This window comes from Mucilaginibacter sp. P1_A3, assembly GCF_056406855.1.
The window spans coordinates 173014-288356 of sequence record NZ_JBFTZJ010000009.1 but is presented as its reverse complement, the minus strand read 5'-3'; the positions used below and the strand labels follow the sequence as shown (position 1 = coordinate 288356).

Sequence of the window (115343 nt, the reverse complement as noted above, 5' to 3'; positions counted from 1 at the left end):
GGCTTTACCGGCCAATACAACAATCGCCTTTTCAATTTCGGCAAGGCTCATGCTATCCGCGTTACGGATAACCGGAACCACCAAGCCTTTAGGAGCCGATACAGCTATAGAGATATCAGCAAAGTTGCTGAAAACAACCTCTTCGCCTTCAATACGGGCACCTACAGAAGGCCAGTCTTTCAACGCCTCGGTAACTGCTTTAGTGAAAAACGACATGAAGCCTAAACCTACACCGTGTTTCTCTTTAAATTTATCTTTGTATTTACCGCGCAGTTCCATGATGGGTTGCATATCCACTTCGTTAAAAGTGGTAAGCATTGCCGTTTCATTTTTAACAGCTACCAAACGTTTGGCTACTGTTTTACGCAGCGAGGTCATTTTCTCGCGTTTTTCGCTTCTCTCGCCGGCCACAACAGGTGCAGCGGCAGGAGCAGCAGCGGCGGCAGGTTTAGCAGCAGGCTGGGCAGGTGCTACCTGAGCACCGAGTGCATCACCTTTGGTAATACGGCCATCAACACCGGTACCGTTTACACCTTTAGGATCAACGCCTTTTTCGGCTAATATTTTTGCGGCAGCAGGTGATGGTGTACCTGATGCATAAGTTACGCCGCCGGCAGCAGCTGAACCACCGCGCGGCGATTCGTCTGTAGCGATAACAATTTGGGGCGTTACTGGAACAGATGCTGGTTTTGCAGCGCCTGCGCCTTCAATAGTACAAACTACTGCACCAATAGGTAATACATCACCTTCTTTGGCTATGGTTTTTAATATTCCGGCTTTTTCGGCAGTCAGTTCAAAGGTTGCTTTGTCTGATTCCAGTTCGGCAATGGCTTCGTCCATTTCAACGGCATCGCCATCTTTTTTAATCCAGCGTGATAAAGTAACCTCGGTGATAGATTCACCAACCGTTGGCACTTTAATTTGTAAAGAGCCACCACCTGTTGCAGGTGCAGGCGTAGCTGCAGGAGCTGCCGCGGCCACCGGGGCCGGAGCCACAACTTCTGGCTGCGGTTGCGCAGCCGGAGCACCGGCGCCTTCTTCAATGTTGCCAACCAGGGCACCAATAGCTAAAGTATCGCCTTCTTTGGCAACTGTTTGTAAAGTACCTGCACGCTCGGCAGTCAATTCAAAAGTAGCCTTGTCCGATTCTAATTCGGCAATAACTTCATCCATTTCCACGTGATCGCCATCCTTTTTTCTCCAGCTTGATAGGGTTACTTCTGTTATCGATTCGCCTACCGGCGGAACTTTGATCGCTAAACTCATATTGTAGTGTTGTAGATTTTATATTTAATAGTTGCGGGTTGCGAGGTTCGCGTTGCGGGTTGTGAGGTTCGGGTGCCGGGCTTTTCTTACCCGCAACACGAAACTCGCAACCCGAAACAGAAATTATCAATCCGCTCCGGCGTCAGCCATTTTTTTTGTTGTTTTTTTTACCGCTTGTTTTACCACTTTACCTGCAGGTGCTTCAAATGCTTTTGAAACAATGTACAACTGCTGGGCGGCATGCTGCTTGGCAAAGCCAGTAGCAGTACTGCTGCCTTCGTTACGTGAAATTACATCCAGGTTAATTACCTTATCGCTATGGAACTTACGGCAAATGTACGGCCATGCACCCATATTCTCAGGCTCTTCCTGTACCCAGATAAACTCAGTAGCCTTATCGTATTTAGCTTTAATCTTCAATATCTGCGTAACCGGTGTTGGATACAATTGCTCAACACGTACAATAGCAACATCATTTCGCTTATCAGCCTGTTGTTTCTCTAACAGATCATAATAAACCTTACCTGTACATAGTAATACGCGTTTTACCTTTTTTGCATCGGCGTAAGTATCATCAAATAGCTCATGGAATTTACCATTGGTAAAATCTTCAATCGGCGATACGCATTTAGGACTGCGCAGTAAGCTTTTTGGTGTAAAGATGATCAGAGGCTTACGGAAATCACGTTGCATCTGTCTTCTTAAAATGTGGAAGAAGTTTGCAGGTGTAGTACAGTTTGCTACCTGGATATTATCATCGGCACAAAGCTCCAGAAAACGCTCTACACGTGCAGAGGAGTGCTCCGGACCCTGGCCTTCATAACCATGAGGCAATAACATCACCAAACCATTACCGCGTTGCCATTTAGTTTCGGCACTGGCAATGTATTGGTCAACAATGATCTGCGCACCGTTAAAAAAGTCGCCAAACTGTGCTTCCCATATCGTAAGCGCGTTAGGGTTTGCTAAAGCATAGCCATATTCAAAACCTAAAACACCATACTCAGATAATAAAGAGTTATAGATGCTCAGTTTTGCATCAGTTTCAATAGTTGCAAGCGGCGTATATTCATCTTCAGATTCGGCCAGGGTTAAAACCGCGTGGCGATGAGAAAATGTTCCGCGTTTTACATCCTCGCCACTTAACCTGATGGGGTAACCATCTTTTAACAAAGTACCGTAGGCCAGTAATTCGCCCATGGCCCAGTCAAATACCCGGGTTTTGTTAACCATGTTGTTGCGGTCTTCAAACAGTTTTTCTATCTTTTTAAAAAACTCCTTGTCGGCCGGCAAAGTTGTTATCTTATTACCTATTTCCAGTAATCTGTCCTCAGGCACTGATGTATCAACTGCTTTAACCAATTCCCGGTGGCTGGCCAAATGCAAACCACTCCATGCACCTTCAAACATGGCGATGGTATCGGTAAACTTATCTTCGGCCTTTGATTCATCCAGCCTTTGCTGCAACTCATCCTTAAAAGTTTTCTCCATTGATTTAAGCACCTCGGCATCAATACTGCCTTCAGTTATCAATTTCTGGTTGTAAATTTTTAACGGATTTGGATGTGCCTCAATAGCCTTGTACAATAATGGCTGGGTAAATTTAGGTTCATCAGCCTCGTTGTGGCCATAACGGCGATAACAAAGGATATCAATAAATACATCCTCGTTAAATATCTGCCTGTACTCCATTGCCAGGTTAACAACATAGGCCAGGGCCTCAACGTCATCGCCATTTACGTGAAATACGGGAGATAAAACAGTTTTTGCCACATCGGTACAATAGGTACTTGAACGGGCATCTTTATAATTTGTGGTAAAACCTATCTGGTTATTAATAACCAGGTGAATGGTGCCGCCGGTGCGGTAGCCATCCAGTTTTTCCATTTGTAAAACTTCGTAAACAATACCCTGGCCTGCAACTGAGGCATCGCCATGGATCAATATTGGGGCTATCTTGGAATGATCGCCGTTGTATTTAAAATCTATTTTTGAACGGGTGATACCTTCAACAACCGGGTCAACCGCCTCTAAGTGTGATGGGTTAGGACACAAGCTTAAGTGTACCTTTTTGCCGTTTGATGTAGTTACATCGGTTGAAAAGCCTAAGTGATATTTAACATCACCACCGAAAGGAGATTCAGAATCAAAGTTTTTACCCTCAAACTCAGAGAATACCTCTTTATAGGTTTTCTCCATAATGTTGGTAAGCACATTTAAACGACCACGGTGAGCCATACCAATAATGAACTCCTCGATACCCAGGTCGGCACCTTTTTTAATAACTGAATCCAGTGACGGGATCAATGCTTCAGCTCCTTCGAGCGAGAAACGTTTTTGCCCCAGGAACTTGGTACCCAAAAAGTTTTCGAAAGTTACAGCCTCGTTCAGCTTATTCAGCATCAGCTTTTTCTCTTCGAGAGTGAATGAAGGCGTATTGCGGTGCTTCTCCATCCTATCCTCAAACCATTTGATTTTGATAGGATTGCGAATGTACCGGTACTCGGCACCAATAGCCTGGCAATAAGTATCTTCTAACAGCTGGCGAATGTCGCGCAGTTTGGCGGCACCTAAACCAACCTCAACACCCGCGTTAAAAACGGTATCCAGGTCGCCCTCGTTCAGGCCAAATGTTTCCAGTTCTTTACCGGGATAGTAGTGACGACGTTCGCGTACGGGATTGGTTTTGGCAAACAGGTGCCCGCGTGAGCGGTACCCGTGAATCATGTTAAGCACATTGATCTCTTTTAAAAAGTGATCATGTGTTTCCTCACCAATTGCCGGCGCTGCCGATGCTGCAACCTTTCCGGTTGCGTTGGTATTTATATTAAATTCAAAACCTTCGAAAAACTTTTGCCATCCATAATCTACCGATTCGGGGTCCTGTTTGTAGGCTTCGTATAGGGAATTGATGTAGTCTGCGTTGCCGCTATTGATATAATTTAGACGATCCATGTGAAAATGATCTTTAAAACGGTACAAAAGTAAGCATATAGGCTTATATACTTCACAATTAATTGTAAAGAAATTTGGTTGATTTTAATCCTGATTTAATGATATACAGGGGATTTGAAGGATAAAATACTGCTTATTATTCTTAAAAGGGGTATAACGATGTACGTACCGCTTTAGAAGATGATGGAAATTTACTCGCGCGAGAGGTTATGATAGCGTGAGGGCTGATGGTTTAAGTTTTTGGCTTAACTCAGCTAAAAGCTGAAACTCTCCCTTATGGTTATTACAAAGAGTATTATTATTTTTGGATAGCATGAATACCGATTTGAACGTAAATGACATCTTATTGCAAGTGAAGCGCCTTGATAAGGAAGCTCAGCTAAGTCTATTAAAAAAACTTGCGTTATTGATTCGTAAGTCTGAATCCAAAGAAAAGAAAATTAAGCTATCTTCAATCTCGGGAGTAGGCTCTTCTTTATGGAGTAAAACAGATATTGATGAATACGTAGATCTGGAAAGACAGTGGTAATAACTGATTTTTATCAAAAGTGTATTTTTCTGGATACAGCTAATCTATTTTATTGAAGGCCATTTAGCCTAAATTATTCCAATTCCACAAGATCATCTCATACCGGCTACAAATGAAGAACGAAGCACGAACTATTTAAGCTTAGATATAACATTTTCCTTTTCTAATTTTTCTTTAAAAAGCTTATTGATTTGAATGAACTTCTCCCGCTCGCTGGGAACTTCTTTCACTTTATATATTTCTCCATAGAAATGAATCCTAATCCAAAAAAAAGGGTTATCAGTCCAATAAGTAATTAATACAGTTTCTTTCAAAATTTCAGATATGTAAATGGCGAAGTCAATTTCTTTTAACTCGGCCATTAAGTCATCCCTTTTATATACGGATAATCGTGTAGCAAAATCTCCATCCAAATAATCGACATCAATATTTACCTCACCACCAAGGCCTAAATCATAAATATTACCTATTGAATTGACGCTAATATTTAAAAAATCAGCAACCACCTTCTTGAGTCGATCTTCCGAATATTTCTTTCTTATCAATATATCATAGCTCATTACAGTGCAATTTTATTATATACTTCACTCCCGCGAGGTTATAACTCGTGGGGGCGCATGGTTTAAGCCTCCGGCTTAACTCAGCTAAAAGCTGAAACCATACAACCCACGAGCTAATAAGCTCGCGGGAGCTGAAAAAAACGTCATTGCGAGGAGGAACGAAGAAGCAATCCCCAACTATACAGGGCGAAATTGCAAGTGCACCTGCTTATTGGGGATTGCTTCGTTCCTCGCAATGACGATTCAATAAATCATGTCATAACTGTTTTTTTCAGGTATACCTTGATGTATACTCGCAATTACATGGTTGTTGGGTTAACACTAATACTTTATTACTATTTTTCCACGATTACCCTGGTAGATGCAATGGACATGGCTTTGTAGCAAGCCTTTCGCTTTCTGTTCTTGAATATTTTACACCCCCACCAGATCACTGGCTTCATCTTTGGGTGATGATTGCCAGGTGTTCACAAAATCACTTTTGGCTTCCAGGTCTTTTTGTGGCATGGAGGCTATGGCGTATTTGCTTTCTTTAGCATCGTTTACGCCGGCTACAAAGGCCCAGTTGCCCCAGTTGCTGGCGGGCGAATAATCAATCAGTTTTTCTTCAAAATAAGCGGCGCCTTTTGTCCAGTCGGCCTTAAGGTCATGCACCAGGTAACTTGCTACAATTTGCCTGCATTGGTTGCAGATGTAGCCTGTAGCATTCAATTCGTGCATACATGCATCAATATAAGGTACGCCAGTTTTACCTGCCGCCCATTTCAAAAAACCTTCTTCGTTTGCTGTTGAAACAATTCCTTCTTCTTCGGTTTTTTGGGTTTTTATAAATTTTTGCCCATGTTTTTTAAACATGAACCTGAAATAATCCCGCCACAACAATTCCAGCTTCAGCATAGCACCCGGCGCATTGCCTTCCTGGTTCTGTTTAAATATTTCCCAATATACCTGCCTCAAGGATATACAGCCAATTGCTATCCACGGCGACAATTTTGACGAATTATTGATGTTACCATTGCGCCCTTTTGATTTAACTGCAGGAGCTATCTTTAAAAAGTATTCTTTTAATTGTATCAACGCTGCCGTTTCGCCCCCCTGAAAATAATTGACAGCCCGCATATCATCCACAGGTTCGGTTAACCCTAATTGCTGCAGGGTGGGCAACTCCCCTGCCTCTGTAATTTCGGGGGTATAAATATGGTCGGGCGTTGGCACACATGGGCGTACATCGCTATCGCGCTCCACCTTCTTTTTAAATACAGCAAAACTATCCGGAATATCTTTTATAGGAAAAGGAAGATCTTCTTTATGATACAAGGTATGCCCTATAAAATGCTTCAGGTTGAGCCTCATTTTCCATAAAGCCGCCTCTACCTCTTCAGATATGGTGGTTTCTTCATGAGCTACCTCACGGTGGTGGTAAACTTCGTTCACCTGGTATTGAGCCGCAAGTTGTGGAATTATTTCGGAAGGGTTCCCTATCCTGATGATGAGTTCGGCGCCGTAGGCCTGCAGGTTTTTGCGCAGATCGGCAACGGCTTCTAACAGGAACCGGGCCCTGAAGCTCCCGGTTTTAAAATTTCCAGATGCCGTTTGCTGAAAATAATAGGGATCAAAACAATATACCGGCAGTACTTTATCTGCCTTGCGTACGGCTTCTAACAATATTTCGTTATCATGTATTCGCAAGTCATTTCTAAACCAAACCAGTATCGTTTTATCGCTCATAGTTAAACAGGGAGTTAACTGTTTTTATGCAGACCACAAATTTGCAATTTATTTGCTGTTTCTACGCATTTCACCTCAATATTTGACATCTTCTCAACATTTTTGCCGCTTTTTGAGCCAATTGAAAGGCCTTTTATAAGCAAAGCATATTTTATGAGTTAATTTTTTTGCAGAATAATGGATAAATATAAACTATCTGCACCATTAATCAGGAAGCATCATCACAAAATGCCAGATAAGTTGAATAAGAACTTACTTATCCGTTTTGATATTTGCTTTAATAACAGAATCTTTTTGAGCGTTTGTAAGCTTGTAATTAAAGTGAAAAAGCGCTCCTTCAAAATCACCGTACGATGGATTAGGAATTACAATATACCTGCTGCCAAACTCCTTTTCCAGCTTTCGCGTTGTGGCCACCCGGCTATCTTCGGATGGGGGGTTATCATATAACATATCAAAATCGGGCAGGTTATCACCGCAAAGCAGCAGAATGTTATGCGTTTTTAACACATTAAGCCTGCGGGCCTCTTTGCTTGATGTTGTTGTTTTTAATTGCAGATGCTCATCATCGGCATTGGGTAAACCGTATAGCCGCAGGTTTTTCAAAGTTGTGGCCCGCTCTGCCTCGTTACGGTTGGTAATGTAAAATATAGTTATGCCTTTTGAAGCCGCGTATTTAAAAAAAGCAGGTGCACCGGGTACGGTATCGGCTATGGCTTTATCCGTCCACCCTTTCCAGGTGGCATCGGTATAATCCAGGTTTTGCAATGCCCTGCTGGCATCGTAAGGACTATTATCAAGCAAAGTTTCGTCAATATCAGTAACAATGGCCCATGGTTTACTACCGGGATTCTTTACCCCTTCATCAACCCGCAGCTTAGCAATATTATACGCCTGGAAACACAAGGCTTTATACTCCGCCGCCCTTTGCTGCCAGATGGATGCCCATGCTTTACCACCATTGGTGATAGATGTTGCATTGCCGGTTGCAACGTTTTTTGTTGACGCGCAGGCTGTGAACAGCAAGAGTACGGGTAGTATATAGCTTTTTTTCATGGATAGGTGATGATGGCGGCAGAACTACTTTTATTTTTTGTCATCCTGAACGCAGTGAAGGATCTAATCGCAGACTTTACAGGGCGAAGAAGCATGGTGAATAATAGATGCTTCACTATGTTCAGCATGACAAAAAGATTATTCTTCTTACAGCAGCTCCGGCTTAATTTTATCTGTAAACTCTTTTGCAAATTTATTCAGTTTTGGCTGAATAACAAATGCACAGTATGACTGGCCGGGATTATCGTTAAAATAATTCTGATGATAGGCTTCCGCTTTGTAAAACTCGCTGGCCGGCGTAATTTCCGTAACAATAGGGCTATCGAAAACCTTTTCATCTGTTAAGGTTTTGATCATGGCTTCGGCCGCAGCCTTTTGCTCATCGGTAGTATAAAATATGGCCGACCGGTATTGCGTACCTACATCATTACCCTGGCGGTTAAGCGTTGTTGGGTTATGGGTTTTAAAGAAAACCAGCAACAATTCATCCAGCGATAATACATCGGCATCATACTCCAGTGCGATCACTTCGGCATGGCCAGTGGTACCAGTACAAACATCTTTATAGGTTGGATTATCTACATGGCCGCCCATGTAACCCGAGGTTACTGACAGCACTCCTTTTAATGATTGAAATATGGCTTCGGTGCACCAAAAGCAACCGTTACCAAAAGTTATTCTTTGAATATTTGAAGGCATTATTTTAATTTTTATATAATGCGAATTTACGGCTTACAGCAATGCTTATTTTCATAATAGTGTAAGCATTCATTGGGTAGCAGAATGCCCGATATTTAACCTATCCCACCATTTCTCTTTCAAATATCTCTTCTACCATCGCAATCTGCTCTGCATAGATCGATTTTTTCCGGGTACCAAAGTACAGGGTATTTTCTATCATGTTATATCCCTCCCAAAGCAGTTTAATGTTGCCGGTATCACGTTCTTTTTTCGACAGAAAATCGGGAATCACGGCAATCCCCGTCCCTCCGCTCAGGCAGCGAATAATAGAGCCCATATTGGGGACTATAAAATTGGGTTTAAAATCGGGACGTTTACCAAAGTTGATATGCCAGAAACGACGCAGGTGTTCCATATCGCCAGATGAGCCATACCAGGTTTGTGCCTTAAGCCACGCCTGTATCCGGGGCAGGTCTTTTGTTTTAAGCAGATCTTTAAACCCCGCAATATCCGTTTGCGCCCCGGCTAAAACCACTATTCTCTCTTTAAAAAAGGGTTTATACTCCAGGCCCTTATAATCTCCTTTTTGCGGGGTGATGATCATGTCTAATATCCCGCTGTCCAGGTCGGCCAGCATCTGGGGGTATTCGCCAAATTTAATGATCACGTTAAAGGGTAATGTAGGCAGGTAGGATTCCAGCGTAAACTGAAAAGTTTCAAGGCACATCCCTATGCTGATGGTGGGGATATCCTTTTCGGTGCTTTTATGAAAGTGCCGCTCGGCTTCTTCCAGTTTACATATAGACTCCTGTATGTAGTTGTATAGTATTTTTCCACGCTCGGTTGATACCATTTTGCGCGAGGTACGATCAAACAATTTATAACCCACATAGCTTTCCAGCGAACTCAGGTGCAGGCTTACACCGGGTTGCGAAATAAACAAGGCTTCGGCGGCGCCGGTTAGCGATCCGGTTTCATATATAGCCTTAAACGTGCGGAACCATTCAAAATTCACCATTGCTATCTATCATAATTATGATACAAAGATATGATTTATGTTATTTTAATAGTAGCAACAGAGCCCGTAATTTTGATAAAAAATAAAAAGAGATAAAATGAAAAACATATTTGTAATAAACGGAGGACAGATTTTTGGTCATTCGGGAGGCCGTTTTAATAAAACATTGCTGGATGCCACCGTAAAATATTTTGAAGAACAACCGGGATTCGAGATCCGTTCAACCGATGTTAATGATGACTATGATCCTAAACAGGAAGTTGAAAACTATAAATGGGCCGATGTAATTATTTACCATACCCCCATTTGGTGGTTTCAGTTGCCGCACGGTTTCAAAAAATACATAGACGAGGTTTTTACAGAAGGCTATCAGAATGGCATTTATAGAAGCGATGGGCGTAACGCTGCCAACCCGGCCATTAATTATGGTACCGGTGGCTTGATGCATGGCAAAAAGTATATGTTAACTACTTCATGGAACGCTCCCACTACCGCATTTACCCTACCCGGCGAATTCTTTAATGAGCATAGCGTTGATGAAGGTCCGTTATTCGGTTTTCACCGCATGAATGCTTTTACGGGTATGGAACCATTGCCGGGCATTCATTTTCATGACGTGGAAAAAAATGCCGACATCCCCAAAGACCTCCAACGTTATCACTTACATTTGAACAATTTATTTATCCAAAACAACCATCAGTATGAAGATTTACTTAACAGCGTTAGTGAAATCTAAACCGGGTTTTACTGAAGAAATAAAAGGATACCTCGACGCACTGGTAGCCGGATCAATCAAAGAGGAGGCTTGTTTGCAATATGAGCTATACCAATCAACCGAAGATGAAACGCAATTCATTTTTCACGAAACCTGGGCCAGCCAGGAAGGGTTGGATATACATGCTAAACAGCCACATATTAAGCTGTTTATTGAGCAGGTTTCGCCTATTTTAGATGGCGAACTTACCATTTATAAAACCGACCGGGTTAGCTAAAAATAAAGGGACGGTAAATTCATATAGAGAATAAGCACTGTTCAATACAACCCTCAATAATATAATCATTCAGTATTATATTATTGAGGGATTGTTATATTTGCGCTGAACGATACCCCCTTATCATGCAAAAACTAACCAAACTCATTTATAATAAACCTTTTGTTTTTTCCTTATGGTTTGGCCTGAGTTTTCTTATCGTTCTTCGGGAGCTTTTAAATCACCAGGGGTTTAATAACTATACTATTTTTAAATACAATTTTTTAAATACCATCCATCAGCATAATTTATATGCTTACCAGCCAGAGCATTATTATGATCTGAATCATTACGGCCCTATATTTTCAATAATATTTGCCCCATTTACCTTTATGCCCGATAGCATTGGCATTATACTATGGGTAATGTTTAATGCCTTTATACTATTTAAAGCTATCCAGCTATTGCCGTTAAAAGAAAATCAATACCTTATTGTTTTGCTGATATGCGCTCATGAATTAATGACGGCATCTGCCAGCGTGCAAAGCAACCCCATGATAGCCGGCTTTATTATTTTGAGCTTTAATTTCATCAAGCGAAAACAAGATTTTTGGGCTGCCTTAATGATAGCGCTTGGCACATTTATAAAACTGTATGGAATAGTTGGCCTGGCATTCTTTTTCTTCTCTGATAACAAACTAAAATTTATTGCAAGCTTTATTTTTTGGTCTGCAGTGCTGTTTGTGCTGCCGATGCTGATTTCTTCACCATCATTTATCATTCAAACTTATCATGACTGGTATATTGATATCATGGATAAAAATTTAGCAAATGAAAATTCAGTGATGCAGGATATTTGCGTGATGGGCTTTTTGCGCAAAATCCTCAACTACCCTAATCTCAAAAACACTGTAGTAATTATTCCTGCAATAGTAATTTTTGGCATTTCGTATCTAAGAATAAATTGTTTCAAGTCAACACCATATCAATTACTTATACTCGCTTCTGCCTTAATTTTCGCGATTATTTTTAGTAGCGGCTCCGAGTCACCTACCTATATCATCGCGTTTGCCGGGGTTGCCATCTGGTACATGAATTTAAACCGGCCCGTTACCCGTTTAGAGATATTTTTACTGGTAGCGGCACTCATCTTAACCAGCCTTTCCCCGTCTGATCTTTTTCCGAAATCCATCAGGGAAAATTATGTTATTCCGTATAAATTAAAGGCTTTACCCTGCCTTTTAATCTGGCTTAAAATCATTTACGAAACCATCACCAGGAATTTCGTAAATCCTAAACCGCTACAGGTTACCTAATTACCATAGCTAATTATTATGCTGCCTGGGTAACTTTCAGTTTGCAGTACAAAATTCCTACAGTTTTAATGTTTACAATGCACTATCTGTAATCAAAATAATACATAAATTGCAGTTTTGTAATAAAAAATTTACATTTATGCAGTAATTTTGATTGGAATTTATAATGACCGTTTAGGCATAGAAACACCGTTTAATCAGGCATTATCCAACAGACATTGAATTTGAAAATACCGATAAAGTAATAATTGAAAAAAGCCAACCTGCTACGCCTAAAACAATTTATATTATATGAACCCCCTTTCTAAAAAGAAAATTTCTATTATTATTCCGTCTCACAACGAGCAGAATAATATAGGTTTTCTTATCCAGGCCCTCAACAAAACCTTAACTGCCACCGACTACGACTTTGAATTAATTTTTGTTGACGATGGAAGCAGCGACAACACACTGAACGAAATAAAATTCAACACCGCAGTATATACTAATGTTTTTTACATAGAACTTTCAAAAAACTTTGGAAAAGACAATGCCCTTAAAGCCGGAATTACTATGGCTACCGGCGATGCAATAGTAACCATGGATGCCGATATGCAGCACCCCCCTAATTTGATACTAAAAATGCTGGAGTATTGGGAAAATGGCTATGACATTGTTTACACCTACAGGCAAAACGCAAACCCACATGTTAAGATCCATCAAAAAGTTACCTCCAATCTTTTTTATAAAGGGATCAATATGCTATCGGACATTAAACTTGAAAATGGGACTGCCGATTTCAGGTTAATGGATGAAAGGGTTGTTAAACAATTAAAGCTTATTGATGAGTATGAGCTTTTTTTACGTGGCATCATCAAGTGGGCCGGCTTTAAGCAAATTGGCATCCCATATACCCCATCAAAAAGACATACCGGCGAGGTTAGCTATTCATTTGCTAAATTATTAATGCTCGCCGTAAGGAGTATTATGGCTTTTAGCGCCAGGCCACTATACCTTATGACCACTATTGGCATAAGCGTTTCGTTATTGGCTATTTTATATATCCCCTATGTATTAATAAGTTATGCTGCTGGCTATGCCGTTTCGGGATGGGCTTCAATAATAGCTACAATTGCTTTTTTTGGCGGTCTACAGCTCCTTGTACTAAGCATCATAGGCATATATGTAGCTAAAATATTCATGCAATCAAAGGGGCGCCCCAACTATCTTATTCGGTCATCTAATCTTTTAACTGTAAATAATGATCTTGTTAGGGTTTGATATCGAGGAATTTGACCTGCCATTAGAATATAGTAAGCCAATATCTTTCGATGAGCAATTATCAATTTCGACCAATGGCACTTACATTATTTTAGATTTATTAAGATCAGCCAAAGTTAAAGCTACTTTTTTTTGCACCGCCAATTATGCAGATCATAAACCGGAGGTTATTCAACAAATTGTAAGCGAAGGCCATGAAATAGCATCGCATAGCTATTACCATTCCGATTTTAAAACAGCGCATCTAAAACAGTCAAAAACACGACTTGAAGAGATCTCGGGCAGCCCGGTAAGCGGCTTTAGGATGGCCAGGATGATGCCGGTTGATGAACGGGAAATAGAAAAAGCAGGGTACACCTACAATTCATCCCTCAACCCAACATGGATCCCCGGGCGATATAATAATTTCAACAAGCCCCGAAGCTGGTTTTATGATCAAAATGTGTTACAGATCCCGGCATCGGTATCACCACTGATCCGCTTTCCGCTTTTTTGGCTTAGCTTTCATAATTTGCCGCTGGCGGTACTAAAGTGGCTCAGCAAAATTACCCATGCCAAAGATGGCTATCTCAACCTGTATTTTCATCCCTGGGAATTTACCGATCTCACTGATGAAAGATTCGGCTTACCAAAATACATTACCAACAACTCGGGGCAGGCAATGGCAAAAAGATTAGCAGATTTTATCCTCTGGGGTCAATCTAAAGGCTATGAATTTATGCGCACTGATGAGTTTGTAAAATCAATCGATAAAAGAAAACTAAAGCTGGTTGTTTAAATTATAGGTGGCAAAATTTATCTGCGTTTTTTAATACCCTCCTAACAAACTACTGTGTGTACACATCTTTAACAATTGTTTTAAAGTATTGCAAGGCTAAAAGATGGGTTCACACAGTAGCTAACAAATTAAATTGCAGCTGATTATAGCCTGATTTTAATCCCTCCGTTAATAACAAAACCATCCAGAGGGGCATATATATCCTTAAATACCGGGCTGGTGATACTGCCGGTATAAATGGTATCAAATTTGGTTTGCCGGGTATCGGTCAGGTTCTCAAAATTGACGAACAGGGAAAAGCGGTCCCAGATCTTTTCGGCCATCAGACCGGTAGTCCAGTAAGCCCTGCCGGTAGTGCCGTCATTTAAACGTTGCGGGCTAAAATAGTAAGCCTCCAATCCTATCTTTAACTTATCCTCTATCTCATAAACCAGTACGTTATTCAACCTGTGTTTGGATACTAAAGGATATACAGAGATGTTCTCATCTGTATGCTGCATTACATCCGCCAGCGTATAACCTATAAAAAGCTTAAAATCGGCATAGGTTAACTTTACATTGGTTTCAAGTCCCTTTGTATTCAGCTCGCCACGAGGCTGCTGGTATTGGAGATTACCATTGGGCAGTGATGCAAGCAGGATAGGTTTCTCTATCCGGGTATAAAAAAACAATTGATTAATGCTAAAGCTTACCTTATCATCAAATAAACCGGTACGGTAAGTAAAATCATAGTTTGCGCCGTATGATCGTTCGGCTGTGGTATTTTTAACATCAATAGGCAACACATTTCTAAACTGGATACGTTCGGCGTCCTCGGTAAATACAGTAGGCGCTTTATAACCCAAGCCACCGCCTAAACGGGTTGAAAAATGCGAATTAAGCTTCAACAATGCCGATATGCGTGGCAGGATAAAAAAGCCATACCGATTGTGATAGTCGCCGCGTAAACCGCTTTCAATTGTCAGCTTTTGTGTGGCATTCCAGGTGTTTTGTACAAAACCACCAATGGTATTGTAGTTATAACTTCTCAGCGGAAAAGCATTGTTTTTATCCTCAGCAAAGTTTTCTGACAGGTAGTTTAATCCTGCAACCCAATCAGATTTTTCGCTTGTACGGGAGTAAGTTGCTTCACTATAAGTTGAAAACTGCACCCCTGAAAAACGATAATCAGGCAGGTTAATAGCCCTGTCGAAATAACTTACACTGTTCTTGAATACCAGTTTTTCCTTGTCATTCAAAGTATGGTCGAGCTCTGCCTGTGTGCTGTATCTGCCCGTTTTATTTTTTTCAAAATAGCTGTGCTGTGCGTTACCATTGCCTTCAATATAATGAAGATCGCCACCGATACGGTTCTCTATGGTGCTATTGATGCCTGTTATCAGGGTGGTTTTATCGTTTAGGTAAAAGAATAATTTAGGATTTAGGGTAAACCTGTTATACTTTGGGATGGCCGTTAGATCGATATGGGCAGGATCATAAGCCGTACCATGATTATACGCTGCAAATACGGTGGCCCCCATTTTTTTAAACTTTTGCGAATAGAAACCACTGGCATCCAAACCCAATGCCGAAGTACCGTTTAAAAGGAAATTTAATTGCCTTTGATCGGTGGGTGTTTTGGATACTAAATTAACCAGGCCCGCTATAGCGCCGCCACCATACAGGGTTGATGATGATCCTTTGATAACTTCAACCTGTTTCAGATCAAGCGGTGCTATTTGCAGTAAGCCCAAGCCGCCAGAAAAGCCGGAGTAAAGCGGGAACCCATCCCTTATAATTTGGGTGTACTTACCATCAAGTCCCTGGATGCGAATACTGGAATTATTACTGGTTGCCGATGTTTGCTGTGTTTGAATCCCTGTACTTTCGGCAAGCATCATGCGGATATCGCCCGGCTTCATATTGGCTTTTTCATCCAGTTCCTCTCCCGAAATCACCTCCACCCGGGTAGGAATATTGGCAATAGTACGACTGCTGCGGGTAGACGAAACGGTAACTTCGCCCAACTCCTCGCCATCTCCCTTGCCTTTAGCCTGAAGCAAAATTATCATAGGAGAAGATTGTTGAACCGGAAACGTTAAGGTGTCCGTCCTGGTATCATACCCAATATAACTAAAGCGAATAATTTGTTTACCGGCGGGTATGTTTGTTAAGGTAATTAAACCTGCGGCATCGGTGGTAGCCCCTTTATTGATCCCCTGTATTAATGCCGTTGCACCAATCAGGGTTTCGTTTGTTTTGGCATCTTTAATAATTGCTTTAAACGTATCCTGGGCATACGCCATAGCGGTATATAAAAGTGCCGTAAAAAGCACTATGATTTTTTTCATGAATATGGAAATTAGTTATGTAGAAGCTAAAAGCAGAATGCACAAAGCTTAAAGCTAATAGAATATAAAATTGGCCAGCTGCATAGCTGTATGGTGGGGTTGTATTAACTTATCTGCGGGGGTTGCCATATTGCCTGGGCAACATCTTCGGTATATGGTTGATTATAAGCAATAACATGCTTAACGGGTATTTGGGGCAATAAAAACAAGGTGTGATCAACAGCTTTGGTAACGGTAAACCCGGTACATGAGCCACATGCAAAAAATGGAGAACACCCCTGGCAATCTTTCTCTTTAGGTGATGATTTAGCCGGGGCATTTTGCGTAACGGTATTTTTGATGCCACAATCATTATCGGCACAACATGGCTTTGCAGTAAGCAGCAGCACAACCAGGGCAGATATGTAGCATAGGAATTTCATTGGGGCAAATGTAAGAGATTTAGCGTAAAATCTTTATAGGCGATAGATTAACGCCAATTAAACAAAAAGCATTGCGAAACCCGGGCATTTTTTGTCAGTCCTCCTTCAATAGTTCAATGGCTTCCTGGTATTGTTTTATTAAACCCGGTGCCCTATCCACCGCCCAGGCGTGGTAATTATCTTTTATCAGCATCAATGTGGTATGCGTATTTACCGCTTTGCGCGATTGCGGATCAAACATCACTTTGGCTACTTCATCTTCTACCTTCATTATTCTGCTTTGTTCGTCATAAATGCGGGTAAGCAAAGCGGCTTGCTTAAAACTGATCTTCGAAAGGATATTATGGCTCTTGGCCACATCCCATGCTACGTTATCCAGATACCGGTACAAAACCCCGGCCGGGGCAATGTAATTTAGGTGAAATTCATCGTTAGTTACAATCCTGGCCTGCCATTTAGGATCGGCCAAAGCCGAATCGATAGATTTTAAAACCTTTTGGTCATAGGCATACTGCTCAATGGTAAACTGCTTATTCTTAACCAGCTCGGCCCTGATGTTGCTTACCAGTTCTCTTGTCTCGCTCTTTTCATGCCGGCTGTTGATAAACTCGGTAAAAACTAATCCCAAAAACACACTGAACACAATCAGCAACGATTCGCCTACGTATTCTTTCCAATCCCTTAGGGTATAGATCTCCAGCTTTTCGCCGTCGTGCCGGGGAGCGATTTTGTTTTTAGGGTGCTGAGGCATAAGGTTTTATTTAGTGGATACAAGATAAGAAAAAAATAAAAGCCGCAAGCTCGACTTTACGGTTTATCAAAGCCTACAACTCAACTATTTACATTATATTAGGCCTAGAAGATATACGACGCTTACTTGTATTGGCATCGAACTTCATACAACTGTAATATACAATAAACACAGTCTATTATCATACCCCCAGAAAGTTCATGCAACACCCCACGTGCACTAAAGAAATAGCAGAAGCAGCCAACCGTTGTTTCGAGTGGGAAGTGTATCATTTTTTGCATACGTGGGTCCAGAACCATGAGGATAAAAAGCTGCTTCAATTTGATCAGCCGTTGGATGAGTATTTGGCAAATGACGCGTTGCGGGATTTCTTTTTGAATACGCGTCACCCAATTCAGCAATTGTTAAAAAATCGTTCCATCGCCTGCCATTTAGGTCGACGTGCGAGGGGTGTTTACTTTGACCCAATTAGCGGAGATCCCTTATTGGCTTTCACAGAGCAACGGATCTATAACCTTGCCCGCAGGATGGATAGTGAGCGAATGCATGTTCCATTCCGCTCTGTTCATCCTAACAAGCAGACCGAAGCAGGCGATACTGCGGAGATCAGCACCTACCCCACCGGATCAGAAGAAATTCGCTATAATAGCGGCAATCATTTTACCAGCCGGCCAGCGAACGGGAACGTATTTGATGAACACAGTAAGCACTGCACGGCAAAATCAGCAGGCAATCTACATGTGCTCTTCAAACGTGGATTTTTGGAAGAGCGCTTACACGATGTAAAAGCGCTTACAGCCGAAATGCATGAGGCAGGTGAAACCCAGCCTCAATTCTTTGTGATCTTCAGCAGACATTCGCTGATAGAGGGTCATTTTGGCTCATCCCTGGTGATCATGGACCCCGCAAATCCCGACTTCCCCCGGCGCGTGATGGTTTGTGATACCTTACTCAAAGAACTGCCGCACCACCCACGCTGGTGGCATCACTTTATTGCAGAATATTCGAATGTATTTGGTGATGCCATAGCAGAAATAGTTGAAGATCTTTCGCACCCGCTACAGAAGGTAAATATTAAAGGCGATAACCCGTATCGACATGATTGGGACTGCCCTTATTACGCCACAAGCATGGCAGCCGCTTTGGCCGACCTGGTTAAAAATAACCCGGAACTGATGTTAAATGGAAGCGTTCATGACATCCATAACGCTATGAAGGCTATCATGCAGGATTACTATCAACCAGATCATGAAATTAAAACAAGGCCGGAAATTCAACAGGCTAACCGGTTAAAGCGCTGGAAAAGCGGACGGGAAGTGATTAAGGATTTGGTGGTGGAGATTAGTCGGAAATCATCTTATGAATTGTAGGTAGTTTGTTATAACATATTAGCCTGTGGTCTGTGTTTTCAGGCTAACCATTTCCCAAGGGCGTAGCCCTGAAACATTTTGTAACAACGGGTTTCAACCCGTTGAAAAAGCAAACGAGGGATAGAGAGAACCGTAGGTTCGGCGCGTATACATGGGTCCTTCCTATGGAACTATTGGCTTGTGATATTCCTGGTCAACGGGTTAAAACCCGTTGCTAATATATTGGCCGTCCGCTATGCGGACTGTGAAAAGGTTTGGTCATGAAGATCATCATCACTCATAAATTACTCCACAAAAAAGCCCCCAACTTACGCTGGGGGCTTCAATATTATTGTCCGCCTTTCCTGGCTTCCTGCATCGGGTTGGTGCCCGATGTGGCGCCGCGTGGCAGGGTTTGTTGTTTAAACAGTTCAAACCTTGATGGGGCGTATTCTCTTGGCCAGCTGTTGTTGGCTTCGTCAATATCGGCCGTTTGGCGGTATGGGTCAAGCTTAATGGATTTTACCTCTTTGGTTTTGGCAAATACCTTGCTCACCTTAAATTCGTTTTTACGCCAGATGTAAGCCGGGATATTATCTATCTCCGTGGTGCCATCGGCATAAGTCCACTCAATGATTATCGGGCTTACCAGGCCACCTTTATTGCTGAAGGTAAGCTCGTAAAAATAGCTTTTGCTATCGTATAGCTTCTTTTCATCAGGAGTTAAGGCGCTGTACATATCCTGGTAGCTTTTGGTGGTCATTGGTGTTGCCGCGAAACGATCCCATTTGCTGTAAAAATCCTGCAATGAAGTATCAGCCTCTACCGCAAAGCGGGTTCCTGCTGCTTTATTGCGGGTGGTGCTGATGTTTTCCAGGTTACGATCAAACTGGGCACGGTCAACCGAGCCTTCAACAGCCGGGTTTTTGGTATTTAAACGGTAGTATTTTACGCTATCCAATGAAACATCTACTGGCTCGGTTCCGAAGAACCATCCGCGCCAGAACCAGTCCAGGTCAACCGCCGAGGCATCTTCCATGGTGCGGAACAAGTCCTCTGGCGTTGGGTGTTTAAAGGCCCAGCGTTTGGCGTAAGTCTTAAAAGCATAATCAAACAACTCGCGACCCATTACGGTTTCGCGCAATACATTTAACGCGGTGGCCGGTTTGGCATAAGCGTTAGGACCAAACATGATAATGTTTTCTGAGTTGGTCATGATAGGCTCCAGCTGATTCTTCGGCATTTTCATGTAATCCACAATCTTGTAAGCCGGTCCGCGCGATGATGGAAATTTAGGGTCCCACTCCTGCTCGGTCAAGTACTGTACAAAGGTGTTCAGGCCTTCATCCATCCAGGTCCACTGGCGCTCGTCAGAGTTAACGATCATCGGGAAAAAGTTATGACCAACCTCGTGGATAATTACACCAATCATCCCGTTCTTGGTAGCTTCGCTATAAGTACCATCTTTTTCGGCCCTGCCAAAGTTAAAGCAGATCATCGGGTACTCCATACCGTTTGCCGCCTCTACCGAAATAGCAACAGGGTAAGGATAAGGGATGGTATGTTTTGAATACGTACGGATAGTATGCGCAACAACCTTGCTTGAATATTTACGGTAAAGCGGGTAAGCTTCCGGACCGTAGTACGACATCGCCATTACTTTTCTACCACCTTCAATTTGGGTGCTCATGGCATCCCAAACAATCCGGCGTGATGATACCCAGGCAAAATCGCGCACGTTTTCGGCATGAAAAGCCCACGTTTTGCGGGCGGTTGCATGGCCTTTCATGGTGTTTTTTACTTCATCCAAATTTACCACTTCAACCGGTGAGGTCGCAGACTGTGCCGCGTTCCAGCGTTTAAACTGGGCCGGAGTTAGCGTTTGCGCATAGTTGGAGCATTGGCCGGTACCACCTACCACATGATCTGCAGGAACGTTAATGTTCACTTTAAAATCGCCAAAGTTTAAAGCAAACTCACCGCTGCCCATAAACTGTTTATTTTGCCATCCCTGGAAATCGCTATAAACAGCCATCCTTGGGTACCATTGCGTCATGGTATACAGGTAATTATTATCCTCGGGGAAATACTCGTAACCACCACGACCGCCTATGGTCATCCTGTCGGATATATTGTACCACCAGTTAACCTTAAACTTAAATTTTGCGCCCGGCGCCAGGGTTGCAGGCAGCTCAATGCGCATCATGGTTTCGTTAATGGTATAGGTAAGCGTGCCACCGTTTGCATCTTTTACGCTTTCAATATGGTTACCCAAATCAAGGTTATGGCCCATTACGCCCTGTAACTGGCGCATGCTCATTTTACCCTGCATTTTGCTCTCGCTGGTGGTAGTGCCTTCAGCATCTTTTTTATGTTGATTTTCATCAAGCTGCAACCAAAGGTAAGTTAGTGCATCGGGCGAGTTGTTGGTATAAGTGATGGTTTCTGATCCATCCAAACGCTGCTTATCATCGTTAAGGGTAGCGTTGATCTCATAATCAGCCTTTTGCTGCCAATAGTGAGGACCAGGAGCGCCTGATGCAGACCGATAGCCATTTGGCGTGTTAAGCATAGTACCCAATTGCTCAAAACGGTTACCGTGGTTTGAGCCGGGGTTGTTGTCATGTTGCGCCCAGGAAGCCGAGGCTAATAAGAGGCAGGAAAATAAAGCCGGGTAAAATTTATTCATCTGTATTTAATTAGAAAAAAACGTTCAACGCACATTATAAAAGCAATTCCAAATATAGCCGACGACAGGAACATCGTCCAGTCGCGCTGTGGTGTTTTGGCAAATTTGATTAACAAATAAGAGATAAGTAACGCAGATATTACAATTAAAACCTGCCCAAACTCCAACCCAAGGTTAAAAGCGAACAGCTGGGCGGTAATATTACTGCTGCTGCCCAGCAAACTTTTAAGATAGTTGGAGAAGCCCATACCGTGGATGAGCCCAAAAAAAAGCGCCAGGGAGTAGTTAAGCCGCATGGTATTTGCCGTGCGCTTTTTATTGAGCACATTAACCAAACTGGTAAAAACTATGGTAACGGGAATTAAAAATTCAATAAGCGAAGTATTGATATGGATAACATTTAACACACTTAAAGCCAGCGTTATAGAGTGCCCGATAGTGAAGGCGGTAACCAGTACCAGCACCTTGCGCCAGTCGGCCAGCAGGTAGGTACCGCAAAGCACGGTAACAAATAAAATATGGTCGTACCCCTCCCAGTTACAGATGTGTTGCCATCCTAACTGGAAGTATAATGAAAAGTCAGTCATTGAGTTAATTCGCAATTGCCAATAAAAATAACGTTTTTTGCTGAAAATAAAACACCAGGGCGATACCATGTTGCAGTTGATCATCATAAGCTGGCTTAGCTTTTTCCACCCATTTTTTGTAAGTGTTACCGAAATTAACCACAACGCCAAAAACCAAAGCGTTGAAGTAAGCTGTCGCATTTTTTATGACGACCTGGAACGCACCCTCGAAAAACAATACAAAAGCCCGATTGATATTGTACACCCGAAGGACAACGCCAAAATGAACCAGCAGCTTAACGATTACATTAAAAAGCACCTGGCCATTAAAACCGATGGCAAAGCACTCAACTTAAGCTATGTTGGCTACGAGATACAGGAAGATGCCGCCTGGATATATTTTGAAGTAAAAGGCATCAGCAAGGTAAAAAAAGTGGAAATCCATGATGATATCCTTTTTGCCGAACACCCCGAACAAATCAATATGCTGCACGTAACCGTTGGCGGCCAGCGCAAAAGTACCAAGCTGGATAACCCGGAGAGTGATGCGGAATTTGAATTTTAAATTGGATGTGATCCGGATGTGCAGATTTCAGATTTCAAATGTGCAGATGATGGTTGGATTGATTTAGTATGATAAAACCTGTTTGTCATGCTGAACGCAGTGAAGCATCTATTCGCAAACTGTACAGAGCGAAGAGGCATGGATGAGAGTAGATCCTTCGCTATCGCTCAAGGATGACAAAAAGGGATAATATTCACCTCAGTCGCATCATGAACACCCAAGCCCACCTATCCTACTTTATCCTCTTCAAGTCATGTTTCCCTTCATCGGCATACAAAACCAGCTTAGCCTTGCCTGTTGTATCGGGTAAAAATTCAAGTTCGTATGGAAGATCTTTCAGGAAAAATCTTGTTTCCGATTGTGCGTAAAGTTCCCGCTTTGTTTCTCCGGTGGCCCTTACATAAAGATGTCCATCTTCCGTAAATATGGTTAAAACACGTTGTGGAGCCAATTCAAATTCGCCGGTATAGGTTTGCAACCGATCGGTAGGCAGTGCTATTACTTTTTTAACGTTGATCTTAAAAATGCCTTTAAAATCATAAACTTTCGCCACGCTATTTGTCACTTCTGCAAGCAGCTGATCATTGTCGCCATTAACCATTACTATTACACCATTACCGCCTTCCACGCTGGCTGTATAATTGCTATGGAATCCTGCATCTACTCCCGGATGACTAAAATATGTTATACCATCCTGTTTATTAATAAACACGCCAAGGCCGGGAAAGCCTCCAATATAAGGGGTGAGCATTAATTTTGCCGTGGCCTGTTTTAGTACCTTTGTTGATTTACCCGCATAAGCAAGCTGTATTTCTATAACGTATTTTGCCAGATCGGTAGGGTTTGTCCATAAACCGGCGGCCGCTTGTTCGGGATAGACATGAAATTTGCCAGGGAGGGGGTTGCCGGCCATATTATAAGCATTGGCAAGCAACGCCGGATTTACATCCACAGGCGGCTGGGCAAAGGTGCTGCTTTTCATGCCCAGTGGCATAAGCACTTCGTTCTTCATATATTCGGCATAGTTGCGATGTGTTATATCCATCACCATCAGTTGCGAAATAATAGTCCCCCCGCCCGAATATTGAAACCGGAGCCCCGGTTCGAACATCGAATGTACACGCGGGGAATTGGCGGGCTTCTCGCCATTAAGTACCTGCACTATAGTTGGCAGCGGTTTTCCTGGCAGATACCCCCCAAAGCCCTGTAAATTTAAGCCGGCACTATGGCTCAACAGGTTGGCCATGGTTATCCTTTTGCCCTTTGATAAACTATCGTACGGAAATTTCCAATCGGTTAAATAAGCGTTGATATCAGCATATAGATCCAGCTTTTTATCCTGTACCAGTTTAAGTATCCCTACTGCGTTTAATGATTTGCTGATAGATCCAGCCTGGAAAAGCGTTTGCGTAGTTACCGGAGTTTTGGAGCTATCGTTAGCGAAGCCGTATCCCTTAGCCCAAACTACACGGTAATTTTGAATAACCGCGATGCTTAAACCCGGCACTTTATAGTAAGCCATCCGTTCCTGGATAGTCCAGGGTGCCTCGCCTTCTATTTGTGTGGTTCCAAACAACCCGTTCTCCACCTGTTTTATTTTTTCTTTGGCACTGTTTTGAGCAGAAACGCTTAATTGCGCTAATAATAACAAGGGCAAAGCAAATAATCTGGAAGTTTTCATATAGTAAATAAGGTTTTATTTTAGTTAGACAGACAAACAAGATCGCTGTTTTAGATTCAAATTTAGAATTAAATTCCGAAATAAAAATTAAAACAAAATTAAATTTTATAAAAAATCAAAAAACAGCGCAACACACAGGAAAAGTTTTGATTTGTTAATTGCCCTTACATATGGGGTATTGAAAAAAGTTCCTTATGATCGGAGGGAAACTTTCATTGCAGATAACATTTAGGATGTGCAGATTTTAGATTTCAAATGTGCAGATGATGTTTGGATGAAAAAGACGCATCAAAACCCATAGTCGTGCCGAATTTATTTCGGCATCCCACAGAACGGGTAGTAGACTGTGCATATGAGGTGTATGCTGAGATTGATCGGCTTAGTCTCAACATAATTTGCGTAGATAATTTAGCGTAGGTTTTGTGTGTTGGTTTTGAGCAGTGGCGGACCTGTGCTGGTTTCAATATATCCTTCAATAAAACACAAGGCCCCTACTCTACAAGTAGCTCGTTAACCCCTAGTGTTTATAATATCTTGACCGTTTATCGTCATGATAGTTTTATGCTCATTACGTTGCTCGTCAAGATAACTTATCTCCAGCTGCAATCCATCTAAGGCAATGGGAATGCGATTTGCCAACAGCGCATCTGCTTCCACGTAATTGCCTTCTATTCGAGAGTTAAATTCTGCAGATATTTCTATTTTATCAATTGGTAACAGATTATTGATCTTAGGTAATTTCGCTAATTTTGAAAATGTAATATTTGTTAACGGGTTTATACGGATATTAAAAACAGGTTGAGTGGAATTATTATAAATCAATAGTGAAAATTCCCAATCAAGCTTCCAATAAATAATCGGAGAGTTAGCAAACCCAATAATCATTACAGCATTGCCAAATTCGTCAAGTTCCGTTGGGTTTTTATAGCTATAGCCTTCATTGCAACGGCCACTACTATTATAACGTAAATCAGCTTCCAGAAATGGAGCTGTTGTTTTTATAGTTGTAAACTCAGTAGGCGAAGACCGATTAAAACCATTAATCTTCTCATACATTTCTAGTTCCGCATCAGCTTTCCATTTTTTTAAAAAGGGTACCGGGTACGTTACAAAGTCCTTGTCAATTAGATCCGCACAGTTACTGCAAAGCCAAATACCGTTTTCAATATTAGTTCTTTGACCTGGCCTTAAATTCTTGTCAAAGCGCGGTCCACCCTCGGATGCGGCGGTAATATGTGCGGCTTCACCGATTTTTGTTGATTTTTCGACATTATTATTGGGGCCGACCGTATGTATTCGACAATTGTGGTTGCTGCATAAATAACCTACCCGTTCGGCCAGTATACGAGCTGTACTTACGGAAAAATTATCTCTTGCCATTTTAGTACATCAAATTCTTTACTTACGTTAGAATTATTATAATAATAATTTATTGTGAAACCTCTCCAATGATTACTTCCCTATTAATCGATCTAATTCTTGGGTCTTCTCATCAACATAGTCGGGTTTATCTTCATGCTGCTCTAACAGTTTAATAAATTGAATATTGATTGATTCTATTGCATCTAAAATATTATTGGCTTCTGCTTGCAAATCTAATTTGGGGTTAAATAATTGAATATTCCCTTTTGGATCAATCATAAGTAAACATTCAAAAGATTCAATAAGACTGACCGATCTATCGCCGACAACAATTGGAGACGGTATAGGCATAACAGGTTGTGTGCCTTCCTGAGTGAATAATAAATTTTCAATCAGTTCTTTTTTTCTAAAATCACTAAAAGTTCCACCCGCTGGAAGTTTAAAAACAGCTGTAATTATTCTAGTCTTCTGCTCTTGCGCCTCTATTACGTCTTCAATTGTTTGTTTCGGCAAAACTTGAGTTTTAAAATTCTCCCCAGGTCGGTTTCTTCTGTAATCACGTTCAAAACCTCTATTATACGAACTCACACTTAATGATATATCCTTATTTTCTAAAATTTTGAAAATGGGATCAAATATTTTCTTCCTTGTTTCTGGATCAGGGAATCGTTCCACAATTATTCCGGCGTCTTCCTGACTTGAAAAATCGACGTCGAGTACATCATTTTTATACCCCTCGATTAAATCATTTTGCCACTCTTCTATGTGTTTGTTTTCAGATTTAAAAACCAAAGTGTCAATTGCTAATGAAACATTAAAACTACTGTAACTTGAATCAGTTACCCTGGGAGATGCTTTTTGTTTAAGTTGATTAATTGTTTTATTTAACCTCGCCCTATCTATTATAACATCTTTAAGTTTTGAGGTCGCCGTATAATCAATATAACTATCTATCGATTTGGTAATAGCAATAAGGAAACTACCCGCTTCCTTTGTTGAGACTGTATGATCATGAACCTTATCCGTTGGCTCGAGCTTAAATACATATGATCTCTCCCTAAGTTTTTCTATATAGCTATAGTCCTTTAAATAATGATCATAAAATAATGGCAGCCCAAGCGTGTAAAAGCTTCTTTCATCAGGTAAATACTCTTCAGGTAAACTATAGGCATTAAGCATTAAAACATTTACGTTTACTTCATTAGCATCCTGATCTACTAAAAAAACAAAAGACGAATCAAGTTGAGTTATTAATTTTCTTAATGATATGCCTCCGGATAAGTAATTATAAAGGTCCTTTTTAGTGCTTTTGACAATCAATGATCGGTTTAGTTTTGAATCATAATCTACCCAATAATATAAGTAATCATTATCATGTTCGTCTTTAAAATGAGATAATAAAGGACCATCAACATATAATATATCTTGAACCTTCACTAAATCTTTGTAAGGAAGTGACTCAATTTTATAACCTGCCGGTTTAATCATCTTATAGTTGACTATATATTGTAAAGTTATTTATCCAATTTAAATTAGGAGATTCGAAAAACTCGAAATGTTGAGTTATTGGATTTGTATCTGTTATTAATCCACATCCCGCATCGATAGTGCCTTGAGCAATGTGAGTATATCCTAATTTTTGTTGAAGGTTGGGAGATAAGGAATAGAAAGCATTTTCTGAAGCTTGAATTGATGTATGGAACGATAGACTACAGTTTCCACATTTAACATATTCATTCATTGCCCTTGACTGAGCTCCTCTTCTCTGATTGTATAAGTGATTTGGCAGGAAATTCAAGTCGTTTTCTACAGGCTGAACTACCCATCTTACCGCTTCAAGTCTATCATTAACTTTACAATTATTTGGAGGGCATGTAATTGCGAGGTATTGGCTATCAATCAGGTTTTTATATTTTAGCTCCATGGTTTAGGTTAGTATCAATCTTTTAACAATTATAAAGATAATTTAATTAAGTGATGATTATTATTATCGTAATAGTCAATTCCGTCCCCCTCACGAACAATGGATGAAATCCCCCCCGCGTAAGGGATAGCAACGAATACCGGCCTTCGCGCCTAATGCCTGAAGCCGTATAAGTGAATAGCCCGACCCGACCCAAGGAGGGTTACGCCATAATTACTCCGCTTTCAAATTCCTCACCGGATTAGCAATTGCAGCTTTAACAGATTGGAAACTGATGGTAACCAACGCAATAAACATAGCAGCCATGCCCGAGGAGATAAAGATCCATGCGGGGATGTTGATGCGGTAGGCAAAGTTTTGCAGCCAGTTGTGCATGAGCCACCAGGACGCCGGCGACGTAATGAGCAGGGCAATGAGGATGAGTTTGATAAAATCTTTAGATAGCAGGAGGCTGATATTAATTACCGATGCGCCCAGGATTTTACGTACGCTGATCTCCTTTTTGCGCTGGGCAATGTTATAAGCCGACAGACCTAATAACCCAAGGCATGAGATCACGATAGCCACAATGGCGAAGCAGATAAACAATTTGCCAAAACGTTCCTGGGCTATATATTGCTGGTTGTAGGCATCATCAGCAAAAAAATACACTAAGGGAACGTCCGGGAGTATTTTTCGCCAGGTGGATTCCAGTTTATTGACGGTCGACCTTACATCAGTTGATGTGATATCAACAGTAATATTGGTTAAATGACTGGAATCAACCCTTACCGTTAAGGGCTGAACGGTTTCTAAAAAAGAATGGTTATGAAAATCCCTGATCACACCCACAATCTCGCCGGTGTGGTTGAGCTGTTTAAAGTGTTTGCCAATGGCATCTTCGGGCCTTTTAAAGCCCAGGCTTTTTAACATGGCCTGGTTAATGAGCATGGCCTTCATGGAATCGAGCGCTGTATTTTTTTGAAAATTACGCCCGGCAATAAGATCTATATGATACTGCTTCAGAAACACATCGTCGATAAAATAAACGTCGGGTCGTTGCTGTTGCTTTTCGCCTTACATTGGTAATGCTGCCGCTGGCCGATGCGCCTGTACGGTGCCCGCGTGGTTTGCCATATAAATAAACTTTTTTTAATGGCTCCAATGCCAATTTATACTTAAAGTCGGTTTGATTTATATTATCATTTATCAAAGCCGGAAACTTGGCCTGCAGGGCTGCCGCAGACGCGCCGGGCTTCAATAACAGATAGGTATAAAAGCCAAAGCGGGTCCAGTGGCCCTCCCAATCCTGATCTATTAAAGTAGCTACCGAGAAAATAACATCGACCCGCAGGTGCGAATTATAAGGGATATCCTTCATGATGCCGGTTACCCTGCATTTGGCCTTTCCGTTGATCAGCATGGTTTGCCCCATTGGGTCGGCATTGCCAAAGTATTTTTTTGCCGCGGTTTCGGAAAGTACCACATCGCAGGGGGCGTTAAATAAGTGCTTGATATCGCCTCGCAGCAGCGGCCATGAAAATATTTTAAAGGCGGATGAATCTGCATAGGCTACCTCTTCCTTTATGGCATTGTTGGGGTTGCTCTGCAAAATCATATCATCCATCATAATCCTGGCCATATCTTTTACTTCGGGGAAAACCGCCTTTATTTCGGGCCCCATGGGGGTTGATGTGCTTTCGTACTTGATGTCCGTTGATGTTTTTATGTCGGTTACCAGGCGGTAAATATTGTCGGCTTTTTGATTATAGGTATCGTGGTTTAATTCGAAATGAACATATAGCAGTGCAAAAAAACAAACGCAGATCCCGGTAGCCAGGCCAATGATATTGATCAAAGAAAAGATTTTGTTCTTCCACAGGTATCTTAACGTAGTTTTAAAGTAGTTTTTGATCATGGTTGATGTGTTTAGGTCGGGATGTTTATTAATAAGCCCTAAAATAGGGTTACAGATTGATATTTTGAAGTTTATAATGAACTTTCAATCTCAACTATCTTCATTGCTGTAGGTCACGAAGCAATCTCCGAACTATTTACGGCTATTTGGGTAACGGTAATGTTTAGTTGTAATGGACAACATTGGCCCGCTCAGTTGCCGCGGGAGGGCTGTTACTTTTGTCGCCACAAAAGTAACCAAAAGGGCTGTCAGCAGAAATGCTTCTTTGCGCTCGCGGCCTCTGCCCTGCAAAACGGACAAAACCTGGGCTGGAATTATTTTGCCCCCGAGCGCTTGGTCCCACGCACGTGCAAAAACTTCCTATGCCCTGCTGCCGCACAATCCCGCACTGTTTCGTCCGTTTTCGCCCGAAGCCATTCTGCTGGCGGTTTTGGGGACAATGAGGGCTTTGGGGTGTTAGCTAAAAGTTGACAAAACTCTGAAGTGGAAATGACGTAAACTAACCAAGGTTACGTCTCACCCGACATCGCTGCGCTCGTCACCCTCTCTTCAGCTTCGCTGGAAAGAGGGGATTTAATAAGTTACCTATGGAAAAACAACAAAATTTTTCGCCCCCTATTTCCACCGCAGGTGAAGAGAGGGGCAGACAAGCGCAGCGACGTCGGGGTGAGTCGTAGCCGCTATGCAGAGCCGTGCGTCCTGTCTAAACAAAACCGTCACAAGCACGAAGCAACTCTATACTATGCGGTTATTCGTACAGCAATTGGAGCACCGATCTGTGAAGACACAGATCGCGGGGTTAGGTTTGTCTTAACTCTTGATTCTTAATTCTTGATTCTTAATTCTTAACTCTTGATTCTTAACTCTTAATTCTTATTCCTTGACGTTATTCAATATTTTTTGTAACATCGCATAGTATCTCTGCATCTAAATAAAAAAGTTAAAACACAAAAGTCAGCCGGCGCAAACAATGACCAATAAAACTGCCATGCCGGCAAATCATCAAAAAATATCATGAAAAAAATATTTATAGCGCTTACAGGTTTGGTATTGCTGGTTTCTGCATGTAACCAAAACCCGCCACAGCAAAACAATGTAACTATTGAAAACAACACCACTGCCGGTTTTGATGTAAATAAGCTGGCGCAGTTCGTAAAAACCAGTACCGACCCACAAACACTGGAGAAAGCCATTAACAACCCCGCCAATCAGATCAACAACCTCGACCTTGATAAGGACGGTAATATTGATTACCTGAAAGTGCAGGAAGCCGATAACAACAAGCTTAATGTAATAGACGATGTGAGCAACTCGCAGGCGGTAACAGTGGCCAGCATAAATGTGCAACCTACCGGCAATAATAACTCGGCCAACCTTGATATACAGGGCAATCCAAGCTATGCAGGGTATAATAACTATTACCACTCCTCATTTGGCTTAACCGACTTTTTAATATTGAGTTACTTTTTGCGCCCGCATAGCTATTATGTGCCGATGTATCATTACGGATATTATCCATCATACTATACCCGCACCCGTACTTATACCACTTTCAGGCCAACTACTTCGTCGCACATGTCATCAAGAACAAGCAGCAGCAGGAGCAGTTTAAGTCAGCCGGTAAGGTCGCAAAGATCATTCGGTACACGCAGCAATTCGGGTACGGTAAGAAGCGGCGGTTTTGGAAGCAGGAGTTCTGGCAGTAGCTTTGGTAGCGGCAGAAGTTCAGGCAGCAGGTCGGGCTTTGGCCGTAGTCGTGGTGGCTTTGGTCGCAGGCGATAAGATATCAACGCGAAATTTTCATAAATTTTAAAAGTCACGGATTTCCTCAAATTCGTTCTAAACAATAGTTATGGCTATTCAATTAAGAAAAAACACAGTTTTATCAAACGATAATAGAAAAACATTTAAGGCAATCGTTATTTTAAACGAAATGATCAACGGCAGCCACCAGTTTAGTAACGGTGCTTCTGGTGATGATGCTGTACTGCAACCTTTATTTGCCGATCTGGTTGCTAATGGTTACATCATTAGCTCGGGTTCAAACTATAAAGTTAGCTCAAAGGGCCGCGGAGTGTTTGATACCTTTATGAAACGTTATACCGAATATTTGAAGGTTTATGACGTTTTCTCCTTTGTAGATCTTGAAAAGGGCGAGTTCGCTTTCGACAGTTATTTTGATTTTGATACCGATGATGCCTGGTTTGATTTTACCAACGACGACCGCTTTGACGACCTGCGCATTGCCGTGGCCATGTTTAAAAAGGCAGACCCGGCAGAAATTGTTTTTATGTCGTTCATCAACGAAAACAGGTTTGATACTACCGTAGCCGGCTGGCAAAATGCCCTTGTTGCTGATGACGCCTGGAACGAGATAGAAGAAATCTGCAACACCGCCATAAAACCCGACGATATTGGCAAAGACGCCATGGTAGATATGATAAACCAGGGATCGGAGCTGATGATCAGGCTGATGGAGGAAGAACAAAAACAAAACAATAATTCAAATAACGGCGGCGGAGGCACTACCACTACTACAACCGTTGTTGAAGAAGAAACAATAGAATATTACCAACCCTATTACGATCCTTATTACATATCACCAATATGGTTGGTGCCTTTGTTTATCTGGTAATTAGCGGTTCAGGTATTGGTTGCTAACCGGGGCGATTTGATCACGGAGTGTACCTATCTTTTAAATTTTATCAATAATTCAACCCGATTGTCCTTTCCGACGAGCCAGCTGGGAGTTGAGCGCCGGGGTGGGGAGAAATCTCCTACACCTTGTTCTAAACTATGTATTGCTGACTACCTGTTGCATAAGATTTGTAGCTGAAGAGATGGTTTCTCTTCAGCACTCCCCCTGCAAATAGCCGCACGGCTTTTGGTCCGCACGTAGCATAACAAATATGCAAATCCAACATCCTTCTTAATTACTGATTCCATTATCCCGACTCCCCTCTTTATCAACCCAATGTCATCTCTGCGCTACAAATTGACATATCGGGAAAAGTCGATATATCTTTGTGCCATGAATCAGTTAGAGATTTTTAAAGCACTATCAAACAAAACCCGGCTGCAGATTTTACAGTGGCTTAAGGAACCTGAAAAGAATTTCCCAAAACAGGAATCTGGTTTCGGGAACGGGGTTTGCGTTGGTCTAATTCAACAAAAGGCCGGGCTTACCCAATCTACCGTTTCGGAATATCTTTCGCTTATGCAGCGTACCGGGCTGGTTACCGCTACCCGTGTTGGCCAGTGGACCTATTACAAGCGTAATGAAGAAGCATTTGCCGCGCTGAGTAAACTGATTGAGTCTGAACTATAAAACAAACACTTAACAATAAACATATACCATGAGCATTAATAACACCTTGTTCAGGCCGTTTAGCCTGAAATCATTAAATATCAAAAACCGTATCGTGATGGCGCCTATGACCCGTTCATTTTCGCCAAACGGAGTGCCTACCGCCGATGTTGCCGCTTATTACCGCAAACGTGCCGAAGGTGAAGTTGGTTTAATTTTGTCTGAGGGCACCGTTATCGATCGTGTATCATCATCAAACGATGCCAACATTCCGCATTTTTATGGCGATAAGGCTTTGGCCGGCTGGCAAAATGTAATTAACGATGTACATACAGCCGGTGGTGCTATGGGGCCGCAGATCTGGCATATGGGTATCATGGATAACCACCGTTCGGGCTGGGTTCCATCACAGCCTTTTGAAGGACCATCGGGCCTAAACAGACCGGGGTTTAACAATGGTAATACCATGACCGATGCTGATATTGCCGATACCATTGCCGCGTTTGGCCGTGCAGCAGCCGACGCCAAAAGGTTAGGTTTTGATTGCGTGGAGATACATGGAGCCCATGGCTACCTTATCGACCAGTTTTTTTGGGATGCCACCAACCAGCGCACAGATATTTATGGCGGTAAAACATTAGCAGAACGCAGCCGCTTTGCAATTGAAGTTATTAAAGAGGTAAGAAAACAGGTTGGTGACGATTTTGCGGTGATTATACGTTTATCGCAATGGAAACCTGCTGACTATGATAACGTGCTGGCTAAAACACCGCAAGATCTGGAAAGCTGGTTAAACCCGATGGCCGATGCTGGAGTGGATATTTTTCATTGCTCGCAACGCCGTTTCTGGGAAACCCAATACGAGGGATCGGATCTGAACTTTGCCGGCTGGGCAAAAAAGGTAACCGGTAAGGCTACTATCACAGTTGGTTCGGTTGGGTTGGACGGAGAGTTCTTAGCCGCCTTTGCAGGTGCCAGCTCAAACCCAAGCTCATTAGATGAATTATTGCACCGTATGGACCGTGGCGATTTTGACCTGGTAGCAGTTGGTCGCCCCTTATTGGCCGATCCTCATTGGACACAAAAAATCCGCGAAGAACGTACAGATGAATTGAAAGGCTTTAGTAAAGAGGCCTTGATGGAGTTGGTGTAATATATATTAAAAGCTTTGTCATTGCGGAACATCTCAGGGGATAATGAAGGGGAAATGACGTTTTGAAAAGTTTGTCATCCTGAGTTGTGAAATCCAGGAACTCTGAAGGTGGAAATGACAAGCGGTGAAAGACTTACGAAGTTTTTAAAACTTCGTAAGTCTGGGATTCAACAACTTGTCATAGGTAGGAACGAAGGATCTATTCGCAGACTGTGCAGGGCGAAGAAGCATGGTGGAGAATAGATCCTTCACTACGTTCAGGATGACAAAAGTTTTTTTGCTAACACGTCATGGAAACGAGGCAATGCCTTTTTTTAATACGCCTACCCCTTATACTTCCCAAACATCTCCTCAATAGCTTTTTCCCTAAACGCAAAAATTTTGTTCACCTCTTTACCAACAAAAACCTTGTTGGTGATGGTACCTATAAAGCCATAGGGTATGGCGTAGTGTAATATATCATTCATTTGCACACCACCTTTTATCTCTTTAAAATGATGCTGGTGATGCCATAACGCGTAGGGCCCAAAGCGTTGTTCATCCACAAAGTATTGCTTATCGGCAACATGCGTAATTTCTGTCATCCAGTTCATTTTGATGCCCAGCAGAGGCGATATTTTGTAGGTAATGATCATGCCGGGGTACATTTTTGTATCCGCGGTATAATCAGATGTTACCACAAAGCTCATTTCGGGCGGAGTGATCTTAGCCAGGTTAAGTGGCGATGAAAAAAAATCCCAGGCCTCCTCCAGGGAAATAGGGATTTTTTGTTCGGTTTTTAAAACGTATGTTTTCACAAGCCAATATCAATTAATACAATATTGTTGTAAATATACATTTTTATCTTGTAGTTGTACCAATTGGCAGATCACGCCTTGACCACTCACTCCAGGAGCCAACATATAATTTGGGGCCGGTAATGCCGGCGTACTCCATACCCAAAAGGGTGTGGCATGCCGTAACGCCCGATCCGCAGTGAACAATGATATCCTCATGGGCTACATCGCCAATGGTTTCATCATAAATTTTACGCAGCGCCTCGGCCGGCAGGTATTTACCGTCAACATCCAGGTTGGTAATATAAGGCAGGTTATACGCACCGGGGATATGGCCGGCTATCAAATCAAGCGGCTCGGTTTGTCCTAAGTATCTTGGGGCTTCCCGCACATCTATCACAATCCTTTCCGGGTTATGCGCAGCTGTACCTACTTCCTCAATAACAACAGTGCCTGTATAACCGGCAAGTACCGGGTAAGGCGCCACCGCGTTTGGCGTGTACTCTTCGGTGCTTAACTCAATACCCGCATCTGTAGCAGCCTGCAATCCGCCGTTTAATACCTGTACATTTTGATGCCCAATGGCTTTCAGCATCCACCAGAAACGGGCACCTCCAAAGGCCGCAGCTTTATCATCATAAACAATCACATGGCTATCGGGGCTTATCCCCAATTTACCCAGAAGGGCTGCAAAATCATTAATATTGGGTAATGGGTGCCTACCCCCTATTGCGGCATTGGTAACAGGAGCTGCCAAATCCCTGTCCAGATCAACATAGGCAGCATTTTTGAGGTGACCGGCAAGGTAGCGGTCATGGGTATCTTTACCGGCGCGGGCGTCGATAAGTATGGTATTCGGGCCGGCCATAGCCGGATCGTTAATTTCAATTAGTGGCGACATAGTTATTTCGATCTGTAGTAAAGATCAAATATAAATACACCGCTTTTACTTTTGAGCTTTTTACTGCACTATTTTATTGGCGCAGTATGAGCTGGCAAAAGCCTCCGGTTTAGCCTTAAATACAAAACCCATACTTAAAATGTACCCCATAGCCTCGTGCAAAGCCTGGTTTGATTTAAACATTGGGTTGGTATTAATGTCGGCGTGTACTTCCAGTTCCACATCGTACAGGTCAAGCAAATCGCAAAGCTTGTAGGCAATGTCAATTGATTTTTGCACCTCGCTAAGCATACGCTCCTTGATGCTCATTTTTTGTGATGTACGCTCCTGGTGAATAAACATAAATGCACCACGCTGCTCCCGTACAAAAACAATAACTGTAGCAAAATCAGTTACGGTGCCTTTAACCTGCGAATCGGTTCCGATACATACTTTAAGTTTGTTGCCGAGGTTGGCTTCGCGTTCAATCGCCCTTTCTACCTCTTCCATAATGGGCGATTGGATTACCTCACCGCTGAATTTTCTCCAGGTCATAAAAATTGATTTTAGTTAATTTTAGCTGACCCATTTTATAGGTCTATAAAAATAAGCGATAAGGTTTCATATAAACGTAAACTACATATGATTTATTTGTTAACATTTAGCTGAATATCAACAAGATCGCGTTTTTTCATGACAATTTGAGGATTGAGTGGAATTTTTCCGATGTGCAGAACAAAGATGTGCAGATATGCAGATTACAGATGTGCGGATGGAGGACTAATATGCAGATTACAGGTGTGCAGACGGAGGATGATTGTGTAGATATACCTGCGGAAGCAAGGGCAGGGGCAATGTGCGATTCCTTCCTCGGGGAAGGGAAGGTAGGGGTTAAATCAGGCGTTCAAGTATGTCGCAGATGAATATCGGCAAAACCCCTCCCTGCCATTGCGCGCATTTCAGCCGCACCCCTCCCGTTGGGAGGGAATTAAAAAACCGGCTTACAAATCAGGCGCAAACATCTGGAATAAAAACGGTAAGCTCTTTAACCACCGCATATTACAGACACATTAAAACAGACCCATCAAAAAAAATCCTGTAAATCCTGCGCGATCCTTAAATCGTGTTTAATTCAACGCTGCCCTGATAGCGTTTTCGGCTTCCAGCACCAGGTCTTCCATGGGGCGGCCGGCAGGTTCAATTGGTGAAAGCACCTCCCAGGTCATCGGCGTAAAAGTATTGAGCGGATACTGTCCGTATTGGATCATTTTCCAGGAATCTTTTATGGCGATAGGTACCAGCAAAGCCTCGGGACATTTTTTAAGAATCGTAGCAATGCCGCCAACCTGGAAGGTTTTTACTGTACCGTCTGTTGAACGGGTACCCTCTGGGAATATCACCGCCGACCATTTATTCTCTTTCATTCGCTGGGCAAGCTTTACAATTTCGCTAATTGATTGCCTGCCATCTTTACGATCAATATTGGCGCCACCACCATGTTTCAGGTTAAAGGAGATGGACGGAATGCCTTTGGTAAGCTCAATTTTTGAAATAAATTTAGCGTGATATTTACGCAGATACCAGATGAGCGGTGGTATATCAAGCAGCCCCTGGTGATTGGCCAGGAAAATAATAGGTCGCCCAACCGGCAGATTTTGTTTGTTGATGAAGGTAACCGTGTTACCTAACACGTATACCGAGCGTAAAAGGAACAGGTTTAAAATATCCACCGACCTTTTATGTGCCGAATAACCGAAAAAACGAAGGCACACCCACTGGATAGGTTGAAATATAATAAGTATCAATAAAAACACTCCTGTTGCTATCGGAGTAAGAAAATAGCCTAAAAATTTTTTCATTCGACTGGCAAATTTAGGTTTATTTTGTAGAAACCGATGGTCTATATCCGGTTTTCTATAATCAGCAATTGCACTTTTAACACTGCGGCAACCGTCATCGCATCAGTGATTTCACCATCGCAAACCATTTGGTATACGCTGGCAAACGGTAGTTTTTTAATTATCAGCTGTTCGGTATCTTCCGGCTCGGCTTCAAACTGGGCCAGGTCGCGGGCTACATATATAATGCTCAGCTCATCACTTACCGAGTTACTGAGATGCAGGCGTTGAATTTCGGTCCACCGGTTGGCTTTCAGGCCTGTTTCTTCCAGCAGTTCGCGCTTTGCAGCATCCAGCGGATCGGTATGATCAAGGCCACCGCCTTCGGGCATTTCCCAACTATATTGGTTCAGCGCAAAACGATACTGCCCTACCAGGTAGGTATTTAGCTCATCATCAAGCGGTAAAATACCTATGGCCAGGTTTTTATAATGCACCTTGCCGTAAATGCCGGGATTACCGGATGGGTTTATTACCTGGTACTCGGTTAAATTTATCCAGGGGTTGTCATATATTACTTTTTCGGAGGTTATTTTCCAGGGGTTATCTTCGGGATGCAACATGGGGTTAAAATAGTAATATTTGCACAAAGGATGAAGGATAAAAAACAGGGAAATGGCCTAAAATTTTATACCCAAATAAACCGATTGATTTTAAACAAATAACCGCGGTTTAGAAAAAACTGCCGTAAAGTGAATATAAAATATAGCGATGAGCTTTAAACCTTGAGTGTTCGAAAGGTTAAAAGGAGCAGGAGGATGTGCGATTCCTTCCTCGGGGAAGGAGGAGGTAGGGGTTTGACCAGCCATTCACTGCCGCATTTCTCGTCGCTTTTAGAAATCCCTCCCTGCTTTTGCGCGCATTCCCAACCGCACCCCTCCCGTTGGGAGGGAATAAAAAAGCTTTCGAACACTTCTGGCTTTTAATCCATCGCTATATTTTTATTTACAAGTTTCAAAGAGATCAAGCCAATACTACTTTATATAAACAAAAGCAACGCTTTTATTCACTACCAGGCCGCTCATGTTTTGGCCTACATAAGTGATGGTATATTTGCCCGGTTTATCAATAGCGAACCCTTTCAACACATCAACCATGGATAAAATGCTGCCTTTCTGATTAACTTTTATATAACTACTTGCCGGTGGCGGCATTATCCTTTTGGCCATGGCCCCCCTGTAGTCAACTTCCTCCCCATTCTCGTCTTTAACTTCCAGGTATTTGCTCATCAAGGGCTCAAAAGGGGTATGCCATTTACAAAAATGCTGCGCACTATCGGCATGGTTAAAAACCGTAAATTTCAACAATACCGAATCGCCAACTTTAATGGTATCCCTGATCTGCATTTCGGCAACGAGGCCTTTTTCTACAGGTTTATCAGCATTTTGTTGTGTTGCGGAATCTGGCTTATGACTGGTGTTTTTGGATGTATTAACGCTGCAGGCAGAAATCACCATCATTGCTGCAGATAATATTAACATATAGTTTTTCATTCTGCAAAAGTATTCCTTTTATCAGCTTGAAACCGTCTTTGACCTGTAAAATAGAATTAAAATTTGTGTTAAATTAACCCCTGTAAATACACCAGTCTATCTGCGTTATAAAACAGGTAAATTAATTTAGCACGATTTTTTTTGGATTATAAAACGCTTTTATAATTTTACACTCTACCATTTAAACTACTTATGATTACCAGAAGACATTTCATTAAAATTAACAGCGTAGCAACTGCCGGTTTAGGCCTTAGCGCTGTGCCTGTACCCGCCTGGCTTGGCAATACTGCACCTGTATTTGAAAGCCGCCGCCCAAAACTTGCAGACCGCAAATTCACCAGCAAAGCGGTTGAAAGTATCATACAAAAAGTTAAAGCCGACATCAAAGATCCTGAAGTAGCCTGGCTTTTTGAAAACTGCTATCCAAACACGCTGGATACCACCGTTAATTACTCCGAAAAGGACGGCAAACCTGACACATTTGTAATCACCGGCGATATTTTTGCCATGTGGATGCGCGATTCATCGGCACAGGTTTGGCCATACTTACCCCTTATAAAAACAGACCCCGAACTTAAAAAGGTTATACAAGGGGTATTGAGCCGACAAGCAAAATGTGTGTTAATAGACCCTTATGCCAATGCCTTTAACGAAGGCCCAACCGGCAGCGAATGGGATACCGACGTTACCGACATGAAGCCCGAGCTGCATGAACGCAAATGGGAAATTGACTCACTTTGTTACCCGGTGCGTTTAGCTTACAACTATTGGAAAATTAGCGGCGACAGCAGCTTTTTTGACGATAACTGGCAAAAAGCAGGCAAAACCATATTAGATACTTTTAAAGTACAGCAACGTAAAAACGGCAAAGGCCCATACCATTTTCAGCGTAAAACCGAAACCGCCAGTGATACGGCGCCAAACCGTGGCTATGGCAACCCGGTAAAACCTGTTGGCTTAATCTGCTCTATCTTCCGCCCGTCGGATGATGCTACTATTTACCCTTTCCTCATCCCCTCAAACTATTTTGCGGTTACCAGCTTAAGGCAGATGGCAGAAATGTTTAGTGTGATAGGTAAAGACGCCAAAACAGCGGCCGAGTGCAAAGCCCTTGCCGCCGAAGTGGAAGCCGCTATTAAAAAATACGCTGTAGTTAATCACCCTGTATACGGCAAAATTTTAGCTTTTGAGGTTGATGGTTATGGTAATCAATTATTGATGGATGACAGCAATGTTCCCAGCCTGCTGGCCCTGCCCTACCTTGACTCATTGCCCGTTACCGACCCATTATACCAAAACACCCGCCGCTTTGTACTTAGTTTAGATAACCCATACTTTTTTAAAGGCAAGGTTGCCGAAGGCATTGGCGGCCCGCACGTAGGGATAGATTTTATATGGCCAATGGCAATTACCATGCGCGCCTTAACATCAACCAATAAGCTCGAAATAACCCGCTGTTTGCACATGTTAAAAAACACCCATGCAGGTACGGGCTTTATGCACGAAGGTTTCCATAAAGATAATGCCAGCAATTTTACCCGTAAATGGTTTGCCTGGGCAAATACCTTATTTGGCGAACTCATCATTAAGGTGCATGCGCATCACCCGGATATTTTGCAGAAGATGTTATAATGACTGTTTTAAAACAGCGGCCTACCCAACATGGCATTATAAAACAACAAGGACACAATTACAAAATACAGGCCGGCAAAAACAATTGCCGGCTTTGCTTTTTTAGTTTTGACGAGTACAACAAAAAGCGGTACAATTTGCAGCGCATGCAACCCCATAAAATGTGCTATCCGCAAATCGCCGGCACTGCGGCTCCAGTTAAAAAGCGGCAAACCGGGGCCACCATCAGCAGCGCCAACCGTATGTGCCAATTGTGAGGCCATTACGCCACCCTCAAGGGCAAATACACCTGCCATGATAATACCGAGCCTAATTGCCCATAATAAAGCCGGGCTTATTTGCACCGCGCTTACTTTAAAAAACATATACCCCATATAAAGGGCAAACAGCGTTTGCAAAACAATAACTCCCCCCATTAAACTAAACAAAATGGCGTTATAAAGGCTGGATGTATTGTAGTGCGATAGCTGCCCCCTGGCAGCCTGGCTGGCAATGGCCAGCATTTCAAACGTCAAAGCAAATACGCTGAAGTTTACAAAGCGTTTTTTGATCTGCTCAAACGGCAGGTACTGCAACAGCAAAGGCCACGTTAAACAGTAAATGGCTATGGAGATAGCAAACTTGATAGGTTTTATCCATAGGTTGATGCCCATAAGTTGCCGATGATCAAACTGCGCTACGATAACCATCAGTATAAACAAGGCCAGATGCCCCAACCCACAATAGTAAAATACCGGGCTTTTGGTTTTAATAAAGTTGAATAACGTTTTCATTTACTTGTTTTTACTTTTTGTATAATTTGATAAAGCAGGAAACCGCATGGGCCAAACATAAATGTAAGTGCCAGGCATGGGATCAACAGCCAATGCGAAATTGATTTTGCCTGCGCCGATTTGAGGATAGAGAACCCTATCAGCAAATCAAAAGCCAGGTAATGTACCCAACCGGCAAGCAACAGGTTATCATTATTAAAAAGCACATGTACCTGCTGCAGCGAGTTAAAGCCACCACCCGACGTATTAAAAAAGCCCATAATGTAAATGCAATAGATAACAGATAACAGCAAGGGGACAACTGCATGATCAATTAGCCACGTTGTAACCTTCCATTTGGGGAGTACGATGAGCAGCAGCCATTGCAAAGCGGCAATTGCCCCTACTGCCGAAAATACCTGATCTGGATTCATATTATTTTTAATTTAAGTTGATGTGTACAGCATAAATAAATGCACACTACAAAACTGGGACTAATGGCTTAGCTTAAAAATGACATGGGGTTAAAAAGAGCAACAAATTTATTAACCTAAGTTAATTTTTAGAATTAGATAGCTTAGCCCTGATGCGGCTAAGGCTTTGAGGTTGAATACCCAGATACGAGGCAATCATGTGCTGAGGCAGCCGCTCAAAAATGCGGGGTTGGGTATTTAGCAATTCCCGATAGCGGTTTTCGGCCGATTGCACTTTTAAATTGCGATTGTTTCTTGCCGTATCGATAAATAATCTTTCGGCTATGATGCGGCCAAATCTTTCAAAACGCTGGCTATGATTGTAAAGTGCCTGCATGTCGGCATAACTCAGTATAAAAAGCTCAGTATCTTCAATGGCTTCAATAAAATCGGGTGACGGAGCTTGCAATAAAAAGCTTTCATAATCACCAATCCATTCGCCTTCAAAAGCAAAACCTATGGTATGATCGCCTTTCTCGTCCCGCGAAAAATAGCGCAAACAACCTTTTTGTACAATGACCATACCTTTGCAAGTCTGGCCTTCCTTTAAGTAAAAGCCATAATTTTTTAAGGCTACCACCTTAAGCTTTTGCATAAACATAAAAAGCTCTTCGTCGGTAAAGTCAACGAGTTTACGTAAGGATTGGGTAATAACTTCGTACATAGTAAAGTTGCTGTAAAGGGCAATCTGCCTTAAAAGCATTGTATCAAATATACATTGAATATTCATAATGAGGTGCAAAGCGGGCTGGTAACGCGAATCAAAAGATCAATTAGAGGCTCTTAAAAAATATACCAACAGATCGTCAGGAAGTTTTTGTTTCGCCTATTCCTATACAACCTAACCCCCTGCGACCGACAAGCTCGCGGGGGTTAAAAAGATCAAAAAATCCGCCGTGTCGACAAACTTATTATCTGCGAATTAAATACACCAATCAAATAAGGCTTATTTAAGCTAAAAATCATTAAATACTATTTAATATCACCATATTTTAATTATTATCCATATCATTTAAATATGAATAAAATATACTATAGCATATTGCCATATTCATAGTATTCAATAAAAACATAAATACCCTCCTATTGTTAAAAATGTTGAAAAAAACCACTTTAAAGGCATTATTTTTCGTCTTCAAAAATTTTAAATTAAAAAAAAACCTTATAGATTAGCTTTAATTAAAAACAATAGACCTCATAATTTAAAAGGAGTAATTAAATGAAAAAATTTACTGAAGTAAAAGAGCTTGTAGCATCTTTAGAGGCTGACGCCGACAAATTCTACAACAAAGGAAACAGCGCTGCCGGAACTCGTGTTCGCAAAGGTATGCAAGATCTTAAAAACCTGGCACAGGCTATTCGCCTTGAGGTTCAGGAAGCCAAAAACAAAGAAAGCTAAGGAAGATTTTTAATTATCTTATTCCAGATAAAAACCCGGTTACAATCAATAACCGGGTTTTTTATTGAATTAAATCCCGCACCGGATAATTGAGCACCAATACAAACGCAAAAAGGCCACATCAATTAAGATGAGGCCTCTTTTTAAATCTATCCGGCTTACCGTTATTAAATAAACTTTTGTGTTTCCTTAATAATGGCCTCTGCAGTAGTATTACCCACTTGTACCAGTGGTAACCGCACGGTATCGCCACAAACGCCCAAATGCTTTAAAGCGGTTTTAACACCAGCCGGACTGCCATCGGCAAACATCAGGCGGGTAAATTCTATTAAGCTATAGTGCGCGGCATGAGCGCCCTTGTAATCATTATTTAACAATAAACGCACCATATCTGATAGCTGCCGTGGCAATGCATTACCAATTACTGATATTACTCCTACTGCCCCCAATGCCATCATAGGCAACGTAACCGGATCATCGCCCGATATGAATAAAAATCCTTCGGGCTTGTCACGCATCAGGTGGTTAAATAAATCGAAATTACCCGAGGCTTCCTTTATACCGATGATGTTATTAAAATCATTGGCCAGGCGCACAGTGGTTTCGGCACTGATAGTGCTACCGGTGCGGCTGGGTACGTTGTATAAAATAACAGGGAGCTTAGCAACACCGGCAATAGCCTTGTAATGCTGATAAATACCCTCCTGCGTTGGTTTATTATAATGTGGACTTGCTGACAGTATAGCATCATAACCCGTAGTATCAAATGCTTTTACCTGTTCAACAACCTCATGAGTATTATTACCACCTATACCGGCAACCAGGCCAACGCGCTTATTCACTACTTCCGCAGTAAAGGCCCAAACCTGTTTTCGTTCAGCCTCGCTCAATGTGGCGCTCTCGCCGGTTGTGCCTAATGATACCAGGTATTCCACCCCGCCATCAATCAAATGTTCAATAAGGTTTTTCAACCCTTCGTAGTCGATCTGACCATCCGCATGAAAAGGGGTCACCATAGCTACCCCCGTTCCGTAAAATATATTCATGTGTAATTTTAAAGGATGCTAATATAGTGAGATAGTATCAAGTAGTTAGTATCAAGTATCAAGATTTTGTGTGTTTAGTAGCATGAGGCTGTATCGAACAGCAAGATTTTGGTCAGCTCTCACCGGCAGTAAACCACTGATATCGCAACAGAAAACTACTGATAGTATCAAGTAATTAGTATCAAATATCAAGATTTTGTGAGATCAGCAGCGAGTGCTCTATCAAACTAACAGAAAAGTTCTTGATACTTGATACTAAAACTTGGTACTAAAGAGCTATCCCTATCACTACATTGTTTCTCATATTACTCCCACTGTTATAACTCACACCGTACAATACCCTTATAGCGCGGTATTGCAGGCCGAAACCCAGCTCGGTATAATTTTTAAGGGTTGGCGCATACAGGTAATTTACATCAATGATTTCCTTCAATTTTAAATTGCGGATAAAGGGTATCTTATTGGTAATAAATCCCGAGAAGTTGTGCTCCAGGTGCCCTTCAATGTATTTATCTGGCGTGCTAAAATTATAATAATCCAAAAGCAGGAAGCGATTAAAAGCTGGCTTATAAATTACCAGCTGGTTACCGTCAAAATGTTTGTAATCGGGGTAATAAACCTTGCTTGCATTAAGGAATTTACCTGCTCCAATAAAAAAAGACGTTTGCCCATAAAAACCCAGGTCGATATTTGATTTGGCAATATCGGCGCTCAGCTGGTCGTAATCCGCATCGCTTCCAAGTACTCCCTTTATTCCTTTGGTATAATTTATACCGATAGTTGGATAGCTGGATGGCAGGTATCTGCGACCGAACGGATAGGTTTCATACCGGTTGCTAAAATCATAGCTGGTGCGCGCGCTTATTTTAAACGACTGATTTTCGGGAAACAAAGGAACATCCTGTGCAGGCACCAAAGGATTATTTGAAGTAAACTGCCTGTCATCACGATGGAAAAAGCTATAGTTTGTGCTGTTTGGCAGCCATTTACGGTTAGCCCACTCCACATAGGCACTGGCCTGCCATCCGCCACTGATCCGCCCGGAAAAGGATGCCGACGCAAATTGTTTTTGATAAAGCTTTTGATAATTCTGCCTATAGAACAGGCTATACACCGAATTTAAAAGTTGAGATTCGGGCTGATTATTGTTCATATCAGTAATATCAGACCCGGCATTAAAACTCAACGTCATCCGCTTTACCGGGATAGCAATTCCGGCCACACCATTAAATAAATGATTACTGAACCCATAGCGTGCCCTTGCATTTACAGTTATAAAGCTGTTGTCAATAGTATCTATGAGCTTACTATAAGTCACCCCGTAGTTTATAGCAAACCCTTCAACCGTATTGTACAAAACCGAGCTCAACACACTCCCGTAGTGAAAATATGCCTTTTTGTACCGGTTGCGGGTATCAATGCCGGTAAGCAGCAAATTGCTTAGTTTAAAAGTGTTATTGGCTTTATCAAGCGAGTCGAGGTAAGGTTTTGATTCGCGCTTAATGGCCAGCTTCCCTTTAACCTCATAATCAGTCTTTTCTTCCTCAGTGAGCGGTATGGGGCGTTCCTGCGCCCAGTAAACAGAATCCTTATCATGACCTTTACTGATATTGATCCGCTCCACAAAATCCTTTTTATTAAGTACCGGGTTTAAATCATAATTTTTATAAACGCTGATAAAATACCCACCCAGCTTAAAGCCGAAAACCCCTCCGGTAAACTCAAACTTAATAGAGGCCGGCATCCATATCTTGTCATTTACCGGGTAAAACTGCTGGTTTATTTTCAGTGTATCTACGAAATTAATATTGGCCTTTTTGGTGATAAAAAGCTGCAATGCCGAAAGCCGCCAACTATCATCCAGTATATATACATATCCCTCAAAACAAGGGTCATAACCGCGTTTTGCAGTTACCTGTATCTTGTTGATGGTTTCGCCATTTTCAACGGTTATCCCTATTAGTTTATAGTTGTAGTAAAATAAGGCATTATCGGCAATGGGCGATACCAGTGGGCGGTTGCTGAGGCTTTTCAAATTCTGGAAATTCTGGTAAAAGTTAACCAGCATATCTGATGATCTGTTAAAGCTAAAGGCCCGGTTGTAGCCCGATACCTTTGATGATACCTGTACCTCATGTACCAGGTTGGGCCGCATAAAACTGTATTTTGATTCGGACTCTGAAAGGTAAACAATTCCCTTACGATTGGAGTCGAGGCCGGCCTCGCTGGTAGCTTTCTGCACATCAAAACCCATGAATGATTTTGGGGCAGCTAATAGTTTTTGCAACCCTTTTATATAAATATCGCAGGTGTAGGCATTTACTTCATTTAAATAAAACTTTCGCTTTTTTATGGCCTTGCGGATAATTGCATAAGCGGGATCTTCGCCCCCGGCATGTATAGCTATATCTTTTAATTGATAGGTCTCTGTCTTCAGGCTGATGTTTATCACTTGGTTTTGCGCGAGTGATACCTGTTTGCTTTGTTGCCCAAATCCTACCGCCTTAAACTGCAGTTCATAAGTACCTGGCTTTAGCAGCAACTGGTAGGCTCCTTCGCTATTGGCAGATACGCCTTTGGTTGTGTTTTTTATATAAACCGATGCAAAAGGTACGGGCTTGTTATTTTCGTCGGTAATTTTGCCGCTGATACTCAACTGCTGCGAAAACACGCGGATAGTTAAACCCCAAAACAGCAGAAACAGCGCGGTTAATTTCATTTAGCATAGTTTATGCTAATATGTAGCTTATTTACTGAATGTTAAGCCAGAAAATTGTTAAATTATGTGAAATGCCGTTTGGTAATTGATCAGGAAGCTTCTTTTGAGGGATGGGCGCTTTTTGCACCCAAAGAAGGATGCACTTTATTTTTCAGATTCCAATCGTCAATATCTATTAATCCGGCTTTAGTTTGATAGTGATTTTTGTCGGTGGGGCACCTTACAATAAATTTACTTTTCTGTTGTTCAATTACAGGCCTGGCGCCACAATCCTTACAGGGTTCACAAAATATGCTCTCCTGAATTTGTACAAAATTTTTCATGTTCAGATCAAATTGGAAGTAAACCCGGTTTAGAAAATATGTGATTGAAATACCTATTACAATCTACGTAAATATTACTGTCGAATTTTTTAATTTATTTCAAAAAAGACTTATTAGTATGTATTGTTTCTCAATAGGAAATAAATTATCTAAAATAAAAAAAACACCCTAATTTCAGCTTATCTTATCTATTAATTCCTGATCACTTATGATTGGGATATTTAATTTTTGTGCTTTTTCAAGCTTGGCAGGCCCCATGTTATCACCCGCCACAACATAACTCAATTTAGCCGAAATACTACTCAATATTTTACCACCATTTTGCTCAATAATATCTTTCAATTCGTCGCGCGAGAATTTTTCAAAAACACCCGATATAATAAAACTTTGCCCGGTTAACTTCTCGCTGGCCAGTTTTACTTCATTTTCAACAACAACAAACTGCAAGCCCTGTACCTTTAATTTTTCTATTTCCTGCTGATGTGTTTCGTTGCCAAAATATTCAATAATGCTTTGGGCAATACGTTCGCCTATTTCTTCTGCAGCTACCAGTTCTTCTAAACTTGCAGCCATCAGCTTATCTATTGTTTTAAAATGAAAAGCCAGTTTTTTGGCAACTGTTTCGCCAATATAACGGATACCCAGGCCAAACAATACTTTTTCAAACGGCATCTGTTTTGATTTTTCGATACCTTCCAGCATATTGTTGATGGATTTTTCACCAAAACGGCCCAACTTCTTTAATTCAGCGCTATGCTCATGCAGGTTATACAGATCGCTGATCCGCTTAATAAATCCTTGTTTAAATAAGGTTTCAATTGTTTCATCACCCAGGCCATCAATATCCATCGCCTTTCGACCAGTAAAGTGCTGCATTTTACCCACTATCTGTGGCGGGCAGCCTTCATCATTAGAGCAGTACCAGGCAGCTTCACCTTCGGTACGTAACAAAGCTGTGTTGCATGCCGGGCAATGGGTTATATAAGCTATAGCTTTTGCATCGGGCTTGCGCTTATCTAAATTTACACTGATGATTTTCGGGATAATCTCTCCCCCTTTTTCAACAAAAACGGTATCGTGCTCGTGTAGTTTCAGGCGTTCGGTAATTTCATCCGCATTGTGCAGGGTGGCCCGTTTTACCGTAGTGCCGGCCAGCAGCACCGGCTTTAAGTTGGCTACCGGCGTAACCGCACCAGTACGGCCAACCTGGTAAGTTACCTGCAACAGTTCGGTTTCCACTCGCTCGGCTTTAAACTTATAGGATATGGCCCAGCGGGGTGATTTGGAGGTAAAGCCCAGCTCCTGCTGCTGCGAGTAATTATTTATTTTAATAACTATGCCGTCGATATCATAACTCAAACCAAAACGGTCTTTATCCCATTTGTTTATAAATTCCAGCACGTCATTGATGTCGCTGCATAAGGCACTGTGGTTATCTACGTGAAAACCCCAGCTTTTTACAGCTTCCAGACTTTCCCAATGGGTTTTAAACAAAGTTTTTTCGGTATATAGTCCATACAGGAAACAATCCAGCGGGCGCCTGGCCACTTCGGCCGAATCCTGCAGTTTCATAGTGCCCGATGCAAAATTACGTGGATTGGCATAAGCCACTTCACCATTGTCTGTACGCTCTTTGTTTAACCGCTCAAATGCTTTCAGGTGCATAAATACCTCGCCGCGTATCTCAAACAGTTCGGGGAACTCACCCTTATCTAACTTTTTAGGGATGCTGTGAATAGTGCGTACATTGGTTGTTACCTCATCGCCCTGTGTACCATCGCCGCGGGTTACGGCACGTACCAGTTTACCAGCCTCGTAAGTCAGGCTCATGCTAAGGCCATCAAACTTAAGCTCACAAACGTATTCAAAACTATCACCAATAGCTTTACGGATACGCTGATCAAACTCCACAAGCTCCTGCGCATTATACGTGTTACCTAATGATAGCATTGGCCAGCGGTGTTTTACCGTTACAAACTCTTTGGTGACATCACCGCCTACCCTTTGCGTAGGCGAATCCGGATCAGCAAACTCCGGAAATTCCTTCTCCAGCTTGTTGAGTTGCTCTAACTTTTTATCGAAATCAAAATCGGCAATAGTAGGCATAGCCAGCACATAGTAGTTGTAATTGTGCTGCTTTAACTCGGTGGTTAATGCCTGGATCTGGGTTTTAGCTTCGGCGGGTGACATGGGACGAAGTTAAGAAATTAGTCAATTGGTTGATGGTTCATAAATCATAGTTCATTTCTTTTTTGATGAACAAACTATGATCCACCTACTATAAATTTTTACTTATCGGTAATAACCGTTTCACCAATCATGCTCATGGGGAAGGTGATACCGCCGGGGGTATCCGGGTTATCTTTTATGGATACGGTACCGCTGATACTTTGTTTAATTTTTGATTCGGTAATCCAGCCGGTTACTTTATCAGCCTTAACATCTGATATCATGGTACCCTTCATGTCATATTTCATCGGCATGCCTTCCACCGGATCTACGATGGTTATTATGGCCCCCTCGCCATGTATCACGTAGCTGGAGGGGGTAACATCAGTTAGCTGATAAACTGTTGTTACGTTGGCCTTCATGGTACTTTGCAGCCTGGTGTGTATAGTCCATTTATCATTTTTCGCCACCGCTATTTCCGGGAAAACAGCTGTTGACATCTCAATACTTCCTTTAATAGCACCACCGCCAAATGATTGTATGAACTTTGCCTTTAGCTGATCTTTTTGTGCTCCCTGCAACTGCGGAAAACCATCCAAAACCGAGGATATCATGCTTTCCACATTTTCAACCGAATGAATTTTACCGCTTTTGGTAAAGGTGGACGTAAAGGGTTTATCTATAAGGCCGCCCAAAATAGATGACATGATATCTGCAGGGTCTTTTTTCTGTGAATCGAAACTAACCGGCCCGTTGGGTAGCTGCATTCTCATAGTCAGGCCTTTGTAGGTAACCTCCATATAATAGAGGGAATCATCGGCATTAAGCACTTTAAATGATGTAGTTCCTGATATAGTAACATCAATATTATTCACCTGCCCGTTTATGGTTTGCTTTATGGCAGATGTTGTAGTGGTAATCATATTGTAAGTATTACCTTTTGTTAAATGCAAAACGAGTTTTAACTTTTGCCCCTGGCAGGCCACGGTTGTAATTAACAGTAAAAACAGGCTGAATAGAAATTTCATATAGATACCAGCTTATAAGGCTAAGATATTACATTATTTTATCAAAAAAAATGTAATTATTTTAACGAATAATTAAAACTAATTTTATTAACTTTATTTAAGTATTGGCTCTTTACAGTTTTAAGCGTTTTATTAACCGAAAGGAGGGTTTTTATGTTACAACAAATAGCATTTTTACCACAGCGTCAGTTCCACGTGTTGATCAATTTTAAAAATGATGAACGTGTAGTAGCTATTTTACCCAACGAAGCAGGAAAGTTCCGCGTGGTTGACCAGGGTAAAATTATCGCTGAAGTTAATTTTGATGAAAACCGCAGCGTTGTTTGCTGTCAGGGTAAACTGGAAGATAACATCATGGCCCAACTTGCATTCCATATAAAAAGTCATTACGCTTCTTAATAAACCAGGTAACAAAGAATTTGATAGTTCATGGATAATGGCTCATGGTTCATAGTCCATGGGAATTTATTATTCATGGGCTATCTTTTTTTGTGCTGATCAGACATGTTATTTTCAAAAAACATTTTGTCATCCTGAACGCAGTGAAGGATCCATATTCGCTATGCTTCTTCGCCCTGTACAGTCTGCTAATAGATCCTTCACTACGTTCAGGATGACAAAAACTTCTAAAACTTTTTTTCCTTCGATTAAAGCTCCGCTACTTTTTCACCACCGGTTTTGCCAGCATGGCTTCTTTAATAAATTTAACCGGGGCGCTGCCATAGCTCAGGAATTTTTCGTTAAAATCCTTAAGCTTATATTTATCTCCCATTTTATCTTTCCAGGCATCGCGCAGATCCATGATCTCTTTAAAACCGGTGTAGTAGCTGGTTAGCTGAACACTGCTAACACTCACCCTTTTCCATTTACCGTCAGCTTCTGCCTGTTGTTGAAAAGCCTCGGTAGTAAGCATTTTAATAGCCTGCTCTTTGGTCATGTTGTTACTGTGTACACTGTAATCCAATATAGCATTACATACCGAACGCAGGTTCCATTTGTACCACATCAGCAACATTTCGGGTTCATTATTGCCATAGCCAGCATCCAGCATCATCTGCTCACTATATACAGCCCAGCCTTCGGCCATGGCGCCATTACCAAATACTGCTTTAATGATACTCGGCGCCTTATTGGCATAAACACCTTGTACATAATGGCCGGGAACAGCCTCATGGATGCTCAAAATCTGGATGATGTATTGATTGTATTCGCGCAGGTAACTTTCTGCCTTCTCTTTTGGCCAACCTGATAAACTACCTACATTATAATAGGAATTTCCGTTTTTATCATAAGGGCCGGGGCCGCTCATAGATGCACCAGCAACACCTGCCATATAACCCGGCTCTTTACGAACAATGAGCGGTTTGGTAGGATCAAGCGTTACCAGATCCTTGGTTCGTACAAAATTATTAAGCTTAGGGATCAACTGCACAATGGCCGACTGAAACTCATCAGGCTTTACGTGATTTGCCGACAGGGTATCAATCATCTGGGCAATCATCTGCAATGAATCAACAGGCATCGCTTTATTAGCAAAATATTTTGGCCACAACTGCCTGCTAATTTTAGCCATTTGCTGATGAACATATTTTTTACGCATTACAGCGGCATTGTAAACTTGCTGAGCAGTATTTTCCGCTACCACTTCGTATTTAAATTTATCTTCATACAGATCCTTACCCAGTCTGAAACTGCGTGGATGATCGTTCTTTAAATTCTTTAACCATGCGGCATACTCCTTTATAGCTTTAACAGTAATGGCGGCCCTATCGGTCATTAATTTTTGTTCGGCCTTGGGGATATTGGTTTTCTGCAGCGAATCGGCAAAGTCTTTTTCAATTACATCCACACCACCCAGGTTTTGCTCAATAGCAAGGCTGGTCAATTCTGCAACCGGATTTTTTATCTGTTTTTGGGCTTCTTTATAAAAAAGCGGCACATTAACCATGCGTTGATAAAAATTGCGCAAACGTTTAGGCAGCGGGGCATAATGCTCATTTAATATATAGGCAAAAGTGCCAACTACGTTGTATGATGACGGATCCCACTCATAACTTTTCAACTGTTTTATCTGCCATTGGGCATAATCCAGTTGATTTTCCATCATTTTATAATCTACCTTATTGCTTTCATTAAGTGTGTTTACATCAAATCTGCTTAATGAATCTTTCTGCACCTTGGCAAAATCCAGCATTTTATCGCGGCTTTGCTGATTAGGGATAAATAGCAAACTATCATATTTATGGTAACCAACAGAGGTAGCCCAGTCAGGGTTCTGTTTCCATAAACCATCCAGGAAAGAGTTTTCATAAATGGTGAAAGCTTCATCATCTTTACTAAAGTTGGGATAGCTGCTTGCGCCTTCCTTTTTGCAGCCGGTTAAAGCTATCATGAAAAGCACAACAGCCAGCGTTATTTTAAATAGAATATTTTTTATCACGGGGTAATTGAATTATAATGCCGCATAAACTTAAAACATTTAAGGCATATAAATCAAACCGGTGCTTAATTTGTTACTTTGAACATGACGAATAGCCAACATGAAATTTTAATTGAAGAAGTAGTGCATCTGCTGCAGGGTGGTAATGCGCATGCTGATATCAAAAAAGCTTTAGACGGATTACCTAAAAACCAGTGTGGCGCAAAGCCCGATAAATTACCTTACAGCATTTGGCAATTAGTTGAGCATATCCGCATTGCACAGTGGGATATGCTGGAGTTTTGTAAGGATAGCAACCATCAATCGCCTAAATGGCCCGATGACTACTGGCCAAAAGAAACTACCCCAGGGAGCGATGAAGCCTGGGATCAATCTGTTAAACAAATAAATAAAGACCTTGATGAACTCATAAACCTGGTGAAAACCGCCGATATATTTACCAGAATCCCTCATGGGGAAGGCCAGAATATTTTGCGTGAAGCATTGCAGGTGGCAGACCATATGGCCTACCATGTAGCAGAGATCATCGTAATCAGGAGATTATTGGGGGTTTGGGAATAGGCCCCCCTAACGCCGTAAAGGGGGGGGGGGGATTTTAAATAAACGCTTTCTAAAAAAGCCTGTCACCCTGAGCCTGTCGAAGGGGCGCGCGCAGAGGCCTTTGCCCACATGCTTCGACAAGCTCAGCATGACAACCCATTTTTAACGTTATTTCATTATTCAGAGTGCCCGGTTTTTATTCCTTGCCTCGATAGTAAAAAAAACTACCTTACCTTCTTCACAAAACTAATAACTGCCTTTACAAATTCGGGTTTGAGGGGCAGATCGGGTTGATTATAGGTGGCTATATTTTTATCCTTATCTGCGGGCGCTTCTTTTAAAACGTGGTTCATTTCCGGGATAATATCAAGTATAGCATCCGATTTGGCCTTTTTTAATTTTTCGGCATCGGTAACTTTTACCTGCAGATCGGTAGTACCCTGAACAATCAGGATAGGGATTTTCAATTTCCTTATCTCACGGGCAGGATTATACCTGAACCAGGACATCAGGTATTTTTGAATACCGGGTCTTGCTACGAAATATAACGAAGGATCGATATTATCGGTTGTTTTTCCTTTTTTCAAGCTGTCAAGCATCCGTTTAAATCCTTCAGAAATATGTGTTGGCTGCGATTTCATTTGCTCGGTAAGGATAATATCTGCCGAATCGCCGGCGCCTGCTACGGAAACGAACCCTTTTACCGGCTCATCAATAGATGAAAGCATACCTACCAATGATCCTTCGCTATGGCCCAATACAATCACCCTCGAAAAACGCTCATCATCATTCAGGAAATTTATCAGGTTAACTGCATCTTCCACATAATCCTCAAACCTTATTTGATTTTCAGTAGTCGAGCTTACACTTTGACCAACCAAACGCTTATCATAACGTAACGATGCAATACCGCTTTTGCCCAATTCGTTTGCAAGCATTTTATAAATATTGGCCGATAAACCTAACTTAGGACTGTTACCATCTCTGTCAGTAGGGCCAGATCCGGCAATAATCAATACTACCGGTACTTTACCTGTTACATTTTTAGGCATTGCCAGTGTGCCGGATATTGAGCCTGCAAGGTTTTTTACAGATACAGGCGTTTCGGTAATGGATGGATCCATTGTAAATGTTGGCGCTGCGGGTTTGATAGCAGTTGCAGCATCGTCCTCATATGGTTTTAAAAACAAACCGGTGTATTGGTCTTTAGTGTTTAAGGCTATATTTAACAGAAATGTTCCTTTTTTAAATGTTGCCTTGTAAGAAGCTACCGAGCTTGCAAGTTTCACAAAATCGGCATCCACCAGGTCGCCCATCTGCGTTTTTAGTTGAAGGGTGGTGGTTTTAAAGCTCTCCAATGGCAGGGCCGCCTTCATTTCGGGGCTAAAATAATTGAAAATACTATCGGGCTTGCTGTTGTTGTAAAACTGTTTAAACCTGCTCAATGCAGCCTTATAATTAACCGGCTCTGTTTGTGCAAAAAGCTTGGTTGCAAAACATATGATAAGTACTAAAAAACTAACTTTCTTCATGGTTATAATCTTCCAACCGGCATATGCCTGTTTGATGCGAAATTAATAAAAAACGTATGGGTTTCATTTTAATTGATTTACATATTTAATTCTAAACGCGGGGTTTGTTTATAAAATGCATTATTCGTAAAAAAACAACAAATAGCGGCAAAACTTTAGTATTAATATATTGTAAAAAACAAACTGTTAAAATATTATCAATTTAATATTTTGTGTTATATTGCGTTACATTTTCTAAACTGAAAAATATCGGGAATTTCTACATCTACTGTTAATGAGGGTTTTATTCGGAAGCATTTTTTTTGCATTCCTAATTGGAGTGTGCTCTATTTCTCTTGCGCAAACAAAATCTTCTGCCATTCAAGGTAAAGTTTTGATGGATACCAATAGCCCCGCCGAGGCGGCTACCGTTGTACTGATGCAATATGCAGATTCAACCATAATTAGTTCCGGCTTGGTTGACAAACTCGGAAAATACCAGTTAAACAACTTAAAATCAGGAAATTATTTACTTTTAGTAACCCAGATAGGCAGTGGCAAAGTTTACTCTGGCCCCTACAAATTATCCGCGGGCCAAACTTTTATTGCCCCTAACATTATCCTTAAACAGGTAAGCACCCAGCTAAAAGATGTTACCATTGTGGCCCGCAAACCTTATATTGAAGTAAAGCCGGGTAAAATTATACTAAACGTTCAAAATAGTGTTTTGGCCGATGGTAATTCGGCCTATGATGTATTGCGCCAATCGCCGGGGGTGCATGTTGGGGGCGATAAGGAATCCCTGAGTGTAATTGGCCGGCAGCCGGCCTTAATCACCATTGATGGCAGGCCAACCAACCTCACCGGCGATGACCTTAATAACATGTTGCGCGGCATGCAAAGCAGCACCGTTGATCAGATTGAAGTCATCAGCAGCACATCAGCCAAATACGATGCATCGGGTGGTGGCATTATTAATATTGTGCTTAAAAAAGGCAAAAACATAGGTACAAACGGCACCTTTACTGCAGGTGCCGGCATGGGTAAATATGCCAAAGGCAGAGCCGGGATAGTTTTCAATAACCGCACAGCAAACCTTAATATATTTGGCAGCTATACATTTGATGACGGGAAAACCCACCGCAGCATTAACACCAATCGTAACATTAAATATAGTGATACGTTAAGCAATTATAATGTTGCCTATAATAATATCCAAAAAACACAAAATCATAACTTCAGGTTAGGTGCCGATTATGCCCTTTCATCAAAGCAAACCATCGGTTTTTTGGTTAGCGGCATTGTAAAGAAGGATGCCTTTGTAAAAAATAATGACTTAAAAATATCTAACCAAAACAAGCTCGATTCGTTAATTACAGCAAAATCAGATCTGTTAAGGACCAGTAGTTTTTTAAATTATAATATTAATTATAATGGTGTGCTGGATAAAAGCGGCAGGAGCCTTGCAGCTGATGTAAATTACTCTACCTACGTGCGCCACTCCGATGAATATATTACCAATACGTTTTATCTGCCCAATGGTAATACTTATCGCGATGATATGATGCTGGAAAACATTTCGCCATCAAGCATCCACATCTGGACATCGAAGATAGATTTCATTAACCCGCTATCAAAAACCGCGAAATTTGAGGTTGGCGCAAAATATAACCATGCCAAGAGTGATAACACCCTCCTGTTTGGCCCCAAACTACCCGGAATCAATATCTACCAGGCCGACCCCAATTTCAGTAACCGCTTTTTGTATACCGAGGTTGTAAGCTCGGGCTATGTTAATTACATCAACAAAATTGGCAAATGGGATATCACCGCTGGTCTTCGTGCCGAAAATACTGCTTCAAGAGGCAGCTCGCTCGCGTTGAACCAAAACAATGGGGTTACAAACAGTAATAACTATTTTAACCTTTTTCCGCAGGCACAGGCGTCATATACCTATAATGATAAAAATGTTTACACCGTAAGCTATAACAGTGGTATCCACCGCCCCGATTACCAGGATATTAATCCGTTTTTATACTATACCGATCCTTATGATTACCGCTCTGGCAACCCAAACCTAAAGCCTGAGTTTACTACTACCATCCAGCTATCACACACTTATAACGGTGAGTTTATAACCTCATTATATTACAGTCAAACTGATGACGCCTATGATTTTCCGGTATACCGGCAAAATGATACCACCAAGGTTAACATAACAGAGCGTAAAAACTTTGGCCGCATATTCTCCTACGGAATATCGTTTTATGCACCTGTACAATTTACCAGCTGGTGGTCTGCTAATTTCAATTTGGATGCATCATACCTGCGTTATAAAGCATACGCGGCTAATGGCAATTTCAACAAAGCATCGCAGGATATTATTTTTAACAGTACACAAACTTTTGTGCTCAGCAGCACTATTTCTGCCGAGATTTCGGGCAGGTATGAATCGCCTACTTTATATGGTGTTAATCAGCTTAAACAAAGCTATACTGTTAATGCCGGCATCAGCAAGCAGCTATTTAATAAACGCGGAAGTATAAAAATAAATCTGAATGATGTTTTCAATACCGACCGTGACCTCAACCATGCCGCTTACCAAAACGTCGATTTATCAGAAATTAATAAAAAAGAAACCCGTGTGTGGAGAATAGGCTTTTCATACCGTTTTGGAAAAGCAACCGTTAAATCGGCTACCAAACACAACACCGGGAGCGATGATGAACAAAGGCGCACAGGCAACTAATATGCTTATTTGATCCTTAACTCTGGGTATTTGCCTTTTATGCGGGTTACAAAAAAATTACCTAATGATTCGGCGTGTATGAATTTCTTAAAAGATGCCTTCGAAAAGCCAAAATACTGCCAAACACCTCCACTATCCCTAAACTCCAGTTCCAATATCCTGGAGGCAGGATCATAGCCTGCGCTATTTAGTGCCGATGACTGTACAGGTTGCCTTTGCATAGTCCCAATTTTAATATTATTATATATAATATTTATATGGACAAAAAGGTTTTAAAAAATATTTAACCGGCGTGGCCGCTCAGCATGCTTGCCAAAATGATAAGTAAAACCAACAATGTAATGCACAGGTACAGGTAATCTTTCTCCAATACAAAACCGATGGCCGAGAATACAACCCTTACTATGGGTGTGGCAATCAACAATATAACGCCGGCCTGTATAATGGCCCTCCCGCGTAACGTAAAAATACCGTTAATGATACCGCTTGCACTATGTACAAAATCTGGCACCCCCTTAAAGGTGCTATAATCAACATGGCTTTGCCCATGCCTGTACAGGTACAACAAACCACCAATAAACACCACACTCATGGATATAATAACCCCTGCGCGCAGTATCCATCCTATTATGGATTGCATGTCGGCATCTTTGAATCGCTTATTTGCCATTAGTATTAACTATATTTTCCCTGTAAATCCGTTATATATCATTTGCGAAGCCAAAAAGGTAACTACTACGGCAAAAACCCAGCGCAACCAGCCTGATGAACTGGTGTGTACCAGTATTTTTGAGCCGCTAAGTGCGCCCAGTAAAACTCCAATAGCAACGGGCATGGATAATCCCGGGTCAATGTATCCACGTTGCAGGTATACAACCGCGCTTGCTGCCGCCGTAACACCTATCATAAAGTTACTTGTTGTGGTGGATACTTTAAAGGGAATACGCATAATGGTATCCATCGCCAGCACCTTTAACGCGCCAGAGCCTATCCCCAGTAAACCCGATATGGCCCCTGCAAACAGCATCATAAAAAAGCCGCCACTTACATTTTTAACCTTATAGGCCACAGGGCCATTACCCGATGGGTATGTACTGTTCAACTTTAATTTTTCGGCCAGTTTGCTTGGCTCCTGATTAATGATCTCGGCCTTTTTCTTTAAAGACATGATGGCCGACAGGATTAATATCAACCCAAATAAAACCGCGATATAATGAGTAGGAATATAAATGGCTATCAACGCGCCTACCATAGCCCCGGCAGTAGTGGCTATTTCCAAAAACATACCCAGCCTGATATTGGTGATGCCCTCTTTAACGTAAGCCGCCGCCGAACCTGAAGAAGTTGCAATTACCGATACCAACGATGCGCCGATGGCATAATGAATATCAACCTTTAACAACAGCGTAAGCAGGGGTATAATAACCACCCCACCACCCAAACCGGTTAGCGAACCCAGTAATCCCGCAAAATACGAGCCGATAAGAATAATAAGCGTTAGTACAATTACCGACATAATTTGCAGCAATATTTATCTGCGAAAATAGTAATAACTTTTTTAGATAGCCACCCGGGTTTCGGCAAGTATTTTAATATATAACAATTAGTCATTAAGTTAACTCGAAATTATGAGTAATCGTTTAGAAGATTTGGACATTGAGGAAGATACCTATCACCTGCTAATAAAAAAATTAAAGCTAATCCACCTAAAACTTAATGCTTACATAAAATTTATCGGCAAAAAAAACAACTTCGATGACCAATGGCAACCATTGAATTCATCGGCAAAAAAATAACTTCGATGATCAATCACTAACCAGTAATGAGTAATTTCGCGCATGGGTTATAAAAGTTTACAGGCTTGTATTGCCGACTTGGAAAAGCATGGTCACCTGGTACGTATTAAAGAAGAAGTTGACCCGTATCTGCAAATGGCGGCCATTCACCTCCGGGTGTTTGAAAACCAGGGTCCGGCCATACTTTTCGAAAATGTAAAAGGAAGCAAATTCCCCGCGGTATCTAATTTGTTTGGTACGCTGGAGCGATCTAAGTTTATTTTCAGAGATACACTCGATAAGATCAAAACTCTTGTCGAACTAAAAAACGATCCGTTAAAGGCCATAAAGCATCCCTTTAAATACGCCAACGTAGCGCTTACCGCCCTATCTGCCCTGCCGATGAAAGGCAGTAGCAACGCCCCGGTAAATTGGGGTAAATGTAAGATAAGTGATATTCCGCAGATAGTGAACTGGCCCATGGATGGCGGCCCCTTTGTCACCATGCCACAGGTATATACTGAGGATGCCGATAAACCGGGCATCATGAATGCCAATTTGGGCATGTACCGGATTCAGCTGGCGGGTAACGATTATATTTTGAATGAAGAAATTGGCTTGCATTACCAGCTGCACCGCGGCATTGGCGTGCACCAAACCAAAGCAAACGCAAAAGGGCAGCCTTTAAAAGTGAGCATATTTGTTGGCGGACCACCCTCCCACCCCGTTGCCGCGGTAATGCCGCTGCCCGAAGGTTTATCTGAAATGACCTTTGCCGGGGCTTTGGGTAACCGCCGGTTCCGGTATTTTTATGATGACGAGGGATTCTGTATTTCTTCGGATGCGGATTTTGTGATCACCGGAACGGTTATGCCGCTGGAGAATAAACCCGAGGGTCCGTTCGGCGATCATTTAGGTTATTATAGTTTAAAGCACCCTTTCCCGCTGCTTAAGGTCCATAACGTATATCACCGTAAAGATGCCATCTGGTCGTTCACGGTGGTTGGTCGCCCGCCACAGGAGGATACCAGCTTTGGCGCGCTGATCCATGAGATCAGCGGTGCCGCCATCCCTAAGGAGATCCCCGGCCTGCACGCCGTTAACGCGGTAGACGCGGCAGGTGTACACCCGCTGTTATTTGCAATAGGCAGCGAGCGTTATACCCCCTACATCAAAGAGCGCAAACCACAGGAGATACTAACCATTGCCAATCATATTTTAGGCAAAAGCCAGCTGAGTTTGGCTAAATACCTGCTGATTGCTGCACAGGAAGATGATGTTACATTAGATGTAAACAACATCGAAGCTTTTCTGCGGCACATGCTGCAACGCGTTGACCTTACCCGCGACCTTCACTTTTATACCCGGACAACCATTGATACCCTTGACTATAGCGGCGACGGGCTCAATACGGGCAGTAAAGTTGCCATTACTGTAGCCGGAGAAATTAAACATGAACTGTGGACGGAACTGCCATCATGGTTTGATTTACCCAGGCCGGTTAACAACTTTAAAATGGCTATGCCCGGCGTTCTGATGGTTGAGGTACCAAAGCACGTAAATCACAAGGATATAGATAACATCATTAGCATTATTGAATACCGCCTTAAAGAAGAGGAGGAAGAACTAAGCGGATTGCCATTAATTGTACTATGTGATGATGCCGCCTTTGCTGCCCAAAACATCAACAACTTTGTTTGGGTAACCTTTACCAGGAGCAATCCCTCGCACGATATTTACGGTATAGGCAGCTTTACCGATCACAAACACTGGGGCTGCACCGGTCCGCTTATTATTGATGCCCGCATTAAACCACACCATGCACCCGTACTGGAACGGGTACCCGAAGTTGAAAAGCTAATTGATAAAATGGGCGAAAAAGGCGGAGCGCTTTATGGGATTATTTAGGATTTTGGGGAGCAAGGATTTTCGGATAAAGGACTTTTGGACGTTCGGACTTTCAGATAAAGGATTTTCGGACAAAGGAGCAAGGATAAATTATCCCCAAAGTCATGCTGTCCGCTGGCCAGCGGATCAGCACCCCACATGCAAGGGCAATATCATGCGGGCTCCTGTGCTGTGGGAACATAAAACAAGTTCAGGACGACTTGAGGCATCAACCTAATTAAACAGAAATCAGCAGTCAAAAATCCTGTCCATCACACCAAGTCCTTAAATCGTGTTATCTTTGTACGCTATGAAAAACACACCATACCTACTGCTTTGTTTAATTATCCTTTCAGCATTTAGCTGCACTAAAAAAGATGTACCTCATTACACCATATCAAGAGTTACCAAATCAGATACCGCCAGTAAGGTAATTGTTAATATCAATGGCCGTTTAACCGAGGGTCAGTTGCTTAGCATCGCCGGCAAAATAAAAGCTGATAGCGCTGCATTACCCAACCTGCAACTTTGTTATTTGCTGCCCGGCCATAGTGATAAAAACACGGGTGTGAATAATTTTTATGCCATTGCTAAATACCCTAATGCCCAAATAGCAACCATGCAGGATACTTTAAAAGATGCTGATGGCAATATTGTAAGGTTAAAAATCATAGGCGTATCTGCTCAAACTGCTAAAAAGCTCATCGGTTTTCATCCTAAAGAATTAAAGGATCAAAATTTTTTCGGGCACTTTATTGATGATAATAACCATACGGTTATCATCCCATTCAGAGATTTAACCGATCCGAAGAAAGAATATTATATACTGGAACTGGATACCACGGGCAAAGTAGTTTCGGCAACTATCCCAACTGTAATTCATAAAGATGGCGTTGAAAAATGGATGGTGACTGATCGTGGCGACTACATTACTATAAAAGATAGTGTACTTACCCAATACTCCATTGATGATATGGGTCTGCCTTATAATAGTATTAAATCCAACATGTAATATGCAACTCCTGGTGGCACCCATTACATATAACTAACAATTAAGTTAAAAAGGACTAAAATTTTCCTTTTCATAATTTATACCAATATATTTATAGTGTTTAAAACATTATTAATATATGACCCAAAATCTTATTAAAAAATTAACACTTAGTGTTATTGGGGTATTCAGCTTTTGCATAGCGATTGCCCAACCCCGCCTGCCCGAAGGCTATTTCTGGAAAAAACTTCCAAACGGACTGGAAGTGGTTGTTATTGAAAACAGCAAGGTGCCTTTGGCTACCATAGAAATTGCCGTAAAAAATGGTGCCTATACCGAGGGCCCGGAATTTAGTGGCTTAAGTCACCTTTTTGAACACATGTTTTTTAAGGCTAATAAGGATTATCCAAACCAGGAAGCCTTTTTAAAACGTATACAGGAACTTGGCGCTATTTTTAATGGTACCACCGATGTTGAGCGTGTAAATTACTTCTTTACTTTTGACAGGGACAGCCTTAACGCGGGTTTAAAGTTTATGAACGCCGCTATCCGTTTCCCTATTTACCGCGAGGAAGATATGAAAAAGGAGCGCCCTGTTGTTGACGGCGAATTTCAACGTGCCGAAAGCGATCCGGGTTTCCAGCTGTGGTTTGGTATTCAGCAAAAGCTTTGGGGCGATCTCATCACCCGTAAAAATGCCATAGGGATACATGAAGTGATCAACACCGCCACTCCCGAAAAGATGATGGTCATCAAAAACAAATACTATTTCCCCAACAATAGCTTGCTTACCATTTGCGGCGATGTAAAACATGATGCAGCCTTTGCCATGGCCGAAAAGATATTTGGCGATTGGGCCAGCAGTGGTTTCAATCCACATGAAAAATACCCTATCCCGCCGTTTAAGCCATTAACCAAAAGCGAGTATTTTATAAAAGAAACTACCATAGCGCAAACCCCGTCTATGCAGATCTCATGGCAGGGTCCATCCTATTTAACTGATTCGGCATCAACTGTTGCCGCTGATGTATTTAGTACTATTTTGGGATTAAACTCCTCGAAATTACAGCAGGCTTTGGTTGATAAGGGACTGGCAAGCAGTGTGTATTTAAATTATACTACCAGCAAGTATGTTGGCCCGGTAGATATGGGGATTGAACCTAACCCTACCAAACTTAAAGAATGCTATGATGAGGTCATAAACCAGATAAGCCAATGGGGCAAAGCAGATTATTATACAGATGAGCAGTTAAAAGATGCCAAAGCTATTCTTTTAAGAAACAGCGTTCACCGTAAAGAAAAACCTTCATCATTAGCCAGCCAGCTTAGCTATCAGTGGTGCAGTACCTCGCTTGATTTTGCAACCGATTTGGATAGCAATTACCAAAAAGTAACCCGTGCCGATATACAAAAGTTTGTAAGCACTTACATAACAGGTAAACCATACGCTGCAGGCCTGATCATAGCACCTGAGTTAAGTAAACAATTAAATGCAGCTTCATTTTTTGTAGCTAAGTAATTTTAAATCTTATCATGATGAAGAAATATATAATCACCCTGTTAATTGCAACGGCGATAGGAAGTATAAAAACAGCGCAGGCGCAAAAGGCTGCTTATGAAACCACTGTTGATGGCGTAAAAGTAATAGTACAGCCCAGCGGTAACGATATTGTGGAGATACAAACCATTATTAAAGGCGGTGTACAAAATTACAGAGCCGATAAAATGGGGATTGAATCAATGGCGATGAGCGCCCTTACCGAATGCGGAACTGTTAACCACGATAAAAATAGCTTTAAAAACATTTTGGATAAAGTAAGCGCCACCGTTTACGGTTACAGTAACAAAAACTACTCGGTAGTGCGCATGAACTGTATTAAAAGCGACCTGGATGTAGTTTGGCCGCTATATGTGGAGGCCATGACTCAGCCCCGTTTTGATGCCAAGGAATTTACCCGTATTAAACAGGATGCTATCAACCAAATAAAAAGCACCGACTCGCAGCCTGATGCGGCTATTGATAAACTTGCTGATAAGATAGCTTTTGTAAACCGCGACTATGCTAAAGACCCGGCCGGAACGGTTGATATCATATCTAAATTAACCCCGGAAGAAACAAAAGCTTTTTACTCATCCATATTCACCAAATCGCGTTTGCTGATTGTGGTAGTGGCCGATCTTGACCAGGCTACAATTGAAGCCAAAGTTAAGGCTATGCTTGATGGCGTAAAAAAAGGCGGTGCATTTGAGTTTAAAAAAGCATCGTTCAGGGTTTATAAAAACAGTATCAATGTTGAGTCGCGTGATCTGGCTACCAACTATGTAGAAGGTGTTACCAGTGGCCCTATCCCCGGCAGCGAGGATTTTGATGCCTTTAACGTAGCCATGCGAATATTTGCCAACCGTCATTTTTTAGATGTACGTACCAACAATGGCTTATCCTATTCGCCACAAGCGTGGTTTAGCGTTGGACAAACATCTACCGCCAGGTTTGCGGTAGCAACCACCCAGCCCGATAAATATATAGCGGTATTTGATAAACTGGTTGATAAGGTAAAAACCGATGGTTTCAAACCAGAAGAGGTAGCCAATATGAAGGTAACCTACCTTACCGGTTTCTATTATAAAAATGAAACCAACAGCGCGCAGGCATCATCAATTGCATCAAACGAAGTGCTGTTCAACAACTGGAAACGCTCTTTAACCCTGGTTGATGATGTTAAAAAACTAACAACCGATCAGGTTAACAATGCATTTAAAACCTATATCAACAATATTGTTTGGGTATACCAGGGCGATCCTAAAAAAGTAAACCAGGTATTATATATCAACGGAACTTTAAACAAAGGCGAAAACGGCGTCAGCCATTAATTGAAGTCAAAATTAAAAAGTCAAAAGTCAAAATTGCATAGCGGTTTTGACTTTTGGCTTTTATAGGGGTAGATAAGCAAATTGCCCATTGCCCGGTTTCAAGTTTGAATTTGAGTTACTCCGCAGGAAGCACAGCCTTTTTCCTTCTGCCCCATATTTGCCCTTTGTGGCGGGTGGGTACGGTATCGCCAAGTAATTTGCCCCATGGCTTGAGACCATCTATACGGTCGAAAATAATTTTGAGTACCGCTATAAACGGTATGGAAAGAAACATGCCCGATAATCCCCAAAGCATATTGCCCAACAATACCACGATAATAGATATCAGCGCATTGATTTGTACTTTGGACGATACGATGCGCGGCACCAGGATGTTATTATCAATAAACTGAATTACCAGGTAAGCAATAACTGCACCTAATTGCGTAGAATATCCATCCTTGGTTACTGTAGCCATTAGTACTGGCAAAGCGATAGCAATAATACCACCTATGTAAGGTAGCAGGTTTAAGATAGCGCCGATAACCCCTATCAGGATCCCGTATTTTACACCAAGCAACATCAACGCCGTAGAGTTTAGTACGGCAACAATAGCCATTTCGATAAGTAAACCGATGATGTAACTCTGGATAGCCAGCTTGGTTTCTTTAAGCACATCTGCCACACGTTTGGAGTTCTCTTCTGAAAATACTTCGAAAAAGAAATTAAGTAACAGCGTTTTATAGTACAGCATTAAAAAAACATACACCGGCACCACAAATACCAAACCCAGGGTATCCAAAACCGACCCAAGGGTTTTACCAACCATCGACTGGCTGTTATCCAAAGCATCTTTGATCATCTGGTTTTGCTTCTGCACCGCCAGGCCAAATGTTGTAGCTACCCATTCCTTTGCCGATACGGTTAAGGAGGCAAATTTTTGCTTCAGCATCGGCAACGAGTCACCAAACTGAATAATCTGGGTGGATAAGAAATAAAACAACCCTGCTATTACAATAGCTGCAATTAACATGGTAATCGCGATAGAGATTATCTTGGGAATCTTTTTATCCTCAAACCGGTTACAAAGCGGGTTAAGTAAAATGGCAATAAAAGCCGAGAATGCCAACGGGACCATTACATCGGCAAGCTGAGCGAAAACATAAACCAATAAAATGAGACCAAACAATATAACGGTACTCTTGAGATAAAAAGGGTATTCTTTTACAGGCATACAGGCAGAAAATAAGGTATACCCAAATCAAGGAGTAAATGACACAATTGTTTTATCTTGATTTAGATAAATAATTCCGTCCCCGCAGGGTCTCTCGCAGAGGACCCTGCGGTTGTACTAAGCCTGTATCATTTACGAAGGCCGCGTTCCGTCCCCGCAGGGCCTCTCGCAGAGGACCCTGCGGTTGTACTAAGCCTGTATCATTTACGAAGGCCGCGTTTATGCGTAGTGATCGTGGAACCTCAGGGTCCTCTGTGAGAGACCCCGAGGGGACATAAATAGTGAAAAATTCACAAGTCATACCTATCACTTCATCACCGCCAGCACCTGCGAAACCGGTGCATAAGCTGCCGCAAGTTTTCTGAAAAAGTTGCTAAAGAAAATCATCGTTTTTTTTTAAAGCGCTAAGTACCTCTTCGGTGTTTAGTACGGTGGCAAACTCGTTATTTAGTTGGGCCAGCGCGGTTAGGTGGACGGTTTCGGCATTGTAATGTTCGCCTTTGATACCAGTTTTGGCAAAGGCGGCGGTGGCATCGGCAACTACGTAGGTATGGTAACCAAAATTACCGGCCATGCGGGCGGTGGTTGATACGCAATGTTCGGTGGTAAGGCCAACAATAACTATGGTATCAATACCGGCGGCATCCAGCTGCTCCTGCAGGTTAGTACCGATAAAAGAGCTGTTTACCGATTTTTTGATCACCGGTTCGCCAGACAAAGGCTGTACAATTTGTTTGTGCGCGTTGCCTGGATTACCTTCGGCCAGCGGGGAGTTGGGGTTGACCGAGCAATGCTGAATATGAAAAAGCGGCAGGTTGCTTGCCCGCCAGTGATCAAGCAGTTTACGGGCATTTGCTTCGGCACCGGGGTTATTGCGTTCGCCGCCCCAGTAGGGTATGTTATCAAAACCCTGCTGTATATCAATTAGTATTAAGGCGGGGTTACTGTTGCTGAGTGTTTTCATAGCTCAAAATTGCGGCTTTTGAGAGGGCGCAATTTTGTTGTGAGGCCATATTTGTTTGTTTTTATAACACAGGTTCGTTCCGCGCGCTTTTGGGCGAGGCGCCAAACCTTTGCTTATACACTTTTGAAAAATGCGAGATATTTTCGAACCCACTGCTATAAGCCACCAGCGAAACCGGGTCGTGCGAGTGCTTTAACTGGTACTCGGCATACTCCAGCCTTCGGTTTAACTGCCATTTTACGGGCGTGGTGTTAAAACTATCGGTAAATTCCTTTTTAAACGCGCTCACGCTGCGCCCGGTAAGCTTAGCCATGTCCTGTATAGATAGCTGGCGATTAAAGTTGGTTTCCATAAAGTAAGCCAGGTCAACCTTTTTGTTGCTTACCAGGTCTTTTAAAAACGATACAAAAGTTTTCGACCGGTCGCCGGACAAGATCTGCAGCAGTACCTGGTGGGCCGCGAATTTAACGATGCAGCGCGAGTAATCTTGCGGGTGTAAAATATGCTGCATCACCTGGGTGATATTGGCCTGTATAAATTCGGATGTTTTGAAGGTGAAGGGCGGCAAATCGGCACCCTGTTTTTCGTGCCTGAACTCGGGCACATGGCTGTCTAAAAAGTAATCTACAAACTCATTCTCCATAAAAATAAGCAGACTGGTATAATCATCAGACGGAAACAGCTGATAATTGCCCCGCCGCCTGAATTGTACATCGTCGGCCTCCAGGTGCTGCACATGGCTGCCATACCGTACGTCAATAGCGCCTGTTAAAATTACCTCCAGGCAATGCGCGGTTTGCAGGGTATCGTCGCAACGGAATGGTCGCTTTTTATCAATGATAATAGCATACATGTCCGACAGACGTAACCTGATATGGACATGATGATCGAGCAGGTCTTTAGGGATTTGTATCATTGCAAAACATTAATTATACTAATCTACATTTTGTCGTTTATCTTTTTTTACTTTTTAATCAATTGTAACAAAGGGATGATAAACAGCAATGTTGTGCGATACAAGGCGTTAAGCTTTTGTGGCCTCAGGCTCTCTAAAAAAAATGACCCTGACGGTGCAGGATCATTTCGACTAAAAAAACGATGCTTTGGTAATTGCGACGGAGATTTAAAACCTCAGGGCCCTATTGAGCGACCCTGAGGAGAAAGAACGGTTTACTTGCTTGTTAAAACAAGTGATGCGTTTTGCAAGCCTTTGGAAGTTGCAGTAAATGTAATGCTCCCTGCTTTTTCCTTTGTTTGTACTATAGCCAACGCCAGGCCATGGAACGCTTTACGGTACGATACCTTAAATGAATCGTGACTAACCGGGTCGCCGTTATCAACGCTGGCTATAAAGGCTTCGCCGTTGATCTTGAAGTTAACCAGGTTATCAGCATCAGGCACCACATTGCCATCCTTATCCAAAATCCTCACGGTGATGAATGACATATCTTTGCCGCCAGCTTTGATCAGTTTACGATCTGCCGATAGCTCAATTTTGGCTGGTTCGCCGGCGGTATGGATAAGGCGGGTTAAAACCACTTTGCCATTCTTACGCGATACCGCTTTCAATGTGCCCGGCTCATATTTTACACGCCACATAATGTGCAGGTCGTCGCCGGTTTTCTTTTTAATGCCTAATGATTTATCATTCAGGAAAAGTTCAACCTCATCGGCATTGTTGTAATAGGCCCAGATATCAATCATTTTGCCTGGTGTCCAGTTCCAATGCGGAAAAATGTGCAGTACATCTTTATTTGTCCACTCGCTTTGGTACATATAGTACACATCCTTAGGAAAACCAGCCAGGTCAACAATACCAAAATATGAGCTGCGCGATGGCCAGCTGTATGGGGTTGGTTCGCCTAAATAGTCAAATCCGGTCCAGATGAACATACCTGATAGGAAATCGTATTTCTTCATCACCTTCCAGGTCATTTCGTGGGTTGACCCCCATGGTGGTCGCACGTTATCATAGGCCGATACATTGTTGCCTTCCCTTACAAAAGGTCTATCCCAGCTCTCGGGCCAAACACGGATGCTATCCGATGGCATTTCATAATAACCGCGGGTTTCTAAGCCCGAAGTTGTTTCTGTAGCGATGAATTTTTTACCGGGGTACCTGTCATGAAAACCGGCATATTCCCCCTCGTGATAATTGTAACCTACCAAATCTATAGCACCTGATGCAATGATCTTGTTATTTTTATCGGGGTTATTATTGGCACTGGTAATAGGGCGGGTTTTATCAAGGCTATGTACAATTGCTGTAAGTTGCGGCGCTATCCTTAAAGCAGAAGTATCGCTTTGCTGCCCTATTTCATTACCGATACTCCAGATCATTACACTGGGATGGTTACGATCGCGCAGGATCTGGTCTTCCAGATCGCGTTTGTGCCATTCCTTAAAAAACAGGTGATAATCATATTTCGCTTTTGCCCATTCCCAGGTATCAAAAGCCTCATCCATCACAATAAAACCCATTTTATCGCACAGATCAAGCAACTCAGGAGCCGGAGGGTTGTGCGAGGTACGGATACCATTACAGCCCATCGCTTTTAAAATTTGCAGCTGACGCTCCAACGCGCGGGTATTGATAGCAGCGCCAAGGCTACCCAGATCGTGGTGATCACATACGCCTAAAATCTTCATCGCTTTGCCGTTCAGGCTAAAACCTTTATCAACATCGAAGTTGAAATAGCGGATACCTACAGGAGTAGTATATGTATCAATAACGGCTTTGCCTGATAATACTTGCGTAACTGCTTTGTATAAATATGGCTTATCAACACTCCATAATTGTGGATTTTTAACCGTCAGCGTAGCTTCCGTTTCAAATACAGTATCCTTTAATTGCTCTTTTGACGGAATAGACCGACCTGCAGCAATCACTTTACCCGCAGCATCATATAGCGTCGTTTTCACTGTTACTGATGAAGATGCGGAAACATTTTTAACCTGCACCTTTAAATTTACTTTTGCCGATGCTTCACTTACATCTGTTGTGGTAACATAAGTTCCCCAATGGTTAATAGCAACCTTGCTGGTAGTAACTAGCCACACATTCCGGTAAATACCAGAGCCTGAATACCAGCGCGAATTTGGCTGAACAGAGTTATCAACCTTAACGGCTATCACGTTATTACCGCCAAAGTTTAAATATGGAGTTAGCTCATACCTGAACGAGATATAGCCATTAGGCCTGAAACCAAGGTGGTGTCCGTTTACCCAAACATCACTTTTCTGATAAACGCCATCAAAATCAATATAAACCAGTTTACCCTTTGATGATGCAGGAACTGTAAATGTTTTGCGGTACCAGCCTATACCACCCGGTAATGCACCACCTTCGGGCGTGGCAGGGTTATCTTTGCTAAATTTACCTTCTACGCTCCAATCATGCGGCAGACTAAGCGAGCGCCACTTGATATCGCTTGTAGCTGGATTTTCGGCATGGGGCACATCGCCCAAATTAAAGCGCCAGCCCTTATCAAAATCAACAGTTTGGCGACCTTGCTGGGCAAAACTACCGGCACAAAAAAACAGCGTAATAAGCAACAGACCGTATGATTTTACAGCCTTTGCAGTGAGTTTTAGAGAAATCATAAATGAATTTAGGATTAATTGTATTTACGACACTAAATTATAAATAATATAGTACGAACCCAATGTGATGCCGAATTTATTTAGGGATGATACATGTAAGGATTAACCCCATGTCATTACGAGCGAAGCGTGGCAATCGCGAACTGTATAGAGTAAACTTTCAAAAAGGATTAACCTTATGTCATTGCGAGCGCAGCGTGGCAACCGCGAACTGTACAGGGTGAACTTTCAAAAAGGACAATCCTATGTCATTGCGAGCGCAGCGTGGCAATCGCGAACTGTACAGGGTGAACTTTACAAATCCGCCGTGCTTATTATGTTTATTTCGTTATAGCCTCAAAATACCATAAGATCACACACCGACATTTTAATCGTACCAGCCATTACTCAAATCACTCCATGACAGATTGTTAACGGTTATTATATCAATTTTCTTCTGTCTTGAGCCTGCTTTCAATTGCTTTTCTCTTGCAATAGCATCGTCTATCCACTGAAACTCCTCGTAATGAACCAATTTATTGCAGTTGTATGTAGCTGAAAAGCCTTTGAATAATTTTTGTTTATGCTGAGATACCCGGCTTACCAAATCATTTGTAACACCAACGTATAACACTGAATTTGCCTTATTGGTTAAAATGTAAACATAGTATTGATGTATTTTCATGTGTGTTAATGCTCAGGTTATTTTATACTAAAATATAAAAAGAAACCATTGCATAGGAAATCTGCACAGTTCGCGATTGCTTCGTACCTCGCAATGACATGATTATTGACAATGGTAGAATTACTATGATGACATGATTATTGAACAACAGGGAAATTGATCTTTATTTTACTTCTTCACCGTATTAATCATACTAAAGCCAACCAACTCATCCCAGCGGGCCGCGGGCGGACGGTAATATACCAATAGCTGATAATCGTTCTCGGTTTCAAAATGGCTGCCTTCCAAAGGCACATCGTCGGCGTTGTTATTTTTATCAACCCAAACATATTCGTAATCGTAAACTCCCTGCTTTAACAGCAGGTTGATGTAGTACCTGCCGTTTTCATCGCGGGTAAGTCTGCTATGTTCGTCCAGTTTATAATCGTTAAACATGCCTACAATGTATGGCGTACCCTCACCTGCCAGTTTATTGGCAGCAAGACTGAAATACACATGCGCGTAATCTGCATCGGTACGCGGGTCCCGGCCATCCTGGTTCAGGATAAAGAATTTGCCGTTGTTATCATAATATAAAACATAATCAGGACTATCGCGAATGGGGTCGCCCAATAATACTACGATGTTTGCCGTATCCTTATATATTTTGGCTACACGCTGCGAATTAAGCTTTAACGTACGCATATCAAACAACCTGAACTCATTACGGCCGGGAAAATCATTAATGGCAACATCATTATAGATCAATGAGGAACCCCGGATATTGGTTGGCTGGATATTTAAAATACCGGTGGAGGTACGCGCATTCTGCATAACCAGTGTACGAATCTCGCGGGTTGGGTTTTGAATTTGCAAACTTCCGTAATCAACCGTAAAATTTAACTTTTGGTTGGTTTGCCGCGTTTGTGTATTAGGTGATGCAATAGTATTGGCAGCAATAGATACCTTTTTGCCAACAACATATAAGCGGCGGGTAAGCACCATTTTTGATTGGTCGCCATCCTCATAAACTTTCAATATATAATTACCGCTTATTTTGGGGGCGATGTTATCATTCGGGATTAATTGTTCGTAATGGGTATATTTTTGAAAGGTACCGGTCGAGTAGCTGTAGTTATACAAGCGATCGTCCTGGAAACTTTGCAGGTATTCGGCAGGTGATAAGTTGGATGAGTTCCATTTGGCATCGCAGTGCTCAATGGTATAGTAGTAATTACGACTGCCACCACGCAGATCATCAAATGCCAGCAACACCTTTTCATCGGAGCCCAGGTTAATTACTGGGAATGGCTGCTTACCGGTACCGTTAAACTCCACGCTTTTAATGGCGGGGTTGTAAATGTTGTTATCGTAAGGGGTTTGGGCGAAGGATTTTTGGGAGAAAAGGACAAGCAGGAATAGGATTATTGATTTAGAAAACCATGCGTCATTGCGAGTTGTAAAATTTCGCGAAACGTTAAAGTGAAAGCGATGTTGGCATGATACACAGCCCCAAAAAGGCCTGTCAGTCTGAGCCTGTCGAAGACTCGCGCGGAGAGGCCTTTGCCCGCTATGGTTCGACGGGCTCACCATGACATCCCACCGCCCGTCATTGCGAGGCACGAAGCAATCCTCAATATGCAAAGCGGCCTTGCAAGGTTGCCCTGTAAAATTGGGGATTGCTTCGTGCCTCGCAATGACGGGTTTCATAGATATGTTTTACTTTAAAACTATGTCATTGCGAGCGCAGCGTGGCAATCGCGAACTTTACAAATCGAATATGCACAGTTCGCGATTGCTTCGTGCCTCGCAATGACATGTCTTTGGGTATCGTTTTTTACGCTTCCAATTCCAAAATCTGCTCGGCCAAAGTTTCCCATTTTTGTTGGATCTGCTTCAGCTCGGCTTGCTTTTGGTTATAGGCGGCATTGGTTTCCTTCAGCTTTTGGCTGTCGTTATAAATTTTTGTGTCAGCCAGTTTGGCTTCCAGTTCCTTTACTGTTTTATCAAGCCCGGCAATTTGCTCTTCCATTTTGGCCAGGTCCTGGTTTAGTTTTTTTAATTGCTGGTGCTTGTTTTCGCCTTGTGGCTGCTTAACCGGCTCCGGCTTTTTCTCTTCCTTTTTAGGTTGAGGAGCAGGCGCGGCGGCTTTAGGCTCTAATTTGCGTTTAGCATTCCACTCATCATACTCGGCGTAAGTGCCAGGGTATTGTTTAATTTTCTGGTCTTCAATGAACCAAATCTTATTAGCCACATTATCAAGGAAGTACCTATCGTGAGATACTACAATAACAGTACCTTCATACTGTTGCAATGCCTGTATCAATATGTTAACAGATGCCATATCCAAGTGGTTGGTGGGCTCATCCAGTACTAAAAAGTTAGCATCGGCAGTAAGGGCCTTTGCCAGCGCCACGCGCGATTTTTCACCACCTGATAGTACTTTGATCTTTTTAAACACATCATCCCCGGTAAACAAAAAGGAACCTAATATTGAGCGCAGCTCGGTATCTGTATGTTTTGGGGCAAATGATTGTAGTTCCTGTAATATCTGGTGTTCCAGGTGCAGGCTCTCTAACTGATGCTGTGCAAAAAAGGTTTGGGTAACGTTATGGCCTGTTACAGCTGTACCTTCAAATTCTTTATCAGCACCTGCCACAATACGCAACAAGGTAGATTTACCTTTACCGTTGGCTCCTATCAGCGCAATTTTATCACCTTTTTCAATAATTGCTTCGGCATCATCTAAAATATCAATAGCCGGGTATTTTTTGGTGATATGCTCCAAAGTAGTTACGTGGCGACCAGATTGCCTGCTAAATTTGAAGCTGAAGTTAACCTCTGGGTTATCATCATCCACATCATCAACGCGCTCCATTTTATCAAGCATTTTGATACGTGACTGCGCCATTTTTGCTTTAGATGCCTTAGCACGGAAACGTTCAATTAAACGCTCTTCCTGTTTTATTTTTGACTGCTGGTTTTTAAACTCGCCACGCTGAATTTCGGCACGTAATGCTTTTTCTTCCAGGTAAAAAGTATAGTTACCCGCATACACGTTCAGTTTGCCTTTACGGGATTCAACTGTACGGTTAATTACCTTGTCCAAAAACCACCTATCGTGCGATACAATGATAATAGCTCCGTTAAATGCCTTCAAATAATCTTCCAGCCATTGGATGGAAGGTAAGTCAAGGTGATTGGTGGGCTCATCCAGTAACAGGATATCAGGCGCCTGTAATAAGATCTTGGCCAGCATCACACGCATACGCCACCCTCCGGAGAAAGTGCTTAGTTTGCGTTGACAATCTGCCTCGCTAAAACCTAAACCCGCTAAAATTTCGTGTGCCTTGTATTCAATATTGTAACCATCAAGCAGTTCAAACTCATGCTGCTTATCGCTAAGCTTGTGCAAAAGATCTTCTGTATAGTCGGTTTCCAGTTTTTGAAGCAGTACTTCTATTTCATCATGCAGTTGGTTTTGGCGCTCAAAAGCCTCCATAGCCACATGCACAATACTTTTATCAGATGAGTATGACAGCAAATCCTGGTTAAGGTAACCCATAGTAAGGTCCTTAGCCATTGATATGGTGCCCGATGTAGGTTTATAGTCGCCTACAATAATTTTTAAGAGGGTAGTTTTACCAGTTCCATTGGCACCTATTAAGCCAATTTTTTCACCGGGTTTTATATGCCAGTTGGCTTCATCGTAAAGGGCCCGCGCACCAATCTCAAACGTAAGGTTATTTATCGCAATCATTTGGGCGCAAAGATACGCTTTTTGAGCTGAATTTTAGATGAGTTTGAGGTGAAAGGGTAAAGGTAATATAGAACATTAATTTCGAATGACGAAGTGACATCGTGTTTTTTATTTCATCATTCGAAATTGATGTTCAATATTTAAATTTATTAATCACGCTTTTCGACGAACTTTTAAAACAACATCGCTTTCTATCATTTCAAATAGCGTATTGCCGTCTTTTTCCACAACGTTTATCAGCATGATCGTGCCTGTATTATCCACTTCCTTGATATGTATAATCCCCTCGCCGGCATGATATTCCCAAATACCGTTAGGTATCGCTTTTACTCCAGGTTTTAAATATAAATGATGGTTGGAATTAAAATCAAATACAGTGTTTAAAAAGATAGCTTTAAGCGATTTTATCATCATAACCTTTTCTTGTTCGCTCATTTTCATATGACGGCCAGATATATCAACATGGTCAACCTGCCATTTCCCGGTGATGTCTTTTGGTGGCGTGCTATCCTGCAAACCGATTAACAGCAATAACATTACAATCGTTTTCATGATTATGCTCCCACCGCTTTAAGCCATGTTTGCGCCATTAGGGCTTCGCCGGCTACGCTGGGGTGTACGCCGTCGCGGTTCCAGTAGGTGGCCGGCGCAATTTTCTCCGCTTTATCAAATGCCGATTGATAGGGCACAAAAACCGCATCGTATTGCTCGGCAATGTCTTTGGCTGCTTTCCGGAACAGGTCAAACGTTGGATACCATTTATCATCAACCGCCTTTACTCCTTTTTGTGCAAAGGGTTCGCAAATTACCAGTTTAATATCCGGCAGGGCCGCTTTAGTACGATCAATCAGTTTTTTATAGTCGGCAATATAATTATCAATAGTACCTGTATAACCATTGGTAAGTGTATGCCAAAAATCATTTACACCAATGTGAATACTCAACACGTTGGGTTTAAGCGCCAGGCAATCGGTATCCCAGCGTTCGGCCAGCTGGTACACTTTGTTACCACTGATGCCTTTGTTATAAATTTTCAGGTTTTTATCAGCGTGGTTAAGCAATAGCTGCGATGCGGTGATCAGCGCGTAACCCGAACCTAAGGCGCTGGTGGTATTAAATTCGGTGCTATTATGGTCGCGCCCCCAGTCGGTAATAGAATCGCCCTGGAAAAGGATCACATCACCAGCATTGAAGCTTATTTTCTTCGATGGTTTCTCTGTAGCCAGTGCGGCCGAAACTATCTGAGGTAGGCCCATAGCAGCAATAGTACCTACTGATGCCGTTTTTAAAAAATCACGTCGGTTACGTTTAAATATATTATTCATAAATGGTTTTAACAGATCGATATTGATTTCCGAATTTACAGATTTACACGGCTTTTTTTAACTTTCTTAAAATTTGTACAAGTTTTTGGATGATTAATATCACCCATAGATTAATTTTCATAAAATTCTGGTTTACACAGCATGAGTAAAGTGCTAACTTCGCACCATGTATTTTTTATTAAAACCCATCCTTTTCCAGTTCGATCCAGAAAAAGTACATTATTTTGTAACCCGCAACTTAAAGCGCTTTAACCGTTTTCCGGGTGGCGCCGCTTTAAGCAGGGCTATATGGGATGTAAATAACCCGCGACTGGAAAAAGAAGTCTTCGGCCTGAAATTTAAAAATCCGGTTGGCCTTGCTGCCGGCTTTGATAAAAATGCCGAGCTCATGGGCGAAATGACCAACCTTGGTTTCGGATTTGTAGAAATAGGGACGGTTACCCCCCTGCCCCAGCCCGGCAATCCACAACCACGGATGTTCCGGCTGCCAGCAGATGGCGCCCTTATTAACCGGATGGGCTTTAACAACTTTGGTGTTGATGTAGCTGCCGAAAGAATAGCCACTTTTCGCAAAAACGCTAAAGGAGCACAAAAAAACCTGATCATTGGTGGCAACATTGGCAAAAACAAGGTAACTCCAAACGAAGAAGCGGTAAGCGATTATATCAAATGCTTTGACCGGCTGTTTGATGTGGTTGATTATTTTGTGGTGAACGTGAGCTCGCCAAATACACCCGGCCTGCGCGAACTACAGGAAAAAGAACCGTTGATGCAATTGTTGAACACACTGCAAAAACGTAATTCAAAAAATGGCATCAGCCGCCCCATCCTGTTAAAAATAGCGCCAGACCTAACCGATTCCCAACTGGATGACATTGTTGACATTGTCCAACAAACCGGCATAGCGGGCATTATAGCCACCAATACCACCATCAGCCGTGAAAATCTAACTTCTGCCGATAATTTAAAATCAGAAATGGGTGGACTGAGCGGTAAACCACTTACCAAACGCTCAACCGAAGTAATCAGCTACATCCATAAAAAATCAAACGGATCATTCCCAATAATAGGAGTAGGCGGTATTCATTCTGCAGACGACGCTATTGAGAAACTAAACGCCGGCGCATCACTGGTGCAGCTTTACACCGGGTTTATTTATGAAGGCCCTGGGTTGATTGGGAGGATAAATAAGGCAATACTGGCTAAATAATAGTTTATACGATTTTACACGAACGCCTGTCCATAATAAAACCTGCAGTAGCCGTTTGTGGGGACACAAACGGCGGGAAAAAGTGTTTAACAAGTTTTTTTTATTCCCTCCCAACGGGAGGGGTGCGGCTGCAATGCGCGCAATGGCAGGGAGGGGTTTCGCCGGCATGGCCTCTACAGCGGTACTTGAACGCCTGATTTAACCCCTACCTCCTCCTTCCCCGAGGAAGGAATCGCACATAGCCTTACTTTTATTATCTTACAAACACAGATGTTGAAGAAACAACCAGCGGGAAAGATTATGACTCTTTTACCTTCTGAACAAATAACACAATCAAATATACAATACCTACTAAGACGATTACATCGCCTAAACAAAACATTAAGGTGCTGATAGCTGGACCTAACAGGTGTTGAGTAAAAGCTAATGCCGCAAACAAGCCACCGAACAGTATAGCTCCTATCGTAACCAATGCTTTATTCCTTGTTCTTCAATTTTCCATTAATAAATATAAAAACGTAGCAATATCATTACTTATAGAAAAACGCAAACAAAAAAATCCCACCGATTTCTGAAACCAGCAGGACTTATAAGATTTTTCTGAAGCGATTTAACGCCCTAAAACAAATTACTTACCTAAGGCAATAGCTAAAACTGCATTGTTTTTTGCTATCTGGCTGTGTTTTGACTCAGCAGAACGGCTTCCGTACTCAAGGTTAGTAGCCAACTTCAAAAACTGTACTTCTAAACGTGAAGTAGTTTTATTTTTTCTATCTTTTCTTTTTAAACGTGTAACGCCCATGGTGTTGTTATTTTAAATGTTTTTAATACCCTTGAGGTCGGGAGCGGATTCGAACCGCTGTAAAAGGTTTTGCAGACCTCTGCCTAGCCACTCGGCCACCCGACCTTCTTTTTAAGGATTGCAAAAATAGTAATTAATTTAATGCCAGCCAATATTTATTTCATTGAATTTCTTTTTATTTCAGAACACAGTATGGCTGTCGCTATTGCCACGTTCAATGATTCGGCCTTTCCAGCCCGTGGGATGGTTATTTTAGTAGTAATCAACCGTTCAATAGCCGGGCTTATTCCGTTACCTTCGTTACCCATAATTAGCAATCCCTCGGTGCCAAAATTACTGTTATAAATATTTTCACCATCAAGCATTGCCCCAAATATAGGCAAACCTGCTTGCGGTAAAACCTCTTCCAGGTTGGCGTAATGCACATTCACGCGCGCCAATGAGCCCATGGTAGCCTGTACCACCTTAGGATTGTACACATCCACTGTATCCTCGCTGCATATAATATCAGTAATGCCAAACCAATCGGCAGTACGTATAATGGTACCCATATTACCCGGATCCTGGATGCTATCAAGCACCAGGGAAAACTTTTGCTTCAGGCTGTTATAATTTAATGTTGCCCATATTGGTATTTTAATCAAACCAATTACATCTTGCGGGGTTTTCAATGTGCTGATTTTTTCGATATCCTTCATTGAAATCTCCTGAAAGTTTATTTTTCGGGATAAATTCAGCATTTTTGGAGCAATTGCGGGGGTATGGTATATGCTATCCACCTGGTAGCCTGAGCTTATAAATTCAATTACTGATTTATAACCCTCAACCAGGAAAAAGCCATGTTCCCTTCTAAATTTTTTATGTTGTAAGGATGTTAATAAACTGATTTGTGATTTTGAAAGCATATATAAAACCTGCTGGTTACCGCCTTACAATATTAAGTATTTTGCTGCTCATTATTTGGTCGGGCTGCAGTGTTACCCGCGGAATAAAAAAAGATCAGGCACTGGTGCGTAAAATCACCATAAAAGGCATCGATGAAGAATTTGAAGAAGTAGCTTTAAATTACGTTGATAAAGAGCAACAACCCAACAATAAACTCAATCTTCAATTTTATTATTGGTTTAGTAACAACGGAAAACGCAATATTGGCGAGGCTCCAGCCATACTTGATAGTAACTTAGTTGAATATTCGCGCTTCCAGATAGAAAAATATATCCAGAATCGCGGCTATTTGAAAGCAAGGGTAACTGATACTATTGTGATTAAAAAACGGCGCGCCGAGCTGATTTTTGCCGTGCACGAAGGCCCAATGTTTCATATCCGTAAGATTGAAGACAGCATTCCTGATAAAAATATCAAAAATATTTACTTTGCAAACCGCAATAAAATATCACACATACAACCTGGTGCCCGGTTTGATACCGATAGCTTAGCACATGACCGTGATGAGCTTTACCTGCTCATGAAACGCAATGGTTATTTTGATTTTTACAGGCAATACATCAATTTTAATTACGACTCCACTTTTAACAGCAGCGTAGTTGATATTAAAATGATGATAGATAACCCCGCAGGTAAAACAGAACACCCTGTTTATAAAATTAATAATACGCTGGTAACCATATCAGCAAGTAATGGCAGAACAGTTGGTAAGGCCGATACAATACAGGTTGATTCTCAATTCAGGTTTGTTGATTTTTCACATCGTTTTAAGCCACGTGTAGTTGTTGATTACACTTATCAAAAAAAGGGGCAGCTATTCGATATTGATAAACAAACCCTAACTACCACCCGCCTATCGGAGTTAAATGTTTTCAGAAATGTACCTAACCCTACTTATGAAAAACTTCCCGATAGTACCCACCGCTTAAATACAAAAATTGATATTATACCACTTAAACACTACTCGGACCGGGTAGAAGGCGAGTTTCTGTTTGCAAACGGCCGCTATGGATACAATATAGGCAATACGTTTACAAACCGTAACCTGTTTATGCAGGCCGCTATATTACAGCTAAAACTTAACTGGAGTATTTTGTTTGATAATGGCACAAATACCGCCAGCAGTGCCAATATTCAGAACCAGGAATTTAGGGCAGGTGCAAATTTGATATTTCCACGCATCATATCCCCTTTCAATTTTGCACTACTGGGTAAATATGGTGTACCACATACCACGTTTTCTACCAACTACTCCCTGTTTTACCAAAAGGGACTGGTAACCCGCCAAAGTTTTGTTAACTCCATTAGTTACGATTTTTACGAAACCGGCCGCAAGCTGCATACGGTTACGCCTATAAATATCGAATTTTCAAAAGGGGTAATTGACCCGGCCGCGCGTGATACCTTGTTGGCGCATGATAGGTTTGCCTATGTAAAACTAATTGGCCGCACGGTGTTTACAACTGGTAGCCAATATACATTTCAATATAATGCCATTGAATTAAACTCCTATAGTAATTTTAATTATTTCCGTGGAAGCCTGGATATAGGAGGTAACTTCCTGAGCCTGTTGGGCAATACCTTTAACACACCGAGAGATACACTTGGTCAGCGTAAAATTTTAGGATATACATTTTCTCAATACACCAAAACTGAAATCGACTTTCGCATTTACCGAACACTGGGCGGCGAACGGCAGTTTGTGTTTCGCATTAACCCGGGCATTGGTGTGCCCTATGGTAATAGCAATGAGTTAATATTTGAAAAAAACTTTTACACCGGTGGCGCTAATGATATGCGCGCGTGGCTGCCCCGCACGCTTGGCCCCGGGCAGTTTAACAGGGCCACTGCTTACAAGGATGACCCAACATCATTTGCCCGCTTAAAATACCTTGATCAGTTTGGCGAAATAAAGATAGTAGCCAATGCCGAATATCGATATAAGCTGGCAGATAACTTTTTTGGTGCAAAACTAAAAGGGGCTGTTTTTGTGGATGCCGGCAACGTGTGGAGACTGGGCAAAAAAGCCGAAAGCCCGAATGGCGAATTCAGGCTTGATAACGTTTTACAATCAACAGCGGTTGGTATTGGCACAGGTTTACGGTTCGACCTTGGATTCTTTATTTTCAGGCTTGATGCCGCATTTAAATTTAAAGACCCCCAGTTTAACGGAACCGACCAATGGGTACTGCTCAAGCACCCGAACGAACTTTTCCATACAGGGGCATTTAAAACGGCTTATTCAAACAACAATGCAGGCGATACCTATAATTTTATGCAGCTAAATTTTGGCATAGGATTGCCTTTTTAATTGGTGACTTTGAGAGTTAGGGACTTTGAGCCCTTTGCGTTAAGCTCTCCCGGCTAAAACAGCCCCTTTAAACCATCAACAGCGCTTTCAAAAAAGGTGTGCATGCTTAAGCCATTATGGTAATTAAAATACAGGAATATGCAGAATATGATAACCGCTATAATGATGAACCGCTTAAACATATAGGCCAGTAGTACCAAAATTAACGGGATAGCGATCAGGAACATGATACTGATATGAATAGGGCTTAATTTACTATCGTGCTTGTAAATATAATACAGTATGCCATGGGTACCGCTTTCGTTAACATGCTTGGCATATAAAAAGGTGGAGCGATCTATCTTTTGCCTGTAAAAGGCAACTCCCTTTTCAAACTTTAACTGGTACTCAAAGCCGTTCATGATAAAGGTGAACCGGCCGTTTACGTTCTCCTGCGTTACCCCGGCTGTATCTGTAGCTATAATAGCCACCTGGTCTGTCCCGAAAGGGTTTTCTTTAACTACAAAATGATTTATGGCTATCGCATCCGCAAAAACAAAGCTGTGTGAAGCAGCAACAAGGCACAATAAAAGCAATATTTTTTTCATCTGTTAATAAACCAAGTGTTAAAATGTTCGCAATAAAAATAGTGTTTTTTTGTACTATCTGTTTAGTAAATAAATACTCGCGTTAAGTACACCGGCAAAACTAACCCACAGCAAATAGGGCCAAAGTAGCTTCCCTGCAACCTTATTGTATTTATTAAACCAGTTAATATTTAAGACAATACTTATCCACAGCAATATAATGATGATCAGGGCTCCAAATACCTGGTGCAAGCCAAAAAACACTATCGACCATAAAAAGTTAAGGCTCAACTGTGCAAAGTAAATAGTACGGGTTATTTTAAAGGCAGGTTTGCGGCTCCGGTGTTTCCAAACCAGGTAGGCGGCTGTGGCTATCATAAAATAAATCACTATCCATACCGGGGCAAAAAGCCAGGGTGGCGGGTTAAATGATGGCTTTTTAAGCACACTGTACCAGCCGGCAATTTGGGGCCGGGTAAACAATGCAGCAACTATACCTATTGCCAGTGTAATTATTAAACTGACCAGGAATGGAAAAAACTGGAATTTTCTGGTTACAGGCGGGGTCATAGTTTTATGAAACCAATAAAATAGCAATAAGTTTTAGCTTAAATTATTACAAACGCATTATGCAAACGCCATAGTTAAAAATCATAAATATATTAGCTTAGCAACCATTGCAATAAGTAAATAAAAATGATAAAAGCTTATAAACTATATACCGGTGATGACGGGCACTCCCATGTGCAAGCAGGAACAGTAACCGAAATGATTTTTAACCAGGCTTCAACCATCAGGTTCCAGGAATCGCCGCCGCATTCGTTTTATGACTGGCACAACGCTCCTGCCAACCAATATGTGATTAATCTATCGGGCACATTGCAATTTGAAACCCGCCACGGCGAAACTTTCATTTTACGACCGGGTGAAATACTGATAGCCACCGATACAACCGGTACAGCCCATCAATGGAAGCTGATAGACGATGAACCCTGGCGACGGGCATATGTAGTGTTTGATGCCGGGCAGGAAGTAAACTTTGTGCCGGATGGGGATAAAAAATAAAGCCATGCAGGGTTGGCATTTCTGCCAACCCTGCATCCCGCTTGCAAGGCAATCTTTCACCTTGCCTGCAGGACCCGAACTAAGCTAAAAGCCTTACGGGATGACTTTTAAAACGGCTTATTAAATTTTATTTAACCCTCACGTATACGGAGCTAAAACCATCGCTTATAAACAACATATTTGATGCATATAATGTATCATTCCTGATCGTAAAGTCCGTCCTGTTTGATTCATCATCACCAATCTTCAACAGATCAATGGTTTGCGTTTGATATTTAAAATTCCTGATTATTGAATACTTGCTTTGCAATTCAAGCGAGTCATTTTTGTACAATTTAAAAGTGCTATTTGCGTCGTAAACCTGGGTTAAGTTATAGCCATCACTTGCAGGTGTTGCAGTCATTCCGGCTATGCCACCAACCGATTTTACCCAACGCCACCTGCCAACTATTGATATAGATGCAGGGCCCGGCGAGCCATTTTTATGACATGAACTCACACCGCACAATAAAAGCGCGACAATTACAAGGGTAAAGTATTTCATCATATCAGGTTATATAGAACATTACGGAGGCACTTATCACTATGCTACAAGGGGTTATAAATATTTGAAATATTTACTTAATCATTAATTTCAACAAAATTCTTTGTATCATTAAAGCATGATTATTGTTATCCAGTGTAAAGACCAGGTGGGCCTTGTTGCTTCCATATCGGCCATATTAGCAAAATACCAATTGAACATCGTTTCGATGCGTGAACATGTTGATAAAAGCGAGGACATATTTTTTATGCGCCTGGAAGTTGAAGATGGTAACAATGAAAATCTTGAGCAAAAACTTAAAGAAATTTTACCCGCCGGCGCTATTATTTCGGTTAACCCTATCCCCTATAAAAAAGTGGTTGTGCTGGTAACCAAGGAGTACCATTGCCTTGCCGATATACTAATCCGTAATCATTTTAAAACGCTTGGGGCAACCGTTCAATGCGTAATTGGCAACCATGCCACCCTGCAAAACATTTGCGAACGCTTCGATATGCCTTTTTACCATATCTCGCATGAGCAAACAAGCAAGGAAGAGTTTGAACAAAAAATAAGCGATACCATTGAACAACATGCGCCGGATTATGTGATACTGGCCAAATACATGCGCATTTTATCGCCTGCCTTTGTGGCAAAATTCCCTATGCGGATAATCAATATTCACCACTCCTTTTTACCTGCCTTTATTGGCGCTAATCCCTACCGAAAGGCTTTTGAACGCGGCGTTAAGCTGATAGGCGCTACAGCCCATTTTGTATCAAACGAGTTGGACGAAGGCCCCATCATTGCCCAACAGATTATCCCCGTAAATCATTCCTTTACCGCGGCAACCATGGTAAAGGCCGGGCAGGAAATTGAAACATCGGTATTAGCTAAAGCCCTAAAATTAATATTTGAAGACCGGGTGTTTGTTTCTAAAAACAAAACTGTGGTGTTTGAGTAATTCTGGGACATGAGTCTGCACCTCCGGATAAAAGGCATGGGATATTGACAGATACCTACTGCGCTTTAAACAATACAACTAAAAAGTATGAGGCCAAATTACCATCAGACCATTACCCGGTAATGATAATGGTGGACCATAAATGATCCACCATACATCTGAGATTTAGTTGATTTATAAAAAGGTCTTTATTCTACTATGAGGGTAGCAATGGAGTGTGGCATGCTGGTTGTTTTAGCAGCTTTACCTTTTATCCATAAACTGTATTCAATTTTCTCGTCGGTTTTATTCATTACTATTACGGCCAATTTGCCATTAGGGTTTAGGTAAGCTGTAGTTAAAAGTTTATCTCTGCTGGCTACAGCTGCTACACGCCTCGCGCCGGATTGAATATACTTGCTGAAATGGCCCAGGTAATAGTATGAGCTGGTGTAAATCAGGCTGCCATTACGTAAATCGGCATGTACGGGTGCAAAACAAAAGTTGCCTACGTGGTTGGGGCCGCCCTTTTCATCCAGCAGGATGTTCCAATCTGTCCAGGCTACTGTACCGCCATTAAAATCATTGATCATGGCCAGGCCATATGTTTCACCAAGCGACCAATCGTTAATTTTATTAAAATCAAATTTTTCGATGCAGCCTTCAGTAAAAATTAGGTTTTTGGCAGGAAATGCTTCGTGTGTTCGCCTTACAGCATCAAACTGCTGCCCTGCTCCTGTCCATGTTTCGTACCAGTGAAAACCTATACCCCAGATGTATTTTGCAGCGGCTGGGTCTTCCAGGATAGTGCTTGCGCGCTGGTAAAGTAAATCACGGTTATGATCCCAAACAATTAACTTTTTGCTGGCCAGCCCTTGTTTTTGCAATGTTGGGCCTAAAAAATTCTTCACAAAATCACGTTCCTCTTCGGCGGTATATTTACATGATTCCCAGGTTTGTGAAGCCATAGGCTCGTTTTGTACCGAAAGCCCCCATACCGGGATACCTTCATTTTCATAAGCCCTTATAAATTTGCCATAAAAATTGGCCCAGCTTTGATAGTACTTTGGCAAAAGCTTACCGCCGTGTAAAAGACTGTTATTATCTTTCATAAACGCGGGCGGGCTCCAGGGCGAAACAAATAAAGTAAGTTTACCGTCTGCAGCGGCCATCACGGCTTTTATAAAAGGAATTCGGTAAGCCCTGTCATGCCCGATGTTAAAGGTTTTCAGCGCGGCATCGCCCTCCTTTATATAGCTATAGCTCTCGCTCGAAAAATCGCAGCTCTGGATATTGGTACGGGCCAAGGTATAGCCAATACCTTTTTCTTTATCGTAATAGGCCGTTAAAAGCTCTTTTTGCTTGTCTTTAGGTAGTTTGTAAAAAGTTTCGGCAGATGCATCAGTTAACGCGCCACCAATACCAAGCATGGTTTGAAATGATTTTGCCGGATCAACAAACACAGAAACCTCTGTTTCGCCGGGCTGAGGGCTATCTGTAAACTTTAATGTTTCGGTATTTTTAAATTTAACACCAGCTTCATTATCAGAAACAATAACTTTTATATTCTTATTTTTAGTAGAGAATGGCGCTTTTACCTGGGCATTTACCAGCTGAGCAGGCAGTAAACCACCCGCTATAAAACAGGTAAATATTGCTTTTTTATTCATGGTGTATTTTAATTGGTTCACCGGTGCAACGTCGCCAATCAGGAGGGCGGTTCCGATATCCCAAATTAAGAAAGTTAATTTGAATAAAGCAATAAAAAAAGATATAAATAATTGATTTATAATTACTTGTTAGTTAAATAATACGGTTTAATACCAAGTAAACTGCACAAAAAACACACTCATAATCAGTTAGTTGTGCAATTATAAATCACATCGAAATATTGTTCTGATACGGTAAGCTACAGAAGTGTATTAAATACACCTACATAGGCTGATTTATACCACTTGTAATAGAATTTATTACTTTTTAATCTCCCCCTGGTTGCAGCGGAGGGTGGTTGTTTTGGCCTTGCAAATACCCGACTGCAGGATTTGCAAATAGCCATTAACTTAAGAGGTTGTTTAAATTTGATTCATTAACACATATTTGCGCGTCATTGCGAGTGGCAAAATCCGTGAACTCTGAAAAAGAATTGACGTTTAAAAGATTTGTCATCCTGAACGCAGTGCACTGTTGTCCGGTAAAAGATTTGAATAAAACTTTACCGGACAGCCGGTTGAGAAATGGCTGCGATATTTTCAGTGAAAACTTTTTTTTGAAGCTATAGCGCATTCACAACAAGTTAAATGGCAAAAATATCGAGGATTGGTGCTTTTTTTACCGGACAGCCGGTTCTTAAAAAAGAAATGAATTATTGAGTTTTTAGGGGGCTTGGTTTTGGAAATGCACAAAAAAAGGCCTTTTCTAGGCCTTAAGAGATGTTTTTATATATCAAACGAGATTTTACCGGACAACAGTGAACGCAGTGAAGGATCTATTCGCAGATTTACAGGGCGAAAAGCATGGCGAATAATAGATCCTTCGCTGCGTTCAGGATGACAAAAAGTTTTTTGTAAAAAAACGCCATGGATAAGCAATGACGATCTATTTTTATCAATCACTGGCTTTTTATTTGGATCCAGGGATCAATTCAATTGAGCGTTACCTCCCATCGGTATTATGCCCCCTTTTAATCATTTCTTTAACAGCCCTGGCTAAAAAAGCCTTATCATCATCATCAAGGTGAGTTTTTTTACCGCCACCGTTTATTTCATAAATGATCCGGCCGTTATCGTTTTCTGCTACCAAATCGTCACTATTATGACTAAATTTTACCGAACCATGTGGCGAAATACTTTTGATACCCTTTCCATCTTCGGTAAAATAGGTTTGCCCACGGTATTCAATTTTCACGCTTGTGCCATTGCTGTTCTCTACAATGGTGGTATGTCTTCCGCCAAAGCGGCAGGCTGTTGCCAGGGTTATTAAGCCCGCCAAAGCAATTAAAAGATGTATTTTTTTCATGATGCTAATTGTTGGTAATCAATGTCATCACAAAGCTAATATAAAACACAGTACTATACAATACATAGTACCATATTTATTATTAATAATTTTATTAGCGGTAATTTTTCAACATATCATCAACCAAAATACCATTAATGGTCATGCCTTGAGTATTACAATCAGCTATAGCTACATTTTTAAGATTACAATTATTAATCGCGCTGGCTTCCAGGTCGCAATCCTCAAAGCGCAGGGGTCGCTGTTTTGCATTTTCATCATAAGCGGGGTGCCCTTTAGGTGGCATACCAATGTTATGTAAATAGGCCCCGCCCAATTGTGCTCCTTCAATTTCAAGGTCGCTTAAATTGGCGTTTACAATTTTCAAATTACTCAAATCAACGTCGTTAAAACTCGACTTACTCATTTTTAACATTACAAATTTTGAACCCTCAAGGTGCGCGTGCCTGGCATAAATCATTTTTGTAGTTTCAATAATATTGATGCGTTCGGCATTGGTATCATCCTGATTACTTGACCTTTCCATATTTAATTTCTTTTTAGTAACCGAATTTAGGAATGATTACCTCAAACTACAATGGTAATACCAGACATTTTGAGGGTGCAATTGCGACAGTTGCCCTATTAATCACGCAACACTAAAATAAAAGTCGATATAGATCAGGCTATTAGAAAATAAATTGTTAACTTTCATTATCCAATTATGAAACCGCTCTTCTTTACGCTGAAAAGCCACCGTCATTTAATGGCTATTCCTGATACCGAAGCACACCTGAATGGACACCCGGTAATAAGCTATACCTATAGTTTATTTATTGACCGGGCTAAAGGCGACGTGAAACAAAGCTTCAGCAAGGAGGATATTTTGCACATGGATAAAATTACCGATCCTGATTACTTAGGCTTCGTTGCTTTTGAACAGCCCGCCAACGTATTTTCATATACAGCAGGCGAAAACACCCTAAGTGTAACCGAAATTGAGGAAGTTATTGAGTACCTAACCTTCATAAGAGGCAATCCCAATATGTGGAATCCCTTAGGTAACCTGTAGGCCTACTGATTGCAAATTACTTTACAAGTCTTTACCGGTAGTTTTTTTTAACTTAACCCCAGAAACCCTGTACCTTAATTTGGCCCGAAGGATAGCCCTGACTTTTGAGCATTTTGCGCAACTGGGCTACCATGGTATTGTTACCCGCCACATAAAAAACGGTATTATCAAGACTGTAACGCTGATCAAGCACCCACTCTATCAGGCTGTGGTGGCCGTAAACATCACGGCGGGGCACAGGCTCAATAGGTGTCCAAAAATATTCATTAAACAATTTGCGGTGATGCTCGTTGCCGATCACTACCCCACCCGAAAAACGCGTATGGGGCAGTACCATTTTTTGTAGGGCCAATAAATGCCCCATACTGCTTTCGTCGCCTAAGGCAACGATGGCCGATGTGCCAACCGGGCTTTGATTTGTTGTTCCCGCTTTAAGATAACTTACCGTATCATCCTTTTTTAATTGCCTGGCCCAGTTACTTCCCGGCCCATTATGCGCGGCATCAACATAAATGGTGCAGGTATGGGTTTCTGCATCCCAGCCAGATGGCGTGTAGTCTCTAAAGGTGAGCATATCCACTTTAAATTTTATGTAGGGAATCTCGCTCCATTCGGCCATATCTATTTGTGGCAGGTGCAGGTCTATTTCTATCATAGTACAGGGTTCCCAATACCTAACCTCAAGCACGTTTCCGGTTTGCAATCTGCTTTCAAACAGTTTACCGGCTCGTTGTTTAATTTTGTTAAGAGTAGATGTTTCCATGGTGTGTTAATTTTATTAACACAAAGAAAGGGGGTATTTATACTAAATAAAATGGCATACCTCCGGTAATGATTGGACTATTTACGGTAATCGGCCCTGAAAGCCAAAGGCGTGATCCCTTCCGCCTTTTTAAAAAACCTCGAAAAATAGGCATGATCTTCATATCCCAGCACATGGGCAATTTCTTTAACGTTCAACTGGCTATAGTACAGCAAACGTTTGGCCTCCAATATAATTTCCTGCCGGATCCAATAGCTTACAGAAAAGCCCGTCGCTTTTTTTAACGCTTCGTTCAGGTAGCTTTCTGATACATGCAGTTTTACGGCATAAGCTGATGGACTTTTCAACTCGCGAACATGCTCAACCAAGAGCTTTTTAAATTGTTGGGCCAATTGCGCCGGGCGCGAAAGTGCTAAGCGTTCATTACCCGTTTGGCTATAACAGGCGGCAGCAATCCCCAAAAAAGATTGCAGTAACGAGTGGACTACAGACAGGTAAAATGTGCCCTGATCATCTTCCCGATACTTTTCATAAAGAAGGCTTAACAGGCTTTTGCAATGACGCGCCTGTGTATCGTTTAAGCTAAATGGTTGCTGTAATAATAACTGGTTTTCGAAAATAGTTCGGTAGTCGGTCGATATCAGCATGGTATCTATGGCTATAAACCAACCAAAAGCACCATCATTTTTGATACGGTGATGCACCTGCCCCGGCAATACATAATAAAGATTAGCGGACTGAAATTCAATTTCATGAAAATCGATCATCAATGATGCTGAACCACCCTCTAAAACAAAAAATATATAGTGATCGTCCCTGTGCGCACCAATCGGCTCATCATCCTTAGGCATATCTCCTTCCAGGAAACGCGCAATCTCCAGGCCAGATGTGGCACGTTCTTTTAGCAGATGTACAGGAATATCTTTCATTGAGTTAAACTACGTCAGGACAAGTCATCTTCCACCCTATACTCTGCCTCATGCAAAATCTCAAACTTTACCGAGTTGGCAATAAAGCACAGTTTATTAGCCTCATGATGCAGCTCATCCGCTTTGGCTTGCATAGCAGCATCCTTCAGCGTAATCAAGGGCTTTAGTATTACCCGGGTAAAATAACCGCCGCCATCGTTGGTTTCTGCCATGGTGCCTTCTGCCCTATCTTCATAAGCTGTAACTACTATACCGGCTGTAGTGCAAAGATGCAGGTACCACAACATATGGCAGGCAGATACGGATGAAAGCAACAGATCCTCGGGGCTATAGCGGGATTTATCTCCCCTGAAAGCAGGGTCTGATGAGCCTAAAATATCCTTCTTACCCGTGCTGCTAATGGTATGACTACGCTCGTAAGAGCGATAATCTTTTGTTCCTTCACCCGTGTTACCCGTCCAGTTGATAGTAGCTTTATAGTGATGATGTTTCATGGGCTGATATTTCAATTAAACCGGTAAACTAAAAGGTTGGTCATTTTAAAAGATACCGCGGCGTAATGCTGACCAGTATCAGGGCATTTTAACAGATCACAGCTGATAAATTACTACTTATTACGCCTTGCTAATATATTTTGATGAGCCAGCTTTGCCAGGCTGGTATTACCACTTTGCCTGTCATGGTTTATTTGATGATAAACAATTAACCATTTACCGTTTTGTTTCTCCAGTTTGGTGTTGTAGGTGCCAATGGTTGTCCAAACTTCATCGCCAATAAAATGATCGGCTTTGCCAACATAAAACACATCGGCCTCCTTGTCATGAAGCTGCACTTTAAATTCCGAAAGCTGGTGTTCGGTTCTGTCAAATCCAGTCAAAAAGGATTCCCAGGCATGAATTACCTGTTCATGATTATATACAGATGGCTCTGTATTGTTCATTGACGAATAATCCAGAAAAACATCTTTTGCCAATACGCTTAACCCCAACGGCCAATCACGGTCATCAATCCCTTTAAATAAAGTTGCTATTGCCTGAGTTATTTTTTGACCTTCCATGGTATTTAGATGTAAAGCTATTGAATTTGTTTCAAACCCATGCCCACAATTAGCATCTATATCGATTATCATGTTTAAAACTATTCCATTCCCTTAGTTGTCACCAACTGATCATTAATAGCCTGTAATTTTTCTATAGTCGCATTCATTTCGACTTGTTGCCTTCTAAATTCCTTTGGGCTTATATAAAAATAAACAAATACTAATGCTGCAAACGGACATATGTAAGCCACGCTTCCCCATAAAACACCTATCTTTTTAACAAATTCTATCATATACAATAACAGCCCTGCACCCAAAAACAAAAAGTATAGGTCCAGCACCTTGGTTTGAATAAAACGTTGCTTCTTTTGTATAGCAACCAATTCGGCCAAATAAGTGAATGTATCAGCATCCGGGTGACTTTTAAACATATTGAGGTACAAACCACTATTTATTAAAGCAAAAGAAATAATGGGAAAAATGATCAGGATGATACCTGCTTTGGTGGTAAGTACATGGGTATTTAAATTAATGCCAACCATAATTACGATAATACTGATTACCGCCAACGTAAGGTTACTCCATATTAATTTACTCCTGGTTTTGCGCTTCAAATCCATCGCTTTGCTGATCACCGAATTTATATCGGGCTTTGCAGCGTAGGGCTGCTGCTGCCAAAGGGCCTTAAAATCAATATTGCTGCTCATATTTTTTGAATTTTTGAGATAGTTTTTCCTTAATTCTGTAAACTTTTACCCTGATATTGGTTTCTGAGAGCCCCGTAATGCTGGCTATTTCGGCTTGCTTGATATCTTCCAGCTCCAGCGAAATAATAATGCGGTCGATCTCTGGCAGTTCGGCTATGCATTTGTACAGCAGCTGTACCTGGCTTTCGGTATCAGGTGGTGGTTTATCTTCCAGGTCAACAGGCATTTCGCTAAAGGGCATCCGGTTTTGTTTTTCCAGTTGGCGGAGGCAATAGTTTGATGCAATCCGGAAGATCCAGGTACCAATAGCCGATTCGTTACGAAACTGCCCCAGCTTTTGCCATACCACAATAAAAGTTTCCTGCGTAACATCCCGGGCCCGCTCATGATCGTTCATGTACCCCATACATACACGGAATATTTTATTATAATAAGTATCGTAGATTTCCTCGAACGACATACACTGTTGCTTATGCCCGTTTAGATACAGGCTTTTTTAAAATGCTACATTTAAATCAAAAGATTTATCAATTGCAAATTTGATGTAACTTGAACCGGCAATTGCATGCTTTAATATTTTTTTACAGGCATTGTCCTATTCGGCAAAAACCAATCGTCTTATGGTTTTAATCACTAAATTTAACACATCATGAACGAGTTCTTATTGATTTTCAGACAAGTTGAAACACCAGGTGCAGAAGCGCCTTCGCCAGAGCAAATGCAAAATACCATGAAACAATGGATGGACTGGCTGGGCGGCATTGCAGCGCAAAACAAACTGGTTAGCAATGGAAACCGCCTGTATGGTGGTACCGGTTCTGTTGTAAGGCCGGGCGAAGTAGTTACCAATGGCCCTTATGTTGAAATTAAGGAATTGATAGGCGGTTATTCCATCATCAGGGCTGATTCCTTGGAAGAGGCTACAGAAATATCAAAAGGCTGCCCAATTCTGCGCGTTGGTGGCAATGTAGAAGTACGCCAGATTGTACCGATGAATATGTAAAATAATTGAGCCACCTTCTGTTGCAGGAGGTGGCATTTTTATTGTGATGAACAAAACAGAGCTGCTGCCCCATCTATTCCGCACCGAATACCGAAAAATAGTATCGGTGCTGTACAAGCATTTTGGTTTTGAATACCCGGAGATAGCCGAGGATATTGCCAGCGAAACTTTTTTGAGTGCCGCCGAAACCTGGGGACTCAAGGGCTTACCCGATAACCCGGTAGGCTGGCTTTATGCCGTAGCCCGCAACAGGGCCAAGGACCATTTACGGCGAAACAAGATCTTTAACCAAAAAATCACCCCTATACTTCAATCCGAGCAGGAGGATTATATAGATTTTGAAATTGATCTTTCTGATAAGCACATCAGGGACAGCCAGCTGCAGCTGATGTTTGCCATTTGCCAGCCCGTATTGCCTCCCGAAGCACAGATTGGCCTAGCCTTACGCATCCTTTGCGGTTTTGGGATAGATGAAATTGCCGATGCATTTTTATCAAACAGGGCAACTATTAACAAGCGTTTATTTAGAGCGAAGGAAAAACTGCGGGAACAAAAGGTTAAAATTGAATTTCCAGCCTTGGCCGGGATAGGTGCAAGAATACAAAGTGTTTTAACAACCTTGTATTTATTGTTTAACGAAGGGTACTATTCCACCAGCCAGGATACCACGCTACGCAAGGATCTTTGCCTGGAAGCTATGCGCCTTACCTATTTACTTATAGAAAACGAGGCTACCAACCTGCCCGAAGCAAACGCTTTGATGGCGCTCATGTGTTTCCACTCATCGCGCTTTGACGCCCGAACAGATGAGCAGGGCGAAATGATCCGCTATGATGACCAGGATACCAATCTTTGGAATGAAGAACTGATTGAAAAAGGCAAACACTACCTCAACCTTGCATCAAAAGGCGACCAAATAAACAAATACCATTTAGAAGCCGCAATAGCTTACTGGCATACAGTTAAGGATGATACTACCCAAAAATGGGAAGGCATTTTACAACTTTATAACCGCCTGCTACAAATTACCTACTCACCTGCTGCAGCCTTAAACCGTACCTATGCCTTATATAAGGCCCGTGGCAAACAAGAGGCCATTATTGAAGCCGAGAAGCTAAAGCTCACCGATAATCATTTATATCATGTTTTACTGGGGCACCTTTATACAGATGTGAATAAACAAATAGCTCTAAACCATTTGCAAACCGCACTAAAACTTACCAAAACCGCCAGCGAAAAAAACAGGATCGTTAAAGACATTGAACAATTGGGGTAAAAAAGATAAACCCTTATCGAATGCTTCCCGTTTCCAGGCTCTAATCCTTTACCCTTATGCCTTTGTCACTCTCCACCTTCGCCGCATCTGCCCGTTTCAACAGCTCTATCAGCTCATCAATCCGCATGGGTTTTGATATATAATCGTTCATGCCTACACTTAGGCAGGCTTCTTTATCTTCAGATAAGGCATTGGCTGTCATAGCGGCTATGTAGGGTTGTTTCAAACCAGCCTGGTTACGGATAAATTTAGTTGCTTCAAGGCCATCGAGTTCGGGCATCTGTACATCCATTAACACCACATCGTACTGCTTTTCGGTTATTTTTTCAAGTACCTCGTAGCCATTGTTCACCATATCTATGGTGTAACCCAATTTATTCAGCACGCGCTCAACTAACTTTTGGTTAATAAGGTTATCCTCGGCTACCAATATTTGCAAGGGGTGCTGCAAAGCGAAACCATTTTGCAGTAAAACCTTTTGCTCATCTTTAACCGGCGATTCGTCCTTCTGGTTTGTCAGGGCGGCGTTTATGCTCTTCCACAAATTATTTTGCTTAACGGGCTTAGTGAGGATAGCCGAAAAAAGTTTCGGGAACTTTTTCCTGGTTTCATCCCCAATGGAGCTTAGCATAATTACCGGCAATGGTTTTGCACTTTTATTAATGGCTTTAGCCATGCTCACACCATCATCATTCGGCATTTGCATATCGGTTATAACAAGTGATATACTTTTATCCTGTTTTAAAATCCCAAGCGCCTGTTTTACAGATGTGGCAAGTATTGGTTCCAGTTTCCATTGCTGCAACTGATTTTTGAGGATGAGTAAATTAGTATCATTATCATCAACCAGCAGTACTTTTTTGCCTTCAACCTGGGCCAGGTTTGAGGGATATAAATGGTATGTTGATGGTATCTTACTCCGGTTTGCTTTAATGCTGAACTTGAAAACAGAGCCTTGTCCATAAATGCTTTCCACTCCAATTTCGCCTCCCATTAGTTTTACAAGGCGCTCGCTTATGATGAGCCCTAAACCAGTACCGCCATATTTGCGCGTTGTTGATGAATCAACCTGCGAAAATGCCTGGAAAAGATTCTGAATCTTATTTTCGGGAATGCCAATGCCGGTGTCCCTAACACTAAACCCGATCTCAATCTCGTCATGGCCAAGATCCTTCATCAGGAAAATATCAACAAACACCTCACCCTGTTGGGTAAACTTTATGGCGTTATTAACCAGGTTGATCAATACCTGTTTAACACGCAGACTATCACCTACAATTTGTACAGGCAGCGCATAATCTATCTGGTATATCAAGTCAAGATTCCGCTCGGAGCTTCGTTTGGAGAAAAGATCCATCACCTCCTCAACACTCTGCCTCAGATCAAAATCATCATGCTCCAGATCCATACTGCCCGATTCTATTTTGGAAAAATCCAGGATATCATTGATTACATTAACAAGGTTATCGCCACAGGTTACAATGGTTTCTGCAAACTCCTTTTGCTCTTCGTTCAATTCGGTTTCCATCAGCAGCGAAGCCATACCTATAACCCCGTTCATAGGGGTACGGATCTCATGGCTCATGATGGCCAGGAAAACACTTTTGGCCTGGTTGGCACGGTCGGCCTCCTGCCTGGCTTGCTGCTCCTGCTCCCGCTGATCCATCAGTTCTTCTGATTGGGCCTGCAATTCCTCATTCAAAGCCTGCAGATTTTCTGATTGCGATTTTAACTCTTCTGATTGTTGCAGCACTTCGTGGGTACGCTCTTCTACTTCCTTCTCCAGCTTTCGCTTTTGTTTAATGATGCTGCTTATCCTATAGCGATATATTCCCCAGGCTATTCCTGCAATAGCTAACCCGGCTATTGTTTTAAACCACCAGGTATCCCAAAATGGCGGAACGATTATTAATTCAAGACTTAGCTGTTTGGCCGACCAATTACCAGAATTATCTTTGCATTTAACTTTAAACACATAATTACCGGGCGGCACGTTGGTGTAAACAGCCGTGTTTTTGCTGCCCACATAGTTCCAGGTTTTATCAAAGTTTTCTAATATGTAAGCATAATCCTGCTTATTGGCCGATATAAAACTTAAGGATACAAACTCAAATGATATGATGGACTGGTTATATTTGAGTGTGATGGATTTTGTTTCTGAAATTTCCTGCTTTAATGGCGAAGGATCATTGCCCCCTTTGCTTACCGGTACCGATTTGTTAAATAATTCAAAATCGGTTAATCTTAATATGGGTTCATTGGTTCCCCCCTTTATCATATCGGGGTTAAACCTGTTAAAGCCATTCAATCCTCCAAAGTAAATGTTACCCAAATGATCTTTTAATGCTGCATGCGGTTTAAATACATCGCCCTGCAGGCCATCTTCAATAGTAAAGTTTTTAAAAGTTTTATGATAAGGATCATAAAGCACCAGCCCCTTGCTGGTACTAATCCATAAGTCATTTTTACTATCCTCCTGGGTGGCGGAAGTAAAATTTGTTGACATGCCATCCTTTGTGGTAAAGGCTTTAAACCGCCTGGTTTTAGGATTGAGCATGTTTAAACCACCAAAAGTACACAACCATAAATTACCGGCATGATCCTCATAAATATCAACTACCGTATTATTGCTGATGCTATTCCCGCTTTTTTGGTGCATGAAGCGGATAAAGGAATTTGTTTTTTTATCATACAGGTTTAACCCTGCATCATTGGTACCTATCCAGATATTCCCGGCTTTATCACAAAAAATAGAATTGATGATGTTACTGCTTAAACTCGTTGTATCTTTTGGGTTATTTTTATAGGTAATGAAATTATTGGTGGCTGGCTGATACACACTTACACCACCGCCAAAAGTACCGGCCCATACTTTTTTTTCTTTATCAATAGCAACCTCATAAACATCATTTGCACCTATACTTGATGCATCGGCCGGGTTATGTTTGTAGGATTTAAATTTCCTGGTTTTTAAGTCCATATAATTCAACCCATCTCCCCAGGTGGCAACCCATAGATTTTGTCTGTCATCCTGCTTCACATCAAGCACATAGTTGCCGGATATGCTTGCTTTATCGGCATTTTTGTGTTGATATGATGTAAATAACCCTGTTTTACGATCAAGGATATTTAATCCCCCGCCATCGGTGCCTATCCAAATGTCCTGGTTTTTATCTTCAAGTAAACACAACACAAAATCATTTGACAGGCTTCTGCCCGAAGAGGTATGTTTAAAATGAGCAAAGCTGGCAGTACTTCTTTTTAAAAAATTTACTCCCCCGCCAAACATCCCAATCCACATATTGCCCATGTTATCCTTAGTAATTACATCTGCAGAGTTGTTGGTTATACTGCTGTTGTCAACATCATCATGCCTGTAAGTTGCAAAATGCTGCTTGCTGTAATTAAAAATGCTGATACCTCCATTTTCGGTTCCTATCCAAATGCTTTGACTAATACCTTCGGCAATACTTTGAATACTATTATTTGCCAGCGAGTTATCATTTGCAGGGTCATTAACAAAATGGCGAAAGGTACTGGTGGTATCATTAAACAAATTTAGGCCATGCTCAAAAGTGCCTACCCAAAGATGATTATCCCGGTCGCGCAAAATACTGGTTACCCGGTTTGCCGATATGGAAGTTACATCCCTGTCGCTATGTTTAAAACTTATAAAATCGTTGCTTTTAGGTCGGTAAAGATTAAGGCCCTGGTCAAAAGTGCCAATCCATAAGTTATTTTGGCGATCTTTATACAGGGTGGTTATCCGGTTGCTGCTTAAGCTGTTGTGGTTGCCTTTTTTATTTTTGAAATGTATTGATTCTCCGGTTTTGATATCAAATAAATTTAGGCCCTGAGTTGAGGTGCCGAGCCATAATTTATTATTACCTGCATAAATTATCCTGCTTACGTTGTCTTCAGATATGCTTTTGTTGTTCTTACCATTGTGCGCATAACGTTTAAAACGATCTGTTTTACGATCTAATTTGTTTAAGCCCTCGGATGTTGCTATCCAAAGATTGCCGTTATCATCCTCGGCAATATCAGCAATATAATTATTGGTAATAGTTGTTGGGTCGGTTGGATCATTACGGTAGATCTTAAATTTATAGCCATCATAACGATTAAGTCCATCGCCTGTGCCTATCCAGATAAAGCCCCGGCTATCCTGAAAAATGCAGTTAGGGTTAATTTCAGAAAGACCGTTTGCAGATTCCAGGTGCTCAAAATGAAGCTGCCTGTTTTGAGAAAATAACGATGCAGATATGGCAGTAAAAAAAATTATTAGTAAATATTTTAAGCCATTCATTTTTTGAAGATATAGATCAACAATAGTTAAAAGCAATTGCAGCGCTCAGCAGCATGAGTTACGTTTTATACGTTTCTTTTTATTAAAGGTTAATATTTTATGGAGGGCTAACAAGCTGGCATTCATAAAACAAAATCATAATTTTACTGAAGTTCAAAATATAACACCACGGTATGAGCAATATACCATTTACTACAATTGATTGGACAACAATTGATAAAATAGCGCATGACGGAGAAACGGGCATGGCTTTTTGGCAAACGCTGCAATTGCCCGGTTTAAGGATCAGGATAGTGGAATATTCAGACATATACCTTGCCGACCATTGGTGCCGGAAAGGGCATATTGTGCACTGCCTGGAGGGAGAATTTACCACAGAACAGGAAAACGGCGAAAAAATAATACTTACAAAAGGAATGACCTATTTAGTATCCGACGAGTTGAGCTCGCACCGCTCTTTATCAAACAAGGGTGTAAAGCTGTTGATTATTGATGGTGATTTTTTGAGATTATCGTAACCACTTGTTATAAAAAAACTAAGCCCCCAATATTTTTGGAGGCTCAGCATTTTGTTGATATTTTAAAGATCTTAATCGCGTAAAGTGTTATTACTCCTGTCCACATCAGGCAGCAGGTTATCAGGATCTACAATAACCTTTGCTATTTTTGAAGTAGTATTGCATTTAAAGCTCCATTTAGGGCCGCGTTGCCAAACTTCAACAGGCAGTTTAATTACCTGCGTTTGCCCGTTTTGCTCAATGATCTTTACAGTAACAGGCATGGCCATTTCCCTGAGGTTTTCAATAGTGATGATTGCTCCTGATGCCGCTCCACTTTTATCGTACTTAATATCGGTAACGGCCTGGTCAAGGTTCCAGCTGGTGTAAAACCATTCTTTCCAAAACCATCCGAGATCTTCGCCGGCCGCGTCATTCATCGTTCTGAAAAAGTCATCTGGTTGAGGATGTTTATAGGCCCATCTTTTAATGTAGATGTTAAAGGCATAGTCAAATCTATCGGCGCCCAAAACCACATTGCGTAATAAATTTAAGGCAAACGCGGTTTTGTAATAGTACATCCCTCCTTCATTATTTACTTCGGGAGCCACCATCAAGGGATCTTTTCCTTTTAACATTTGCGGAGTAATGCCTAATGCCGGGTTACTCTTATCGGCATATTCGCCATTATTAAAATGCGACCACGCATAGCCATTGATAAAAGTATCAAAGCCTTCATCCATCCAGGCAAAGCGCCTTTCGTTGCTACCTACTATCATCGGGAACCAATTGTGACCCATCTCGTGGGTAACATCCCTAAACAGGTCATCATCTTTGATACTATAGCTGCAAAATACAATGCCGGGATACTCCATACCCAATGCCACACCAGCAACCACTACTGCCGAATGCCATGGATATTCAAAATAAGTTTGCGAGTAAAACTCCATGCTATGTTTTAAATACTGGGCTGCCCGGTTGTATTTATTAGCGCCTACACTTTCGGCAGGATAAACAGCCATGGCTAAGCCTTTTTTCCCGGATGGATAATTAACCCTTGCGGCATCCCATATAAACGCCCTGGATACAGACCAGGCTACATCGCGGGTGTTTTGCATTTTGTAATGCCAGGTTAGTGTGCCGGTTTGCTTTGGTCTTATACCCGGTGTAAGCAATTCCTGTTGTTTGATGATACTTATGGTGCTATCGCTCTTTGCTGCATCGGCCAAACGTTTGATTTGAACGGCGGTTAAAACCTGTTGCGGGTTTTGCAAATCTCCGGATGCGGCAACAATCATATCGGCGGGTGTGGTAATAAAATAATCAACGTTGCCATACTCGCAATAAAACTCGCCGGTGCCCATATAAGGCAGGGTGTTCCATCCCATCACATCATCGTAAACGCACATCCGGGGGAACCATTGCGCCAATTGATAAATAATGCCATTTTTGGTAGGCTGCCTGCCCATTCTATCGGCACCATGTTCTGGTATGGCAAAGGAATAATTTATCTTTATGCCTATTTTATCGCCATGAGGTTTTACCACAAAAGGCAAACGCAATTGCATGCGGGTATCTGTAATAGATGGCTTTATAGTATAGCTTTTACCCATATAGGTAACTGTGGTAGTGGTTACCTGGTATCCGCCTTTAAAACCATTTGAATCAAATCTATCGCCCTTAACAGACGTGGTTGCTACTCCCCTGGAGTCTGATCTGAACAAATTCTGATCAAGCTGCAGCCATAAATAATTCAGTGTATCTGTACTGTTATTGGTATAGGTGATGTTTACATCGCCCGATATGGATGTATCTTTTTCTATCAACGCCGCGTGAATAACATAATCTGCACGGTTTTGCCAATATTTAGGTCCGGGAGCGCCATTGGCGTTACGGATATCGTTACCGTTGTGGGTAAAAAATCCGTGATCAAAAACCTGCAGAGGATCGTAAAGCGATTTGCTTTGCCCAAAGGCAGTAATGGGGAGCAATAAAACTCCCAGCAGCCATAATTTTTTATTTTTTTTTATCATGTTCATCTAATTTCATTATGCACTTCCAGGTATATGCGGAGCCTGGTAAGTACCGGTTTCTGAAATTAGATATTCGGCTTTAATATTCCCCGGTTGGGGATAGCACAAACGTTTGATTAATTTTCATTAAACCAGGCTAAAGCGGAAAGTTTAAAGGTAAGGAAAGCCTTAATTGCAATGATGATGAGGTCAATCTTACGTTGTTAACAGCGCTCTTCTTTACATCATTAATATAAATGATTAAAAAGAGGCAGCTATCAAACGTTTGCGTGATGCTTTTAAATTGGGGAAAGTAAAAAAATATAAAAAGGGGGCCCGGCATAAAAATCCGGGCCCCTCCATATTACATTATTCAATTGGGGGTATTATTCAATTTGGGGTATTGTTAAAAACGCTGATTATCAAAATTCGGGGCAGATGGAACCGTGATAACATTGAATTCATATTTGGTTGCCTGGTGACAGGTATTACAGGTATTGGTAAGCAAGGCAAAATGATTTTTAAAAGCCGCCGCATCTTTCTGCTTTATCGCTTTTTCAAGGGCGTCCATTTCCGGGTAGATCATCGCCAGCGCAGCAGCTTCCGGCGTATTTTTGTGGTATTTCCGGATTCTTTTAAAACCGCCCGATAATTGGTGTCTTTCATATTCTGCCAGTTTCCAGTTTTGTTGCTGTCCCGCAAGCCACAGCTTATAATGGTGCGGCTGCACAATGCCATTCATAATTTCACCGGTACCCGGTACATAGGCAGAATCCAGCTTGCTTTGAAGACTATCTACCCGGGCCTGCAATGCCTTATTACCACCGGCCGGTTGTTCACAGCTTGCCAAAAAGGCAACGGGCAAAATAAACAGGATAACTATTATTGATAAACGTTTCATGTTCTGATTATTAAAAATGGTTTTATTTTACGATTAGCTTTACTTCAATATTGCCGCGCGTAGCATTCGAATACGGGCAGATCTGGTGCGCCTTATTTACAATTCCCTCAACAAACTGATGTTCCATACCGGGTATCTCCACCTACAATTCAACAGCCAACCCAAGGAAGCCAGATTCAAGCTGCAACAGGTCAACTTTGGCCGTTACGACCGGTGTGGCCGACCTTACTTTTTCCAGCCTGAGAATATGCATTACGGCATTATCAAAACAGGCAGCATAGCCGGCCGCAAAAAATAATTCGGGCGTTAAATGTTCATCGTCGCTGCCGCCGAGCGCTTTGGGTAAACGCACATCCGCATCAATTAAATTATAATCTGAGTGTACATGTCCGTTTCTCCCTCCCGTGGATGTGGCTTTGATTGAATAGATTGATTTCATTTCGGTAGTTTTATTCTGGCTTTTAAATATTTCCAATTTTCGAATCAGGAATTAATTCTTAGCGTTTGTAGCTGCGGCTATAATCAGTTTTGCAACTTCTTTAGGGTGCGATTCATAAACAGAATGGCTGGCGCCCGCTATTTCTACCTTATGGCTGTTTGCCCGTTTTGCATACATGCGTTCCAAATCGGGATTAATGATACGGTCAGATTGTGCTACCATATACCAGCTTGGTTTAGTTTTCCAGGCGGGATTTTGAATAATGGCGTGGAATACTATATCTGCAGTCGGCATTTGTGCATTACCTTCAAAATTTGCTATAGCTGCAGGAAGATCAGCTGCGAAGTCTGCATGAAATTTGGAAGGATCTATATAATCAAACCCATCTGTGCCTTTCTGCAATGATTTATAGGCAGAAGGAAAGAGTTTACCGTTTCCGCCTTCGCTTTCTCCTTTATCCGGCGCATGTGCGGCTATATACACCAGGCCCGCAACATGTGTATCATTGCCTGCTTCGGTAATGATGGCACCGCCATAACTGTGGCCTACTAAAATAGCCGGACCATTTTGCATATCCAATACCCGTTTTACTGCCGCCACATCTCCTTCAAAAGAAGTTAAAGGCTGCTGAACAACACTCACATGATATCCCTTTTTCACCAGGATATCATAAACAGGTTTCCACCCAGATCCATCTACAAATGCACCATGCACCAGTACAATGTTTTTTATAGTTGTAGTTTGAGCCTGTACACTTAATGTTGCGAGTGTAAAGATGGCTATGAAAGCCCATTTAAGTTTGATTAATGTTTTCATGATCTATAGCGTTTTGAGTTTGTGCCTAAACCACATGCTGTTGCATGCCGGTTGTTTTTTTATGATATAAAATTAGCTCCGTTTAAGGCCGTACCCATGTTCAATTCGATGAACAGGCAAATCCAGTCGTTAAAGTGCTTTATAAAGTATTTGAAAGCTTTTGCTACGATCATGCGGCTAATTGAATCAGCAAAATCTGGCAGATAACTAATTACAGGGGGCGAAAAAAAATAAGAAAGCAGCCGGGGATTGGGCTGCTTTACGGTGAAAAATCATACATTCTATTAGCCCGGCTGAGTTAAAAAACCGACTAATTTTCCGTGCCTTTAAACTTTTAACTGACTGATAAAAGGTGATCAGCAGCCTCACTGAGTGCTGGTTTACAAACCTCAGTTAATTCATTAATAAGCGAAACGATATTGGAGGTTTCGGCATTCGCGGCTTCTAAACTATCCAGCAGGTTTTCTAACCGGGGCAAAAGCCCCATGATAGCAACGCTGGTTTTCATGTTATGTGCAATATGGTTAATACGCGAATAATCAAGTTGATCCAACGCATCCTTTAAGCAAGACAAGTCACCCGGGATAGTTTCAATAAATTGCGAGGTAACTATTTTTTCATACGCTAAATTACCTTTGCTTATTGATCTCATATAAGTAAGATCAATAAACTTATATTCCGCCGGGCCTGTTTGCGTACTATGATCCTCATTTGAAATTTTGGAAGGTAAAAGCTTCGCTATAAGTTTAAAGAGATCCTCTTCATGAATGGGTTTTGGAATATACTCGTTCATGCCATTGCTAATGCATTTTTCACGCTCGCCGGCCATAGCATGTGCCGTCATCGCAATGATAGGAACAGTTAACTTCAAATCGGAGCGAATGTGGCGGGTTGCCGTATAGCCATCCATTTGAGGCATCTGTATATCCATCAGTACCAGATCATAAGTATCTACTTTTAAGCGGTTGATTGCTTCAATACCGTTGCCGACAATATCAAAAGATGTTTTCCATTCGGTTAACAAATGCTTCATCAGGCTTTGATTCATAGCATTATCATCAACCACCAGTATTTTTAATGGCTGATTGGTTTTTGCTATTAAATTGTCTGCGTGGTGATTTATATCGGTTAGCTGTTCATCGGCAAAAGTGTAAGGAATATAAAAATCAAACGTAGTTCCGTTGCCTGGGATACTGCTTACACTGATATTTCCGTGTTGTAATAGCACCAGCGTTTTTACAATGGAGAGCCCTAACCCCGTACCGCCGTAATTCCTTGTAATGGAATCTTCGGCCTGGTTAAAACGTTCAAAGATGGTGACTAATTTTTCTTTGTCAATGCCAATTCCGTTATCAGAAACCTGGAAGCCTAACTTCAAATTTTTGCCATCAACCTCTTTACAGTAAACATACACCTTGATTTTTCCTTTGTCACTAAATTTAAGCGCGTTCCCGATCAGGTTGACCAGGATCTGGGTCAACCTTGTGGCATCGCCAACAAGCGTATCCGGAACTTTACTGTCAATTTCGCTATTAAAAATCAGTCCCTTTTGTTTTATTTTTTCCTGGAATAAGGTTTCTAAAGATTGTAAAAGGCCGCTGACGCTAAAGGGCGCATTAACAATACGCATCATTCCTGCTTCAATTTTCGATAAATCGAGAATATCATTAATGATTGTGAGCAAATTTTCACCTGCACTTTGAATTGACCCTACAAATTCGCCGGAGTCTGCATCCAGGTTACGCCTTTTTAATAAATTGGTAAAACCAAGTATCGAATTTAAAGGTGTACGAATCTCGTGACTCATATTAGCCAGGAAATTTTCCTTTATCTGAAGTGCCTCCAGCGCGGTTTTTTCGGATTTATCCAGTTTAAAAATTAACCGGGCCTGCAAACGAAATTGTGCTATAATAAACCAGGTTAACAAGCCACCGCTAATTAACATAAAAGCCATCAGCAGATTACCATAAATACGGGCCTTGCGCGATTCGCTGGCAATTTTATTGCTCAGGTTTACCATCAGTGTTTGCCGGTCATCATAAACTTTACCTACAATGGTGGTAATCTCGTCAGATATTCGCCTGGCGCGGGGGTTAGCGATAAAACTGGTATCCTGCATATTCCCCGTTTTAAAATACCGGCTCAGCAACCGGTCTTTTATTTTTATCTTTTCCTGCGCCAGCGTGTTAAGCCTGTTAAAACGTTTTTGTGCCGCGGCGTCACGATCATTTGACTTGAGGGAATCGAGAAATACTTTTACGGCATTAATTTTGGCATCTATTCCTTGCAGGTGCGAGGTATCGCCGGTAGCGATGGCTGCTCTTATCCTGCTCTCCACACCTAAAATATCGCGGTCAACTTCACGCAGGTGGTTACTTAACCGCAGCTCTTTAAGCAAATGCCGGTTACCATCCCGCATGGATCTCATGCTCTGGAGAAAATTAAAATGGAGTACAATTAATAAAACTGTACCTATTAAAAAAGAGCCGAGAATAAGATATATAAAATTTTTGTTAGCCATTACAAAAGATGCTGAACGTTATTGATGGACAAATATCAATGCATGAAATCAATTTTAACCATACCATTCGTTTAACAAGGTTATTGCATCGTTAAATTGGCCAAATTCATCGTTGTTAAAATATGTTCATCCGGTTGGTTAATGCCTTGCGGTAGGCATCGGCAATCGGCAGAAATTTACCGTCTATTACCAATCCGCCGTCTTGCAATGTATCAATTTTGCCTATGGCAACGATATATGACCGATGTACCCTCACAAATTTTGAAGGAGGCAATTTCTCTTCGGCCGATTTCATGGTACCATGAATGGCGTACATTTTTTGCGGGGTGTAAAATTTCACATAGTCTCCCATGGCTTCTGCGTATAAGATATCTTCCAGCTTTAACCTGCGAATTGTGGTAGAATCCCGCACAAAAATAAATTCATCTACCGATACCCTAACCTCTTCTTTTTTACTTTCCAGTATTTCCCTGGCTTTATCCACGGCTTGCAAAAACCTGCCCGGGGTAACCGGTTTAATAAGATAATCAGCTACATTCAATTCAAAAGCCTCTACAGCGTAGTCTTTTTTGGATGTTGTAAAAATGATCAGCAAATCTTTGTTTTTAAGATTTCTTGTTAGCTCGATGCCGGTCATTTCGGGCATTTCAATATCCAGGAATAAAAAGTCAACATCATCTTCCTGTAAATGATTATAGGCTTCTATAGCATTACTATACTCAGCAATTACGTCAAGATCGGCAATCTGGCTTGCCAGCTGGCTAAGTGTGGCGCGCGCTATCGGATTATCATCGATGATTAAACAAGTCATGGGCAGGAGCTATTTTATAGCTAAGATAATTCAATTTTTTAATGTTACAGGGATTGAAGCCTGGTAATTCAATCTATAAAAATATGCTGATTGGTTATTTGCAAGCGTGTGCAAAATGTAAATTGTTTGCTAACTGGATGTATCCGGATAATTAACTTTTAAATTTACGCATTGATTTAAATGTTTAATTGTACCGGTACCATGCTAAACTTAACCAATGCAATTGTAGAGGAAGAACTGCCGGATGCTTTTGCAATCAATTATTTACAGGGCAAAATTGATGCGCAATTGCCCGCATCCCGATTGATCTATAACCGTATAATCCTGGTTGAGGATGGTGAGGGTGAGTTGCAGATTGATGAAATGACTTATCCTGTTTTGGGCAATGAATTGTTTTTATTATCAAAAGGCCAGGTCATTTATTTTAAACCGGATTGTAAAATAACCGGATACGAAATTTGCTTTGGCGACTATTTCTGGGAAAGATCTCCGGCCAGCGCCAACAACTGTAAATCTGTTCTGTTTAATAATACTGCAGTAAACCAGGTACTACCGCTTAACCGGCCGGATAAAAAAGAAATCTGCGCATTGTTTAAAACCTTGCGCCATGAATACTTAAAAAGCAATTATATCAATAAAACGGATGCACTGGCGGCCTATCTCAAGATCATCATGATTAAAATTGCCAACATCAACGCTTCCCTCATCAAGGGCTATGATAACCAGGAAAAGATGCTCTACCGTAAGTTTATTGAGCTCATCAGCACGCAATACCAGAAAACGCATGAGGTAAGTGAATACGCCAGCCAGCTGGGGATCCCGGCAAGAAAACTATCTGAACTTTCCAAGCGTTGCAGTGGCAGCGGAGCCAAGGATCTGATAAATGGGCAGATACTGGCGGAGGCAAAACGATCTCTCCAATTTTCATCAAGCCCCATCAAAGAAATCGCCTTTCAGCTTAATTTTTCCACGCCCGAGCAATTCAGCCACTTCTTCAAAAAATACGTTTCGGCATCGCCTGCTGATTACCGGAAAAGGCACATAAATATTGGCATGTGATTAACCGGTTCTGACATTCCACAGGTGCATCCCAGGAAATACATTTGTTGAAACAAATACAACAAATTATGTCTGTCAATAAATTTACATCGATAGCCGGCATTAATATCCCTGATAGTGCCCTGGCTACACAAGCCACTGAGTTACTGCTGGAGCATGGCACATCGTTCATCTATAATCATTCCATGCGGGTATTTCTTTTTTCATCCCTGAACGGAAAGCGCCGCAATTTAAAGTATGATGCGGAGTTGCTTTATATCAGCTCGGTATTTCATGACCTGGGATTAACGCCTCATTACAGCAGCCCCGATAAACGTTTTGAAGTAGATGGCGCTAACGCAGCCCGGGATTTCCTGAAAAGTCATAACGTACCTAAAGAAGCATTACAGCTGGTATGGGATACTATAGCGCTGCATACTACTATCGGCATTGCCGAATACAAAGAGCCCGAAGTAGCGCTTATGTATTCGGGAGTAGGCCTGGATGTTATGGGCGAAGGTTATGAAAACCTGAGCAAGGAAAACCGCGAAGAAATTATAAGTATTTTCCCACGTGACGACTTTAAAAACAGGATCATCCCCACCTTTTTTGGTGGTTTTGAACACAAAACGGATACCACCTTCGGAAATATTAAAGCGGACGTTTGCGCTTACATGATCCCTAATTTTCATCGTAAAAATTTCTGCGATTGTATCCTGCACTCTCCCTGGAGCGAATAATAATGCTATAAACGGCATTGCCCGGCGCAGGTGGAAAGAGTTTTTCCATCCGCGCCGGGCGCCGTTTTAATAAAACTGATCTGTAACTTACTCAATCAAATTAAACAGGATCAGTATGGTTGTGACAAAAACAACCAGGATACCAACCAAAAACAAAACATCTGCCATTTTCTCCCATTTGCCTCCCTCCCTGATATTGCCCCTGATGGAAAGAAATGAAAGCACGCAACTGAGCATAAAAGAAATGATGGCAACCATCACTATTTCGTCAATAACGGTTCTTTGTGCAGCTTTCAGGTATTTCAACGAGGTCAATACTACAAAACACAAACCTAAAAGATTGGACGATGCGTTTAAAATATGGGGCGACTTGCTGTTTTGACGTTCATTCATGGGACCACATTATAATATTGTTGTTTAACCGCGATTTGCTTTATTATCCTTACCTGTTGTTATCTGCGTTAACTACCTGTCCGCTTCTTATTTCGTCTGTGGCATCATGAATAAGTATATCCCCAATTTTTAAATTACCGTAAACTTCCAGGCTATCGGTAGTTTCTCTCCCCTTTTGCACATTCACCCATTGGGCCTTGTGGTTAACCACCTTAATCACAAATACACGCTGGGAATTTTCGGCCACTGCACTTTGCGGAACAATGAAGGTTTTTTGTGCATTGCTTAGCTGCAGGGTTACCTGGGCAAACATGCCGGGCAACAACAGCTTATCTTTATTGATGATATCCATCTGCATTTGCTCAGACCTCAATTCGTCGCTCATGCTTCCTGCCATACGGTTTACAACAGCTGCAAATTGCTTACCCGGTAAAGTTTTAACAGTGAAATGAACGGTATCCTTATCAGAGAAATAGCTGGTAGCAGCCTCGGGCACATCAACAACCAGCCGCAGTTTTGTTTGCTGCTGTAAAGTAAGCATTGGCTTGTTGGAGCTTTTATCTGATGGGGAAACATAGGCGCCGGGATAAACATTTCGTGAACTGATCACCCCATCAAAGGGTGCTCTTACTTCAAGGTAGCCCCTCAAATCTCCCGACAATTGATACGCCGATTTCGCGGCAAGCAGTGATGAACTATCGGCACTCATTTTAGCATGCGCCATATCCAGGTCGTTTGGTGATATAGTTCCAGGGGTTCTGCTAGTTTTTAGCAAACGGTCATAATTGGCCTTGCTTCCACGGTAAATTGCTTCTTTCGTGTGCAGATCCTCTTGCGTTTGTTTAAGCGCGGCGGTCATTTCCGGGGCATCAAGCACCATCAGTAACTGGCCCTGGTGTACCTCGCTGCCAACATCTACAGTCATGGTTTTTATAAAGCCATTTACCTTGGCATAAAGATCAACCGTTTGATAAGGTTGGAGCACTCCGGGTATGCTCATGGTGGTATGAAGTGTTCCCTTTTGCAAACTAAAAACGGGTAGCTTATTTGCAGGAGGAGTAACAGGAGCTTGTTTGCTTTGGCAGGCGGCCAACATACTGGCGGCCAATGCACATATGATAAAATTATATGGTTTCATGAGTTTTGTTTGTTTAATTATTTGACAATTCTTTTTTAGGATCATAGTAAATACTTTGCTGATCATCAGGATCCAATGACACCGGGTGAACCGGAGCGTTACGCCTGATTAAATAGAAGATTACCGGCAAAATGAATAAGGATACAAAGGTGGAAGCGATAAGGCCTCCTATAACAGCCCGGCCAAGCGGTGCGGTTTGCCCTCCGGCCTCGCCCAGGCCCGAAGCCATTGGGATCATTCCGGCAATCATGGCGATGGTAGTCATCAGAATAGGCCTCAGGCGCAACTCCATGGCCTCGATGGCAGATTCCATCGCATCCTTGCCTGATTTCCTGATTTGCTCTGCATTGGTGATCAATAAAATGGCATTTGAAACTGACACCCCTACAGACATGATAATGCCCATATAGGATTGCAGGTTAAGGCTTGAACCCGTAGCCAGCAACATAAGCAAGGCACCTACCAAAACGCCGGGGATGGTAGTTATTACAGTGAAACCCAATGGGAAGGATTGGTAATTGGCCGATAACATCAACATTAAAATAATGATGGTGATAAGCAAGCCAGATTGCAGGCTACCAAGTGTTTGATCAAGAAGGATAGTCAATCCCCTTACTTCTACAGATATCCCGCGTGGCGGTGCACCAGCGTTCTTTAGTATTTTATTTACTGCTGCAGAAGCGGAACCAAGATCTTTATTATAAATATTGGCCACAATTGATAGGAACCTTGTAGCGCCCTTACGATCATATTCGCCAACAATTGGAGCCAGGTTCAGGGTGCACACATCGCCAAGCACCGGCCTGGCCCTGCCTTTAAATATGGGAATCGCGGCCAGCTGATCCATGCTGCCTATATCTGCCTGAGGTATTTCTACCTGCACTTCATAAGAGTTAGCATTTTTTTGATCCAACCACAAATTTTTATCGGTAAACCGGCTTGATGAAGTGGCCTCAGTGATACAATTGCTAACATCTGTCATCGCAAGGCCCATTTGCTTAACTTTATCGCGATCAATATTGATTTGGATCGAGGGGCTGTTTAGTTGTTGCTTGAGCTGAACATCCCTTAAAAAAGGAACCTGTTTCAATTGAGCAATCAGCGAATCGGCAAATTGCTGGCCCTGGGCAATGTCCTTGCCCATTACGGCAATTTCTACTGGGGTAGATGAACCCTGGCTCATGATTTTACTTGTCAGGTCAATTGGCTCAAATGATAATGTTACTTGCGGCATTGCCTTGTGGAGTGCATTGCGCAGGTTTTCCTTTACATCTTTTATATTAACCTTGTAATTATCGCTGAGGTTAACCTGCATCACAATTTCGTTGGAGGCGCTCATAAAAAGGATAACCGGCAGCGTAGGGAAAGATGACGGGTGTTGCCCTGCAAAAGCGGATATGATGGCCACATTGTTGCGGCCTACCGTTTGATATAATACCTGCTGTGCTTCCAGCATTGTTTTTTCTGTTTCCTCCAGCCGGGCACCCTGCGGTGCACGTATGCGGATCTGGAACTGGCCGCTATCCAGCTTAGGCAAAATATCTTTACCAATTATTGATACGCTTAAGCCAATAATGAAAACAGAAATAGCTACATATAGTGCAACGCTCAACTTGTTTCGCTTCATCATCCACTGCACAATACGCACACAAGCTGATTTGAAGCGGTCAAATTTGGTTGGCTTTTGCTCCCTGGCAGGTAACTCTATTTTATGATCGGGTGTTTTTAATATCCAGTTAGATAACACCGGAACAAGCGTTTGGGATAGCAAGAACGCGGCAATCATAGAAAAACCGACAGCCATTGATAGCGGCAAAAACATTCCCTGGGGTACACCGGTCATGAACAAAGCCGGCACAAATACCGCCAGGATGCTTAACAAGATCAGCAGTTTTGGCAAAGCGATTTCTTCACAGGCATCGGCAATGGCGCGGGCCTTGTTTTTGCCCATTTCCATGTGCCGGTGTATATTTTCAATAGTAACGGTAGACTCATCCACCAAAATCCCTATCGCCAGGGCCAGGCCGCTCAGTGTCATTATATTAAGCGTCTGCCCAAATAATTTCAGCGCAAGTGTCCCGATAATAACCGAAAGCGGGATATTGACGATCACGATAAAGGCGCTTCTGCGATCACCCAAAAAGATAAGCACCATTAAACCGGCCAGAATAGCCCCGGTTACTCCCTCGCTGACAAGACTTTTTACCGCGTTGATCACGTAAACAGATTCATCAAACTCAAATTTTAAATTCACATCTGCCGGTAAAAGGCTTTGCATGTTTGGGATAGCCTTTTTCAAATCCTGTACAACCGTCCAGGTAGAGGCGCTGGAAGCTTTGATTACCGGGATATAAATAGCCCGCTTGCCATTAATGTAAGCGAATCCGCTGGTAATATCCGCGCCATCCACTACTTTGGCTACATCTTTTAAATAAATTGTAGCGCCATTTTGGTAAAGCAGGGGAATATTTTCAAAGTCTTTAATATTTTTAAGTACTGTGTTGGAAGGCGTTAGATAAGCAGTACGGCCAATATTAACAGTCCCGGCCGGAGAGATATGGTTATTATCCTTTACTGCGGCAGTTATCTGGTCGGCAGTTACGTTGTGGCTGCGCATCAGATCAGGATCTACCTTAATAACCACCGTTCTGGCGTTACCACCAATAGGAGGCGGTGATGTTAAGCCGGGAATCTTTGAGAAATTTGGCCTTACATATAAGCTTGCTAAATCCTGCAATTCGTTATTGCTGCGTTTAGAACTACTAATGGTTAGCTGCCCAACAGGCAAAGTGGACGCATCAAAACGGATAATGATTGGCGGCGGCGTTCCCGGTGGCATTTCTGCAAAGGCCCTGTTGGTTAATGAGGTTACTTCTGCTGCGGCCTGCGCCATATTGGTACCATCGTAAAAACTTAGTTTTAAAAGGCTTAGCCCCTCAATGTTATTGGTTTCAATAGATTTTATCCCGCTAACGTATAAAAACAAGTTTTGGTAATTGGTTGATACAAAACCCTCCATTTGCTGGGGCGACATACCGCCATAGGGCTGCGAAACATAAATTGTTGGTAAATTGATATTAGGAAAAATATCAATGTTGATTTCTGTAGCGGCAACAATGCCAGCCAATACTACACCAATGATTAAGACAATAACCGTTATAGGTTTTCTTAATGAAAGTTGAATCATGTTCATAACTGTTGCTTTAAAATTGGTTGGTGAATAGATTTAAATCGCCCGATGAGCCTGAGATGTAGAGCAGCGACTGCCATACGGCGTTGCTTGCAATATCTTTATCTGTCTCTGCCCTGTTTAAATCGTAAAGTGTTTGGGTAACATCTACTATAGTTGCCAGTCCGTTGCTGTAGAGTGTTTTTTTCTGTTCATAAGCATCGCTGGCTGCCTTGAGCTGGATAGGAGCTTCATGATATTTTTGTAAGGCATTGATCAATTGCTTATTCCCTTCTTCCAATTGATTGGTGAGGTTATTTTCCTGGTAGTGATATTCGTTAAGCAACCCGTTTGATTGAAAGTGCTGACTTTTTACTCTTGAAGATATCCTGCCCAGGTTGCTCAGATTCCAGGTAACACCTACTCCTATAAGGTAATTCCCTCTTATCGGTTCAACGCCGTTAAAATAATTTTGACTATAGCTACCCGGTTCGCCAGGATTATAACCCGTGCCAAAGCCAGATCCCCTGCCCTGTAAAGCGCCAAATAAAGATACTTTTGGCAAGCTTGTTTTAGAAAGGTAAGTGGCTGCAAGGTCGCTGCTTTTTACTCTTGCCGCTAAAAAAAGCAGCTCGGGATGATTGGCTATGTCATCAAGCGGATGTTGTGGTAAGCGGGCGGGCAGCTGATTGATATATACACTATCTAAAGTAAAATTCTGCTGGCTTATCCCCAATTGCATGGCCAGGTTAGCGGCTTGTTTTTGCTCATAGCTAACGGCATCGGTTACGGCTATTTTTGCTTTGGCAAGCTCGGCATTAGCTATTGAGCTGTCAACGCCGGCGTTTAAACCATTTACAGTTCTAAGCAGGATAACATTCCTTAGCTGTTGAACACGTGAAAGATTAACATCCATTGAATAGTGCAGCCGCTGCGCCGCAAGCAGGTTAAGGTAAGCCCCCGCGGCTTTAACCTGCTGTTGAAACTTTTCCTGTTCCAGATCGGCAGCGTCGCGGTCATAAATTCCGCGGGCTTCTGCAACATGTGCCTTTTGAAGACCAAAGGAAAAAATGTTCCAGTTAATTTCTGAAGAATAAAGGGAGGCAAAAGCAGAATTCCAATTCTGGGTTGCGGACACAGGTCCCGATGTTGTGGAAATTAATCCGTTGAGGCCAGAGGGTAAACCGCTTAAGCCGTTAACCGTTCCGTAAGCCTGCTGTGCCGATAAAATAAAATCGGGTAAACCGTCACGCTTTGCAGCGGTTATGCCTTCGGCAGATGCTTTGGCATAATTATCTTTAGCCTTTAATAATTGTTGCTGATTTATGGCAATATTCAGCGCATCTTTCATGGTTAAGATACCGCTGGTGTCCTGTGCCCTGGCCGACCGGGCTACCAAATTGAGGCAAAAGGTCGCCAAAAGGCTGAGCAGGAGCA

At 41.9% G+C, this 115343-nt stretch carries 102 protein-coding genes and 1 tRNA gene (2 of these 103 only partly in view); 32 read left to right on the top strand and 71 right to left on the bottom strand.

From position 1 onward, the window contains the following. On the bottom strand, window positions 1–1266 hold the 5' portion of the coding sequence (gene odhB / locus AC1D0K_RS20665; RefSeq protein WP_477391562.1) for a 2-oxoglutarate dehydrogenase complex dihydrolipoyllysine-residue succinyltransferase. The gene continues 300 nt to the left of window position 1, outside the view; only the first 1266 of its 1566 coding nucleotides appear in the window; it begins with the start codon at window positions 1264–1266; the stop codon falls past the left edge of the window. A gap of 126 nt (window positions 1267–1392) precedes the next feature. Next, window positions 1393–4221, bottom strand: a complete 2829-nt coding sequence (locus AC1D0K_RS20660; RefSeq protein WP_477391563.1) for a 2-oxoglutarate dehydrogenase E1 component — start codon at window positions 4219–4221, stop codon at window positions 1393–1395. A gap of 313 nt (window positions 4222–4534) precedes the next feature. Between AC1D0K_RS20660 and AC1D0K_RS20655 the strand changes: the two genes are divergently transcribed. After that, a complete protein-coding gene (locus AC1D0K_RS20655) occupies window positions 4535–4750 on the top strand; it encodes a hypothetical protein (protein WP_477391564.1) in 216 nt (71 codons plus the stop codon). 131 nt (window positions 4751–4881) lie between these two features. Here AC1D0K_RS20655 and AC1D0K_RS20650 read toward each other — a convergent pair whose 3' ends face one another. The 5 genes from AC1D0K_RS20650 to AC1D0K_RS20630 form a co-directional block, all read right to left on the bottom strand. Continuing rightward, window positions 4882–5310 (bottom strand): hypothetical protein, encoded by a 429-nt coding sequence (locus tag AC1D0K_RS20650; RefSeq protein WP_477391565.1) that lies wholly within the window; start codon window positions 5308–5310, stop codon window positions 4882–4884. Window positions 5311–5724: 414 nt separating this feature from the next. After that, on the bottom strand, window positions 5725–7038 hold the full coding sequence (locus AC1D0K_RS20645) for a DASH family cryptochrome (RefSeq protein ID WP_477391566.1): 1314 nt from the start codon (window positions 7036–7038) through the stop codon (window positions 5725–5727). A gap of 252 nt (window positions 7039–7290) precedes the next feature. Next, a complete protein-coding gene (locus tag AC1D0K_RS20640) occupies window positions 7291–8094 on the bottom strand; it encodes a 5'-nucleotidase, lipoprotein e(P4) family (protein ID WP_477391567.1) in 804 nt (267 codons plus the stop codon). A gap of 147 nt (window positions 8095–8241) precedes the next feature. Beyond that, window positions 8242–8793 carry a peptide-methionine (S)-S-oxide reductase MsrA gene (msrA, locus tag AC1D0K_RS20635; protein WP_477391568.1) on the bottom strand — a complete coding sequence of 184 codons (552 nt, stop codon included), beginning with the start codon at window positions 8791–8793 and terminating at the stop codon, window positions 8242–8244. Between the two features lie 100 nt (window positions 8794–8893). Then, window positions 8894–9793 (bottom strand): LysR family transcriptional regulator, encoded by a 900-nt coding sequence (locus AC1D0K_RS20630; protein WP_477391569.1) that lies wholly within the window; start codon window positions 9791–9793, stop codon window positions 8894–8896. A gap of 97 nt (window positions 9794–9890) precedes the next feature. On the opposite strand from AC1D0K_RS20630, the gene AC1D0K_RS20625 reads away from it, so the two are divergent. The 5 genes from AC1D0K_RS20625 to AC1D0K_RS20605 all read left to right on the top strand — a co-directional run bounded on the left by AC1D0K_RS20625 (window position 9891) and on the right by AC1D0K_RS20605 (window position 14118). Next, window positions 9891–10529: an NAD(P)H-dependent oxidoreductase gene (locus AC1D0K_RS20625; RefSeq protein ID WP_477391570.1), complete on the top strand. Its 639-nt coding sequence runs from the start codon at window positions 9891–9893 to the stop codon at window positions 10527–10529. Then, window positions 10495–10785, top strand: a complete 291-nt coding sequence (locus AC1D0K_RS20620; protein ID WP_477442928.1) for a putative quinol monooxygenase — start codon at window positions 10495–10497, stop codon at window positions 10783–10785. The genes AC1D0K_RS20625 and AC1D0K_RS20620 overlap by 35 nt, the downstream gene beginning before the upstream one ends. A 125-nt stretch (window positions 10786–10910) precedes the next feature. Beyond that, window positions 10911–12080 carry a glycosyltransferase family 87 protein gene (locus tag AC1D0K_RS20615; RefSeq protein WP_477391572.1) on the top strand — a complete coding sequence of 390 codons (1170 nt, stop codon included), beginning with the start codon at window positions 10911–10913 and terminating at the stop codon, window positions 12078–12080. 291 nt (window positions 12081–12371) lie between these two features. Further along, entirely contained in the window at window positions 12372–13340 is a 969-nt protein-coding gene (locus AC1D0K_RS20610) for a glycosyltransferase family 2 protein (RefSeq protein ID WP_477391573.1), read from the top strand. Beyond that, window positions 13321–14118, top strand: coding sequence for a polysaccharide deacetylase family protein (locus AC1D0K_RS20605; protein ID WP_477391574.1), 798 nt, complete (start codon window positions 13321–13323; stop codon window positions 14116–14118). Before AC1D0K_RS20610 ends, AC1D0K_RS20605 begins: the two co-directional genes overlap by 20 nt. A gap of 143 nt (window positions 14119–14261) precedes the next feature. On the opposite strand, the gene AC1D0K_RS20600 is transcribed toward AC1D0K_RS20605, so the two are convergent. The 3 genes from AC1D0K_RS20600 to AC1D0K_RS20590 all read right to left on the bottom strand — a co-directional run bounded on the left by AC1D0K_RS20600 (window position 14262) and on the right by AC1D0K_RS20590 (window position 17621). Beyond that, window positions 14262–16448, bottom strand: a complete 2187-nt coding sequence (locus tag AC1D0K_RS20600; protein WP_477391575.1) for a TonB-dependent receptor — start codon at window positions 16446–16448, stop codon at window positions 14262–14264. A 104-nt stretch (window positions 16449–16552) separates the two neighbouring features. After that, window positions 16553–16870, bottom strand: coding sequence for a DUF6660 family protein (locus AC1D0K_RS20595; protein ID WP_477391576.1), 318 nt, complete (start codon window positions 16868–16870; stop codon window positions 16553–16555). 94 nt (window positions 16871–16964) lie between these two features. After that, entirely contained in the window at window positions 16965–17621 is a 657-nt protein-coding gene (locus AC1D0K_RS20590; RefSeq protein WP_477391577.1) for a hypothetical protein, read from the bottom strand. A gap of 200 nt (window positions 17622–17821) precedes the next feature. Here AC1D0K_RS20590 and AC1D0K_RS20585 point away from each other — a divergent pair, with 200 nt between their 5' ends. Further along, entirely contained in the window at window positions 17822–18991 is a 1170-nt protein-coding gene (locus tag AC1D0K_RS20585) for a hypothetical protein (protein ID WP_477391578.1), read from the top strand. A 328-nt stretch (window positions 18992–19319) separates the two neighbouring features. On the opposite strand, the gene AC1D0K_RS20580 is transcribed toward AC1D0K_RS20585, so the two are convergent. Together AC1D0K_RS20580 and AC1D0K_RS20575 are read right to left on the bottom strand one after the other, a co-directional pair. After that, a complete protein-coding gene (locus AC1D0K_RS20580; protein WP_477391579.1) occupies window positions 19320–21659 on the bottom strand; it encodes a M1 family metallopeptidase in 2340 nt (779 codons plus the stop codon). Beyond that, window positions 21656–22246: a HupE/UreJ family protein gene (locus AC1D0K_RS20575; protein ID WP_295717780.1), complete on the bottom strand. Its 591-nt coding sequence runs from the start codon at window positions 22244–22246 to the stop codon at window positions 21656–21658. The genes AC1D0K_RS20580 and AC1D0K_RS20575 overlap by 4 nt, the downstream gene beginning before the upstream one ends. A 37-nt stretch (window positions 22247–22283) precedes the next feature. Between AC1D0K_RS20575 and AC1D0K_RS20570 the strand changes: the two genes are divergently transcribed. Beyond that, window positions 22284–22790, top strand: a complete 507-nt coding sequence (locus tag AC1D0K_RS20570; protein WP_477391580.1) for a DUF6702 family protein — start codon at window positions 22284–22286, stop codon at window positions 22788–22790. Window positions 22791–23022: 232 nt separating this feature from the next. Here the strand turns inward: AC1D0K_RS20570 and AC1D0K_RS20565 are convergent, their stop codons facing one another. From AC1D0K_RS20565 to AC1D0K_RS20540, 6 genes are all read right to left on the bottom strand, one after another. Continuing rightward, the gene (locus tag AC1D0K_RS20565; protein WP_477391581.1) at window positions 23023–24471 is read right to left on the bottom strand and encodes a serine hydrolase; all 1449 of its coding nucleotides are present in this window, start codon (window positions 24469–24471) and stop codon (window positions 23023–23025) included. 510 nt (window positions 24472–24981) lie between these two features. Then, window positions 24982–25851, bottom strand: a complete 870-nt coding sequence (locus AC1D0K_RS20560; RefSeq protein ID WP_477391582.1) for a hypothetical protein — start codon at window positions 25849–25851, stop codon at window positions 24982–24984. 72 nt (window positions 25852–25923) lie between these two features. Then, entirely contained in the window at window positions 25924–27321 is a 1398-nt protein-coding gene (locus tag AC1D0K_RS20555; protein WP_477441340.1) for a hypothetical protein, read from the bottom strand. Window position 27322: 1 nt separating this feature from the next. After that, window positions 27323–27757, bottom strand: coding sequence for a hypothetical protein (locus tag AC1D0K_RS20550; RefSeq protein WP_477391232.1), 435 nt, complete (start codon window positions 27755–27757; stop codon window positions 27323–27325). Window positions 27758–27970: 213 nt separating this feature from the next. Further along, entirely contained in the window at window positions 27971–28768 is a 798-nt protein-coding gene (locus AC1D0K_RS20545) for an ABC transporter permease (RefSeq protein WP_477391234.1), read from the bottom strand. Next, window positions 28725–29654, bottom strand: a complete 930-nt coding sequence (locus AC1D0K_RS20540; protein ID WP_477391236.1) for an ABC transporter permease — start codon at window positions 29652–29654, stop codon at window positions 28725–28727. The genes AC1D0K_RS20545 and AC1D0K_RS20540 overlap by 44 nt, the downstream gene beginning before the upstream one ends. 1014 nt (window positions 29655–30668) lie before the next feature. On the opposite strand from AC1D0K_RS20540, the gene AC1D0K_RS20535 reads away from it, so the two are divergent. The 4 genes from AC1D0K_RS20535 to AC1D0K_RS20520 all read left to right on the top strand — a co-directional run bounded on the left by AC1D0K_RS20535 (window position 30669) and on the right by AC1D0K_RS20520 (window position 34114). Then, window positions 30669–31436 (top strand): hypothetical protein, encoded by a 768-nt coding sequence (locus AC1D0K_RS20535; protein WP_477391238.1) that lies wholly within the window; start codon window positions 30669–30671, stop codon window positions 31434–31436. A gap of 70 nt (window positions 31437–31506) precedes the next feature. Continuing rightward, on the top strand, window positions 31507–32289 hold the full coding sequence (locus AC1D0K_RS20530; RefSeq protein WP_477391240.1) for a hypothetical protein: 783 nt from the start codon (window positions 31507–31509) through the stop codon (window positions 32287–32289). A 396-nt stretch (window positions 32290–32685) separates the two neighbouring features. Beyond that, the gene (locus AC1D0K_RS20525; RefSeq protein WP_295717797.1) at window positions 32686–32982 is read left to right on the top strand and encodes an ArsR/SmtB family transcription factor; all 297 of its coding nucleotides are present in this window, start codon (window positions 32686–32688) and stop codon (window positions 32980–32982) included. A 28-nt stretch (window positions 32983–33010) separates the two neighbouring features. Next, entirely contained in the window at window positions 33011–34114 is a 1104-nt protein-coding gene (locus tag AC1D0K_RS20520; protein ID WP_477391242.1) for an NADH:flavin oxidoreductase, read from the top strand. Between the two features lie 323 nt (window positions 34115–34437). On the opposite strand, the gene AC1D0K_RS20515 is transcribed toward AC1D0K_RS20520, so the two are convergent. The 6 genes from AC1D0K_RS20515 to AC1D0K_RS20490 all read right to left on the bottom strand — a co-directional run bounded on the left by AC1D0K_RS20515 (window position 34438) and on the right by AC1D0K_RS20490 (window position 39149). Continuing rightward, window positions 34438–34911 carry an SRPBCC family protein gene (locus AC1D0K_RS20515; protein ID WP_295717802.1) on the bottom strand — a complete coding sequence of 158 codons (474 nt, stop codon included), beginning with the start codon at window positions 34909–34911 and terminating at the stop codon, window positions 34438–34440. A 43-nt stretch (window positions 34912–34954) separates the two neighbouring features. After that, window positions 34955–35791 (bottom strand): sulfurtransferase, encoded by an 837-nt coding sequence (locus AC1D0K_RS20510; protein WP_477391244.1) that lies wholly within the window; start codon window positions 35789–35791, stop codon window positions 34955–34957. Window positions 35792–35851: 60 nt separating this feature from the next. Continuing rightward, the gene (locus AC1D0K_RS20505) at window positions 35852–36325 is read right to left on the bottom strand and encodes a ribonuclease H-like YkuK family protein (protein ID WP_295717807.1); all 474 of its coding nucleotides are present in this window, start codon (window positions 36323–36325) and stop codon (window positions 35852–35854) included. Window positions 36326–36897: 572 nt separating this feature from the next. Next, window positions 36898–37629: a lysophospholipid acyltransferase family protein gene (locus tag AC1D0K_RS20500; RefSeq protein WP_477391246.1), complete on the bottom strand. Its 732-nt coding sequence runs from the start codon at window positions 37627–37629 to the stop codon at window positions 36898–36900. Window positions 37630–37670: 41 nt separating this feature from the next. Continuing rightward, window positions 37671–38231, bottom strand: coding sequence for an NUDIX domain-containing protein (locus tag AC1D0K_RS20495; protein ID WP_477391248.1), 561 nt, complete (start codon window positions 38229–38231; stop codon window positions 37671–37673). 411 nt (window positions 38232–38642) lie between these two features. Further along, window positions 38643–39149: a protease gene (locus tag AC1D0K_RS20490; protein ID WP_477391250.1), complete on the bottom strand. Its 507-nt coding sequence runs from the start codon at window positions 39147–39149 to the stop codon at window positions 38643–38645. A 204-nt stretch (window positions 39150–39353) separates the two neighbouring features. Between AC1D0K_RS20490 and AC1D0K_RS20485 the strand changes: the two genes are divergently transcribed. After that, a complete protein-coding gene (locus AC1D0K_RS20485) occupies window positions 39354–40793 on the top strand; it encodes a glycoside hydrolase family 125 protein (RefSeq protein ID WP_477391252.1) in 1440 nt (479 codons plus the stop codon). Between the two features lie 8 nt (window positions 40794–40801). On the opposite strand, the gene AC1D0K_RS20480 is transcribed toward AC1D0K_RS20485, so the two are convergent. The 3 genes from AC1D0K_RS20480 to AC1D0K_RS20470 form a co-directional block, all read right to left on the bottom strand. After that, the gene (locus tag AC1D0K_RS20480) at window positions 40802–41566 is read right to left on the bottom strand and encodes a hypothetical protein (RefSeq protein ID WP_477391254.1); all 765 of its coding nucleotides are present in this window, start codon (window positions 41564–41566) and stop codon (window positions 40802–40804) included. Continuing rightward, window positions 41563–41979 (bottom strand): ABA4-like family protein, encoded by a 417-nt coding sequence (locus AC1D0K_RS20475; protein ID WP_477391256.1) that lies wholly within the window; start codon window positions 41977–41979, stop codon window positions 41563–41565. The genes AC1D0K_RS20480 and AC1D0K_RS20475 overlap by 4 nt, the downstream gene beginning before the upstream one ends. 121 nt (window positions 41980–42100) lie before the next feature. Then, the gene (locus AC1D0K_RS20470; RefSeq protein ID WP_477391258.1) at window positions 42101–42748 is read right to left on the bottom strand and encodes a Crp/Fnr family transcriptional regulator; all 648 of its coding nucleotides are present in this window, start codon (window positions 42746–42748) and stop codon (window positions 42101–42103) included. 489 nt (window positions 42749–43237) lie between these two features. On the opposite strand from AC1D0K_RS20470, the gene AC1D0K_RS20465 reads away from it, so the two are divergent. Continuing rightward, window positions 43238–43417: a histone H1 gene (locus AC1D0K_RS20465; RefSeq protein WP_090652322.1), complete on the top strand. Its 180-nt coding sequence runs from the start codon at window positions 43238–43240 to the stop codon at window positions 43415–43417. Window positions 43418–43584: 167 nt separating this feature from the next. Here AC1D0K_RS20465 and dapA read toward each other — a convergent pair whose 3' ends face one another. The 4 genes from dapA to AC1D0K_RS20445 form a co-directional block, all read right to left on the bottom strand. After that, the gene (gene dapA, locus AC1D0K_RS20460) at window positions 43585–44463 is read right to left on the bottom strand and encodes a 4-hydroxy-tetrahydrodipicolinate synthase (RefSeq protein WP_477391260.1); all 879 of its coding nucleotides are present in this window, start codon (window positions 44461–44463) and stop codon (window positions 43585–43587) included. 268 nt (window positions 44464–44731) lie between these two features. Next, a complete protein-coding gene (locus AC1D0K_RS20455) occupies window positions 44732–47182 on the bottom strand; it encodes a DUF5686 and carboxypeptidase regulatory-like domain-containing protein (protein WP_477391262.1) in 2451 nt (816 codons plus the stop codon). A 497-nt stretch (window positions 47183–47679) separates the two neighbouring features. Then, window positions 47680–49695 carry an NAD-dependent DNA ligase LigA gene (gene ligA / locus AC1D0K_RS20450; RefSeq protein ID WP_477391264.1) on the bottom strand — a complete coding sequence of 672 codons (2016 nt, stop codon included), beginning with the start codon at window positions 49693–49695 and terminating at the stop codon, window positions 47680–47682. A 98-nt stretch (window positions 49696–49793) separates the two neighbouring features. Then, window positions 49794–50702, bottom strand: a complete 909-nt coding sequence (locus AC1D0K_RS20445; protein WP_477391266.1) for a DUF6263 family protein — start codon at window positions 50700–50702, stop codon at window positions 49794–49796. A 153-nt stretch (window positions 50703–50855) separates the two neighbouring features. Here AC1D0K_RS20445 and AC1D0K_RS20440 point away from each other — a divergent pair, with 153 nt between their 5' ends. After that, a complete protein-coding gene (locus tag AC1D0K_RS20440) occupies window positions 50856–51101 on the top strand; it encodes a hypothetical protein (RefSeq protein ID WP_295717836.1) in 246 nt (81 codons plus the stop codon). 259 nt (window positions 51102–51360) lie between these two features. Here the strand turns inward: AC1D0K_RS20440 and AC1D0K_RS20435 are convergent, their stop codons facing one another. Next, on the bottom strand, window positions 51361–53142 hold the full coding sequence (locus tag AC1D0K_RS20435; RefSeq protein WP_477391268.1) for a DUF885 domain-containing protein: 1782 nt from the start codon (window positions 53140–53142) through the stop codon (window positions 51361–51363). Window positions 53143–53226: 84 nt separating this feature from the next. Here AC1D0K_RS20435 and AC1D0K_RS20430 point away from each other — a divergent pair, with 84 nt between their 5' ends. Next, window positions 53227–53703 carry a DinB family protein gene (locus AC1D0K_RS20430; protein WP_477391270.1) on the top strand — a complete coding sequence of 159 codons (477 nt, stop codon included), beginning with the start codon at window positions 53227–53229 and terminating at the stop codon, window positions 53701–53703. Between the two features lie 203 nt (window positions 53704–53906). Here the strand turns inward: AC1D0K_RS20430 and AC1D0K_RS20425 are convergent, their stop codons facing one another. Beyond that, window positions 53907–55214 (bottom strand): serine aminopeptidase domain-containing protein, encoded by a 1308-nt coding sequence (locus AC1D0K_RS20425; protein ID WP_477391272.1) that lies wholly within the window; start codon window positions 55212–55214, stop codon window positions 53907–53909. A 376-nt stretch (window positions 55215–55590) separates the two neighbouring features. Here AC1D0K_RS20425 and AC1D0K_RS20420 point away from each other — a divergent pair, with 376 nt between their 5' ends. After that, window positions 55591–57942, top strand: coding sequence for a TonB-dependent receptor domain-containing protein (locus AC1D0K_RS20420; protein WP_477391274.1), 2352 nt, complete (start codon window positions 55591–55593; stop codon window positions 57940–57942). Window positions 57943–57947: 5 nt separating this feature from the next. Here AC1D0K_RS20420 and AC1D0K_RS20415 read toward each other — a convergent pair whose 3' ends face one another. The 3 genes from AC1D0K_RS20415 to AC1D0K_RS20405 all read right to left on the bottom strand — a co-directional run bounded on the left by AC1D0K_RS20415 (window position 57948) and on the right by AC1D0K_RS20405 (window position 59458). Continuing rightward, window positions 57948–58163, bottom strand: coding sequence for a KTSC domain-containing protein (locus AC1D0K_RS20415; RefSeq protein WP_295717849.1), 216 nt, complete (start codon window positions 58161–58163; stop codon window positions 57948–57950). 62 nt (window positions 58164–58225) lie between these two features. Next, the gene (locus AC1D0K_RS20410; protein ID WP_295717851.1) at window positions 58226–58612 is read right to left on the bottom strand and encodes a DUF1634 domain-containing protein; all 387 of its coding nucleotides are present in this window, start codon (window positions 58610–58612) and stop codon (window positions 58226–58228) included. 9 nt (window positions 58613–58621) lie between these two features. Then, on the bottom strand, window positions 58622–59458 hold the full coding sequence (locus tag AC1D0K_RS20405) for a sulfite exporter TauE/SafE family protein (RefSeq protein ID WP_477391276.1): 837 nt from the start codon (window positions 59456–59458) through the stop codon (window positions 58622–58624). Window positions 59459–59570: 112 nt separating this feature from the next. On the opposite strand from AC1D0K_RS20405, the gene AC1D0K_RS20400 reads away from it, so the two are divergent. The 5 genes from AC1D0K_RS20400 to AC1D0K_RS20380 all read left to right on the top strand — a co-directional run bounded on the left by AC1D0K_RS20400 (window position 59571) and on the right by AC1D0K_RS20380 (window position 65466). Then, window positions 59571–59738 (top strand): hypothetical protein, encoded by a 168-nt coding sequence (locus AC1D0K_RS20400; protein WP_477391278.1) that lies wholly within the window; start codon window positions 59571–59573, stop codon window positions 59736–59738. Between the two features lie 42 nt (window positions 59739–59780). Next, entirely contained in the window at window positions 59781–61625 is a 1845-nt protein-coding gene (locus AC1D0K_RS20395) for a UbiD family decarboxylase (RefSeq protein WP_477391280.1), read from the top strand. Window positions 61626–61914: 289 nt separating this feature from the next. Continuing rightward, entirely contained in the window at window positions 61915–62616 is a 702-nt protein-coding gene (locus AC1D0K_RS20390; protein ID WP_477391282.1) for a hypothetical protein, read from the top strand. 118 nt (window positions 62617–62734) lie between these two features. Beyond that, a complete protein-coding gene (locus tag AC1D0K_RS20385) occupies window positions 62735–64114 on the top strand; it encodes a M16 family metallopeptidase (RefSeq protein ID WP_477391284.1) in 1380 nt (459 codons plus the stop codon). Window positions 64115–64128: 14 nt separating this feature from the next. After that, window positions 64129–65466, top strand: a complete 1338-nt coding sequence (locus AC1D0K_RS20380) for a M16 family metallopeptidase (protein WP_477391286.1) — start codon at window positions 64129–64131, stop codon at window positions 65464–65466. 115 nt (window positions 65467–65581) lie between these two features. On the opposite strand, the gene AC1D0K_RS20375 is transcribed toward AC1D0K_RS20380, so the two are convergent. The 9 genes from AC1D0K_RS20375 to AC1D0K_RS20335 all read right to left on the bottom strand — a co-directional run bounded on the left by AC1D0K_RS20375 (window position 65582) and on the right by AC1D0K_RS20335 (window position 76974). After that, complete coding sequence (locus AC1D0K_RS20375) at window positions 65582–66679, bottom strand: AI-2E family transporter (RefSeq protein ID WP_477391288.1); 1098 nt, start codon at window positions 66677–66679, stop codon at window positions 65582–65584. A gap of 373 nt (window positions 66680–67052) precedes the next feature. Further along, window positions 67053–67643, bottom strand: a complete 591-nt coding sequence (locus AC1D0K_RS20370) for a cysteine hydrolase family protein (protein WP_477391289.1) — start codon at window positions 67641–67643, stop codon at window positions 67053–67055. Window positions 67644–67704: 61 nt separating this feature from the next. Continuing rightward, on the bottom strand, window positions 67705–68559 hold the full coding sequence (locus AC1D0K_RS20365; RefSeq protein WP_477391290.1) for a helix-turn-helix transcriptional regulator: 855 nt from the start codon (window positions 68557–68559) through the stop codon (window positions 67705–67707). A 254-nt stretch (window positions 68560–68813) separates the two neighbouring features. Next, window positions 68814–71246, bottom strand: coding sequence for a beta-galactosidase GalB (gene galB, locus AC1D0K_RS20360; RefSeq protein WP_477391291.1), 2433 nt, complete (start codon window positions 71244–71246; stop codon window positions 68814–68816). 367 nt (window positions 71247–71613) lie between these two features. Beyond that, a complete protein-coding gene (locus tag AC1D0K_RS20355) occupies window positions 71614–71910 on the bottom strand; it encodes a GIY-YIG nuclease family protein (protein WP_477391292.1) in 297 nt (98 codons plus the stop codon). Window positions 71911–72078: 168 nt separating this feature from the next. Beyond that, window positions 72079–73227 carry a type IX secretion system plug protein gene (locus AC1D0K_RS20350; protein ID WP_477391293.1) on the bottom strand — a complete coding sequence of 383 codons (1149 nt, stop codon included), beginning with the start codon at window positions 73225–73227 and terminating at the stop codon, window positions 72079–72081. Between the two features lie 499 nt (window positions 73228–73726). Then, the gene (locus tag AC1D0K_RS20345) at window positions 73727–75649 is read right to left on the bottom strand and encodes an ABC-F family ATP-binding cassette domain-containing protein (protein ID WP_477391294.1); all 1923 of its coding nucleotides are present in this window, start codon (window positions 75647–75649) and stop codon (window positions 73727–73729) included. A 153-nt stretch (window positions 75650–75802) separates the two neighbouring features. Beyond that, complete coding sequence (locus tag AC1D0K_RS20340) at window positions 75803–76201, bottom strand: hypothetical protein (protein ID WP_477391295.1); 399 nt, start codon at window positions 76199–76201, stop codon at window positions 75803–75805. Between the two features lie 2 nt (window positions 76202–76203). Beyond that, on the bottom strand, window positions 76204–76974 hold the full coding sequence (locus AC1D0K_RS20335; RefSeq protein ID WP_477391296.1) for an SGNH/GDSL hydrolase family protein: 771 nt from the start codon (window positions 76972–76974) through the stop codon (window positions 76204–76206). Between the two features lie 166 nt (window positions 76975–77140). On the opposite strand from AC1D0K_RS20335, the gene AC1D0K_RS20330 reads away from it, so the two are divergent. Then, complete coding sequence (locus AC1D0K_RS20330) at window positions 77141–78184, top strand: quinone-dependent dihydroorotate dehydrogenase (protein ID WP_477391297.1); 1044 nt, start codon at window positions 77141–77143, stop codon at window positions 78182–78184. A gap of 628 nt (window positions 78185–78812) precedes the next feature. Here the strand turns inward: AC1D0K_RS20330 and AC1D0K_RS20325 are convergent. From AC1D0K_RS20325 to AC1D0K_RS20315, 3 genes are all read right to left on the bottom strand, one after another. Then, window positions 78813–78986, bottom strand: a complete 174-nt coding sequence (locus AC1D0K_RS20325; RefSeq protein ID WP_295720213.1) for a spore protein — start codon at window positions 78984–78986, stop codon at window positions 78813–78815. 34 nt (window positions 78987–79020) lie between these two features. Beyond that, window positions 79021–79091: transfer RNA gene (locus AC1D0K_RS20320), tRNA-Cys, on the bottom strand. Between the two features lie 50 nt (window positions 79092–79141). Beyond that, window positions 79142–79891 (bottom strand): TrmH family RNA methyltransferase, encoded by a 750-nt coding sequence (locus AC1D0K_RS20315; RefSeq protein WP_477391298.1) that lies wholly within the window; start codon window positions 79889–79891, stop codon window positions 79142–79144. On the opposite strand from AC1D0K_RS20315, the gene tamL reads away from it, so the two are divergent. Continuing rightward, on the top strand, window positions 79882–82242 hold the full coding sequence (gene tamL, locus AC1D0K_RS20310; protein WP_477391299.1) for a translocation and assembly module lipoprotein TamL: 2361 nt from the start codon (window positions 79882–79884) through the stop codon (window positions 82240–82242). The genes AC1D0K_RS20315 and tamL overlap by 10 nt on opposite strands. A gap of 53 nt (window positions 82243–82295) precedes the next feature. Here tamL and AC1D0K_RS20305 read toward each other — a convergent pair whose 3' ends face one another. Both AC1D0K_RS20305 and AC1D0K_RS20300 read right to left on the bottom strand, forming a co-directional pair. After that, window positions 82296–82829 (bottom strand): hypothetical protein, encoded by a 534-nt coding sequence (locus tag AC1D0K_RS20305; RefSeq protein WP_295720206.1) that lies wholly within the window; start codon window positions 82827–82829, stop codon window positions 82296–82298. A gap of 54 nt (window positions 82830–82883) precedes the next feature. Continuing rightward, complete coding sequence (locus AC1D0K_RS20300) at window positions 82884–83378, bottom strand: TspO/MBR family protein (RefSeq protein WP_477391300.1); 495 nt, start codon at window positions 83376–83378, stop codon at window positions 82884–82886. A 126-nt stretch (window positions 83379–83504) separates the two neighbouring features. Here AC1D0K_RS20300 and AC1D0K_RS20295 point away from each other — a divergent pair, with 126 nt between their 5' ends. Next, complete coding sequence (locus AC1D0K_RS20295; protein ID WP_477391301.1) at window positions 83505–83873, top strand: hypothetical protein; 369 nt, start codon at window positions 83505–83507, stop codon at window positions 83871–83873. A 127-nt stretch (window positions 83874–84000) separates the two neighbouring features. Here the strand turns inward: AC1D0K_RS20295 and AC1D0K_RS20290 are convergent, their stop codons facing one another. Continuing rightward, a complete protein-coding gene (locus AC1D0K_RS20290) occupies window positions 84001–84420 on the bottom strand; it encodes a hypothetical protein (protein WP_477391302.1) in 420 nt (139 codons plus the stop codon). A gap of 115 nt (window positions 84421–84535) precedes the next feature. Here AC1D0K_RS20290 and purU point away from each other — a divergent pair, with 115 nt between their 5' ends. After that, a complete protein-coding gene (gene purU / locus AC1D0K_RS20285; RefSeq protein WP_295720199.1) occupies window positions 84536–85360 on the top strand; it encodes a formyltetrahydrofolate deformylase in 825 nt (274 codons plus the stop codon). 188 nt (window positions 85361–85548) lie between these two features. Here the strand turns inward: purU and AC1D0K_RS20280 are convergent, their stop codons facing one another. From AC1D0K_RS20280 to AC1D0K_RS20270, 3 genes are all read right to left on the bottom strand, one after another. Beyond that, on the bottom strand, window positions 85549–87009 hold the full coding sequence (locus AC1D0K_RS20280) for a glycoside hydrolase family 30 protein (protein WP_477391303.1): 1461 nt from the start codon (window positions 87007–87009) through the stop codon (window positions 85549–85551). Between the two features lie 982 nt (window positions 87010–87991). Next, window positions 87992–88354, bottom strand: a complete 363-nt coding sequence (locus AC1D0K_RS20275) for a hypothetical protein (RefSeq protein ID WP_295720194.1) — start codon at window positions 88352–88354, stop codon at window positions 87992–87994. 94 nt (window positions 88355–88448) lie between these two features. Then, complete coding sequence (locus tag AC1D0K_RS20270) at window positions 88449–88880, bottom strand: pentapeptide repeat-containing protein (RefSeq protein ID WP_477391304.1); 432 nt, start codon at window positions 88878–88880, stop codon at window positions 88449–88451. Window positions 88881–89057: 177 nt separating this feature from the next. On the opposite strand from AC1D0K_RS20270, the gene AC1D0K_RS20265 reads away from it, so the two are divergent. Next, window positions 89058–89405, top strand: a complete 348-nt coding sequence (locus AC1D0K_RS20265) for a hypothetical protein (protein ID WP_295720186.1) — start codon at window positions 89058–89060, stop codon at window positions 89403–89405. A 52-nt stretch (window positions 89406–89457) separates the two neighbouring features. On the opposite strand, the gene AC1D0K_RS20260 is transcribed toward AC1D0K_RS20265, so the two are convergent. The 6 genes from AC1D0K_RS20260 to AC1D0K_RS20235 form a co-directional block, all read right to left on the bottom strand. Beyond that, window positions 89458–90168: an SIP domain-containing protein gene (locus AC1D0K_RS20260; protein WP_477391305.1), complete on the bottom strand. Its 711-nt coding sequence runs from the start codon at window positions 90166–90168 to the stop codon at window positions 89458–89460. A 77-nt stretch (window positions 90169–90245) separates the two neighbouring features. Then, window positions 90246–91097: a helix-turn-helix domain-containing protein gene (locus tag AC1D0K_RS20255; protein ID WP_477391306.1), complete on the bottom strand. Its 852-nt coding sequence runs from the start codon at window positions 91095–91097 to the stop codon at window positions 90246–90248. 14 nt (window positions 91098–91111) lie between these two features. Then, complete coding sequence (locus tag AC1D0K_RS20250; protein ID WP_477391307.1) at window positions 91112–91591, bottom strand: OsmC family protein; 480 nt, start codon at window positions 91589–91591, stop codon at window positions 91112–91114. Between the two features lie 113 nt (window positions 91592–91704). Further along, window positions 91705–92226 (bottom strand): nuclear transport factor 2 family protein, encoded by a 522-nt coding sequence (locus AC1D0K_RS20245; protein ID WP_477391308.1) that lies wholly within the window; start codon window positions 92224–92226, stop codon window positions 91705–91707. A gap of 8 nt (window positions 92227–92234) precedes the next feature. Beyond that, complete coding sequence (locus AC1D0K_RS20240; RefSeq protein ID WP_477391309.1) at window positions 92235–92843, bottom strand: hypothetical protein; 609 nt, start codon at window positions 92841–92843, stop codon at window positions 92235–92237. Beyond that, window positions 92827–93303: an RNA polymerase sigma factor gene (locus AC1D0K_RS20235; protein WP_477391310.1), complete on the bottom strand. Its 477-nt coding sequence runs from the start codon at window positions 93301–93303 to the stop codon at window positions 92827–92829. The genes AC1D0K_RS20240 and AC1D0K_RS20235 overlap by 17 nt, the downstream gene beginning before the upstream one ends. 189 nt (window positions 93304–93492) lie before the next feature. Between AC1D0K_RS20235 and AC1D0K_RS20230 the strand changes: the two genes are divergently transcribed. Both AC1D0K_RS20230 and AC1D0K_RS20225 read left to right on the top strand, forming a co-directional pair. After that, window positions 93493–93846, top strand: a complete 354-nt coding sequence (locus AC1D0K_RS20230; RefSeq protein WP_295720167.1) for a YciI family protein — start codon at window positions 93493–93495, stop codon at window positions 93844–93846. Between the two features lie 46 nt (window positions 93847–93892). Then, complete coding sequence (locus tag AC1D0K_RS20225) at window positions 93893–95122, top strand: RNA polymerase sigma factor (RefSeq protein ID WP_477391311.1); 1230 nt, start codon at window positions 93893–93895, stop codon at window positions 95120–95122. Window positions 95123–95162: 40 nt separating this feature from the next. On the opposite strand, the gene AC1D0K_RS20220 is transcribed toward AC1D0K_RS20225, so the two are convergent. Further along, window positions 95163–99431 (bottom strand): hybrid sensor histidine kinase/response regulator, encoded by a 4269-nt coding sequence (locus tag AC1D0K_RS20220; RefSeq protein WP_477391312.1) that lies wholly within the window; start codon window positions 99429–99431, stop codon window positions 95163–95165. Window positions 99432–99604: 173 nt separating this feature from the next. Here AC1D0K_RS20220 and AC1D0K_RS20215 point away from each other — a divergent pair, with 173 nt between their 5' ends. Further along, window positions 99605–99949 carry a DHCW motif cupin fold protein gene (locus AC1D0K_RS20215; protein ID WP_477391313.1) on the top strand — a complete coding sequence of 115 codons (345 nt, stop codon included), beginning with the start codon at window positions 99605–99607 and terminating at the stop codon, window positions 99947–99949. Between the two features lie 71 nt (window positions 99950–100020). On the opposite strand, the gene AC1D0K_RS20210 is transcribed toward AC1D0K_RS20215, so the two are convergent. The 6 genes from AC1D0K_RS20210 to AC1D0K_RS20185 form a co-directional block, all read right to left on the bottom strand. Beyond that, the gene (locus tag AC1D0K_RS20210) at window positions 100021–101967 is read right to left on the bottom strand and encodes a M1 family metallopeptidase (RefSeq protein WP_477391314.1); all 1947 of its coding nucleotides are present in this window, start codon (window positions 101965–101967) and stop codon (window positions 100021–100023) included. 379 nt (window positions 101968–102346) lie between these two features. After that, on the bottom strand, window positions 102347–102841 hold the full coding sequence (locus AC1D0K_RS20205; RefSeq protein ID WP_477391315.1) for a hypothetical protein: 495 nt from the start codon (window positions 102839–102841) through the stop codon (window positions 102347–102349). 142 nt (window positions 102842–102983) lie between these two features. Then, entirely contained in the window at window positions 102984–103280 is a 297-nt protein-coding gene (locus AC1D0K_RS20200; protein ID WP_477391316.1) for an OsmC family protein, read from the bottom strand. Between the two features lie 51 nt (window positions 103281–103331). After that, the gene (locus tag AC1D0K_RS20195; RefSeq protein ID WP_477391317.1) at window positions 103332–104096 is read right to left on the bottom strand and encodes an alpha/beta fold hydrolase; all 765 of its coding nucleotides are present in this window, start codon (window positions 104094–104096) and stop codon (window positions 103332–103334) included. Window positions 104097–104430: 334 nt separating this feature from the next. Further along, window positions 104431–106524: an ATP-binding protein gene (locus AC1D0K_RS20190; RefSeq protein WP_477391318.1), complete on the bottom strand. Its 2094-nt coding sequence runs from the start codon at window positions 106522–106524 to the stop codon at window positions 104431–104433. 208 nt (window positions 106525–106732) lie between these two features. Then, a complete protein-coding gene (locus AC1D0K_RS20185; RefSeq protein WP_295716774.1) occupies window positions 106733–107428 on the bottom strand; it encodes a LytR/AlgR family response regulator transcription factor in 696 nt (231 codons plus the stop codon). Window positions 107429–107629: 201 nt separating this feature from the next. Here AC1D0K_RS20185 and AC1D0K_RS20180 point away from each other — a divergent pair, with 201 nt between their 5' ends. Continuing rightward, complete coding sequence (locus tag AC1D0K_RS20180) at window positions 107630–108487, top strand: AraC family transcriptional regulator (RefSeq protein ID WP_477391319.1); 858 nt, start codon at window positions 107630–107632, stop codon at window positions 108485–108487. A 68-nt stretch (window positions 108488–108555) separates the two neighbouring features. After that, window positions 108556–109206, top strand: a complete 651-nt coding sequence (locus AC1D0K_RS20175) for an HD domain-containing protein (protein WP_477391320.1) — start codon at window positions 108556–108558, stop codon at window positions 109204–109206. 87 nt (window positions 109207–109293) lie between these two features. Here AC1D0K_RS20175 and AC1D0K_RS20170 read toward each other — a convergent pair whose 3' ends face one another. The 4 genes in view from AC1D0K_RS20170 to AC1D0K_RS20155 are tightly spaced (at most 49 nt apart) and all read right to left on the bottom strand, a layout consistent with a single transcriptional unit that may run on beyond the window. Then, the gene (locus AC1D0K_RS20170; protein ID WP_477391321.1) at window positions 109294–109599 is read right to left on the bottom strand and encodes a hypothetical protein; all 306 of its coding nucleotides are present in this window, start codon (window positions 109597–109599) and stop codon (window positions 109294–109296) included. Window positions 109600–109648: 49 nt separating this feature from the next. Continuing rightward, a complete protein-coding gene (locus AC1D0K_RS20165) occupies window positions 109649–110737 on the bottom strand; it encodes an efflux RND transporter periplasmic adaptor subunit (RefSeq protein WP_477391322.1) in 1089 nt (362 codons plus the stop codon). Between the two features lie 13 nt (window positions 110738–110750). After that, window positions 110751–113930 (bottom strand): efflux RND transporter permease subunit, encoded by a 3180-nt coding sequence (locus AC1D0K_RS20160; protein ID WP_477391323.1) that lies wholly within the window; start codon window positions 113928–113930, stop codon window positions 110751–110753. A 10-nt stretch (window positions 113931–113940) separates the two neighbouring features. After that, window positions 113941–115343, bottom strand: partial view of a TolC family protein gene (locus AC1D0K_RS20155; RefSeq protein WP_477391324.1) — the 3' portion only. The gene runs 19 nt beyond the window's last position; 1403 of the gene's 1422 nt are visible here — the last part of the coding sequence; its start codon lies beyond the right edge, outside the window — the gene reads right to left on this strand; the stop codon is at window positions 113941–113943.

Coding starts and splice junctions, on each gene's coding strand:
- AC1D0K_RS20660 (WP_477391563.1), bottom strand. CDS start 4,221: ATGGATCGTCTAAATTATATCAATAGCGGCAACGCAGACTACATCAAT.
- AC1D0K_RS20655 (WP_477391564.1), top strand. CDS start 4,535: ATGAATACCGATTTGAACGTAAATGACATCTTATTGCAAGTGAAGCGC.
- AC1D0K_RS20650 (WP_477391565.1), bottom strand. CDS start 5,310: ATGAGCTATGATATATTGATAAGAAAGAAATATTCGGAAGATCGACTC.
- AC1D0K_RS20645 (WP_477391566.1), bottom strand. CDS start 7,038: ATGAGCGATAAAACGATACTGGTTTGGTTTAGAAATGACTTGCGAATA.
- AC1D0K_RS20640 (WP_477391567.1), bottom strand. CDS start 8,094: ATGAAAAAAAGCTATATACTACCCGTACTCTTGCTGTTCACAGCCTGC.
- msrA (WP_477391568.1), bottom strand. CDS start 8,793: ATGCCTTCAAATATTCAAAGAATAACTTTTGGTAACGGTTGCTTTTGG.
- AC1D0K_RS20630 (WP_477391569.1), bottom strand. CDS start 9,793: ATGGTGAATTTTGAATGGTTCCGCACGTTTAAGGCTATATATGAAACC.
- AC1D0K_RS20625 (WP_477391570.1), top strand. CDS start 9,891: ATGAAAAACATATTTGTAATAAACGGAGGACAGATTTTTGGTCATTCG.
- AC1D0K_RS20620 (WP_477442928.1), top strand. CDS start 10,495: ATGAAGATTTACTTAACAGCGTTAGTGAAATCTAAACCGGGTTTTACT.
- AC1D0K_RS20615 (WP_477391572.1), top strand. CDS start 10,911: ATGCAAAAACTAACCAAACTCATTTATAATAAACCTTTTGTTTTTTCC.
- AC1D0K_RS20610 (WP_477391573.1), top strand. CDS start 12,372: ATGAACCCCCTTTCTAAAAAGAAAATTTCTATTATTATTCCGTCTCAC.
- AC1D0K_RS20605 (WP_477391574.1), top strand. CDS start 13,321: ATGATCTTGTTAGGGTTTGATATCGAGGAATTTGACCTGCCATTAGAA.
- AC1D0K_RS20600 (WP_477391575.1), bottom strand. CDS start 16,448: ATGAAAAAAATCATAGTGCTTTTTACGGCACTTTTATATACCGCTATG.
- AC1D0K_RS20595 (WP_477391576.1), bottom strand. CDS start 16,870: ATGAAATTCCTATGCTACATATCTGCCCTGGTTGTGCTGCTGCTTACT.
- AC1D0K_RS20590 (WP_477391577.1), bottom strand. CDS start 17,621: ATGCCTCAGCACCCTAAAAACAAAATCGCTCCCCGGCACGACGGCGAA.
- AC1D0K_RS20585 (WP_477391578.1), top strand. CDS start 17,822: ATGCAACACCCCACGTGCACTAAAGAAATAGCAGAAGCAGCCAACCGT.
- AC1D0K_RS20580 (WP_477391579.1), bottom strand. CDS start 21,659: ATGAATAAATTTTACCCGGCTTTATTTTCCTGCCTCTTATTAGCCTCG.
- AC1D0K_RS20575 (WP_295717780.1), bottom strand. CDS start 22,246: ATGACTGACTTTTCATTATACTTCCAGTTAGGATGGCAACACATCTGT.
- AC1D0K_RS20565 (WP_477391581.1), bottom strand. CDS start 24,471: ATGAAAACTTCCAGATTATTTGCTTTGCCCTTGTTATTATTAGCGCAA.
- AC1D0K_RS20560 (WP_477391582.1), bottom strand. CDS start 25,851: ATGGCAAGAGATAATTTTTCCGTAAGTACAGCTCGTATACTGGCCGAA.
- AC1D0K_RS20555 (WP_477441340.1), bottom strand. CDS start 27,321: ATGATTAAACCGGCAGGTTATAAAATTGAGTCACTTCCTTACAAAGAT.
- AC1D0K_RS20550 (WP_477391232.1), bottom strand. CDS start 27,757: ATGGAGCTAAAATATAAAAACCTGATTGATAGCCAATACCTCGCAATT.
- AC1D0K_RS20540 (WP_477391236.1), bottom strand. CDS start 29,654: ATGATCAAAAACTACTTTAAAACTACGTTAAGATACCTGTGGAAGAAC.
- AC1D0K_RS20535 (WP_477391238.1), top strand. CDS start 30,669: ATGAAAAAAATATTTATAGCGCTTACAGGTTTGGTATTGCTGGTTTCT.
- AC1D0K_RS20530 (WP_477391240.1), top strand. CDS start 31,507: ATGGCTATTCAATTAAGAAAAAACACAGTTTTATCAAACGATAATAGA.
- AC1D0K_RS20525 (WP_295717797.1), top strand. CDS start 32,686: ATGAATCAGTTAGAGATTTTTAAAGCACTATCAAACAAAACCCGGCTG.
- AC1D0K_RS20520 (WP_477391242.1), top strand. CDS start 33,011: ATGAGCATTAATAACACCTTGTTCAGGCCGTTTAGCCTGAAATCATTA.
- AC1D0K_RS20510 (WP_477391244.1), bottom strand. CDS start 35,791: ATGTCGCCACTAATTGAAATTAACGATCCGGCTATGGCCGGCCCGAAT.
- AC1D0K_RS20505 (WP_295717807.1), bottom strand. CDS start 36,325: ATGACCTGGAGAAAATTCAGCGGTGAGGTAATCCAATCGCCCATTATG.
- AC1D0K_RS20500 (WP_477391246.1), bottom strand. CDS start 37,629: ATGAAAAAATTTTTAGGCTATTTTCTTACTCCGATAGCAACAGGAGTG.
- AC1D0K_RS20495 (WP_477391248.1), bottom strand. CDS start 38,231: ATGTTGCATCCCGAAGATAACCCCTGGAAAATAACCTCCGAAAAAGTA.
- AC1D0K_RS20490 (WP_477391250.1), bottom strand. CDS start 39,149: ATGTTAATATTATCTGCAGCAATGATGGTGATTTCTGCCTGCAGCGTT.
- AC1D0K_RS20485 (WP_477391252.1), top strand. CDS start 39,354: ATGATTACCAGAAGACATTTCATTAAAATTAACAGCGTAGCAACTGCC.
- AC1D0K_RS20480 (WP_477391254.1), bottom strand. CDS start 41,566: ATGAAAACGTTATTCAACTTTATTAAAACCAAAAGCCCGGTATTTTAC.
- AC1D0K_RS20475 (WP_477391256.1), bottom strand. CDS start 41,979: ATGAATCCAGATCAGGTATTTTCGGCAGTAGGGGCAATTGCCGCTTTG.
- AC1D0K_RS20470 (WP_477391258.1), bottom strand. CDS start 42,748: ATGAATATTCAATGTATATTTGATACAATGCTTTTAAGGCAGATTGCC.
- AC1D0K_RS20465 (WP_090652322.1), top strand. CDS start 43,238: ATGAAAAAATTTACTGAAGTAAAAGAGCTTGTAGCATCTTTAGAGGCT.
- dapA (WP_477391260.1), bottom strand. CDS start 44,463: ATGAATATATTTTACGGAACGGGGGTAGCTATGGTGACCCCTTTTCAT.
- AC1D0K_RS20455 (WP_477391262.1), bottom strand. CDS start 47,182: ATGAAATTAACCGCGCTGTTTCTGCTGTTTTGGGGTTTAACTATCCGC.
- ligA (WP_477391264.1), bottom strand. CDS start 49,695: ATGTCACCCGCCGAAGCTAAAACCCAGATCCAGGCATTAACCACCGAG.
- AC1D0K_RS20445 (WP_477391266.1), bottom strand. CDS start 50,702: ATGAAATTTCTATTCAGCCTGTTTTTACTGTTAATTACAACCGTGGCC.
- AC1D0K_RS20440 (WP_295717836.1), top strand. CDS start 50,856: ATGTTACAACAAATAGCATTTTTACCACAGCGTCAGTTCCACGTGTTG.
- AC1D0K_RS20430 (WP_477391270.1), top strand. CDS start 53,227: ATGACGAATAGCCAACATGAAATTTTAATTGAAGAAGTAGTGCATCTG.
- AC1D0K_RS20425 (WP_477391272.1), bottom strand. CDS start 55,214: ATGAAGAAAGTTAGTTTTTTAGTACTTATCATATGTTTTGCAACCAAG.
- AC1D0K_RS20420 (WP_477391274.1), top strand. CDS start 55,591: ATGGATACCAATAGCCCCGCCGAGGCGGCTACCGTTGTACTGATGCAA.
- AC1D0K_RS20415 (WP_295717849.1), bottom strand. CDS start 58,163: ATGCAAAGGCAACCTGTACAGTCATCGGCACTAAATAGCGCAGGCTAT.
- AC1D0K_RS20410 (WP_295717851.1), bottom strand. CDS start 58,612: ATGGCAAATAAGCGATTCAAAGATGCCGACATGCAATCCATAATAGGA.
- AC1D0K_RS20405 (WP_477391276.1), bottom strand. CDS start 59,458: ATGTCGGTAATTGTACTAACGCTTATTATTCTTATCGGCTCGTATTTT.
- AC1D0K_RS20400 (WP_477391278.1), top strand. CDS start 59,571: ATGAGTAATCGTTTAGAAGATTTGGACATTGAGGAAGATACCTATCAC.
- AC1D0K_RS20395 (WP_477391280.1), top strand. CDS start 59,781: ATGGGTTATAAAAGTTTACAGGCTTGTATTGCCGACTTGGAAAAGCAT.
- AC1D0K_RS20390 (WP_477391282.1), top strand. CDS start 61,915: ATGAAAAACACACCATACCTACTGCTTTGTTTAATTATCCTTTCAGCA.
- AC1D0K_RS20385 (WP_477391284.1), top strand. CDS start 62,735: ATGACCCAAAATCTTATTAAAAAATTAACACTTAGTGTTATTGGGGTA.
- AC1D0K_RS20380 (WP_477391286.1), top strand. CDS start 64,129: ATGATGAAGAAATATATAATCACCCTGTTAATTGCAACGGCGATAGGA.
- AC1D0K_RS20375 (WP_477391288.1), bottom strand. CDS start 66,679: ATGCCTGTAAAAGAATACCCTTTTTATCTCAAGAGTACCGTTATATTG.
- AC1D0K_RS20370 (WP_477391289.1), bottom strand. CDS start 67,643: ATGAAAACACTCAGCAACAGTAACCCCGCCTTAATACTAATTGATATA.
- AC1D0K_RS20365 (WP_477391290.1), bottom strand. CDS start 68,559: ATGATACAAATCCCTAAAGACCTGCTCGATCATCATGTCCATATCAGG.
- galB (WP_477391291.1), bottom strand. CDS start 71,246: ATGATTTCTCTAAAACTCACTGCAAAGGCTGTAAAATCATACGGTCTG.
- AC1D0K_RS20355 (WP_477391292.1), bottom strand. CDS start 71,910: ATGAAAATACATCAATACTATGTTTACATTTTAACCAATAAGGCAAAT.
- AC1D0K_RS20345 (WP_477391294.1), bottom strand. CDS start 75,649: ATGATTGCGATAAATAACCTTACGTTTGAGATTGGTGCGCGGGCCCTT.
- AC1D0K_RS20340 (WP_477391295.1), bottom strand. CDS start 76,201: ATGAAAACGATTGTAATGTTATTGCTGTTAATCGGTTTGCAGGATAGC.
- AC1D0K_RS20335 (WP_477391296.1), bottom strand. CDS start 76,974: ATGAATAATATATTTAAACGTAACCGACGTGATTTTTTAAAAACGGCA.
- AC1D0K_RS20330 (WP_477391297.1), top strand. CDS start 77,141: ATGTATTTTTTATTAAAACCCATCCTTTTCCAGTTCGATCCAGAAAAA.
- AC1D0K_RS20325 (WP_295720213.1), bottom strand. CDS start 78,986: ATGGGCGTTACACGTTTAAAAAGAAAAGATAGAAAAAATAAAACTACT.
- AC1D0K_RS20315 (WP_477391298.1), bottom strand. CDS start 79,891: ATGCTTTCAAAATCACAAATCAGTTTATTAACATCCTTACAACATAAA.
- AC1D0K_RS20305 (WP_295720206.1), bottom strand. CDS start 82,829: ATGAAAAAAATATTGCTTTTATTGTGCCTTGTTGCTGCTTCACACAGC.
- AC1D0K_RS20300 (WP_477391300.1), bottom strand. CDS start 83,378: ATGACCCCGCCTGTAACCAGAAAATTCCAGTTTTTTCCATTCCTGGTC.
- AC1D0K_RS20295 (WP_477391301.1), top strand. CDS start 83,505: ATGATAAAAGCTTATAAACTATATACCGGTGATGACGGGCACTCCCAT.
- AC1D0K_RS20290 (WP_477391302.1), bottom strand. CDS start 84,420: ATGATGAAATACTTTACCCTTGTAATTGTCGCGCTTTTATTGTGCGGT.
- purU (WP_295720199.1), top strand. CDS start 84,536: ATGATTATTGTTATCCAGTGTAAAGACCAGGTGGGCCTTGTTGCTTCC.
- AC1D0K_RS20280 (WP_477391303.1), bottom strand. CDS start 87,009: ATGAATAAAAAAGCAATATTTACCTGTTTTATAGCGGGTGGTTTACTG.
- AC1D0K_RS20275 (WP_295720194.1), bottom strand. CDS start 88,354: ATGAAAAAAATACATCTTTTAATTGCTTTGGCGGGCTTAATAACCCTG.
- AC1D0K_RS20270 (WP_477391304.1), bottom strand. CDS start 88,880: ATGGAAAGGTCAAGTAATCAGGATGATACCAATGCCGAACGCATCAAT.
- AC1D0K_RS20265 (WP_295720186.1), top strand. CDS start 89,058: ATGAAACCGCTCTTCTTTACGCTGAAAAGCCACCGTCATTTAATGGCT.
- AC1D0K_RS20260 (WP_477391305.1), bottom strand. CDS start 90,168: ATGGAAACATCTACTCTTAACAAAATTAAACAACGAGCCGGTAAACTG.
- AC1D0K_RS20255 (WP_477391306.1), bottom strand. CDS start 91,097: ATGAAAGATATTCCTGTACATCTGCTAAAAGAACGTGCCACATCTGGC.
- AC1D0K_RS20250 (WP_477391307.1), bottom strand. CDS start 91,591: ATGAAACATCATCACTATAAAGCTACTATCAACTGGACGGGTAACACG.
- AC1D0K_RS20245 (WP_477391308.1), bottom strand. CDS start 92,226: ATGATAATCGATATAGATGCTAATTGTGGGCATGGGTTTGAAACAAAT.
- AC1D0K_RS20240 (WP_477391309.1), bottom strand. CDS start 92,843: ATGAGCAGCAATATTGATTTTAAGGCCCTTTGGCAGCAGCAGCCCTAC.
- AC1D0K_RS20235 (WP_477391310.1), bottom strand. CDS start 93,303: ATGTCGTTCGAGGAAATCTACGATACTTATTATAATAAAATATTCCGT.
- AC1D0K_RS20230 (WP_295720167.1), top strand. CDS start 93,493: ATGAACGAGTTCTTATTGATTTTCAGACAAGTTGAAACACCAGGTGCA.
- AC1D0K_RS20225 (WP_477391311.1), top strand. CDS start 93,893: ATGAACAAAACAGAGCTGCTGCCCCATCTATTCCGCACCGAATACCGA.
- AC1D0K_RS20220 (WP_477391312.1), bottom strand. CDS start 99,431: ATGAATGGCTTAAAATATTTACTAATAATTTTTTTTACTGCCATATCT.
- AC1D0K_RS20215 (WP_477391313.1), top strand. CDS start 99,605: ATGAGCAATATACCATTTACTACAATTGATTGGACAACAATTGATAAA.
- AC1D0K_RS20210 (WP_477391314.1), bottom strand. CDS start 101,967: ATGAACATGATAAAAAAAAATAAAAAATTATGGCTGCTGGGAGTTTTA.
- AC1D0K_RS20205 (WP_477391315.1), bottom strand. CDS start 102,841: ATGAAACGTTTATCAATAATAGTTATCCTGTTTATTTTGCCCGTTGCC.
- AC1D0K_RS20200 (WP_477391316.1), bottom strand. CDS start 103,280: ATGAAATCAATCTATTCAATCAAAGCCACATCCACGGGAGGGAGAAAC.
- AC1D0K_RS20195 (WP_477391317.1), bottom strand. CDS start 104,096: ATGAAAACATTAATCAAACTTAAATGGGCTTTCATAGCCATCTTTACA.
- AC1D0K_RS20190 (WP_477391318.1), bottom strand. CDS start 106,524: ATGAGATCCATGCGGGATGGTAACCGGCATTTGCTTAAAGAGCTGCGG.
- AC1D0K_RS20185 (WP_295716774.1), bottom strand. CDS start 107,428: ATGACTTGTTTAATCATCGATGATAATCCGATAGCGCGCGCCACACTT.
- AC1D0K_RS20180 (WP_477391319.1), top strand. CDS start 107,630: ATGCTAAACTTAACCAATGCAATTGTAGAGGAAGAACTGCCGGATGCT.
- AC1D0K_RS20175 (WP_477391320.1), top strand. CDS start 108,556: ATGTCTGTCAATAAATTTACATCGATAGCCGGCATTAATATCCCTGAT.
- AC1D0K_RS20170 (WP_477391321.1), bottom strand. CDS start 109,599: ATGAATGAACGTCAAAACAGCAAGTCGCCCCATATTTTAAACGCATCG.
- AC1D0K_RS20165 (WP_477391322.1), bottom strand. CDS start 110,737: ATGAAACCATATAATTTTATCATATGTGCATTGGCCGCCAGTATGTTG.
- AC1D0K_RS20160 (WP_477391323.1), bottom strand. CDS start 113,930: ATGAACATGATTCAACTTTCATTAAGAAAACCTATAACGGTTATTGTC.